Here is a 115,343-nt window from a genome sequence, read left to right on the forward strand (position 1 = left end):
GTCCAGGCCCAGCCGATCGCCGCATGGCCGGACGGATACGACGCGCTGGTCATCAATCGCGGCACGTCTTCAGGCGTGCACACCGGCGCGGCGTTGCGGACGAACGGACGCCCGCGCTGCCAGTGGTCCTTGGCCGCGCGCCCGGCGTTCGATGCATCCGCGAGACTGCGGCGCAGCAGACGCACGAGATGCGGCGTGCGCGCGGCGCTGATCTCGACGCCGAGCGCGCAGGCGAACAGAGGCTCGGCGGCGGGGAATGTCAGATCGGCATCGACCGCGGCCTGGCGCCAGCGCGCGGTGTCGTGCAGGGCGAGACTGCGCGCGGCGATGGCATCGTCATGCGCCTGCGCAGCCGAACCCGGCGCGGGCGGCGCCGGCAACAGCGCGCGGCTGTCGAACGCGGGTGCGTCGAGATACCCGATCGTCACCCCGGGGCGGCTTTCCGGCACCACCACGGCTGCGCCGGGCGCAGACGCCTCGCGCGCAGGCAGCGCGCAGGCGGCCAGCAGCGACAGGAGCGCGCCGCACGCGGCGACGCGCACGCCATCGCGCACACGCTGGCGCATGTCAGCGGGCCTGCAGCCGCTGGGCGATGGTCGCCCGCAGTGCGTCCAGATCCTTGGCGAACGCGGCGATGCCGTCACGCAACTTGTCGGTCGCCATCGGATCGGCGGCGAGATCGGCGGCGTAGCGCGCAGCATCGACCGGCGGCGCGATCTCGCCCGCGTGGGCGCCTGCATGCAGCTTGCGCGGCAGCTCGCCATGCTCGGCAGCGAGCTTGTCCAGCAGGTCCGGCGAGATCGTCAGACGGTCGCAACCGGCCAGGGCTTCAATCTGTTCGGTCGAACGGAACGAGGCGCCCATGACCACGGTCGGCGAACCGCGACGCTTGAACTCGGCATAGACGTCACGCACGAAGCGCACGCCCGGATCGTCGTCGATGGTCGCCGGCGTGTCGCCGCGCGCGACGTGCCAGTCGAGGATGCGCCCGACGAACGGCGAGATCAGGAACACGCCGGCTTCGGCGCAGGCGATCGCCTGGGTGCGGTTGAAGATCAGCGTCAGGTTGCAGTCGATGTCCTCGCGCTGCAGTTCGCATGCCGCGCGGATGCCTTCCCAGGTCGCCGCGATCTTGATCAGCACGCGCTCGCGCGACACGCCGGCGTCCTGGTACATCTCGATGAACTGGCGCGCCTTGGCGATCGTGGCCTCGGTATCGAACGACAGGTCGGCGTCGACCTCGGTCGACACGCGGCCCGGCACCAGGCCGGCGAGCTTGCGGCCGACCCCGACCGTCAGGCGATCGACGACATGGCGTGCACGGGTGTCGATGTCGCCGTCCAGATCCCGGGCACGCTCGAGCTCGCGATCGACCAGATCGGCATAGATCGGCAGATCCAGCGCCTTGCGCACCAGCGTCGGGTTGGTCGTGCAGTCGACCGGCTTCAGGCGCGCGATGGCCTCGGCGTCACCGGTATCGGCGACGACCACGGAGAGCGCGCGCAGCTGCTCGAGTTTGGACGCGGATGATGCAGCGGACATGGACACCTCAGGGTTCGGGACACGTGCCGCGCTTCAGGCGGGCCCGTCATTGTCGCGCCCGGCGTCGTCGAGGGCCACCCTGACGGTATCGGAGTGCTCGCCGAGCCCCGGCGCGGCGAACGGCGCCGGCCCCGGCGTACGGCCGAAGCGGATCGGCCGCGAGACGCCGCGATAGCTGCCCAGGCGCGGGTGATCGATGGTCGCGACGATCTCCTCGGCCAGCACCTGCGGGTGTTCGAACATGTCCTCGACCGCGCGCGCGGCCGCGCAGGGCACCGCGTCACCGAAACGCGCTTCCCAGTCCAGCGCGTCGCGCGTGGCCAGCGCCGCATGCAGCTGCGGCAGGATCTCGTCGGCATGCACGGCGCGCTTGCGCACGCTGTCGTAGCGCGGATCGGCGGCCAGCGCGTCGAGGCCGGTCAGCGCGCAGAGCGCCTGCCAGAAGCGCGGCGTGTTCGCCGAGACATACAGCCAGCCCTCGCGCGTGGGATGCAGGCCGGTGACGCCGCCCGAGCGCATGTCGCGGCCGATGTCGAGCGCCTCGCCCTCGGCCCAGACCATGCGCGCGGACTGCATGGTCAGCGCGCTGCGCAGCAGCGACACGCCGACGAACTGGCCTTCGCCGCTGCGCTCGCGCTCGAACAGCGCCGAGGAGACGCCGGCGGCGAGCAATGCGGCCGCGTAGTAGTCGACCACCGAGCCGTAGATGATTTCCGGCGCGCCACCGCGTTTGCCCTGCAAGGTGCACATGCCCGTCATGGTCTGCAGCACCTGGTCGTAGCCGGCCTTGTCCTTCAGCGGACCGGTCTCGCCATAGCCGGTAACCGCGCAGTAGATCAGCCGCGGATTCAGTGCCGACAACGTGGGGAAATCGATCGCCAGCCGCTCCGGCACGCCGGGGCGGAAGTTGTGCACCAGTACGTCGGCCTCGCGCACCAAGCGATACAGCACGGCCCGGTCGTCGTCGTTCTTCAGGTTTAGGGTGACACCGCGCTTGCTGCGGTTCACGCCGATGAAGGCGCGGCTTTCGTCGGCGAGCGTGGACGGATAGTTGCGCAGGTTGTCGCCGTCAGGCGGCTCGACCTTGATCACGTCGGCGCCTTGATCGGCGAGCAGCGCGCAGCCGTAGGGGCCGGCGATGTACGCGCTGAGATCGAGCACGCGCACGCCGCTCAGCGGACCCGGCGGCCCGCTGCGACCACTGTCGAAAATGGAACCCGTCATGTCGTCCGACATCCTTTCGTGGCTGCGGCGGTGCCCGCGCGCAGTCTGCGCAAGCCCGGCACCGCAACCCATCCGTCCTGTCTATGTTCTCGCGCCACAGAAACTTGCTTGCGCACGGCCATCATCTCAAAGCGCTCCGCAATCTCCGCTGTCCGCGCCGTCACCGGTCGGCGCCAGACCCAGCCAGGTCAGCCGCCAGATGCGGTCGGCACGCGCGCCGAGGCCGTAGTACGGCGCGAAATCGATCGGCGCACGATCGTCAAGATGCAGGCGCAGGCCAACGGCCGGGTCATCGCCCTGCGGCGGCAGCGTCTCCAGACGGATCTGCGCATCGTCGCCGGGCAAACGCACGATCTCCGACGTCTTGTAGCCGTCGACCAGTCCGGTCGCATACGCCAGCGGGCCACGCCCGAACGCGATCCAGGCGTAATGCAGCACCTGCTGGCGCACCGGGCTGCCGTCGGGCGCGCGCGAGATCTGGACGTTGCGGTAGCTGCGGCGGTGCACACGCGGCGGCATCGGCAGATCCAGCATCACCACGTCGCCGTTGCGCCAGGTGCGCGCGAGGCTGGCGTACTCACCTGCCACGAGCGCCACGTCGAGCGGCGTGCCATTGATCGACAGTGAGGCGCCCTGCGCCCAAGCCGGAATCCGGATGCGCAGCGCAAGGTGTGCTTCGCGCTCCACATCCAGCGTGAATTGCACGGCGCCATCAAATGGATAGCGCGTGTCCTGCACGATGCGCACGCGACCGGCATCAATGCGGTCGAACGTCGCCTCGCCCGGGCCGAGCAGGTTCACCACCGGGCCGTCGTCGCGCTCGGCGTAGGCCACGCCCTGCAGCTCCTCGATCGCCATCGCGCCGCTGGATTTGCAGCAGCGCCAGTAGTTCGTGTGGATGCGCTGGCCGTTGTCGTAGGAGTAGTAGCACCAGTCCTCGCCGTTGGGCGCTTGCGCGCCGAGCAGATCGTTGTAGGCGGTGCGTTCGATCGCCTCGGCGTGACGCGCGTCACCGGTGATCGCCAGCAGTTCGCGGTTGAGTTGCAGCCACGCGAGGATCGAGCAGGTTTCCACGTACGCCTGCGGGTCGAACACGAACGCCGGATTGAACACTTCGCGCGACCGGTGTCCGATGCCGCCGAAAGGTCCGCCGCCGAGACTCAGGTGATGGTCGGCGATCGCCTGCCACTGCGCGTCGAGCACCGCGCGATGGCGCGGATCGCCACTGACGCGCGCGAGCTTCGCCAGGCCGACGAGGTTCCAGCACAGCTGGTAAGCCTTGCCGGTCGCGATCTCCGACGGATCGGCGCCGTCGAGCGCGCGTTCGATCAGCGCGAGACGCGGATTGGCGTCCATCTGTTCGACGATGCGATGCGCCAACGCGAGCAGATCCGCATCACCCGTCAGCGCGTACAGGTCCATCACCGGATCGAGCAGCACCGTCGCCGACATGCCGTGGTGGTTGCCGACACTGGTGATGTCGATGCCGTCGACGCAGAACGTACGCCAGCACAGCCCACCGATCCGCCGCGCCGCATCGAGCGCGCCGGAGTCAGGAAACGCGCGATGCACGTCCAGCAGGCCGAGCAGCAGATAGCTGTGCGTCCAGACGTCCCAGGTCCGCAGCGCCGGCTCGCCGTTCCAGCTTTCGGGCTTCGGCGGCTGCGGCACCATGAACCGCCGGTCCGGCGCATAGGTCCCGAGATAGCCGTCGGCGTCCTGCACGGCATTGAGGTACGACACCACCGCGCGCAGATGTGCTTCCAGCGCCGGGTCGCCACTGCGCGCCGCCGCCTTCGCCGCCGCCGAGAGCCACTTGCCGGCGTGTTCGCCGTACCAGTCGCCTTCGTCGTTGTGCGCGCGATGCGTGGGATCGAAGATCGCGATGGCCGGACTGTCAGGACCGGTGACGAAGGTCGACAGTCGTCCGCGACGGTTGGCATCGAGCGCATCGCCCAGCAGACCTCGAAGCCGCACCTGCGAGGGCGCGGGTGCGCGCTGCACATCGCCTGGATACGTCGGCGTCTGATCACTCATCGCGCGTCCCCGCCGGCATCCACCACGCACCGGAAACCGATCGTGCCCGAGCGGTCCTTGCACGGCGCCATGAGCAGGTACTTGCCGTGCTGGTCGAGGCGATAGGCCTGCGGGAAGTACCAGTGCGAGGTCTGCGGCTGGTAGCTGCTGCCGCCGCGCAGGATCGCGGCGCGCGTGTGGTCGTCGGCGAATTCGTCGGTCCACTGCCAGACGTTGCCGATCAGATCTTCGACGCCGAAGGGCGATGCGCCCTGCGGATGTGCGTCGACATCGGCCGGCGGCTGCAGGCGGCGTCCGCGGTTGATCCGCGGCGCACAGCTGTCGTGCCAGTCGTCGCCCCAGGGATAGCGGCGGCCGTCGTGACCCTGCGCGGCGAGCTGCCATTCCCATTCGCGCGGCAGGCGCTTGCCGGCCCACGCGGCGTAGGCGCGGGCGTCTTCCAGCGACGCCCAGGTCACCGGCTTGCGGTCCCAGCCGGCGCGTGGTGCGCCGTTCGCCCAGTGCCGCAGGAAGTTGTGCGCGTCGCGCGGTGCATAGCCGCTCGCATCGATGAACCGCTTGAACTGCGCGTTGGTGACCGGATGACGATCGATGTGGAACGCCGCCAGATCCATGCGCCGCCGGTGATGGCGACGCGGGCTGTCTTCCCACGGGTACTGCACGTCGACGCCGGACCAGTTGAAGCCTTCGATCTCGATACCGCCGACCTGGAACAGGAAGCTGCCGGCCGGCACGGTGACCATGCCTTCGGGGGCATCGGCCTGCGGCGGCGTCGGTGCCACGTCGACCAGCGTCTGCGGCAGTGCGCGCCAGCTCGCCGAGTGCGCGCCAAGCGGCTTCACCGCCTGCGCGGCAATCGTTGCGAGAAAGCCGTCGAGACCATCGACCGTCGCGCCGGCATCGACCGCGAGCACCGCACCGAACCCGCGCGCTTCCAGCGCAAGCTCGAACAGTGCCTGGCCATCGACGATGCGCGGCGACAACGCACGGCCATTCCAGACGTCGTAATAGTGCGTACCGTCCACATGCGGCTGCGCGAGCTGCTCGCCATCGACGGCGTACGCATTGCGATTGACCAGCGTCCACAGCGTGCGGCCGGCACCGGGGAAGCAGCTGATGAAAACGCCGCGCTGCAGGCTGGTCTGGTACGGCGCCCAGTCCATCGACACGACGAGATCGGGGCAGGCGCGATAGATCATGGCGATGCGGCGCAGCACTTCGGCATCGCGCGGGGTGAACTGGTTCCAGATGCCCCAGATGTTTTCCCAGGCGTTGTAGCCGATGCCGTTGAAGAAGCAGTACTGCAGATCGTGGGTGCGGTCGCGGCCCCAGCGGTTCTCGTAGTTCACCATGTGCCGCGGCTCGAGCCACTTCCACTTCGACACCGGCGGCACCGGTCCATCGGGCGCCTTCTTGCCCCAGCTCTGCACATTCCAGATCAACTGCTCTTCCGAGCTGATCGTCGACTCGGGCTGCAGCACCACGGTGCGTCCCAGACGCTGGCAGGCATCGAAGAACGCGCGCGGCACGCCGTTGAAGGTGTCGCCGTTGATCCCGTCCGCGCCGACCGCTGCGACGATTTCGGCGAGGCCTTCCCAGTGGCTGACACCCGGGTCGCGCGTACCGTGATCCCAAGGCTTGGCCGGCAGGAACACACGCACGCCGCGCGCCTGGAAAGCCTGCACGGCTTCGCGCAGTCCATCGAGACCGCCGGGCATGTCGTGGGCGAGATCGAACTGGTTGCGATCGTCGACGCCGATGTTCGGATACACGTACCAGATCAGCACCGAGTCGATGCCGCCGAAGCGCGTGACCAGATCGTCGAGATAGCGGTCGACGGTATAGGTGCCGGTGTCGGGATCGAAGAAGTAGCGATCCTCGACCATCATCTGCGCGTGCACGAAATTGCGCTGCGCCCACTGCAGGTCGGGATGCCGGTAGTTCGCGTCGTCGTAGCCGATGCGCACCAGATGCTCGCGACGCCAGTCGCGCAGCTCGGCCAGCCAGTCCTGTGCGCTGTCGTTGGCATCGATCATCCAGTCGCCGATGTCGGCGAACGGCCAGCCGGGCGCCTTGCCTGGCGTGGGCAGATAGCGCCCGGTGGTGACGTGCGAAAACTTGTATTCGGTGCGGCGCGGCGCGGGGCCGTAATCGGCGTCGACGGGCCTGCCGTCATCGGGCTGGTCCTCGTCGAGCGTGCGGTAGGGGGACGGACTCATGGGGGAGATCTCGAAGAGGAACGGATCAGGCGGCCGACGACGCACACCGCGCGGCGAGTGCATCGAGGCCTGCGCTGTCGGCATCGCCACGCAGCAGCGCGTCGACATCGGCGCGTGCAGGCACGCTCGACTGCGCACCGAGCGCGGTGCAGGCGAGCGCCGAGGCGGCCGAGGCTGCACGCAGACCGGCCACCAGCGCCTCGCCGCGGGCGAGCGCCGCCACGAGCACGCCACAGAAGGTATCGCCCGCAGCGGTGGTGTCCACCGCTGCGACCGGGAATGCGGGCTGCAGATGCAGAGCCGTGCCCTCGCGGGCGATGCAGCCGGCTGCGCCGAGGGTGACGACGACGGCCGGCACCGGCACGCGTTTCAGGGCGCTGATCAGATCGTCGGCCTCGTGGGCGATCATCGCCAGCTCGCCCTCGTTGACGATCAGCACATCGACCTGACGCAGCAGCGCATCGGGCAACGCGCGCGCGGGCGCGGCGTTGAGCACCACGCGCACGCCGGCGTCCCGCGCACGGGTGGCCCAGGCGGTGACCGCTTCGATCGGGGTTTCCAGCTGCATCAGCAAGGTGTCGACACCGCCGAGATCGGGCAGATCGTCCGCGACCAGTGCCGCGTTGGCGCCCGGCGCGACGGTGATCGCGTTCTCCGCGCCATCGGACAGACAGATGAAGGCAACACCGGTCGCGTGCGTGGCCTGCCGGCGGATGTCGAGTGCGACACCTGCCTCGCGCAGCGAGGCTTCGACCGGTGCTGCGTGTGCGTCATCGCCGAGGGCGAGCAGCATCCGCGTGTCCGCACCGCCCGCACGCGCAGCCGCGACCGCCTGGTTGGCGCCCTTGCCGCCGGGGAAGGTCTGGAACCCGCGACCGAGCACGGTTTCGCCGGGTGCGGGGATATGCGCGGCGCGCACGACGAAATCGAGATTCGCCGAGCCGGCGACGAGGACACAGCCTGCGCTCATGGTGCAGCGCCCTGCTGGACGAGGTTGTAGAACGGCGTCGCCAGCCGCGGCGGATCGCCGGGCACGTCGCGCGGCAGATGCTGTGCGAGCAGGATCGCGACGAGGTCGCGCGTCGGATCGATCATGAAGGTCGTCGACGCCGCGCCCGACCAGCCGGCCTGCCCCGCCGCGCCCAGACGCCCGCGCGCGGCAGGATCGAGCTGCACCGAGACGCCGAAGCCGAAGCCCTCGAATGGACTGAAGCTCGTATGCGGCGCGTCCAGAAAGCCGAGCTGGTTGCGCAGCATCATCGCGACGGTGTCCTCGCGCAGATACCGCGTGCCGTCGAGCATGCCGCGCCCGAGCAGCATGCGCGCAAAACGCAGATAGTCCGCCGCGGTCGAGTACAGCCCGCCCGCGCCGCTGGTGTAGGGATTGAGCGCCGCGCCGGGCGTCGTCGCACTCGGCCCGTCGGCGATCCGCAGGTGGCCGTCGTCACCGGTCGTGGTGATGTCGACCACGCGGGCGCGCTGGTCCGCGGGCACCGAGAATCCGGTATCGGGCATGCCCAGCGGCACGAACAGCTGCCTACGCAGGAACGCTTCCAGCGGTTCCCCGGCGGCCACCTCGACCAGCCGCGACAGGACGTTCGTCGCGGCGCCGTCGTAGGCGAATGCGGTAGCCGGATCGTGCTGCAGCGGCACGGCGGCGAGGCGCTGCACGTACACCTCCAGATCCCGGGCATCATCCAGACCCGCCGCTTCGCGCAGACGCAATGCCGCGCCCTCGCTGTTGGCGATGCCGGAGGTATGGGTGAGCAGATGGCGGATCGTCAGCGCACGCGTCGGTGCGCGCAGCTCGCCAGTCTCGCCGAGCACGCGCAGCCGCCCGAATGCCGGCAGATGCATCGCGATGTCGTCGTCGAGCCCGACGCGTCCGCGCTCGACCAGCATCAGCACGGCGACCGAGACGATCGGTTTGGTCATCGAGTAGACGCGGAAGATCGCGTCGTCGGTCATCGGAGCGGTGCCGGCGAGATCGCGTGTGCCTGCCGTGTGTACATGCAGCGGCTGGCGGTCCTGCCACACGGTCGCCACGATGCCGGTGTAGCCGCCGGTACCGACGGCGTCGTCGATGAAGACATCGAGTGCCTGCCAGCGCGCTGCAGGCGTACCCGTCGCGGCCGGCTCGACGGCATGCGTCGACATCGCCGGCGCCAGCCACGCACAGGCAAGCAGCATGATCACCGGCAGGCGCACACGCAGCCGCTGTCCGTCACCGTTCGCGCGACACGGTCGCGTCCTGTCTGCTGCATGCACCTGCATCTCCCGCATCCCGCACGCAGGCCCCGCACGATGCGGGGCCATCTCAGCCGATCGCATGGATCAGAACGTGATCGTGTGCGTCAGCGACACCATCCGCCCGCGGCCGGCCCAGTAGTTCTGGAAGCCCGGCACCTGCGACCAGCTGAGGATGTACTGCTTGTCGAGCAGATTCTCGATACCGACCGTCAGCTTGCCGTAGCGGCCGGTGTCGACATTCACGCCCAGATCGAACAGCGTATAGCCTTCGGTGTTCTCGACGTAACTGAAGCTGCGGTTGTCGAACGTGCGCACATCGCTGCCGGACAGGTCGCGATCGAGCAGTGTGGTCGCACCCAGCGTGATGTCGGCCGTCGGGATGAAGTTCCAGGTGACCGACACGGCGATCTTGTCCGGATTGACGTCGAGCACGCCGAGCGGCTTCGTCAGTTCACCCGCGTCGTAGTCGCCATTGGGCGCCGACGACCAGAACGCGGTCTTGCCGCGGATCCGCGAGTAGATGCCCGACACCTTCCACTGGTCGTTGAAGCGGAATTCGCCGTTAGCCTCGAGGCCCTTGATGCGCACCGGCGCACGCGCCAGCACGAAGTCGTTGGTGACCGGATCGATCGACAGCGAGGTGCCGAACGGCGAGCGCGAGTCGTAGTAGGACGCACCGAAGGACGCATCGGCACCCGCCCAGTTGAAGCCCACTTCGCGGTTGGTGACGATGATCGGATCGAGATCGGCGATGCGGTCGACCGACTGGTTCGGCACGCTGATGTTGCGCAGCGGAATGCCGATGTTCGCCAGACCGAAGCCCTCTCCGTAGCTGACGAACGTCGAGAATTCATCGGTGATGCGCCAGATCGCACCGATGTTCTTCATCGTCTCGGAGTACTCGAGGCCGCCGCCCTGCACGAACACGCTGTTGCGGAACGGCGTGGTGGTGTAGCTGTCGACGTCGAGCTTGCCGTCCTCGTGACGCACACCGCCGCTGACCGTCACCGGACCGACATCCCAGCTCAGCTGGGCATACGGCGCGAGGCTCGAATACTGCATCGGCGGCACCCACAGGCGGTTGGTGATCGCGAGCCGCTGCGCGGCTTCGTCCTCGACCAGATCCACGCCCGTGCGCAACTGCAGGCCTTCGACCGAGAGCAGGTCGCCGCGTGTCCACGAGGTGCGCAGGCCGCGCTTCTTCGACACGATCTCGGACTGGTCGTAGATGCGGTCTGCTTCGTTGAAGTTGTCGTCCACCTTGACCAGCTGACGGTCGTCGCCGTCCTCGGGCAGGTAGCGCATCGCCTGGTCGGCCCAGTAGATGTCGGCGTTGAACGTGCCGCCGAACAGATCGCCATGGCTATAGTTCACGGCGGCCTGGCGGAAATCGTTGATCTCGGCCAGTGCGCCGGCGATCGAACCGCGCTCCGAGGTATTGGTGGTCGGCTCCGGACACTCGACGGGATCCGGGCGGCAGCCTTCGACCTGGATGTAGTTCGCCTTGCCTTCGATCTTGAAGTCGCTGTAGCTGAACTGCAGACGCTGTTCGAGGCCTTCGCCGAAGTTCCAGCCGCCCTTGAAGTACAGGTTGCGCGCTTCGGAATCCGACACCGAGCCGCTGGTGTTCATGCCGATGCGGCGGCCGTTGCCGTCATAGGAAATACCGCGATCGATGTACGACGCGCTGGCCAGCATGTCGAAGGCATCGCCCTTGTAGGCATGGTTGACGCCGACCTTCCAGCCCCTGCTGTCGGTACCGAACTGCGTGGAGTAACGCGTGGTCAGCTGGGTCTCGTGGCCTTCGACCGTCGGCACCTTGGAGATGTAGTTGATGATGCCGCCCGCGGCGCCGATGCCTTCCGATGCCGACGGTCCATTGATGACCTCGATGCGGCCGACCAGACCCATGTCCGTGAACGTGCCGTTGCGTCCGCCCTCGCGCAGCGGCGAGCCCTGCGGGATGCCGTCGAACAGGCGCAGTGCGATGCGACCGCGCAATGTCTCACCGGTGTTGCTCATCGCCTGCGAGGATTCGGCGTAGCCAGGCACGGTGCGTGCCAGCACGGCGGTCGCGTCTTCGGTCAACGCTAGTGTGTGCGCAACCTGCTCCTGCGACACGAGACTGATGGCACCGGGAATCTTGTCGATCGACGTCGCCATGCGCGTGCCGGTCACAACCATGCGGTCGAGCGTCTTGGCATCACGACGGGCACTGTCGTCGGTGTCGCTGTCGGCCTGCTGCGCGTGTCCGGCGCCGGCGGCGGCCAGCAGGATGCAACCGATCGCAGCGGAAAGCGGCTTGATCATGGTGTGTTCTCTTCAGGCTGGGCAATGCATGGGCCCCCGATGACGGGGTGCGGACGGCCGGTGTACGTGGCGCTGCGATGGCGCGTGCGTGCGGCGGAACGGGTTCGCATGGAACGACGCCTCCCCACGCGCGTTTCCGGTACGTTGCGGCGAAGGTTAGGTGCGCACACGGCGCGGATGAACCGCCTGCGCCTATGTTCAAACGACAGTTTTTATTGCCTGCGATCGCACAAAATGTTTGCTGCTATGCAGCATCGATCACTCGCGCAACGCGGCTTCGTCGACATGGCGACGCGCGGTTGCACGGCACTCCTCGCGCAGCGCCGCCACCAGGCGACTGCGCACGCTGGCATTCGACCAGACGATGCCGATGCGACGTGGCTCGGCGTGTTCCGGCAAGGGGATCCGCGCGAGCCGCACGCCCGCCGGCCAAGGCTGCGCCCAGTCGGGCACCAGCGATACGCCGAGTCCCCGATCGACCATCACGGCGATCGCATTGAGCGCATTGAGTTCGAAGCGCTCGCGCGGCGTGATGCCGACGCGGCGCAGGTAGTCGTCAGCCTGACGGCCGCCCCACTGGTGGCGGTCGTAACGGATCAGCGGTTCGCTGGACAGCAGCTCGTGGGGGTCGCGATGCGCCATGTGCTGCGGCGCCAGCACCACCAGCGGCTCCTCGCGCAGCACTTCCCAGTTGCAGGTCTTGGGCAGTGCGAACGGCGCCTGCAGCACGATCGCCGCATCGAGATTGCCCTGCTCCACTTCGGTGTAGAGCTCGGCCGAATAGCCGGGTTTGATGAAGACGTTGATCTGCGGCAGCGTGGTGACCATGCGCGCGAGCACGTCGGGCAGCATCCCGGCGAGCGCAGTCGGACATGCGCCGAGCCGCAGCTCGCCTGCGACCGCGCGATCATTCGCGACGCTCCGCAGATCGGATACGTCACGCAGCAGGTCACGCGTGCGTTGCAGGATGCGCGCGCCCTCCTCGGTCACGCAGACCGTGCGCCCGGCGCGTGCGATCAGGCTGACGCCCAGTTCGCGTTCCAAGGTCCGGATCTGTTGCGCAACCGCGGCCGGCGTGATGTTGAGGAAACGGGCCGCGGCGGCCATCGACCCGCGGTCGACGACGTTGACGAAGGTGTAGAGGAACTGGGTGTCCAAGATTCGTCTCCGTGCGGACGGCACGCGCTCCTTCGCGTGACCTGGCGCTGCGCGCGGGGCCGTCGACAGACGGCCGTGGACCGGGCGTGGCGCGACAGTAGCCCGGCCCGCGACGCGGCGCCCCTGCCGGACGGCAGGGGTCCGGCGATCAGGCGGTGTCGAGCGCCGGCTTGCGGTCGTGGATCGTCAGGCCTTCGAGCGAGCGTGAGGGCGCGGGGAACAGCAGGCTGGCGAGGTAACCGATCACGATGCACAACATGATCGAGATGCCGAGGTAGAAGTACGGATGCACCAGCTTGAACGACCACGCCAGCGTGGTCAGCACGATCGCCGATGCCACGCCGATCGCCACGCCCTGCGAGTTCGCGCGCCGGGTGAACATGCCCAGCGTGTACGCGCCGGCGAAGCCGCCGCCCAGCAGCCCGGCCAGTTCGATCGAGACGTCGAACAGCGAGTGGATGTCGAAGCGCGACAGCAGCAGCGCCAGGCCGATGCCGATCACGCCGACCACGACCGTCATCCACTCGGCGAAGCGCACGCTGCCGCGCTCGGTCGGCGCCCTGGCCAGGCGATCGTAGAAATCCACCGACAGCAGCGTGGCGCAGCTGTTGATGATGCTCGACAGGGTCGACATCGCCGCGGCGAAGATGCCGGCGATGATCAGGCCGGTCACGCCGACCGGCAGCTCGGCCGCGATGAAGAGCGGGAACGTCGCATCGATCGGCAGCAGCGGGTCGAGGCGCTCCGGATTCTGCCGGTAGTACATCCAGAGCGCTGTGCCGATGGAATAGAACACGAAGCCGCCGGGAATCATGATCGCGGCGAACACCCAGATCGATCGGCCGGCCTCCTTGTCCGATTTGGTCGACAGCGTGCGCTGCATCAGCACCTGGTCCTTGGGAAAGGTCAGCACCACGTCGAACACCACCAGGAAGATGAAGCCCCAGACCGTGGCCTTGGTCAGGTCGAAACTGAAATCGAGCAGCCTGGTCTTGTCTTCCAGCACCACGGCCTCGCGGACCGCGTCGAAATCGCTGCCCAGCGAATGCACGATGAAGATGATCGCGAAGATCGCGCCGCCCATCTTCACGAAGACCTGCACGAAGTCGGTCCAGACCACGGCGCGCATGCCGCCCATCACCGTGTAGATGATGGTGAACACGCCCATGATGAGAATGCTCCAGGTCACGTCGATGCCGGTGATCGTCGCGATTGCCAGCGCGGGCAGGAACAGGATCACGCTGAGGCGGCTGCCGATCTGCATCAGGATCGCGAGTGCGCTGGCGAGCATGCGGATCGCAGGGTGGAAGCGTGTTTCCAGATACGAGAACACCGACATCAGATCGAGTCGGCGCAACAGCGGCACGATCCACACCGCGACGAACATCAGGCCCAGCACCGCGACCAGGTTGTTGGTCATGTATTGCCAGTTCGTCTCGTAGGCCTTGGCGGGAATCGCGATGAAGCTGATCGAGCTGGTGTTGGTCGCATACAAGCTGACGCCGGCGGCCCAGAACGGAATGCTGCGGCCGCCCATGAAGAACTCGGCTTCCGATCCGTTCTGCTCGCGCAGATAGAAGTAACCGCCGATGCCGAGCATCGCGACCAGATAGACGGCAATGACCAGCCAGTCGATCCAGTGCAACAGATGCCGTCCTGAGCGCAGGGTTTCGCTGTGCAGACGCATCTGCGCGCCGTCGCCATCAGCCCACACGAGGCCGTTGCGCCAACCGGAGGCCAGGCGCGGATTCCCCGCGAGCGTTGTCGGCAGCGATGCCCACGCGTCGGTGATGGTGTGGAACAGCCGCAGGTCCGCCGCAGCGCCCGGCGTGCCGCGCACGAGATACAGGATGTGCGCCTGGCCAATGGACCTGGCGACACCTGCCTGCACTGCGCCGGGTAGCTGACCGCGATCGCTCCAGCCGCCGTCGGCGACCCAACGATGCATACGACCGTCGGCGCTGGTCAGGTACAGGCCCGCGCGTTGTGCGGCCAGCGTGACTGGCGCGGCGCCACCCGGCCACACGTCCATCGTGCGCCAGGTCGCGGGAGTCGACGACGCCGTCAGGGCGAGCGTCACGAGTCGCGCGCTGCCGTCGGCGGCGAGCCCGGCCACGTAGAGCGTATCGCCCAGCAGCACAGCCTGCGGCTGCTGCAGGGGTTCGGGCAATGCGGCCAGCGGCTGCGCGACCAGCGCGTCGCCACGCCATGCCAATGCGACGGGCCGCGCGAGACGTCCGTCGGCGCCGACCATCAGGAATGCACGGCCAGCGCCGACGGCGCTCGACATGATCGGCGTTCCAACAAGTGCGTCGGGCATCGCCACCGTGCGCCACGCGCTGCCGTCCCGCGCCAGGACCCAGGCGCGATCCGCGGCGAGCACCAGGGGCTGGTCGTCGAGCACCAGCAGTGCCTGCACGTTCGCGGCCTCCGGCAACGCGGGCAGCGCATGGGCATCGACACTGGTCAGGCCGTCGGCCTGGGCGGCCAGTGGCGCGAGCAGCGACAGGCACAGCAGCGTCGCGGTCTGCAGCAGACGACGCAGTAACGGATTCGGCATACGCGTGATTCCGATGTCGGGCGCGCGCTCGCAGCGGGCGGTCAGGGCGCGAACACTCATGGCGGTGAAGCGCCGCCGCCGCGCGCATCGCGACCGGCCTGCGCCAGCACGCGTTCGGCACGTTGCAGGTAGGGCGCATCGATCATGCGACCGTCGACGACGCAGACCGCGCGTCCCTCGCGGCGTGCTTCGGCGGCGCCTTCGACGATGCGATGCGCGCGGGCGAGCTCATCGGCATCGACCGCAAAGACCGCATGCGCCAGCGGCACCTGGCGTGGATGGATGCAGCTCTTTCCGACGAAGCCCAACTGACGAGCAAGCTGCGCCTCGCGCTCGAAGCCGACATCGTCGCCGAGATCCCCCCAGGCCCCATCGCAGGCAAAGACACCGGCTTCGGCGGCAGCCAGCGCGACCTGCAGCATCACCACCTGCACGTGCGCCGCCACGCGGTGGATACCCGCGGGTTCGAACAGGTCGCCGAGCCCCAGCTGCAGACCGGCCACGCGCGGATGTGCGCTGGCGATCGCCGCTGCGTTGCGCAGCGCGCGCGGGGTTTCGATGTTGAGCAGCAGACCGGCCGACGGCGCGAGGCCGAGTGCGGCTTCCTGCGCTTCGATCCGCGCGACCGCAGCGCGCACGTCGTCGGCGCTGTTGGTCTTGGGCAGATTGAGCAGATCGGGCGCGGCCGGCAGTACGGCGGCGAGGTCGCCGTCGTATTCGGGCGAGTCCGGCGCATTGGTACGCACGATCGCCAACGGCGCGCCCGCGCCGCGCATCTGCGCCTGCAGGAATGCGGCGACGTTGGCGCGCGCTTCCGCCTTGCGCGCGTCGGCGACGGCGTCCTCGAGATCGAACGAGACCGCGTCGGCCTGACCGTTCCAGGCCTTGCCGAACAGGTCCGGGCGCACGCCCGGCACGAACAGTTTGCTGCGCATCGGCCCTCCCGAGTTGCGAAAAGCAGTGTGCGCGAAGGACACCGCGGAAAAAGTCGCCGCTGCGGGTTTCAGACGATAGTTTTCCTGCGGTGTCGGCCGGCCTTGCGTGGGCGAACCGCACCTAAGCAAGCGAACCCTGCACAGTCCGCGCCTGGCGCGGCTGGAGCGGCGCCCTGCTTGCCCACGGCGCTAGCATGATCGTCTCCCTGTACCGAGACATTGCCGATGCGCGCGCCCCGTCTGCCTGTTGCCACGCTTCTGGCGACCGCCCTTGCCTGTGCCGCGCTGCCGGCCTTTGCGGCACCAGAGGTGTCCACTGCACTGACGCAGAAGCTCGTCGACTGGCGACGCGATCTGCACCAGCACCCCGAACTCGGCAACCAGGAGACGCGCACCGCCGAGGTGGTGGCGACCCACCTGCGCAGCCTCGGTCTCGAACCGCGCACCGGCATCGGCCCGACCGGCGTCGTCGCCGTGCTCAAGGGCGGCAGGCCAGGGCCGCGCATCGCGCTGCGCGCCGACATGGACGCGCTGCCCGTCACCGAACAGACCGGCCTGCCCTTCGCCTCGACCGCGCGTGCGACCTATCGCGGGCAGGAAGTCGGCGTGATGCACGCCTGCGGCCACGACATGCATGTCGCGATCCTGATGGGCGTGGCCGAAGCGCTGGCCGGCATGCGCGAGCAGCTTGCCGGCGAAGTGGTCTTCATTTTCCAGCCGGCCGAGGAAGGCCCGCCGGAGCCGGGCGAGGTGTTCGGCGCGAGGCGCATGCTCGACGAAGGCGTATTCGACGAGGCGAAACCGGACGCGATTGTCGGCCTGCATGTCTGGGCGGGCCTGCAGACCGGACAGATCGGCTTCCGCAGCGGGCCGTCGCTGGCGAGCGCGGACGAGTGGTCGCTGACGATCACCGGCAAGCAGACGCATGGGTCCCGGCCCTGGGATGGCGTCGATCCGATCACCGTCGGCGCGCAGGTGCTGCTGGCGACGCAGAGCATGCTCGCGCGGCAGATCAACACGGTGAACGCACCGGTGGTGCTGACCGCCGGCCAGTTCCAGAGTGGCGTGCGCTTCAACATCATTCCCGACGATGCGCGCCTGGTCGGCACCCTGCGCACCTATGACGAGACCGTGCGCGAGGACGTCATCACGCGCTTCGACCGCATCGCCACCGACTACGCACACGCCGCCGGCGCGACCGCGCAGCTCGATGTCGTCAACAACGCGCCGGCCACGGTCAACGATCCCGAGCTCGCGCGCCGCGTGCTGCCGTCGCTGCAGGCCGCCGTGGGCGCGGGCAACGTTGTCGAGATGCCGCTGGTGACCGTGGCCGAGGATTTCTCGCAGTTCGCCAATGTCGTGCCCGGCGCGTATTTCTTCGTCGGCACCACGCCCGCGGGCCGGGATCCGGCGACGATGCCGATCAACCACTCGCCGCAGTACGCGCCCGACGAGGCCGCGCTGGCCGTCGGCGTGCGCGCGATGCTGCAGACCACGCTGGACCTGCTGGGCGCTGCACCGGAAGGCTGAGCAGGCGCCCGATCAGGTTCCATGCAGGCGCCGCAAAGGGCGTGGAACCGGCGGGAAACCCCTCGCGACGCGTCCTGCGCCGGGTTTTGCGTGATCCCCCCGTCATGCGTCACCCCGCCGAAGCGGTTACCCTATGCGGCTCCTTTGCCAGACCCGGCGGCCAGCCCATGCTCTTCAAGAACGTCGCCATCGCCGGCCTCGCCCATGTCGATGCGCCGAACCGTGTGACCAGCGACGACATCAATGCAAGGCTGAAGCCGACCATCGACCGCCTCGGCATCAAGACCGACGTGCTCAAGGACATCGCAGGCATCCATGCCCGTCGCCTGTGGGACGACGAGGTCCAGGCCTCTGACGCCGCGACGATGGCCGGCCGCAAGGCGCTGGACGATGCCGGCATCGACGTCGGGAAGCTGGGCCTGCTGGTGAATACCTCGGTGAGCCGCGATTACCTCGAGCCGTCCACCGCCAGCATCGTCGGCGGCAACCTCGGGATTCCGGACACCTGCCAGAACTACGATCTGGCGAATGCCTGCCTCGCGTTCGTCAACGGCATGGATGTCGCCAGCCGCATGATCGAGCTGGGCGAGATCGACTACGCGCTGATCGTCGACGGCGAGACCGCGAACCTCGCCTACGAAAAGACCATCGAACGTCTGCTGCGCCCGGAGACGACCGAAGACGATTTCCGCAATGAGCTGGCCACGCTGACCCTGGGCTGCGGCTCGGCGGCGATGGTGCTCGCACGCGCCGACCTGCTGCCCGACGCCCCGCGCTACAAGGGCGGCGTGACGCGCTCGGCGACCGAGTGGAACACCCTGTGCCGCGGCAACCTCGACCGTATGGTCACCGACACCCGCATGCTGCTGATGGAAGGCATGAAGCTCGCGCAGAAGACCTTCGTCGCCGCGCGCGAGGCGATGGGCTGGGTGGTCGACGAGCTGGACCAGTTCGTGATCCACCAGGTGAGCAAGGTGCACACCGGCGCCTTCATCCAGTCCTTCGGCATCGATCCGGCCAAGGTCCACACCATCTTCGGCGAGCACGGCAACATCGGCCCGGCCTCGGTGCCGATCGTGCTGAGCAAGCTCAAGGAACTGGGCCGCCTGAAGAAGGGCGACCGCATCGCGCTGCTGGGCATCGGCTCGGGCCTGAACTGCACGATGGCCGAGGTGGAGTGGTAGAACCGCGACTGCCCCGTGACCCTTGAACCAGGCCGGCTTGTCCGGCCTTTTTCATGGCTGATGGACAGCGGCGTGTGAAATCCTGGACGGTGTTGCCGCATCCGGAATGGACGCAAAAGCTTCTCAACACCTTTCATGTCGATTTTGTTCTGTTGTTTCGACGCGCGGCCGAGCTCATGTCGATCCTGTCGGCATGAATGATCTGGCTGAAGCGTCAGGCATTCACGAGAAAAGCGCCCGAAGGCGCTTTTCTCGTATCCGGAAACCAGGCGAAGCAGCGACTAGTCCGCGTTCGCCACGTTCACCGTGCCGATCATCGACTGCAGATCGCGCTCCAGCTTGTTGATCCGCTCCGACAGCTGCGTCGCCTCCTGCGGGCTGACGTGCACCAGGCCCTCGAGCAGTTCCGAGAGCTGCAACAGGCGCGTCTTCTGCTCGCGGACATCCAGACGCACGCGCCGGGCCCGCATGTCGCCGAGCTCGGCATGCAGCGCACCGCGCCGATAGCGCTCGCGCAGCATTACGTGCAGGCGACCGGCGACGCGGTGGTCGGCATCGCTCCACGGCGCCGCGCTGCCGCGGACGGTTTCGTGCCAGGCGGAGAAGCTCGCGCGCGGGCCGATCTTGCTGCCGTCGTGGTCGATGAGGAACGGCTCGTCCGGACGTCCGGCCCAGCGCACTTCCTCGACCTGCTCGCAGCGGAAGAAGAACAGCCACTCGTCACGCGCCAGATCCAGCGGCAGCGCGAGCACCCCGGCGATACCGTCGGCATCGTCCGGACTGCTGGGATTCCAGTCGGCGGCCCGCTGGGTGCTGACAGCGCCAGTGCCGGTACTGGCACGGCGCAGCCAGTCGAGCAGCACCGGCAGACGCGTCTGGTCCGGGGCGCGGCCGGCGCTGTACCAGTGCCCCGCCTGCACGAGGCCGACACCGTCACTCTCGACCGCGCGGTTGAGCAGATCCAGCTCGCCCTGCAGCGCAAACCGCGGATCGGCGGCATTGTCCAAACGCAGTGCGAGGGTGTCGCGGGCGCTGCGCGCACGATCTTCGAGCAGCACGGCGTCCTGCTGCTCGCGCGATGCGATGCGCATCGACACGAACAGACCGAACATGTCGGCAGCTGCGCGCACACCTGGCGGCACCCGCCGGGGCGTGCGGTGATGACAGGCGATCAGGCCCCACAGACGTCCGCCCGACACGATCGAAATCGACATCGACGCCACCACGCCCATGTTGGCGAGGTATTCCAGGTGCACCGGCGATACGCTGCGCAGCGCCATCTGGGCGAGGTCGAGCGGTCCGCCGTGACTGTCGCGATCCGGCAGGATCGGCACCGGCACATAGGTCGCATCCGGAATCACGCGGATGCGGTTGCGCAGGTAGAGCATGCGCGCCTGCACCGGGATGTCGGACTGGGGATAGCGCAGGCCCAGGTACGCCGGCAACGCCGCGTCGCGGGACTCGGCCACCACTTCGCCGGAGTCGTCGTGGCGGAAGCGGTAGACCATCACGCGGTCATAGCCGGTCAGCAGACGGACCTGCTCGGCGACGCGCTGGTTGAAGTCGTCGATATCGTCGCTGCCGGCGACCCGCGCGATCATCGTCTGCGCGACCACGGTGGGCGAGCGTTCGCCAGCACTGCGCGGCTGTGGCTCGACTTCGATGTGCACCAGCCCGTCAGCCACATGCACGCTGAGATCGCACAGGTTGGCCATCGGCCCGATGTTGCCCACCGCGGCGCGCTGCGGCGGTGCACCAGGCTCGCCGAAGCCGATCGTCTCGGCGATCGACTGGATCAGATCGTCGGTCAGGAACTCGCGCAGCGAATGCCGCAGCATGTCCTCCGGCGGTGAGCCGGTCAGCGTTTCGACGTTGGCCGAGACGTGGCGGATGGTCCAGTCGGGCAGCTGGCAGCTGATGAGGTAGCCGTGGGGCTGGATCGCGCCCGACAGGTGGATCGGTTCGTTGGCGCAGTCCTGCAGTGCGCGTTCAAGCGCTGGATTCATGCAACAGGCTCCTTTCGGGGGGCGGGCAACGCATCGAAGCTCCGCTGGAAACACGACTGGACCAGCAGGAACGCATCACGGGCGCCCTGCACCAAATGTGCGCGCGGCAGTTCGACATGCGTCGAACGCGCGGTCAGGCGATCGAGCACATTGCGCCAGGTGTCGCCACCGGCATGCCTGGCGAGAAACCGCGCGCCCGCGTGTTCGTGATGACCGAGTGCGTGCACGCCGCGCACCAGGTGACGCGCGCCCACGCTGCTGCCGGCCATCACGTATTCCCAGCCCAGGCGTTCGTCGGGCTCGATGGCGAACCCGCGCACACCCGTGGGCGGCAGCGGCGCCAGCGCCAGATCGTGCAGATCGCAGGCGAGCCAGTAAGAGGCACGCGGCACCGCGCCGATCACGGTTTCGAAATCGGCGGCGAAGCGGTGCATGCCGACCAGATAACGCCCATAGGCGAGCGGTGAGCCGAGTCCATCGGGGAAACAGCCATCGACGCGTGCATGCAGATCCGCGGTTTCCGCACGCAGGACGTGACGCAGATCCTGCGGGTCCGGAGCGCGACTGCGTAGTTGCGTATTCATATTTCCAGCATACGCCGATGGATTTTTGGCGACCGTCTTTCGCCGCACATAAGCCGTTTCGCTTCAGCACTGTGAAGGCGACGTTTCACGTTTTCTGGCGGCTGCCGGTACGCCGCTTACAATGCGACGCATTCATCGCAACCACCGGTACGTACCGTCGTGCAGTTTCCTGACTACCCATTCAGCGGCCATCATTTCGAAGCGCGGCCTGGCGTGCGGATGCATTATCTCGACGAGGGTCCGCGCGAAGGTGAGATCGTGCTGATGCTGCACGGCAATCCGTCGTGGAGCTATTACTGGCGACATCTGGTTCTGGGCCTGCGCGACCGTTACCGCTGCATCGTGCCCGACCACATCGGCATGGGCTTCTCCGACAAGCCCGACGATGCGCCCAACGCGTCACCGCGCTACGACTACACCCTGTCGTCGCGCGTGGAGGACATCGGCGCGCTGCTCGCGCACCTGGGAATCGATGGCCCGGTGACGCTGGCGGTGCACGACTGGGGCGGCATGATCGGCTTCGGCTGGGCGCTCGAACATATGCCGCAAGTCAAGCGACTGGTGATCACCAACACCGCTGCATTTCCGTTGCCGAGCAACAAGCCGATGCCGTGGCAGATCGCGCTCGGCCGCGACTACACGGTGGGCGAGTGGATCATTCGCGGCTTCAATGCGTTCTCTGCAGGTGCCTCGTGGCAAGGCGTCGAGACGCGCATGCCGGCCGACGTGCGCCGCGCCTATGTCGCGCCCTACGACACCTGGGCCAACCGCATCAGCACCGTGCGTTTCATGCAGGACATCCCGCTCGGCCCGAAGGACCGCGCGTGGCCGTTGCTCGAAGCGGCCGGCGAGCGCCTGCCCGGGTACGCGGACCGGCCCGCCTTCATCGGCTGGGGCCTCAAGGACTTCGTGTTCGACCACCACTTCCTCGCCGGCTTCCGCGCGGCATTGCCGCAGGCCGAAGTCATGGCGTTCGAGGATGCGGGCCATTACGTGCTCGAAGACAAGCACGCGGTGCTGGTGCCCGCGATCCGCACGTTCCTGGACGCGAATCCGATCTGAGACCCAGCGGGTCTCGCGGTGTGCGCCTGCAGACTATGCAGATGCCACGCGCGTGTCCGCGGGATGGGGCGCGGGCAGCGGAATCCATCGCTTCTGCAAGAACGCACGCCTGGAGCGCGCAGCGCCGATGCGCGAATCAGACGACGGGAACGTCCGTATGTGCAGCTGGCGTGCCACCCGATGATGCCGTCGGCGCGATCGCATCGACCAGCACCACGTCGATCGCAGGCCGCCAGTCCACCGCACTCAGCACCGGCAAGCCGTGTGCGACGCGCGCGCGATCACACTGCGGACTGGCCTCGCCGGATTCCCACGACGCCTGCACATCGCGACAGGCCTGCGGCCGGACCGCATGGATCGTGCAGCGCGAAAAAATGCCGATCTCGGCATCGAGCGCCACGCAGCGCGGCTTCGATTGCCAGGTGCCGCGCATCACGACCTGATGCGGACCGCACGTCTCGGTGAGCGCATGCGGCACGATCCCACCGGACGCATCGGTGTCCATCCAGTGCATGGAGACCCGGTACTGGCTGCAGCAGGCCCCACAACTCATACACGGATGGCGCATGGGACGACCCCGGGGATCGCGGATACAGACAAGGAGCGCGGAGTCTTCTCGTCAACCGTGCCGCACGCAAGTGCCACGGCGTGCGTCTTCAGCAATCCGGTGGCGTCACGACACGCGTGCCGCACCGGCGCGGGATCAGATGTCGGCAGTCGGCCGCCGGATCGCCACGTAACGCGCCTGCATTTCGGTGGCGGTGCCGCCATCGGGCAATGCGATGCGCGCGGTGAGCGCGACACGTGCGCGTCCCCGATCACGCAGCGTGCGCGCGAACGTCGACCAGTCGCCGGCCTCGTCGAGCGTGGCTTCGGCTTCGAGATCGCCAAGCAGCGGCGCGCGATAGCGGACCGTGGAATCGGCCACGTAGACCTCGGCATCGAGACCGGCCTGTTCCACGCGCAGGGTCACCAGACCCCAGGCCGCGAGCGTCATTACCGAGACCAGACTGCCGCCGAATGCGGAGCCCTTGTCGTTGACGTGCGAGGACAGCGGCGCGTGCAGGCGCAGGGAATCGCCGTCGTAACCGGCGACGGACACGTCCATTGCTGCGACGGGCGGCATCGACCCGTAATAAGCCTCGAGGGCGCGGAGCGAATCATCGAGCGTCATGCGGAATCCTGTGGGGGTGCGGTCGTCCGGCTTGCGCCGCAACACCGCAGCCACCAAGCTTGGCGCATGCATGCCGCGCCGGCTTTCCCGCATCTGGCGGGATACTACGTCATCTCGCTACGGCCGGCCGGTGCACATTCAGGCCTGCGCCGCGAAGCTGCACGCCTGGGCGCGCGGACATTCGCGCTGTCGCCGTGGCGCATCGTGCATCGCGACGACACAGCCACCCGCGCGACGCTGCGGCACGCGCTCGCAGCCGATATCGTGATTTTCACCAGCCCGCCCGCGGTCACGGCCGCCTCTGCGCTGCAGCCTCTGGCTGCGCGAGACGCGCAGTCATGGCTCGCGGTCGGTGCGGGCACTGCAGCCGCGCTCGAACGTGCCGGCATCGTCGGCGTTCGTGCACCCATGCGCATGGACAGCGAGGGGCTGCTGGCGCTGCCTGAGCTGGCGGCACTGCAAGGACGCAGCGTCGGTCTGGTCACTGCGCCGGGCGGGCGCGGGGTAATCGCCCAGACGCTGCGCAGCGCGGGCGCGGATCTGCGCCGCAGCGATGTGTATGCGCGCGTGCCGACGCCGCCCTCGCCATCGCGCATCGCAGGTTTGATGGCGTTGCCGGCGCCCTGGCTGCTGCCGGTAAGCAGCGGCGAGGCTCTGCAGCGCACCCTGGCATCGCTGCCCCCGCAAGCGGAGGCCCGCCTGCGCGAGGCGCGAGTGCTGGCCGCGAGCGCGCGAATCGCCGAACTCGCGCGGGGGGCCGGCTTCACGCGGATCGAGCAGGCCAAGGATGCGCGTCCCGCGTCACTGCTGGCGGCCGCCCTGCCGGACGGTTCGGCCAGCTGAATGGATGGACGGACCCGCGACGGGACCGTCACGACAGCCTCTGGCACCGTAGCGCCCTGTCCCCCGCGCCATCCGGAAATTCGCCATGTCCCTGCTCCGTGCCCTGCTGGTCTGGACCGTCATCGCCCTCCTCGGTGCGCTGGCCGCACAACTGTTCATGTCGGGGGATCCCGGCTATGTGCTGGTTCGACGTGGCGGCGTGGATTACACGACGACGGTCATCAACGCGATCGCGATGCTGCTCGGCGCGATGGTCGTGGTCTGGCTGGTGATCACGCTGATCCTGCTGCCGTTTCGCAGCTGGGGCCGCTACCGCGAGACCAAGGCGCAGAGCCGCATTGGCGAGGGCCTCGATGCCCTGCATCAGGGCCATTACAGCCGCGCCGAGAAGCTGCTGGCGCAGTCCGCCGACGAGAACCCGCACTACGAACCCGCCGCGCGCATTGCCGCGACCCAGGCGGCGATCGGGCGTGGCGACGGCGCCGGCGCCCGTGCGCATCTCGACAGGTTCGGTGACCGCCATCCGGCCACGCGTGCGATCGCGCTGGCGGAACTCGCACTGCTCGACGAGCGCCCGATCGACGCATTGACCGCACTCGACACGCCCGCCGCGCAGCCGCTGCCACCGCGTGGTCTGGCGCTGCGCGCCGATGCGTGGGCGATGACGGGTCACGCCGCCGAGGCCTACGGCCTGCTCGGTGCACTGCGCCGCCAGAACGCCCTGCCCGAAGCGCAGCTCGAGTTGCGCGAGATCCGCTGGGCCGCCGCTTCGCTGCACGAAGCGGCCGATGCCAACGTGCTCGCCGAGCGCTGGGAAGCGCTGCCCAAGCACATCCGTACCGAAACGCCGGTGGTGCTGGCTTACGCCGACCGCGCGGTCGCGCTGGGCTGGCACGATGCCGCGCTCAAGAGTCTGGAAACCTCGCTCGATGCGCACTGGGACGAGCGCGTCGCCGCGCGCTATGCATCACTGGAAGTCGGCGACCCTGCGCACCGCCAGTCACGCATGGAGCGCTGGCTCAACGCACATCCGTCGAGCCCGGGCGTGATGCTCGGCCTCGCCCGCCTGCACCACATGCAGCGCGACTGGCCGAATGCCCGCGACTACCTGCAGCGCGCGATCGACCAGGGCGCAGGCAGTGACGCCTGGGTGCAGATGGGCGACGGCTATGCCGCCGACGGCGACGATCGCAATGCACGGCTGTGCTATGCCAACGCATTGCGCGCTGCGCGCAACGAACCGGTGATTGCACTTGCACCGCCGCCGATGGCGCCGCGCGTCGATCTGATCGAACCCGAGACGCGCGACGCGCAGGGCCTGCCGTATGTGCACGGCGATGCACCGCCGCGTTCGACGGACCGGTTCTGATTCAGGAAGTTTTCCGGCAATCGCTGCAGGAACGAGCGCGCCTGACACCTCGCCCTCCAGGAGAGCGCCTGCCCCGGACCCGATCCGGGGTCGGCGCGCGAAGCGCGTCGGGTGAGGGCGAGATCGTCAGCAGCTGACTCTGACGCGCCTTCTCAACTGCCCGGAACGATTCCAGTCAAAGCGGTGCGCTGACAGAACGTCGGCGAGCAGTCATTGAACATTGACGTCGCCCGCGACGCTGGAAGCGTTCCGGGGAACGCCGCCAGGGCTCAACGCATCGACCGATGCACCGCCACCGCGCCATCGACCGCCTGATCCAAGGTGATCTCCGCCGCGCGTCCACGTCCGTTGCTGGCCAGCGTGACCGTGACCGGTCCGACGATCACTTGCGGACCGACCGGTCCGAGCGGCGCGTTGCCGTCGAGCAGCGCATCCGGAATCGCGATGAATCCACCCAGCGCGCTCACGCGCGGATCCTCGACATACATGCCGGCGCGCTGCATGTCGTGTGCGGTCAGCGGTGCGTTGTCGACGATGACGATCGCGCCGACCGTCGCGCCGTCCGCCTGCGAACGCCAGGCGCAGCTGATGCCGTAGCTCTCGGGGCTGTCCTGCCGGGTGCCGGCCCCGTCGACGACATCGAGTCCGTCGACCATGCCGCCAAGTGCCGCCGCCAGGCGCGGGCAATCGGGCAGGGCATCGCGGGGCGGCGGTGCCGAGACCAGCTGCGGACCGGACGCGGTGGGCGGCGGTGTAGCCTCCGCGTCTTCTTTGCCGCACGCGGCGAATGCGCACACGGCGACAGCGAGCAGGCCGAGACGGCCCGGGGTGCGGAACACGGACATGACGACGCGCCCTGCGATCAGCGTTCGAGGATCGCGACGACGCCCATGCCACCGGCGGTGCAGATCGAGATCAGTGCGCGGCCACCGCCGCGTTCCTTCAACTGCTTCGCTGCAGTGGCGACGACGCGCGCGCCGGTCGCCGCGAACGGATGACCCGCGGCCAGCGACGAGCCGACCGGATTGAGCTTGGTCGAATCGATGCGGCCGAGCGGCGCGTCAAGACCGAGACGTGTGCGGCAGTAGTCCTCGCTCTCCCACGCCCGCAGCGTGCACAGCACCTGCGCGGCGAATGCTTCGTGGATCTCGTAGAGGTCGAAATCCTGCAGCGTCAGATTGTTGCGCGCGAGCATCTCGGCCACTGCCACGGTCGGCGCCATCAGCAGGCCTTCGCCGTGCACGAAATCGACCGCCGACACATGCGCGTCGCGGATGTGGCACAGCACTTCATGCCCGTGCGTCGCCGCCCATTCGTCGCTGGCCAACAGACACGCGGACGCGCCATCGGTCAGCGGGGTGGAGTTCGCGGCGGTCAGCGTGCCGCGACCGGACACCTTGTCGAATGCCGGCTTGAGCGTCGCCAGTTTCGCCAGCGAGGTATCGGGACGCAGGATGTTGTCGCGCGAGACGCCGCGGAAGCTCACCACCAGATCGTCGAAGAAGCCGCGCTCGTAGGCGGCGGCCAGTTTGTGGTGCGAAGCGACGGCGAGTTCGTCCTGCGAATCGCGGGCGATGTTCCATTCCTTGGCCATGTCCTCGCAGTGCTCGCCCATCGACTTGCCGGTGCGGGGTTCGGCGACGCCCGGGAAATCCGGCTTGAGCTCGCGCAGGCGGAACCCCTTGAACGCGGCCAGCTTGTCCTTCGGCGTCTTCGCCGCATTCGCCGCGAGCAGACGATGACGCAGCGCGCGGCCGTAGACGATCGGCACATCGGACGTGGTGTCCGAACCGCCACCGATGCCCGACTCGATCTGGCCCGCGGCGATCTTGTTGCCGATCGTGATGATCGAATCCAGCGACGTGCCGCAGGCGCGCTGCAGGGTGATGCCTGGCGTCAGCGCCGACAGACCCGACGACAGCGCCGCCTCGCGGCCGAGATTCCAGTCGCTGGAATGCTTGATCACCGCGCCCATCGCGACTTCGCCGAGCTGCTGACCGTGCAGGCCGAACTTCTCGACCAGCGCGCCGAGCGTACGCACCGACATGCCGAGGTTGCCGACGTCTGCGTAGGCGGTGTTCTGGCGGCAGAACGGAATACGGACACCACCGAGCACGGCAACGGGACGACCTAGCAGCATCGGAATGACCTCGGGATGAGTGACTTGGGAATGTCCCGGAGCCGGGACGGGCATAATGTGAATGAGTCTATCGCTGACGACGTGCACGGCCAATGACCGCAGATCCCGACATTTCCCGACAAGTTCCCGCCCCCCAGGTGCTCGGCGTGCTCGCCCTGGAACTCGCCGGCGGCGATGTCCCCGGCCGCGCGGCCCTGGCGCAGGACGCCGCCGGCCAGCTGGCGACGCGCATCGGTCGCGACCTCGGCGCGCTGATGCCCGCGGTGCGCGCGCTGGACCTGTGTGTCGCCGCCGCGCATTTTGATCCCGCCGAACTGCTGCGCCCCGGCTGGCCGATCCACCGTCGGCTCGACGAACTGCGCGCGCGCGCCCCGCAGCAGGGCACGGGACCGCGCATCATCGCGTTCGGCGCCGATGCCGGTGGCGCGGTGCCCCTGCCGTTCCAGGCCGACACTCTGCTCGTCGGCGGCGGCCTGCGCGTGCTGCCCTATCTGTTCACCGGCGACGCCGCGGCGACCCGCGCCGTCGCCGCGCACCTGGAGACGATGCTGTTCGACCAGGGCATGGCCCAGGCCGACACCGCGCTGTACGTGCAGGACGGGTTCGACGCCCGTATCGAACACGCACGCTATCTGACCCTGCACGATCTGCTGGCGATCACCGCGATGCAGTACCGTAACCAGGGCCTCGAGCCGCTGTGGCCGGTGCTGGAAACCGCGCTGCTGGCGCCCGCCGACGAGGCTTGGCTGGACGCGTCGCCCGAGCCGTTGCTGCGCTATGTCGACGGCGAAGTCCGCATGGCGCTGCTGTCGCCGGAGGACTGGCGGCTGTGGTCGGCGGCCGGCGAGACCGACGAGGCACGGCTCGCCCGCGGGCTTGAGATGTTCAAAGCCCGCCAGCGGCAGATCGCCGCCGTGCTGCAGGCCCACGGCGTGCCGGTGGTCTACGTGCACTGCTCGCCAGGCCAGGACCCGCGCGCCGAGCTGCGCTGAAGCTTGATGGATCGCCCGGCATGCCGCATCGCGTGCGGTGCCGGGGATGGCATGGGGCCAATGGGTCAGAGATCGATACCGAACCCGACGCCGCCGGTGGATTCGTCACCGGCAAACGCCGCGCCGATACTGACCGAGACGTTGTCACCCAGGCGTCGGCCATAGCCAATCGAGATGGCGGTTTCGCTGTGCTGGTAGCCCAGGCCCATGGCGAGGCGGCCACGACCCGGCTTGGCATCGGCCGCGTTGCCGCTCATCTGCATCATCGCCGAGGACATCGCGCCGTTCTTGCTGATGCGCCGGTCCTGCGTATCGAAACGGTCGTTCATTTCGGTGCGCAGCCCACCGAAGTCCAGGCTCAGGGACTGGATCCGCTGGTCGGTGTAGGCATTGGCGGATGTCAGCGTGGCCGTGCTGCGGGTCTCGGTGTAGCTGGCAGCCGTGGCCACTGACGCCGCGGTGCGGGTGTCGGTGTAACCGGCAGCCGAGGCCAGCGTGCTCGCATTGCCGGACACCGCGCTGGCGTTGGCTGCGGTCAGCGTGGCAGCGTCGCCTTGATCGGCACGGGCATTCGCTGTGGCCAGCGTGGCGGTATCGCCTTGCTCGGCACGGGCATTGGCTGCAGCCAGCGTGGCAGCATCGCCTTGCTCGGCGCGGGCATTTGCTGCCGACAACGTGATGGCATCGCCCTGGTCGGCCCGCGCGTTGGCCGAGGAAAGCGTGGCCGCGTCGCCGGCATCGGCATAGGTATTGGCCACGGCAACCACGTTGTTGGCGGTGGCCAGTGCGGTGTCGGCCGTCCCCTGCGCGGTCGCCGCATTCGCCAATGCGGTGTCAGCCGTCCCCTGGGCCGCCCCGGCAAGGGTGCTCGCCGCATCCGCCGCCGACAGTGCGGTCGATGCATTGGCCAGCGCGGTGTCAGCCGTTCCCTGTGCGGCTGTTGCGCCGGTCAACGCGGTATTCGCGGTTCCCTGAGCGGCGGCCGCGGCGGTGACCGCCGTATTGGCAGTGGACTGCGCCGAAGCCGCGCTCCCCTGCGCCGTGGCGGCCGCAGTGGCGGCAGTCGTGGCGGTGATCTGTGCTGCGTTTGCCGTCGCCAGGGCCGTGTCAGCCGACGTCTGTGCGTCTCCGGCCGCCGTTCCCACCGCCTGCAACTGGGCGAGATTGACCGCGTCAGTCGCCTCGGTGCCGGCCTCAAGATTGGTGATCTGCCGCTCGGCGTCTACCGCACCGACCGACACGACATTGGCCCGCAACGCGATGCTGCCGCTACCCAAGGCGACCGAGCCGCTGGAGGCGGACGCACCATTGCCGAGGGCGATCGCGCCGTCGCCTGCTGCGTTGGAGCTGGCCCCGATTGCCATCCCGCTGCCTGTGGAGAGGCTCTCGGTGCCCAGGGACATGCCGTCCGTTCCGTTGGCGATGGCTCGCGAACCGAGGGCGATGGAGGCCTGGCCCAACGCCCGGGAGCTGTCGCCGCCCGCGAACGCGCGCTCTGCCCCGGCCTGGTTGTTGAAGCCGACCGCAGTGGCGGAGTTGCCGCTGACGTCGTTGTTGGAGCCGAAGGCACTCGAATACTCGGTCAGGAGCCCAACGGTGTTGGAGCGGCCGAAGGCACTGCTGCTGTAGCCGTTCGCCTGGTTGCGCGATCCGATTGCGCTGGACGCATAGCCATTGGCGATATTGTCGTAACCGAACGCGGAGGAGAGATCGCCGCCTGCCACGGTGTCCGCACCAAATGCACTGCTTGAATTCCCACTGGCAACGCTGGAGGCGCCCGCAGCAACGCTTCTCCCGCCACTGGCAACCGCATCGTCGCTGCCATCGAGCGCCCCATCCGCGGCGAAATAGGGTTCGCTGGCGGCGGCCGTGGCATCGGCGACCGCCGTGTCCAGCTGCGACTTGTTCACCGCGTCGGTCCCCTCGGTCCCCGCGGCCACGTTGGTGACCTGGCGCTGTCCCCCGACGGTGGCATTGCCCACCGAAATCGAGTTTGCCCGTTCGGTCACGCTGCCATTGCCCAACGCCATGCTGTCGTCGTCGGCGGACGTCGCCCCGAACCCGATGGCCGCGCTGCGGGCGCCGCTGGCCGTGTTGCCGCGGCCGAGTGCCAGCGAGTCCACGCCGCTGGCAGTGTTGTCCACGCCCATGGCGCTGCTGCGCGAGCCCGACGCTGTGTTGTACGCGCCTAACGTGGTCCCGAACGCAGCAGTGGTGCGATTGGCAATACCGAATGCGCTACCGCCGAATCCGTCGACGCTCACTTCACTGTCGCGGCCCACTGCCGTGCTGTCCGATCCCAACGCGTTGCTCGCCCAGCCGAATGCGCTGGCCTGGTTGCCCCTCGCAGAAGATCCGTTGCCAACGGCGGTCGCGCCAACACCTCCGGTGACCGAAGTGTCACTGCCGATCGCAATCGAATTGTAGGAACCGTCGGCAACGGTGGCGGACCGGCCGATCGCAATGGAGCCTTCCGCGCCGGTCCCGCCACTGGTCCCGATCTGCGCGCCGGTGTCGCCGCCGCCGATCGCTATGGAACCGCGCGAGCCCGCAGTGTCCGTCGTCGCGTCGGTGAGGCCGTAGACCCGACCATGACTGCCCAGGGCCGTACTGTTGTCTCCCTCCGCGATGTTGGCGGCGCCCAGCGCGCTGCTGCCGGCACCTGCGGCGACGTTGGCATAGCCCAAAGCGGAGCCATTCGATCCACTGGCGATGTTGCGGTAACCCACGGCGCTGCCCGCTTCGCCGGCACGGTTGGACTGTCCCACCGCCGTGCCTTCCACACCTCCCACCAGGCTGCCGTTGCCGACCGCGGTGGCGCCAAAGGCGCCGTTGGCCACCGTAGTCCCTGTACCCATGGCGATCGAATCGTGGGCTTCATCTCCGACCGAGGCGGAGCGCCCTATGGCGATCGCCGCCTCGGCGCCGGTGCCGCCGCTGGTGCCGACCTGAGCCCCGGTCTCCGTGTCGTCGCCACCGCCGATCGCGATCGAATACAATGAGTTACTCGAGACTTGGGACCAGCTGCCAAACGCGCTGCTGCTGTCGGCCGATGCCGTGTTCTGGTAACCCACCGCAGTACTGTTCAGACCCGATGCGGTGCTGCCGGTACCGACAGCGGAGCTGAAATCTCCACTGGCCACACTGCTGGCGCCGACAGCGATGCTGTTCTCGCCGCTTGCGACGGCCTCGTCACCGCCATCCAATGCCCCGGTGGCAGCGAAGTACGGCTGGTCGACTCCGGCCAGCGCGGTGTCCAGCTGGGCCTTGTTGACCGCGTCGTTGTCTTCGGTACCCGCAGCGACGTTGATGATCTGGCGCTGGATGTCGGCCTGGTTGTTGCCTACCGAAAGCGCGGTACCGCGATTGGCCAGCGAGCCCTCGCCCAGTGCCACCGCGCCCTCGTCGGCCCGGGCTGCGGTACCGATCGCGACGCCGCCCGCATAACTACTGGCGCCGGCTCCGATGGCGATTGCGCGGTGCCCGCCGGAAAAGACCCGGGCCCCGTCGCCTATCGCGATGGCCGAACGTGCGCCGCCAAACGGCGTGCCGATGTCGGCACCCGCGAAGCCTGCACCGATCGCAATCGACCCGCTGGAATCCGTGGCGCCGATGATGCGGTCCTCGGGCTCCAGGACCGAACTGTTGATGCCCAGGACCACGCTGGCATCTGCGTTGGTCTGGTTCTGTCCGCCAATTGCAAGACTGAGGAACCCGATCGAGGTGGCACCGGAGCCGATCGCGATGCTGCGATCGCCTTGTGCGAACGCGTACGTTCCCAAGGCAACCGACTGGTTGTTCAGGGCCTGTGCCCCGGTGCCGACTGCGAGCGCATTGTCGGCCCCGTCCGCAACCGTGGTCGAATGCCCGATGGCGATCGCCGCTTCGGCACCGGCGCCGCCGCTGGTGCCGATCCGCGCGCCGGTATCCGCGCTGTCGCCGCCGCCGATCGCGATCGAGTAGCGCGATCCACGCAGGCCCTCCGAGAGGTCGGTGATGCCATACACCGTGCCGTAGCTGCCGAACGCGCTGCTGTAGGTGCCTTCGGCGCGGTTGAACAGGCCGAACGCGCTGGCGTGGTCGCCGGTCGTGCTGTTGCCATAACCGAACGCGGAGCTGCGCAACCCGTTGGCAACGTTCACGTTTCCGAACGCACTGCTGGCCGGACCTCTTGCCTCGTTCAGGTAACCGAACGCATTGCTCTGGATGTTCGAGGCCTCGTTACCCACACCGAATGCGCTGCTCGAGAAGTCCGACGCAATATTGTCAACGCCGAACGCGGTGCTGGCCTGGCCAGACGCGTTGTTCCCGGCACCGCAGGCAACCGCGTTATCGCCGGTGGCCTCGTTGCCCGCGTCGACCGTGATTTCGACGTCGTCCCTCACTTCGCAGATCACGCCGGCCGCGGCGGGCGCGGCATACGACAACGACAGTCCGATCGCACTCGCGACGGCGAGTGCAAGCTGGTTGGTGCGATTCATTGAAGATCCCCGGAAAATGGCAAGCAGCGTCGCGAAAATTTCGCGCTTCGTCGGGGGGAGTCGATCGCGCCCCGGGCGCTGGCCATTCAGCTACTCTATGCCGGAACGAATCCCAGCAGCGGCGCTCTTGTCAAGAGACCGCCGTCGCGGTTCAGAAAACCCGTCTGGTATTCGGAGGCGCACGCGTGACAGGAGCTGGTAGGAGCCCCTAGCAGATTCGGGTGCCCGACTCCGCTACGACGTGCGCTGTTGGAATCGCAGGAGGACCGCATGAAGACGTCGCCGTTGCACTGCGGGAACCCACTGCGCAACTCGGCCTGCGTCCGCCGCTCATTGATGTGCGTCTGTCGATGCCTGCCGCACGACGTCCGCATGGCCAACGCAGGTCTGTCGGCGTGCGTCGCACGCCTTTTCCCCCGCGGTCGACACGAACGGGGCCTACACGAAAGACGGCGCGGATTGGTCCGCGCCGTCATAACGCTCTTTGCGTGCCAGTTGCGCGGTCGAAATCCCGACCGCTCGCCACAAAGGCAGACCTACTGGGCGGCAATCACACCGCATGCCAGACGATCGCCGGCGTTGCCGGTCGGCTGCGTCGCGTAGTCGTCGGCGTCCTTGTGGACGATGACACCCTTGCCGACGATGTCATCCGCGCCACCGCCGCCGATGGTCGCGCCTTCGAGCCAGCCGTTGACCTGGGCGGTGCCGTCGGTGCCGGCGGTGATGTTGTCGCTGTCACCGGCGTGATGGGCGCCCTGGCCGACGCGGCCGTGATCGGTGCTGCCCGGATTGAAGTGGCCACCCGCGCTGCTGCCGTCCGGCGCGCTGCAGTCGCCGGTTTCGTGGACGTGGAAGCCGTGGGTACCGCCAGCCGGCAGGCCGGTCACAGTACCGGTGACTTCGATGCGGCCATTGACCACTGCGAAGCGCAGTTCGCCGGCAGTCTGGTTGCCGGCGGTCGGCTGCAGTTCGGCCATGGCAGTTGCCGCGGCCATCGTCTGCGAGGCAGCCGGCGTCGCGACGGTCGAGGTGTCAGCGGCGCGATCGGCTTCGACCGCTGCGTTGTCGCCGGTATTGCCGGTGTCGGCGCCGCCGCAGGCAGCCAGCGCAAGCGCCAGAGCGGCGGGAATCGGCAGCAGGAATCGGTGGGTACGCATAAAACTCTCCTTGAGGTAGCTGGGCGCGTGTCAGCGCGATACATCGTGCACCCAGCATCCCCGCGGCCGGGTCTGGGCCGCGTGAGTACGTCGTCGCGTTACTGCACCTGCACGGTGCCGCAGGCCACGCGCGCGCTGATTGCGCCGGGCGTCGCGCCCAGGATCAACAGCGCACGGCCGACGATGTCGTTCGCAGCGCCGCCGCCCAGCACCGCACCGGGCAGCAGCAGGTCGAGCGTGGCGACGCCGCTGCCGTTGGCCACGATGCGGCCGCGCTCGCCGGAGTCTGGTTGCCGCGACGGGATGCCCTGCTGGGCATCGAACTCGGGGCCCGCGCTGATCGCATCGACCGCGCTGCAGTCGCCGCGCGTGTGCAGGCGCAGGTTGTGGGTGCCGTTGCGGACCAGGCCGCCCACTTCGCCGCGCACGCGCACGCCGCCGACGTCGGGTGACAGCACCACCCGCCCGCTGACCAGCGAGCCGGACGCGGACGCGAGATTGGCGATCGCGCCCTGCGCGGTGCCGGCGCTGGCGATCGCGGTGACGGGGGCCGGCGCAACAGGCGCAGCGGGACGGGGGGCGCTGGCGCAGCCGGCGAGCAGGATCGCGGCAGCGGCCGCGAGGATTGGAAGTCGGTTCATACGGTTCATGGCGGCCACTCTAGTCCGCGCACACGGCGCGTCGATGAAGGGGATTCAACTGCGACGCCGGCGCGCACCGAGTTTGCGGGTCAGCGTATTGCGGCCGACGCCCAGCCGGGTGGCGGCCTCGGCGCGGCGCCCGCCGGTGTGCACCAGCGCGGTTTCCAGCAGCGCGCGGTCCAGGCGTTCGCGGGCCTGCGCGTGGATGTCGTCGTCACCGGCGCGCAGCCGTGTATCGGCCCAGGCGCGCAGCGCGTCGTCCCACTCGCTCGCGGCGACCGCGGCATCGCCCGGGTCCGGCGCGGCGCGCGCGGTCAGCAGACCGTCGAGATCCTGCGGGGTGACCAGATCGGCCGGTGCCAGGGCGGCCAGGCGCCAGCACAGGTTCTGCAGTTCGCGCACGTTGCCCGGCCAGGCGTGTTCGCGCAGGCGCTGCAACGCGGCGCGGCCGAGGCGTTTGGGTGGCGCGTCGAGTTTCTCGGCCGCGGCCTGCAGGAAGCGTTCGGCGAGCTGGCCGACATCGTCGCGGCGGTCGCGCAGCGGCGGCAGCCGCAGGCGCACGACATCGAGACGATGCAGCAGGTCGGCGCGGAAGCGGCCCTCGCCGACGAGGCGCTCGAGATCCTGATGGGTCGCCGCGATCACGCGCACGTCGACGCGGATCAGTTCGCGCCCGCCGACGCGGAAGAATTCGTCCTCGGCCAGCACGCGCAGCAGACGCGTCTGCAGCGACGCCGGCATGTCGCCGATCTCGTCGAGGAACAGCGTGCCGCCGTCGGCCTGCTCGAAGCGGCCGATGTAGCGCCGCGACGCGCCGGTGAACGCACCGGCCTCGTGGCCGAACAGTTCGCTCTCCAGCAAGTCGGCCGGAATCGCCGCGGTGTTGAGCGCGACGAAGGGCTTGCGCGCACGCGGCGATTCGCGGTGCAACGCGCGTGCGACGAGTTCCTTGCCAGTGCCGGTCTCGCCGGTGACCAGCACCGACACCGGCGCCTGCGCCAGGCGCCCGATCGCGCGGAACAGCTGGCGCATTTCGGCGGTGTCGCCGACCAGCGCGTCGCTGTCGCCGGTCGGCTGCGGGGCATCGTCCGGCGCGGTGTCGTGGTCACCGAGCACGCGCGCCGCCAGGGCGACCGCCTCGTCGAGATCGAAGGGCTTGGACAGGAACTCGTGCGCGCCGCCGCGAAACGCGCCTGCGGTGCTGGCGACATCGGTATAGGCCGACATCACCACCACCGGCAGCTGCGGATGTTTCTGCTTTAGGCCATCGAGCAGTTGCAGGCCCGAATCGCCGGGCATGCGCACGTCGGTGAACAGCATGTCCGGTGGCGGGCGCTTGGCCAGCGCATCGCGCACGGCCTGCGCGCTGTCGAAACCGGACACGTCGTAGCCGGCTTCGCTCAGCGCGGTGGCCAGCACGAACCGGACGGAGCGGTCGTCGTCAACGACCCAGATGCGCGGGGCGGAGATACTCATGCGGCGGGCGCCTCCGGCGCGTCGTCCTCGACCGGGAACGGGAGCTGCAGGGTGAACACGGTGTGCCCGGTGCGCGAGCGGTAGACCAGCGCGCCGCGATGTTCGCGGGCGACCTGCTGCGCCATCGCCAGGCCCAGGCCGCTGCCGTCGGGACGCCCCGACACCAGTGGCAGGAAGATCTGCTCGACCATGTCCTCGGGCACGCCGCGGCCATCGTCGACGACTTCGAGCCGCAGCACCATCGCGTGGACCGCGTCGCCGATACGTACGCCGAGCGCGGCGCGGGTGCGCAGGGTGATGTTCGCGGCGCCGGCCTGGATCGCGTTGCGGACCAGGTTCCAGACCGTCTGGGTGAGGCGGTCGGGATCGCCGGAGAGTTCCGGCAGGCTGGGGTCGTAGTCGCGGATCATGCGCACCGCCCAGCCGGCGTCGGCTTCGGCCAGGCGCAGCACCTGTTCCAGCACGCTGTGGATGTTGAGCGCGCGATGCGGCGTGGGCGCACGCGGCGACAGCAGCTGGTCGACCAGCGTGCCCAGCCGCGCCACTTCGGTGTCGACCAGGGCGACCAGTTCACGCGATTCGCCATCGCTGACGCGCCTGGCCAGCAGTTGCGCCGCACCCTTGAGACCGGCCAGCGGGTTGCGCAGTTCGTGGGCCAGGCCGCGCAGCGCCGCCGACAGCGCGAGCGGCATCGCGAGCGTCGGATCCGCACCGGGGAACTCGTCGACCGGATGCGCTTCGAGCAGCAGCCCGCCATCGGCCTCGCGTGAGAGCCAGGCATCGGCGAAGCGGGGCTCGCCGCCGAGGAAGGCCAGCACCAGCCTGCGCACGCGCATCGGCCCATCGGCGGGATCGCCGGGCGTGCGCAGGGCCAGGCGCAGGACGTCGCCGTCCACTTCCAGCGCGGCCAGCGGCTGGTCGATCAGGCGTTTGCGCCCCACCCCGAGCCAGCGCGCGAAGGCCACGTTGCAGGTGCGGATACGCCCGTCGGCATCGGCCCAGACCAGCGGCGTGGTCAGCGAATCGAAGGGTTGCGGCGGGGGCGTCTCGTCGGCCATTGCACCAATGTAGTGCATTGGGGAAGGTGTCGACAGGGATGGGGAGGGCTTGGCTTGAGCCCTCCGCCGCACGCGGGGGAGGGCTCAAGCGAGCGCGGGTCGCACTTTCGGAGATCAGCTTTCCTCGCTACGCCCACCGCGCCGATCCGGAAACCGCAGCACCACGCCGCGCGGCTCTTCCTCCGTCGGGCGTTCCCACAGCACCGGTACGTCGTGCGGCGCGGGCGGCTCGTATGTGTCGCGGCGTTCGAGTTCGGCGCGGGCGGCGTCTTCCTCTTCGATCTCCCAGCTGTAGCGACGGCGCGGCGGGACCGGGTCGGCGTAGCGGTACCAGAACGCGGCCAGCACGCCGCCGATCGCGCCGCCCATGTGCGACTGCCAGGACACACCCGGTTCCTGTGGCAGGACGGTCAGCAGCATGCCGCCGTAGAACAGGAACGCGATCATGCCGGCCGCAATGGAGGGCCGGTCACGCCGCAGCAGTCCGAGCACGAACACCAGGAACATCAGGCCGTGGGTCACGCCACTGGCACCGAGATGATGCGAGCCGGGATTGCCCATCAGCCAAGCGCCCAGGCCCGAGCCCAGCCACATCAGCGGCAGGCCGCGCAGCGTGGCGCGTGGATAGACCACCAGCGCCAGCGAGCCGAGCAGCAGCAGCGCGCTGGCGTTGGCAATCAGGTGTTCGGGCGAGCCGTGCAGCAGCGGCGCGGTCAGCAGGCCGAGCAGACCGCTCCATTCGCCGGGCTTCACCGCGAGAAAGCGCCAGTCGATCGCTGCCTGCACGCCGAACACGATGCACAGCAGCAGCACGAAGACGACGCTCGCCTTCAGGGCATTGGAGAGCCGGCGCTTGTCGCGCTGGCGCTGGGCCTCGGTGTCGGGCGCGTCGTCGGGGCTGTCGAGATGCATGCCCCAAGCATGGCGTCGGTTGTCGCCGATGCAAGGCAGGCGTGACGGGGATCGCTGTTTCACCCGCCGTTCCGGATCGAACACGCTGCGCGGGGTACCGTGCCCGGCTGGATTCGACACGGGTGCGCGCCACGGTGGATGCCTGGCAGGTCACATTGCTGGCGATGTTCGTGTTGCTGGCGGTTTCGCTGGCGGCGATGGCGTGGCTGGTGCTGCGCGAGCATCGGATCCGGGAGCGTGCCGGCCTGCGCGAGTGGACGGCCGGTCTCGCACTTCAGACGCTGGCGTGGCCCCTGTTCGCGGTACCTGCGACGGTGGTCGGGGGCGCGATACAGGCGATCGCCTGCGCGCTGCTGGTCGCCGGCTACGCCGCCATGCTGCGCGCACTGCTGCGCAGCCTGCCTGCGACACCTGCGCGCACGCCGCTGTCGTGGGCGATGGTCTATCTGCCGGCCCTGATGCTGCTGCTGGCGCTGCTGGTGCCCGGGCAGGCCCCGCAGGCGCGGATCGCGATGTTCTGGATGGCCGCACTGCTGACCGTGCTGCTGTCGGTGCGTGCACCATTGCGTCGCCGCGGACGCCGGCCCGGCCCCGAACGCGCGCTGCTGGTGCTGTTCGCCGGCGCGGCGCTGGTCTGCATCTATCGCCTCGCCGAACAGGGATGGAATCCGCAATCGGGTCCGACCTTCGACACTGGAATCACCCCGGGCCAGCAGCTGGCGCTCGCGTATTTCCTGATCGCCCCGGTCTTCGCGACGTTCGCGTTCCTGCTGCTGCAGCTCGAACGCCAGCAGCGCTGGCTCGAGGGTCTGGCCGCTGAAGATGCGTTGACCGGTATCCACAACCGGCGCGCCTTTTTCGAACAGGCCCATCGCCGTCTGTCACGACGTGACGGCGACGGCCTGCTCGCGCTGCTGATGATCGACGCCGACAGCTTCAAGACGATCAACGATCGACATGGGCACGCCGTCGGTGATCGCGTGCTCGTGTCGGTGGCTGCAGCCATGCATGAGAGCCTGCAGCCGGGCGATATCGCCGGCCGCTTCGGCGGCGACGAGTTCTGCATGTTGCTGATGGGCGTGTCGGCCGGCGAGGCCGCGCGACGGGCCCAGGTCCTGCGCCGCACCGTCGCTGCGCGTCCGCTGCGGATCGACGGCCTCGAAGTGCCGGTCACGCTGTCGATCGGCATCGCACACATGCGCGAGGGTCGCGATACCGATCTCGACAGACTGCTGGCCATCGCCGATCGCCGGCTGTACCTGGCCAAGCGCACCGGTCGTGACCGGGTGATTGATCACGACGTCGAGTTGGACCTGCCGGCGCAGGCCTGACGCCGGCGGTGTACGTCCACCGGCGCAGGCCCACACATCAGGCTTCAGGCAAGGGTTTCGGCGGCCGCGCCAGGCTCAGCGCCACCGTCACCGCCAGGATCACCGCCACCACGCCCAGCGACCACAGCACCGGAATCTTGTAGACGTCGATCAGCAGCATCTTGGCGCCGATGAAGACCAGCACCACCGCCAGACCGTAGGGCAGCAGATGGAAGCGGTCGGCCATGCCGGCGAGCATGAAGAACATCGCGCGCAGGCCCAGCACCGCGAACACGTTGGACGTCAGCACGATGAAGGGATCGGTGGTGATCGCGAAGATCGCCGGGATGCTGTCGACCGCGAAGATCACGTCGATCACGCCGATCAGCACCAGCACCACGAACAGCGGCGTGTAGGCCCAGGCACCGCCTTCGCGCACGCGCAGCGCATCGCCGCGGTAGCCGTCAGTGAGCCGCAGATGCCCGCGCATCCAGCGCAGCACCACGTTGTTCTCCAGATCCGGTTCCTTGCCCGCGGCGAACCACATCTTGAAGCCGGTGAGCAGCAGGAACGCACCGAACACGTACAGCAGCCAGTGGAACTGGGCCAGCAGCGCAGCGCCGACGAAGATCAGGATCGCGCGCAGTACCAGCGCCAGCAGGATGCCGATGATCAGCACGCGCTGGCGCTGTTCTTCGGGCACGCCGAAGAAGGTGAACAACAGCAGGAACACAAAGATGTTGTCGACCGCCAGCGACTTCTCGACCAGATAGCCGGTCAGGAATTCCAGGCCCACGCGGTTGGCGATCGCAGCGCCCGCGGTCTCGAGCAGGTACCACCACAGGCCGGCGTTGAAAATCAGCGCCAGGGCCACCCAGCCCAGGCTCCACCACAGCGCTTCCTTGAACGTGACCTTGTGCGCGCCGCCATGGCGCATCAGCACCAGGTCGACGAGCAGCGCGATCACCACCAGGCCGCCGAAGCCGGCCCATAACCAGACATTGCCAATCGTTTCCATCGAGATTCCCGAGCATGTGGAGGAGGTCCGCAAGGCGCGGACATCGTCGGGAACCGGGAACCGGAATCCGGGGACATGCCTTCGCCATTGCGGCGAAGGTCTTGCTCACAGCCCGCCTGGGCTGCCGTGCGACCGGAGCATCGCTGCTCGAAATGACGGCCTGCACGCTGGGAGCTACTCCCCTTCGGGTGCGGATTCTGCGGATACCGCGCGTGACGGGCAAGTGCACGCGGTAAAATCGCAGGGATGAACACACCCTACCCGACCGTACACCTGAAGAACGCCTGGCGTTCCAGCCACCCGTGGATCTTCCAGCGCCTGGTCGAAAAGCCGGCGCAGCGCCCCAAGCCCGGCAGCATCGTCGATGTGATCGGCGTCGAAGGCGAGTGGATCGGCCGCGGTTTCTACAACGGCCATTCGCGCATCGCCGTGCGCATCCTCGAAACGCATCCCGACGTGCCGGTCGATGCGGGCTGGTTCTCGCGCAAGATCGCCGAGGCCGTGTCGCTGCGCCGCGAGGTGCTGAAGCTCGACGAGGTGTCCGATGCCTGGCGGGTCGTGCACAGCGAAGGCGACGGCCTGTCGGGCCTGGTCGTCGATCGTTACGGCGATCTGCTGGTGGTCGAGTTCTTCAGCGCCGGCATGTTCCGCCATCGCGAATGGATCTACGAAGCGCTGACCGAACAGTTCCCCGGCTGCCGCTTCCACAGCTTCGCCGACGAACACGTGCAGAAGCAGGAGAGCTTCGACTACCGCGGCAGCGTGCCGGCCGACCCGTCGATCATCACCGAGTACGGCGTGCGCTTCCGCGCCGATCCGGCCGGCGCGCACAAGACCGGTTTCTTCGCCGACCAGCGCGAGAACCGCGAGTGGCTGAGCCGCCAGGTGGAAGGCAAGCGGGTGCTCGACCTGTGCTGCAACACCGGCGGTTTCGGCGTGTATGCGGCGGTGCGTGGCGCCAGCGAGGTCGTCGGCATCGACATCGACGAAGACGTCATCGAGATCGCCAGGGGCAACGCCAAGCTCAACGATGCGCGCATCAGGTTCGTGCAGGCCGACATCTTCCCGTGGCTGCGCGATGCGTCGAACGCCGGTGACGCGTATGACGTCGTCGTGCTCGACCCGGCCAAGATGACCCGCGACCGCGAGCAGGTGATCCCGGCGCTGAAGAAGTACCTCGACATGAACAAGCTCGCGCTCGGCGTGGTCAAGCCGGGCGGTCTGCTGGCGACGTTCTCGTGCACGGGACTGGTCAGCGAGGAACAGTTCCTCGACATGCTGCGGCGCGCGGCGTTCTACGCCAACCGCACGATCCAGATCCTCAAGGTGTCGGGCGCCGGCGCCGATCATCCGTTCATGGCGCACGTGCAGGAATCGCGGTATCTGAAGGCGGTGTTCTGCCGCGTCGTGGATTGATCCTGCTGCATGGCGCGGAAGCTGCGTCCCGGCGTCCGCGCTGCGATCTGGGGCGTCGCCGCGCTGACGGCGTTCGCGCTCGCGGCGAGCTTCTTCTGGAACTGGCGCACGCTTGAGCGGCCTGATCTCGGCCCGCCGCCCGCGGGCCTGCCGGCGCGTATCGAGCACGTGGCCGGTGACGGCCACCGCGGCGTGCGCGATGGCGTCCGGTCCGAAGCACGGTTCGACGATCCGTTCGGCATCGTCGTAGCGCCCGATGGCACCGCGCTCGTCGCCGATGGCGGCGCGTCGAACCGCATCCGCCGCGTGCAGCCCGACGGCCGCGTCGACACCTTCGCCGGCAGCCTCGAAGGTCTCAAGGATGGGCGCGGCGCCGACGCGCGCTTCCACACACCGTCCGGTCTCGCCATCGATGCGGCCGGCACGCTCTACGTCGCCGACACCGGCAACCACGCGATCCGCCGCATCGCGTCCGATGGCACGGTGACCACGCTGGCCGGCACGGGCGATGCCGGCTTCGTCGATGGCCCCGTCGCGCAGGCGCGCTTCCATGCGCCTAGCGGCGTCGCCGTCGATGCGACGGGCCGCGTGTTCGTCGCCGATGGCTTCAACGACCGCATCCGCGTGATCGAAGCCGGCATGGTGCGCACGCTGGCCGGCGACGGTCAGCCCGGTTTCGTCGATGGCGACGGCGCGCAGGCGCGCTTCGATACGCCGGGCGGACTCGCACTCGATGCGAGTGGCGCGCTTTGGATCGCCGACACCGGCAACCATGCACTGCGTCGCGTAGCACCCGACGGCACGACGACGACGCTGGCCCTGCACGGCGACGAACCCGACGCGGCACCCGTCTCACCGGTGTCCATCGCCATCGATGCGCAGCACCGCCTCTACGTCGGCGAACTCGCGCAGGGCCGCGTGCTGCAGATCGAACCCGACGGTCGCGCGCGCGTGCTGACCGGTCGCGACATGGCGCAGCGTCTCGCGCGTCCGGCCGGTCTGGCGTTCGATCGCTTCGACCGCCTGTGGGTCGCCGATGCCGCGGCGTATCGCGTGCATCGCATCACGCAGGTGCGCCGCGCCGGTGCGAAGCAGAACCTCGCCAACGTCGCGGTCGGTCCCGCGCCGGATGCCGCGTTGCCGGACACGCGCGGCCGCTGGCCACTCGCGCCGCAGGACGGCTGGCACGAAGTCGTCGGTACGCTCGGCGAGGTGCGCGGCAATATCCGTGGCGAATCGCGCAGCCATCTGCACGCCGGCTTCGATGTGCGCGGCGATGTCGGCAGTCCGGTACTGGCGATCGCCGACGCGAAAGTCGCCAGCCCGTATGCCGCGAGCGGCTTCGGCGACCAGGCCGAGCATCTGACGATCGACGACCTGGCCTACATGCATATGCGCGTCGGCCGCACACCGCGCGGCGACGCGCTCGATCCGCGTTTCCAGTTGATCGCAGGCGACGACGGCCGGCCGATGCGCGTGCGCATTCCGCGCGGCACGCATGTCCGAGCGGGCGATGCGATCGGCACGATCAACGCGCAGGCGCACGTGCACCTGATCCTCGGCCCGTCCGGCTACCAGCGCAACGCGGTGACGCTGGGCTTCCGCAATTTCGTCGACACCATCGCGCCGCGTATCGACGATCTCGCGCTGCTCGATGCCCTCGATGCGCCCATGACGTCACGCGAAGACGGCCGCGTGACCCTGCCGCGCGATGGCGGCGGCGTGCAGATCATCGTCGAAGCCTGGGACCAGGTGGACGGCAACCTGCCGCGCCGGCGCCTCGGTCTGCACGCGCTGGGCTGGCAAGTGCTGGCCGCCGACGGCACGCCGATGCGCGGCTTCGAAATGCCTCGCTTCACGATCGATTTCGACCGCATGCCGCCGCATCGCGAGGCAGTGCGCGTCGCTTATTCCGCCGACAGCGGCATCACCGTGCACGGCGCCGCGCGCACGCGCTTCCGCTATGCGGTCAACAACCTCGTCCGCGATGGCCGTCTCGAAGCGATGCTGTGGGACCCCGCGGATCTGCCGGTCGGCGATTACGTGCTGCGCGCGATCGTGCGCGATGCGAGCGGCAACAGCGCGACGCGCGAGTTGCCGATCCGGCTGTACTGATCCGTGCTCAGCTTCGCGCCGGCTCCTCGTCGGTCAGCGGATAGCCGGCGAAGGATTTGACCTCGTCCATCAGGAAGTGGGAGACGATCTTCTCCACGCCGTAGTCGCCGCTGAGCAGCGAGCGGGCGATGTCCTTCCAGTGATGCACGTCGTGCACGATCACCCGCAGCATGTAGTCGTAGGCGCCGGACACGCGGCTGGCTTCGACGATCTCCGGCATCGCCAGGATGCAGCGGTCGAATGCGGTGAACTCCTCCAGTGCGTGCTTCTGGAAACTGATCTGGGCCATGACGATGGTCGCCGAGCGGATCCGGTCGACGGCGACGTGCGCGCGGTAGCTGCGGATCAGGCCGCGCTGCTCCAGCGCGCGCACCCGGGCGAGGCAGGCGCTGGGCGACAGCGCGACCCGCTGAGCCAGCGCGTGGTTGGTGATACGTGCATCCTGCTGCAGCACATCGAGGATCTTCAGGTCGGTGCGGTCGGGCGAACGGAGGGACATGGCGCGCTCCACGGCGGATCAGGTGACGGCCGCGAGTGGCGGCCGGCGTACAACGTATCGAATTTCCGGGGCGACGGCGCAGATCCTGCGTAATTTGACGCGGGATTCCGTGACATGTGCGGTGTCTGATCTGCAGTTTTAATTAATTATCAATTGGTTATCACGAAATCCCGCCCCGTGGATTCTGCTGGACGCGGTGGCGCCCGTCTTCTATTACTCGATCGTCAGCGTTGCGGTCCGGGAAAGGAGGCCCCGATACCGCATCGGTCTGGTCCGCATACAGCCACCGCCACCCGGGGATCTCCATGCAACCGCTCACCACCGCACGACTTGCCCAAGCCATCCGCCTCGTCTGCCTGTGCACGCCGCTGATCGCCGCGCCGGCGCTGGCACAGGACGTCACGCCCGGCGCGTCGGCCTCGCCCACTTCGACCACGGATCTCGACACGATTGTCGTCACCGCCGGCAAGCGCAACGAATCGGTGCGCGAGATCGCGGGGTCGGTCTCGGCAGTGACCGGCCAGCAGCTCGAGGATCTCGGCGCGCAGTCGCTCGCCGACTACATCCAGCGCACGCCGGGCGTGGTGTTCAACAGTTACCAGCCGGGCGTCTCGCACGTGGTCATGCGCGGCATCGCGACCAGCTCGGGCAACGTGCAGGGGCAGACGACGACCGGCTACTTCCTCAACGAAGTGCCGCTGACCGAGCCGGGTTTCAGCATCGTCATTCCCGACATCGACGCCTTCGACATCAACCGCGTCGAAGTGCTGCGCGGCCCGCAGGGCACGCTGTTCGGTTCGGCGTCGATGGGCGGCGCGATCAATTACGTGGCGAACGTCGCCGACCCAACCCGATTCGACGCAGCCGTGGAGGCCACCGCCAGCCAGACCCGCAACGCCGATATCGGTTTCGGCGGCAAGGCGATGGTCAACCTGCCGATCGCCGAGGACATCCTCGCCGTGCGCGTGGTCGGGCAGTACCGCGACGATCCCGGCTATCTGGACAACATCGGCCTGGGCCGCGAAGGCAGCAACGACAGCCGCACCGCAGGTGGCCGCCTGTCGGTGACGCTGACGCCGTCGGAAGCGACGACGCTGAGCTGGCTGAGCCTCTGGCAGGACACCGACGCCGACGACAACGGCTATCGCATCGCCGGGCTGGGTGAGTTCGAGCGCGACACCGCGATTCCCGAATTCACCGACACGAAAGTCGCCGTGCACAGCCTGCGTCTCGATCAGGATCTGGGTTTCGCCAAGCTGACCGCGCTGCTCTCGCAGCAGCACAAGCAGCAGGACTGGCAGTTCGATTTCACCCCGATCCGCGGCGCGTACAACGCCGATCTCGACCTCGATCTCGACACGCCACTGTTCATCGCCTCGGGCGGCGAAAGCACCGGCCGCAGCCTGGAACTACGCCTGGCCTCGCCGGGCGACCAGCGCCTGGAATGGCTGATCGGCGGCATGGTGTTCCAGACCGACAAGGATCTCTACGAGACCATCGGCGCGGCCGGCGCTGCAGGTGCGTTCGATCGCTCGTCGCTCTTCGGCCCGGGCAGCGGCGCGGTGATCGCACCCGACGGTTCCACGTTCAACGCGTTCTACAGCCATCTCGACGGTTCCGAACTCGCGGTGTTCGGCGAAGGCACCTTCCACTTCAACGAGCAGTGGAAGGCCACGGTCGGCGGCCGCTTCTTCCGCACGAGTGTCGATGCACAGTCCACCCAGGTCGGCTTCTCGACCTATCCCGGCGACCCCATCGTCACCCGCTCGCGCACCGACGAGGACGGCTTCAATCCCAAGGCCTCGCTGACCTGGACGCCGTCGGCCGACCTGATGCTCTACGCGCTGGTCTCGGAAGGCTTCCGCTTCGGCGAGCCCAACACGCCCGGGCTCAGCGCGTTTCCGATTCCCGCCGGCTCCACCAGCGACAGCCTGATCAACTACGAACTCGGCACCCGCACCAGCTGGGCCGACGGCCGCTGGCTGGTCGACGCGACGCTGTTCTACGTCGACTGGAGCGACATCCAGCTGCGCCTGCAGACGCCGGACTTCTTCAACTACGCCAGCAACGGCGGCAAGGCCTACAGCCGCGGCATCGAACTGGCGACGACATGGCGTCCGGTCGAGAGCTTCGACTGGACGCTGGCCGCGACCTGGCAGCAGGCACGCCTCGACGAGGATCTCGACATCCTGTTCGCCGGCATCGCGCCGGCCGGTTCGCAGTTGCCGGGCTCGGCCGACTGGACAGTCAGCAACGTGCTCAGCTACCGCTTCGACACGCGCTTCGCGCCGACGCTGACATTGGCCCACCAGTACATCGGCAGCGGCATCAGCGATCTCAACTCCGCCGTACCCGGCGCGGTGCGCAACGAGCAGGGCAACTACAACACCGTCGACCTGCGCTACCGCATGACATTCGGCACCACCGACCTGACCCTGTTCGGCAGCAATCTCGGCGACACCCGCGGCATTACCCGCAGCGTGTCCGAGGTCAACGGCATCGGCCAGGGCATCGTGCGGCCGCGCACGGTCGGTGTGACCGTGCACTGGCGTTACTGACGATGCGCGATCGATACGCCGGCTCGTGCCGGCTGCCCGACCACGACCGCCTCTGCGGCCGGAGATCCCTGTTCCCATGACGTTGTTCGATTCCCCCGCCGGCCTCACCGATGCGCTCGCGCTCGGCCGGCTGGACGCCCATGCCCAGGCCGCGCTGCACGCACGCGGCGACGTCAGCGCGTTGGATCTGACCGACGCGGCGATTCTCCGCGCGCGCCATTTCGATCCTGTGCTCGGCGCGCTGAGCCACACCGCGTTCGATGCGGCGCGCCGGCACGCCCGCGCACTCGACGCCGCCGGTTTCGACACCGCCACGCCGCTGGCCGGCGTGCCGTGGCTGCCGAAGGATTCGCTGCGCGTGCCCGGCATGCCGACGCGCGGCGGTTCGCGCAGCCGCACCGGCACGCTGGCGACTGCGGACGAGGCTTCGCTTTTCGTCCGGCGTTTCGAGGCGGCCGGTCTCGTTGCGATCGGCAAGAGTGCGATGCCCGAGTTCGGCCTGATGGGCTCGACCGAACCCCTGCTCGGCCCGGTCACCGCCAATCCGTGGTCGCTGACGCATTCGCCCGGCGGTTCCAGCGGCGGCGCCGGCGCGGCGCTCGCGGCCGGCATCGTGCCGCTGGCGCATGGCAGCGATGGTGCGGGGTCGATCCGGATTCCCGCATCGGCCTGCGGCGTCGTCGGCCTCAAGCCCGGTCGCGGGGCCTGCGTGCCGGTGCGCGGACGTCATGCGATCGAAGACCTGATCGTCGCCGACAGCCTGATGTCGCGCAGCGTGCGCGACACCGCGTGGGCCTTCGCCGCCGCGCATCCCGATACGCCCGCGGCGGTGACCGGGCCGGATGCGCGCCGTCTGCGGATCGGTCTGGTCGTCGATGCGCTGCCGGGGCTTGCACCGGATCCCGAGGTCGCGGACGCGCTCGATGCCGCGGCGCGTCTATGCGAGTCGCTCGGCCACCATGTCGAGCCGGTCGCCTGGCCGCTGCCCGGCGAAGCGGTGTGGGCGGCGCTGTACACCCTGTGGTCGCGGCTCGGTGCGGACGCGGTGGAACTCGCAGTCGCGCAGGGTGGCGCGGCGTTCGCCGAACGTGCGCTCGAACCGTGGACGCGCGGCCTCGCGCGTTGGCACGAGACACATTGCGGCGTGCCCGAACTCGAACAGGCCTGGGCGACGGTTGCGGCCCTGCCTGCGGCGTTCGCCAACTTCCACGCGCGCCACGACGTGCTGCTGTGTCCGACGCTGCGCACGCCACCGCCGACGCTCGGCACACTCGCCCCGGATCGCGACTTCGATGCGCTGATGCCTGCGATGTTCGAATGGATCTCGTACACGCCGCTGCAGAATCTGGCCGGCACACCGGCGATCTCGCTGCCGCTCGCGCATAGCCGCGACGGCCTGCCGATCGGCCTGCAGTTCGCCGCCGATCGCGGACACGAAGCCACACTGCTCGCACTCGCTTTCGAACTGGAATCGGCCGCGCCCTGGTGCGACCGTTGGCCGCCGGTCTCGGTGGCCGCCACACAGGACACACGCTGATGGGCCACGCCCGCGATTCCCGATACGCCCCCCGCCACGACGGCGACGTGCTGCGCCTGCTGCAGGCACAACCGTTCGCATGGCTGGTCTCCGCCGGCGGCGACGATGCCGCGTTCACGCCGCTGCCGCTGCGCGCCGAGATCAATGCCGAAGGCCGTCTGGTCGCGCTGCGCGGACATGTCGCGCGCCGCAATCCGCATGTCGCGCGTCTGCGTCGTGATCCGGTTGCCTATGCGCTGGTGATCGGGCCGCATGCCTACGTGTCGCCGAGCTGGCTCGACGATCGCACCCAGGCGCCAAGCTGGAACTACGCCGCCGCCGCGTTCACGTTGCACGTCGACTGCAGCGAGGCCGAGGCCGACATCGCCGACGAACTCGACGCACTGGTCACGTCGATGGAAGCCGGCCGGCCGAACGCATGGGCGCTGCCGGAAATGGGCGAGCGCTACGCGCGGCTCGCGCAGGGCGTCACCGCATTGCGGGGACGGATCATCGAGACCCGCGCCACGTTCAAGCTTGGCCAGGACGAAGCGCCGCACGATTTCGCGCAACTGGTCGCGGGTCTGGTCAGCGGCGGCGAACACGCGCTCGCCGACTGGATGCGCGATTTCGACGCGGACCGCCCTGCATGAGCGCGAGTCTCGACGCATTGGATCCGGCGCTGCGCGAGTTCGTGCACACGGTCTGCAGCGAAGGCGCGCGACTCGCCGGTGGCCGCAATCTCGACTGGCCGCAACAGCGCGCGATCGCGGAGATCGTACGCACCCCGTGGCGGGCGGGCGGACCGGTGATGGCTGACACCACGACGCACCGGATCGCGCACGGCGCTAACGGTTTCGACGTGCGCGTACACCGCCCGCAGGGTGTGAGCACACAGGCGCCGGCACTGGTGTACCTGCACGGCGGCGGCTGGTGTCTCTTCAGCGTCGACACCCATGACCGGCTGATGCGCGAACTCGCCGAACGCGCCGGTGTCGTCGTCATCGGCGTGGACTATGCGCTGGCGCCCGAACATCCGTATCCGGTTGCGCTGGAGCAGTGCATCGCCGCGATCCGGGCGCTGCGCGAACAGCCCGACACCTTCGGCATCGACGCGACACGCCTTTCGCTGGGCGGCGACTCTGCCGGGGCGAATCTCGCGCTCGCGACCGCCTTGCGCCTGCGCGATGTCGGCGCGCATGACAGCATCGAAGCGCTGCTGCTGCTCTACGGCGCCTTCGATACCGCTCTCGACGCGGACTCGGTGCGCACGCTCGGCACCGCCGACGACATGCTCAGCGCCGACGAGATGGCCGCCTACTGGACCGCGTATCTCGGACCCGACGCCGACGCTTGCCGCGATGGCTACGCCGTGCCTGCGCACGCCGCGCTGCACGAACTGCCGCCGACGTTGCTGCTGTGGGGCGAACGCGATGTGCTCGCCGAACAGAACGCGACGATGACAACCCGGCTACGCGCGGCCGGTGTCCAGGTCGATGCCCTCGCTTATCCCCGCACGCCGCACAGTTTCATCGAGGCGATGTCGATCTCGGACATCGCCCGCGACGCGCTTTCCCACGGTGCAGGCTGGCTGCGTACCCATCTCGCCGTGACGCAGGACGCTTCCGCATGATCCGACCCCTGCTGCTGTCGTGCGCCCTGCTGTCACTGGCGCCGCTCGCCTCCGCGCAGGCGCCTGCCACGCGGACGCATGTGCCGACGCCGCAGGACATCGCCGCGTTGCTCGCGGTCGACGACCCGCAGATCAGTCCCGATGGCCGCCAGATCGCCTATACCGTCGGCACGCCGCGCGCGGACGGCAAACCGCCCCGCACGCAGCTGTGGCGCGTGGCGTTCGACGGCGAGGCTGCGCCGCGTGCGATTCCCCTGCCCGCCGAGGCCAGCGACCGGCAGCCACGCTGGTCGCGCGACGGCACGCAGCTGCTGTTCCTGTCGGACCGGCCGGTGCCGGGCGGAAAGACAACCGGCGCGAGCCAGGTCTGGCGCGTCCCTGCCGGCGGCGATACGGCCACCCTGCTGACCCGCGCCGCGACCGATGTCGCCACCTTCGATCAGTCCGCCGACGGCCGCCGCATCGCCTGGCTGGCGACCGATGCGCCTTCGCACGCAGACGCGGCGCGGCTCGCGGCCAAGGACGATGCCGTCGTCGTCGAACAGCCCACGCGGTTCTCACGCGTCTGGGTGCAGGACCTCTCCACCGGCGCGGCGCGCGTGCTGACGCCGACCGGGATGCAGGTCCACGATCTCGCCTGGTCGCCCGACGCCCGCACGCTCGCACTGCGTCGCTCATCGGGCACCACGCTCAACGATTTCTGGTACGACTCGGCGGTGGTGCTGCTGGACGTCGACAGCGGCCGCATCGGCGACGTGCTGGAGCCGCACGCGTCCGCGCATCCGCTGCAGTGGTCGCCGGACGGCACACGCCTGCTTTACGGGCGGCTCGGGGCGCACGGCATGGTCGCGACGCCGATCGTCCACGACATCGCGCGCGGCAAACAGGTCGCACTCGGTGAGTCCTGGCCCGGCACGCTGTGGCTCGCGCGCTGGCAGACCGACGCCACGCTGCTCGGCCAAGGCCAGCGCGGCATGCGGGGCGCGCTGCTGCGGCTCGATGCGTCGAGCGGCGCGGCCACCGAACTCGCGCAGCCACAGATTCCGTATCGCAGCTTCACCGCGTCTGCCGGTGGACGCATCGTCTACCTCGGCCTGCGCGACGACAGCCCGGGCAATGTCTGGATCTGGGACGGCACGCGACTCGCGCAGCGCAGCGATCACCATCCGCAGGTCGCGGACTGGGCGCTCGGCCGCGTGCGCGAACTCGAATGGGCGTCGTCGCGCGATGGACGCGCGATCAGCGGCCTGCTGGTCACGCCGCCTGACTGGGACGGCGCGACACCGCTGCCGACGCTGGTGCAACTCCACGGCGGCCCGGCGTGGGCGTGGTGGTCGGGCTGGCAGGGCTCGTGGCACGAGTGGGCGCAGTTGCTCGCCACGCGCGGCTACGCCGTACTGCTGCCGAATCCGCGCGGCTCCGAAGGCCACGGCACCGCCTTCGCCGAACTCGCCCGCGGCGACTGGGGCGACGGCCCGCTGCAGGACGTGCTCGACGGCATCGACGTGCTGGAAGCCGAAGGTGTCATCGACCCGACGCGCATCGCGATCGGCGGCTGGAGTTACGGCGGCTATCTGTCCGCTTGGGCGGTCGCGCGCAGCGACCGCTTCCGCACCGCGATCGTCGGCGCCGGCGTGCTCGATCTCGCCAGTGCCGCGCTGACCAACGACGTGCCAGATTATCTGCCCGGCTACTTTGGCGATCCGCTGCGCGAACGCAAGATCTACGACGCGCAGTCGCCGGTGCATCTCGCAGCCGACGTGCGGGTGCCCGTGCTGCTGCTGCACGGCGAGGCCGATGCGCGTGTGCCGCTGTCGCAGGCGCAGATGTTCCATCGCGCGCTGCGCTTCAACGGCACGCCGGTCGAGCTGGTGACGTATCCGCGCGGCCCGCACTGGTTCCACGAGCAGGCGCACGAGATCGATCTGCAGCAGCGCGTCGTCGACTGGCTCGATCGGGAATTGCGTTGAGGCGTCCGGCGACGCGGGCGGGTGCTTGGCTACATCACGTCTGCCGCGAACGCGCATGCGCATGCGCATGCAGGTGAGGCTGCGCCGGCGCCCGGTGCATTCGCGCGCGAGCGCGCTTTTACAGAGGGCGCTTTTTGCGTGGTCGCCCGGCGTCTACAGGAGCGCGCTCGCGCGCGAACCCGCATCGCGAATCGATGCCGCGACGCAAAGCGCACCGCTCAATTGAACGCGAGCCGCACCCCGAACCCGACCAGGCACGCACCGGCGCTCCGCCGCAGCCACGTCGCGATGCGCGGATCGCGTGCCACCTGCGCACGCAGCGCATGGCCGGCGAGGATCAGCAGCGAGCAGTACAACAGTCCCAGCAGACAGATCAGCGCCGACATCGTCGCGAAGGTCGCGAAACCGCGGTGCTGCGCGGGATCGATGAACAGCGGAAAGAACGCCATGTAGAACAGCACGGCCTTCGGGTTGAGCAGCGTGATCAGCACGCCCTGGCGGAACCAGTGGCGGTTGCCCAGCGACACCACGCCCGCGCCGTCGCCGCGACTGCGCAGCAGCTGCACGCCGATCCATACGAGATACGCCGCGCCGATCCATTGCACGCCACGGAACAGCATCGGGTTGGCGGCGAGCAGCGCGGCCACGCCGCCCGCGGCCAGCCACAGCAGCACCTGGTCGCCGAGCGCCAGGCCGAAGAACGCCGCGTAGCCGCCGCGCACGCCGCCCCGCGCGGTGGCAGTCAGCAGCGCGAACGTGCCGGGTCCCGGAATCGCGAGGAATACGAGCACCGCGACCACGAAGGTCGGCAGATCGGAAATGCCCATCCAGCCCATGTCGTCACCGCCGCCGATCGAGCACGAATGATACGCAGGCGATGCGCGGTTCCTGGGCTGCGCCGGGCGAACGCGGTGGCGGTTCACGGCCTCTCGTCGGCGCGACTGGCATCGTGTGCAGTCGCGGGCATCGACGCAGGGCGGCCACACGGCCGGGAGGCGATGGTCGCAATCCCTGCCGCCGGAGATCCCCATGCATTCACGTCGCACTTTCCTGTCCGCCGCCGCGCTCGGCGCCGCCAGCCTCGCCGCCGCGCCGCTCATCGCCCATGCGCAGACCACGCCCGGTGACGTCCTGCCGACGCAGGGCCGTCGCGCGCCCAGCCCGTTGCCGACCAATCCCGCGGGCGGCCGCAAATACCGCCCCACCGCGCGCGTCGGTCTCGGCGGTGCGCCACTCGGCAACAACTGGGCAGTGGTCACCGAAGACGACGCACAGGCCACGCTGGAAGCGGCGTGGGAGGGCGGCATGCGCCTGTTCGATACCTCGCCCTGGTACGGCCTCGGCCGCTCAGAGCGTCGCTTCGGCCACGTGCTGGGACAGAAGCCACGCGAGGAGTACGTCATCTCGAGCAAGGTCGGTCGCCTGCTGACCGCCACCAGGGAAACGCCGCAGGTCAGCTGGAAGGATCCGCCGCCGTTCGCCTACCGCTACGACTACAGCGCCGCGGGCACGCGCCGTTCGGTCGAGGACAGCCTGCAGCGCCTCGGTATCGATTCGCTCGACATCGTGCTGGTGCACGATCTGTCGCCCGATAACGGCGACATGGGCGAGCGCTGGCTCGAATACTTCGAGCAGGCGCGCACCGGTGCGTTTCCGGAACTGACGAAGATGCGCGAGGAAGGCCTGATCAAGGCCTGGGGCATGGGCGTCAACACCCCGGACCCGGCGATGCGCGCGATCGAGGTCAGTGATCCCGACATCTTCCTGCTCGCCTGCCAGTACTCGCTGCTCGACCACGCGCAGGCCCTCGAACACACCTTCCCCAACCTCGCCACGCGCGGTATCTCGGTGATCGTCGGCTCGCCGCTGCTGGCCGGCTTCCTCGCCGGTCGCGACCGGTATCTCTACGGCTCCCAGCCAGTGCCGCCGGACGCGCAAGAGAAGCGCGCGAAGGCTGAAGAGATCGTGCGCGCGCATGGCGTCGATCTGCGCACCGTTGCGTTGCAGTTCGCCAATGCACCCGAAGTGGTGTCGGCGATCGTGCCGGGCTCGCGTAATGCCGAACAGGTGGCCGCGAATATCGAATCGATGTCGGTCGCGATTCCGGCAGCGGTGTGGTCGGATCTGCGCGACGCGCAGATCATCACAGCGAACGCGCCGGTGCCGACCGCGGGCTGATTCCAGACGCGCGATGCGGACGGCGCCCGCGCATCGCGCACACTGCCCGGAGCCGGGGATTCCAGCCTCTCGCTCCGGGCGGCAGCCGGAAGGTATGCGCGGGCCGTCGGCCGCTGACGTGTGAGGTCTCCGCCGATGTCGTGAATGGGGACCTGACGCATACCACGATCGGGTGTTCGGATTGCGGCCCGCGCGATCGGCGTACGCCGGACCGGTGCCACGGCATCACCAGGGAATCCGAACGGCTCACTGCGGCGTAGGAATCGGCAACCACATGTCGAGTGGCGTGTGGCCATCCCCTTTCCTGTTCCGGAGATTCCCATGCGCATCTGGCTCACTGCACCTCTCGCGGCTCTCATGGCAACCACGGCGCACGCTGCCGGCCCTGAAGCCGGACGCTTTTCGATGTCGCTGGTCGGCGGCGTGGACATGCCGGTCAACGGCGAGGTCCATGACGGCGCGATCGCCGCCGTGCCGGACCTCGGCCCCCTGAATCCGGCACTGGCCGGCGTGAATGCCGAACTTCGCATCGGCGCGCGCGAGCACGACCGCATCTACGACCTGGCCCAAACGGTGGGCGTGGAATTCGCCTACGCGTTCGACGACCGCTCCGAGCTGTTCGGACAGGTACGCCGGACCGAGGCCGACGACGGGACCGTGCAGGTGGGCGGGGCCTTCGTGCCGGCGCTGGCCACCGAGCTCCCGGTCTTCGGCACCTTCAGCGACTACAAGGCGGTGTCGGCCGAGCTCGGCTACCGCTACTACTTCGGCACGCCCGGCTACGCACGCCCGTTCGTCGGCGCGCGCGCCGGCGCCGCCCGCGTCGACGAGATCCGCGCGACGTTCTCGATCCCGGATGCGGGCATCACCATCGCCGATGCCCCGTTCTACGACTCGGGATGGATCGCCACCGGCGGCCTGGATGTGGGCGTGATCATGCCGGTCAGCGAGCGCTTCAGCGTCACCCTGGCCAGCGGCGTGCGCTACATCGCCGATCTCAAGGACGACGACAGCGCGATCGGTGGTCTCGGCCTGGCGTCGATCAACGACACCGGCAGCCGGTTCTCCGTGCCGGTCACCCTGTCGGCGCGCTGGGACTTCTGACATCGACTTCCTGCCAGCGCGCACGGCGCGCTGGCAGGTCAGGATCGCTCAGCGCAACCCATCGGCGGGCACTCCGCGCGCGTCTTCGCGCATCCCCGCGCACTTCTTCCGTCAACCCGACGAGGTTGCCGTCGGGATCGCGCAGAAACCCGATCCACAGCGCGTGGTCAGGCCTCTGTGCGGCGAGTACGAGTGGGCGTTCTGCAGTCGCACCGCGGGTCACGCATGCGTCGGACGCCGCGACGATGTCGCCCTTGCCGACTACAGCACCGGGTTGCGCCCGGCCTCGCCACCACCCTGCGGCGCGCTGAGCATCAGGCGCACACCGCCCGCATCGAGGAACGCGAGCCCCGGGCCGGCGCGGAACAGGAATTCGAGTGCAACCACGTCGCGATCGAAGCGCCGCGTCGACGTCGTAGACGGTCACCGCGACCTCGCGGAATGCGACCGACGGCATGGCCTGCTCAGGTGCGCTCCGTGGAGAGGTCGACCGGCGCGAAGCGCGGCACCTCGATGCCATCGACATCGACGGTTCCGACGAACATCGCATGCGGCCGCACCCACAGCGCGCTTTCGCCGTACAGCGGCCGGTACACCACCACCGGTTCCAGCGTCTCGCTGTGCCGCGCCACGCCGATGACGTCGTAATCGCGCCCCTTGTAGTGGCGGTAGCGGCCCGGCGCGAGTGCGGGCAAAGCAGGCAGATCGGACATCGGCGTCTCCGGTGAGAGGGTGAGGATCAGCGGCGTGCGCGGGGCGCGCGATTGTTCGTCGAAACCAGCAGGCCGAAGCCGTAGACGAGCAGACCGACCACCACCACGGCGCCGCCGACGATGCGGCCGAGATCGCGCGCCTCGCCGTCGGTGGCGAACAGATGGATCGCGACCAGCACGCTCGCGCCGATCAGCAACAGGCAGCGGCCGACCATCACCACCGGCCGGGTGAACCGCCGCTTCGCTTCGTCGATCGACCGGCTGCGCTGCATCGTCGTCGCCTCGTGTTCCGTCCGGCCTGCGAGTTTCGCATGCAGGCGCAGCCGCTGAGACGGCGCCCGCTAGAATCACCGGATGAATCCCACGCTCGTCCTGCTCGCCCTGATCCTCCTGCTCGTCGCCATTGCGACCGGCATCCTCGTCGTCCTGCTGCTGCGCCGGCCCGGCCAGGGCAGCGACGCACTGGAGCGCGTGCTGCGCGAGGAGCAGCGCGATGGCCGCGGCGAACTGCGCCAGCAACTCGATGCATCGGCTGCCTCGCAGGCACAGCGCATCGACGCCTTCGGCGCGCAGCTGCAGGCCGTCGCCGCACGCACCGACCAGCGTCTGGACGAATTCACCACGCGCACCGACGCGCGACTCGACGCGTTCACCCGCACCACCGACGAACGCCTCGGCGTACTGCGCGCGGCGTTGACCGAGGACGCGCGCAAGACGCGCACCGAAGGCGCGGAGCAGCAGCAGCGCTTTGCCGACGCACTCGGTGCACGCCTCAACGAACTCACCCAGCGCAACGAACAGCGCATCGGCGAGATGCGCACGACGCTGGAGCAGCAGCTGCAGCGCCTGCAGGCCGACAACGCCAGCAAGCTCGACCAGATGCGCGCGACCGTCGACGAAAAATTGCAGACGACGCTCAACACGCGCCTGGATGCCTCGTTCAAGATCGTGTCCGAGCGCCTGGAACAGGTGCAGCGCGGCCTAGGCGAGATGCAGCAGCTGGCGACCGGCGTGGGCGATCTCAAGCGGGTGCTGACCAACGTCAAGGACCGCGGCGGCTGGGGCGAAGTGCAGCTGGAGAACATCCTCGAGCAGACGCTCACCATGGAGCAGTACGCGCGCAGCGTGCGGGTGAAGCCCGACAGCGCGGAGGCCGTGGATTTCGCGATCCGTCTGCCCGGGCGCGGCGACGACACCGTGGTGTGGCTGCCGGTCGATGCCAAGTTCCCGCGCGAGGATTACGAGCGTCTGATCGATGCGCAGGAGAACGGCGACATGGATGCGATCAAGACTTCGACCGCGCAGCTGGAACGCGCGATCCGCGTGCAGGCGAAATCGATCAGCGATAAGTACGTGTGCCCGCCGCACACCACCGATTTCGCGGTGATGTTCCTGCCGACCGAAGGCCTGTACGCCGAAGTGATCCGCCGCGCCGGACTGGTCGATCTGCTGCAGCGCGAACATCGCGTGGTGCTGGCCGGACCGACCACGTTCACCGCGTTGCTCAACAGCCTGCAGATGGGCTTCCGCACGCTGGCGATCGAGAAGCGCTCCAGCGAAGTCTGGCAGGTGCTGGGCGCGGTGAAGAGCGAGTTCGGCAAGTTCGCCGGCATCCTCGAAAAGGCCGAGAAGCAGATCACCACCGTCGGCAAGAGCCTCGGCGAAGCCAGCCGCAAGACCCGCACGATCGAGCGGCGCCTGCGCGGCGTGGAATCGCTGCCGGGCCCCGACGCGCAGGCGCTGCTGGGCGAAGCGCTGGACGACGTGGCGGGCGACGAGGACGACGAGGGCACGCAGGAGACATAGCGCCGCCAAGGCCTGCACATGCAATGCGGTTCGCCGCGCTCGATCCGTCCGAAGGGCGCCATCGACACCTGGGTGCGGCGCTAAGATCGGTGCTCCTCCGACTCGTGAGCACACCGCCATGACCGCACCGCTGACCGACATCCCGCTCAAGACCATCGACGGCGACACCACCACCCTCGCCGCCTATGCCGGCAAGGTGCTGCTGGTGGTCAATGTCGCGTCCAAGTGCGGACTGACGCCGCAGTACGCAGGCCTCGAAGCGCTGTACCGGGAGAAGCGCGATGCCGGCCTGGAAGTGCTGGGCTTTCCGGCCAACGACTTCGCCGGCCAGGAACCGGGCAGCGATGACGAGATCCAGCAGTTCTGCAGCCTGAGCTACGACGTCAGCTTTCCGCTGTTCTCGAAGATCGCGGTCACCGGCGAGGCGATCCATCCGCTCTACACGGCACTGACGAGTGCGCAGCCGGAAACGACCGGCGAAGGCCCGATGCGCGAGAAACTGCGCGCCTTTGCGCCACCGAATCCGGCGCCGGGCGTGTTGTGGAATTTCGAAAAGTTCCTGATCGACCGCCACGGGCACGTGGTGGGCAGGTTCGCGCCCGACGTGACGGCGGATGATCCGCGCGTGCGCGCGGCGGTAGAGGCGGCGCTGGCGGGGAATTGATTGCTGCGGACGCTGTCTGCGGTGTTTTTATATGCCTCGGGGCTCTGGTCTGCGTCGGATTTCATGCTTGAAGCTCCCTCACCCCAACCCCTCTCCCGAGGGGAGAGGGGCTTAGAAGCGCATGAGCGTGCATGACACTCGCCCCTCTCGGGGGGAGATGGGCTCAGGATCGCTTGGCCGTGCATGAAACGAGCCCCTCTCCCTCTGGGAGAGGGGTTGGGGTGAGGGCCGCTTTTCGCAGCAGTGCGTGTATACGCTCGGTTCGGCGGAAGTGTCCAAACGCGTGATGCATCCGCGTGTCACCGGGTTTCCCGACAGCTGGTGCTTCGTCCCCTCCCAACCCTCCCCCGTGAAAAACGGAGGGCTACAAGCAAAAGCCCCGCGTTCGCGGGGCTTTTGCTCTCAAGACTTCAGCGCACCCAAATCATCAATTCGACGGCGACAGCGGAATGATCGGCATCACGTCGACCGGCACGGTCGGCATCGCGTCGTCGTCGTAGAGATAGTCCGGCAGGCCGGCTTCATCGTCGTCGCGGTCGGTGCGGCGCACCGACTCGATCTGGTAGGCGCGGCGCTGCATCCATGCGTCGCGGATCAGTGCGTATTCGTCGGTCGCGCCCTCGCGCATGCTGTCGACGGCGAACAGGCGCGTGCGCAGGTCGACCAGCTGCAGGCCCTGCAGGCCGTAGCGCCACGGATCGTCGCCGACCTGGCGCAGCGGCGACAACGGTGCGTCACCGACCAGGCCGAACCCGTCGCGCAACGTGCGCGGACCGAACAGCGGCAGTTCGAGATACCGCGAATCGCGCCAGCCCCAGACGCCCATCGTCTGGCCGAAGTCGGCGCTCTGGTTTGGAATTTCCGCATCCGTCGCCGGGTCGAAGATGCCGCCGATGCCCAGCGTGCTGTTGACGACGAAGCGGCCCAGCGACTGTCCCGCGGCCTTGGGACGGCCCTGTAGCAACGCGTTGAGCGCGCTGACCGGCTGGCCGAGGTTGCTGAAGAAATTGGTCACGCCCAGGCGCACCGGGCGCGGGACGACCTTCGCGTAGACCTGCGCCAGCGGCTTGGCGAAGCCGCGGTCGATCGCACTGTTGAACGCGAACACCTTGCGGTTGAGCGGCTCCCAGGGATCGTAGCTGCGCGGCATCTGCGCGGCCTCGGGCAGCGTCGGATCGTAGATCGGGTCGTAGACCGGCTCGCCATACAGCGCGGCATAGTCGAGTTCGGCGTCGGTCGGCGTGCCGTTGGCAGGCGCGGCATCGCCCGCGACGCGCGCGGCATCGTCCAGGACTTCGATGACTTCACCCGTATCGGGTGCGGTCGGCACGTCGGCTGCGTCAGCAGCCTCGACGGTCGGCACCGTGTCGATCGCAGGCGCAGCGGCGGTATCGGCCACGGGCGGAGGCACGCCGTCTCGAGGTGTGCCAGTGCCGGCACAGGCGGCGAGCGCGAGGGATGCAACCAGCGGCAACAGGAAACGGAACGGGGCGAGGCTCGACATCGTGGGAATCCCGAGGAGGGCCGGATTGGATGGAAGCGTCACGCGGACACGTAAGCCAATGTCGGCGTCAAACGATAGGCGCGGCAGAGTTCGGCCAGACCCGGGGGCGTGCCGTCGACCGCCAGTGCGCCGTCGCCGGCAAGTTCGGCCAGCAAGGCGAGACCTGCGCTGTCGAGCGTGGTGACGGCGGACAGGTCCAGCCGCGCGGCGCCCGCGCGACCGGCCTGCGCCAGTAGCCACAGCGACGGGACCGACGCGGCGACGACATCACCGGCGAACGCCAGCGCATTGCCGTCGCGTCGGACCGAGGCCGCGGCCGCGCCCATCACTCGGCAGTCGCCTGGATCTGGCCGCTGCGCAGCTCGCGCGCGACTTCCGGAATCGACTTGCGCTGCAGCGGGGTGTCGAACTGCTCGCGGAAGGTGCGCACGAACGACACGCCTTCCACCATCACGTCGAACACCTTCCAGGTGCCGCCGCTCTGGCGCATCAGGTAGTCGACCGGGATCGGCTCGCCGCCGCTGCGCAGCAGTTCGCTCGACACGCGCACGCCCAGGCCACGCGGCAGCGGGGCTTCGGACTTGATGCGCACGCGCAGCTGGGTGTTGAAGTCCAGCAGCGACGAGCCGTACTTGCGCATCAGGTTTTCGGCCAGCGCGTCGCCGAACAGCTTGACGTCGGCATCCGACGCGCCACGACCATGGCGACCCAGCACCTGCCGCGCCGCGTAATCGCGGTCGAACATGGTGTTGAATTCGCTGTCGATGAAGGTCTGCAGCGCGCCGCGGTCACGGGTGAATTCAGCGCGGCGCGATTCCAGCGTCCTGAGCACGCGCTCGGTGTTGCCCAGCACCAGCTGGCTGGGCGAACCGGCCTGCGCGGTGCTGGCGGCGGGCGCGGCAGCCGGGCGCGCCTGCGCGAACGCGGCGGCGGGCAGCACCAGTGCGGCGGCGAGGGCGAGCGGCAGGGCGCGACGGATCAGGGGCATGCGGATCATGGAAGAACTCCTTCGTCACTGGGGGATGCGTCGGGCGACGCGGTGCCGGCTTCGGGCGCGGCTGGCGAGGCGGCGTCGGCACCTTCGCCGCCGCCACCGAACATGTACTTGCCGACCATCTGCATCAGATCCACCGCCGGCGAGGTGAACGCGATTTCCTCGCCCGGCTGCAGCACTTCGATATCGCCGCCGATCGACAGGCCGAGGTAGCTCTCGCCGAGCAGACCGCCGGTCAGGATCGCCGCCGAGGTGTCGGCCGGAATTTCGTTGAAACGGTCCTCGATCTGCATCTTCACGATCGAGTCGAAACGCACCGGATCCAGATCGATGCCGGTCACCCGGCCGATCGTCACGCCACCGACCTTGACCGGCGCGTTGGGACGCAGCTGGCCGAGATTGCTGAAGCGCGCGTTGAGCTCGTACGTGCCGCCGCGGCTGAAACCGAACTGGCCATTGGTCGAGGCGATCGCAAGTACCAGCAGCGACGCGAGCGCGAGCAGCAGGAATGCACCGACGGCGAATTCGAGACGGGGACCACGGGTGCTTGTCATGGGTGTCACCTTTGCAGCGGACCGCCGGACGCGGCAGTGAAAGAAGGAATCAGCGTTCAGGCCGCCGACATCAGCGGAACAGGAAGGCGGACATCACGAAATTGAACATCAGCACGAGCAGCGAGGCGTTGACCACCGCGCGCGTCGTCGCGACCGAGGTGCCCTCGATCGTCGGCTCGGCGTGGAAACCGACATACGAGGCGACCAGCGCGGCCGTGCCGCCGAACACCGCGGACTTCATGAACGCGGTCAGGAAGTCGCTGCGGAAATCGACTGCGTCCTGCATCGACTGCCAGAACATGCCGTTGTCGATGCCCAGCACCTGTACCGCCTGGAACCAGCTGGCCGACAGCGCGAGGCTGCAGAACAGCGCGGTCAGCAGCGGCACGCAGATCACCGCGGCCCAGAAGCGCGGCGCGACGACCTTGGCCACCGGATCGATCGCCATCAGGCCGAGCGCGGTGATCTGGTCGGTGGCGCGCATCAGGCCGAGTTCGGCGGCGATCGAACTGCCGGCGCGGCCGACGAACAGCAGCGCGGTCAGCACCGGCGCGAGTTCGCGGTACAGGCCCAGGCCGATCAGCACGCTGACCTGGTTGCTGGCGCCGTAGGTCTCCAGCGCGCGATAGCCCAGAAGGGTGAGCGACAGGCCGACGAAGGCGCCGCCGACGGCGATGATCGGCAGCGACCGGCCGCCGATCTTGTAGATCTCGCGAACCAGCTCGGAGAAGAAATCGGCGGTCGGCTTCGATGCACGCAGCACCGACAGCGAGAACAGCCCGGCGCGGCCGAGCGAGCGGATCGCAGCGGTCATCGTGCGGCCTCCGTGCGGGCGAGATCGCCGCGGTCGAATGCGATGGGGCCGTCCGGCTCGCCGTGCAGGAACTGGCGCACCAGCGGATCGGTGCTGGCCTCCAGTTCGGCCGGCGTGCCCTGGAAGACGATGCGGCCGTTGGCGATCACGATGGCGTGGTCGGCGATGGGCAGCGTCTCGTGGACGTGGTGGGTGACGATGATGCTGGTCAGGCCGAGCGAGGCATTGAGCCGCGCGATCAGACTCATGATCACGCCCGAGGCGATCGGGTCCAGCCCGGTCAGCGGCTCGTCGTAGATCATCAGCGGCGGGTCCAGCGCCAGCGCGCGGGCCAGCGCGACGCGGCGCGCCATGCCGCCCGACAGTTCGCGTGGATAGAGATCGACCGCCGTGCGCAGACCCACGGCCTGCAGCTTCATTGCCACCAGACGCGCGATCACCGGCTTCGGCAACTTCGTGTGCAGACGCAGCGGCAGCGCGATGTTCTCGCCTGCGGTCAGGTCGGTCAGCAGGCCGTTGCCCTGCAGCAGCACGCCGATGCCCTTGCGCAGCTCCAGCAGCTCGCGCATGCGGGTGGGCACGGGCTGGCCGAAGACTTCGACCGTGCCCGCAACCGGCACCAGCTCACCGGTCAGCGCGGAGAGCAGCGTCGACTTGCCGCTGCCCGACGGGCCCAGCACCGCGGTCACGCTGCCACGGGGCACCGACAGATCGATGCCCGACAGCACGGTGCGTCCGCCACGGTCGAGGCGGACATCGCGCAGCAGCACGGCAGGGGCGTTGGCGTCGGGCATTCGGCTCGGGGGATCGTGTCGGGATGTCCGCGCCGCAAGCGCGCGAAGCCGCAGAGGATGGCGGGGACAAACTGAATCTTAACCCAGCCGGTGTACTGGCGAGTACAGAAATTGTCCCGGGAGCGGGGTGGAGTGTCCCGGTCACGAACGCAGACAGGCGCAAGTGCGCCGACCAACGGGCAACGCGATCGGTGCGATGCAGGTGGATCGGCGCGGGCCATTTCGACCTGGCCGATCGGCCCGTCTCTGCGATGACCGTGCGCCGAGCACGGGGACTCAGCCGTCTGTCGCCCCCAGGAAGGCGCTCGCCTGATTCACCGCCTCGCGTGCATAACGCGTCACGCCCACCAGGGTGGCGGAGGCGGCACCGTTCCAGTCGCCGTATCCGAGCAGCCACACCGAAGGTTCCGCGATCGAACGCACCCTTGACTCATCGACCGCCACCAGCCCCTGGTCGTTGATCACACCGAGCGCTCGCAAGTGCGACAGCGCGGGCCGGAAGCCCGTGCACCAGATCACCGCATCGATCGGCTGTTCGACGCCGTCCTCCCATCGCATACCCTCGGGTGTGAAGCAGACGGGAGGCCTTCGCGCCGTCAGCACGCCACGCGCACGTGCGTCCTTCACCGGCGCCACCATGACGATATCGCCGAAGCCGCCGGCCGGGATGTCGGGCGCGCGCCCTTCCTGCTGGGCCTTCCATTTCTCGGTCGCGCGCTGGAACAGCACGCGTCCGTCCACCGCGTCGGGCAGGAATTCCGGTTCTCGCTCGGTGATCCAGATCGTCTCTGCGACTTCGGACACCTCGGCCAGAATCTGTGCGCCCGAATTGCCGCCGCCGATGATCGCGGCCCGCTTGCCGGCGAATGCCGCAGCGTCCGTGTACTCGCCCGAGTGCATCTGCTGGCCCGCAAACGCCGGCAGTCCGTCATACGGCGGCACATAGGGGCGCCGCCACGTCCCGGTCGCGCTGATCACTGCCCTGCCCCGCCAGCGCCGACCGTCCGTCGACGAGACGATCAGGCCCTCGTCAGAACGATCGATGCGGTCCACGAAGACCGGTCTGGTGACGGGCAGCGTGTATTTTTGCTCGTAGCGCGTGAGGTAATCGATGACCTCCGCCCGGTCGGGATAGGGGCCATGAGCCGGCGGCATCGGCCAGCCTGGAATCGAACTCCACTCCGCGGGCGAGAAGAGGTGCAGGGATTCCCACGCATGCCGCCAGGCGCCGCCGGGCGAGGGTTCGGCATCGAGAATCACGTAGGAGAGACCGGCGCGGCGCAGGAAATACCCCGCAGCCAGCCCTGCCTGACCGCCTCCCACCACCACGACGTCGACACTTTCCATGGATCTCCTTCAGGCACCCCGGGCGGGATGCGCGTGCGTTGTTCCGGTCAGTCTTCGACGCGGGTTGCCAGGGCATCCAGATAGCGTTCGGCGTCGAGCGCGGCCATGCAGCCGAAGCCGGCGGACGTGATCGCCTGCCGGTAATGCTGGTCGGTCACGTCGCCGGCGGCGAACACGCCCGGCACATTGGTCGAGGTCGCGTTGCCGTCGATGCCCGAGCGGATCTCGAGGTAGCCGTTGTGCATCGCCAGCTGACCTTCGAACAGGGTGGTGTTCGGCGTGTGGCCGATCGCGACGAAGAAACCGTGCACCGCGATCTCGCGGGTGCTGTCGTCCTGCACCGACTTCAGCCGCAGGCCGGTCACGCCTGCATCGTTGCCGAGCACCTCGTCGACGGTGTGATGCCACACCGGCACGACCTTGCCGGCCTGGATCTTCGCGTTGAGCTTGTCCTGCATGATCTTCTCGGCGCGCAGCGTGTCGCGGCGATGGACCAGATAGACGGTCCTGGCGATGTTCGACAGGTACAGCGCTTCCTCGACCGCGGTATTGCCGCCGCCGACCACGGCCACGTCCTGGTCCTTGTAGAAGAATCCGTCGCAGGTCGCGCAGGCCGACACGCCGCGGCCCTTGAACGCCTCTTCCGACGGCAGGCCGAGGTACTTCGCGGTCGCACCGGTGGCGATGATGATCGCGTCGGCGGTGTACGCGCCGCTGTCGCCCTTGAGGCGGAACGGCCGCTGCGACAGATCCGCGGTGTGGATGTGGTCGAAAATGGTCTCGGTATCGAAACGCTCGGCGTGGGCCTGCATGCGCGCCATCAGGTCCGGACCCATCAGCCCGTGTGCATCGCCCGGCCAGTTGTCGACCTCGGTGGTGGTCATCAGCTGGCCGCCCATCTGCATGCCGGTGATGACCACCGGCTTGAGGTTGGCACGGGCGGCGTAGACGGCCGCGGTCCAGCCGGCGGGGCCGGATCCGAGGATCAGGAGCGGGATATGTCGGCTGGTCATGGCTGCATGATTCCTGGCATCGGGGGAGGGAGAGGCGCATTTACCGGCGCAACGCGACACGCCCCGGCGGGATGCGCGCAGAAGATTCGGAGGCGCCTGGGTGTCGATCCCGGGCCGGCCTGCGCCGCATTACGTTTCCAGACAAGGACCGACACGCCGCTCGAAGAGGCATTGCATCTTATATTCCATAATTCTAGAATAATGGAATCAAATGAGCGGGACAAGCGACGTGCAGGACCTACCCAACGTAATCCCGGGCGCTCTGGACATGCCGACGGCCGAGAAGCTGAAGGAATGTCCGACCCTGACCCATCGTCCGCGGATCCTGATTCTCTACGGTTCGCTCAGGCCCCAGTCGTTCAGTCGCAAGCTGGCGCTCGAGGCACAGAGACTGCTGGAACAGCTCGGCGCGGACACTCGGCTGTTCGACCCGCACGCACTCCCGATGCTCGATTCCGTCCCGGCCACGCATCCCAAGGTCCAGGAACTTCGACAGGCCTCGCTCTGGTCGGAGGGTCATGTCTGGGTGAGCCCGGAACGCCACGGCACGCTGACGGCGGTGTTCAAGAACCAGATCGACTGGCTGCCGCTCGAAGACGGCAGCGTACGTCCCACCCAGGGCCGCACCCTGGCCGTCATGCAGGTCTGTGGTGGGTCGCAGTCCTTCAATGTGGTCAACGCCCTGCGCGTCCTGGGACGCTGGATGCGCATGGTCACCATTCCGAACCAGTCTTCGGTCGCGAAGGCCTGGCAGGAGTTCGATGACGCCGGACGGATGCGACCCTCGCCCTACTACGACCGCGTCGTCGACGTCATGGAAGAGCTCGTCAAGTTCACGCTGCTGGTGCGTGGACGCAGCGACTACCTCGTGGATCGCTACAGCGAGCGCAAGGGCGCCGTCGAGGCGGCGGCACTCGCCGCGGCCGCCGGCGTCGTGGAAACAGACCTGAGCGAAGAGGAAAGCGCATGAACGCCGTCATCTATCACAACCCGGAATGCGGCACCTCGCGCAACACGCTGGCACTGATCCGCCACGCCGGGATCGAACCGCAGATCATCGACTACCGGACAGATCCGCCGGACCGGACCCGTCTTGCCGCACTGATCACAGCCGCCGGACTGACCGTTCGCGACGCGATCAGGCAGAAGGGCACGCCTTATCTCGAGCTCGGGCTGGATGACCTCGCCCTGGACGACGCGGCCTTGCTGGATGCCATGCTCGCGCACCCCATCCTGATCAACCGTCCTTTCGTGGAGACGGAAATGGGCGTCCGTCTGTGCCGACCTTCGGAGGTCGTGCTGGAGATCCTGCCCGCGATCGACAGCGCGTTCACCAAGGAAGACGGCGAAGTCGTCGGCCAGTGACGCATGGGCGTACCGGGAACGCGGACGCGTCTCCGGTCCGCGGCATGCCGCACCTTCGCGCGGCACGGGATCGAGATCCCGCAGGTGCAGCGGCGGCCTGTCCTGCAAGCCGGCATCTCGTCACGTTGGCGCCGGCGCCCGATAGCGCGGAGTCACTGAGCGAATTGCGACGCCCAGATTATTCGAGTATTTTGGAAACATGGAACATACGAACGCGACCCAAGCGCTTTCCGCACTGGGACATGGCACCCGACTGGCGGTGTTCCGCCTGCTGGTCCAGTCCGGACGCAGTGGCCGGCTGGCCGGCGATATCGCCACGACGCTCGCGTTGCCGGGCGCCACGCTGTCATTCCACCTCAAGGAACTCGCGGCCGCCGGGCTGATCACCGGCGAACCGCGCGGCCGGGCCATCTGTTACCGCGCCGATTTCGACGCGATGAACGCACTGGTCGGCTACCTCACCGAGAACTGCTGTGCCGACGACGCGGGCGACTGCGCGCCCGTCGGCACCTGCGCCTCCTGATACCCCCGTCATTTTCCCACCGAGCCGACACCGATGATCCGACGCGTCCTGTTCCTGTGCACCGGCAACTCCGCCCGCAGCGTGCTGGCCGAAGCCACCCTCCGCGCCTGGGGCGTGGGCCGCTACGAGGCCTACAGCGCCGGCAGCCAGCCCGCCGGCCAGGTGAACCCGTTCGCCATCGCGCAGCTCGAGCGCGAGGGCTTTCCCACCGACAACCTGCGCAGCAAGTCCTGGGACGAGTTCTCGGCCGAGACCTCGGTGCCGATGGACCTGATCGTCACCGTCTGCGACAGCGCCGCCGGCGAGAGCTGCCCGATCGTCCATGGGGATTACGTCCGCGTGCACTGGGGCCTGTTCGACCCGGCCGCGGTGACCGGCAGCGACGCCGACAAGCGCGCCGCGTTCGCCAGGGCGCACGCGATCATCCAGAAGCGCATGCGTGCGTTCCTCGACATCCGCGACGCGGTCTGGGCCGACAAGGACGCGGTCAAGGCACTGCTCGAACCGATCGCCGACGTCGAATGAGCACGCCCGCACCTGAGCCCGCGCCGGGGCGCCTGTCCTTCCTCGACCGCTGGCTCACGCTGTGGATCTTCGCAGCGATGGCGCTGGGCATCGCGCTCGGCACCCTGTTCGACGGCCTGCCGGACGGATTGAACGCGCTGAGCTGGGGCAGCACCAATATCCCGATCGCGATCGGCCTGATCCTGATGATGTATCCGCCGCTGGCCAAGGTGCGCTATGCGGAACTGCCGAACGTGTTCCGCGACAAGCGCGTGCTCGCGCTGTCGCTGGTGCAGAACTGGCTGATCGGGCCGTTCCTGATGTTCGGACTGGCGGTGCTGTTCCTGCGCGACTATCCGGAATACATGACCGGCCTGATCCTGATCGGTCTGGCGCGTTGCATCGCGATGGTGCTGGTGTGGAACCAGCTGGCGCGCGGCGACAACCAGTACGTCGCCGGCCTGGTCGCGTTCAACTCGGTGTTCCAGATCCTGTTCTTCAGCGCATACGCCTGGTTCTTCCTGAGCTGGCTGCCGCCGGTGTTCGGGCTGGAAGGCAGCGTCATCGACGTCAGCATCTGGACCATCGCGCAGGCGGTGCTGGTGTATCTGGGCATCCCGTTCCTCGCGGGCTACCTCACCCGGCGCTGGCTGGTGAAATCGAAGGGCGAGACCTGGTACGAGACGCGCTTCCTCCCGAAGATCAGCCCGATCACGCTGGCCGCGCTGCTGTTCACCATCGTCGCGATGTTCAGCCTCAAGGGTGCGGACGTAGTGCGGATTCCGATGGACGTTGTGCGCATCGCAATTCCGCTGACGCTGTATTTCCTGATCCAGTTCGTCATCAGCTTCTGGATGGGCAAGCTGATCGCCAAGGACTATCCGCGCACGACGGCCATCGCGTTCACCGCGGCCGGCAACAACTTCGAGCTGGCGATCGCGGTGGCCATCGCCGCGTTCGGTCTCGCTTCACCGGTCGCGTTCGCGGCGGTCATCGGGCCGCTGGTCGAAGTGCCGGTGCTGATCCTGCTGGTGCACGTCGCGCTGTGGATGCAACGCCGCTGGTTCGGCGGCGCACCCGCCTGATCGCACGCCGGCGCGGCGGGTCCGCCCTCAGGGAATCGAGGGCGGACCCGCCGCGTCACCGGCCCGTTCGACCAGACGTGTCAGCAGATCCAGCTGGGTCTGCTGCTGGACAAGCAGCCGCATGATGTCGTCGCTGCGCATCGCATCCATCTTCTCGTGCAGCGCCATAATCTCGAGCTCCGCCTTGAGATTGACCGCGTAGTCGTAGCCCGCCATCTGCCGGTCCTTCGACGCCTGCCGGTTCTGGCTCATCATGATCACCGGCGCCTGCAGCGCGGCGACCATCGACAGCATCAGGTTGAGGAAAATGTAGGGAAACGGGTCGAGCGCATCGGTGCCCAACGCGCCGGTGTTGAGCACCACCCAGCCGACGAGCGCGGCGAGAAACAGCACGATGAAGGTCCACGAGCCGCCGAACGCGGCCACCCGGTCGGCGAGCGCTTCGCCGAACGTCGCCCGGTCCAGCAGCTTGCCCGGATCGGTGGACGTCACCCGGCGATCGATCGCCAGCTGCACGATTCCGCGCGTGGCCGGATCAAACTCCGCGCTGTTGCCGCCGAACCAGCTTCTGGCCCGGGCGAGATAGTCGAGGTGTGGCTTGGGCTGCATGGTCGCGCTCCGGTGCCGGCATCGCCGGCGACGGTTGCAGTCTGGCCCTGTCGGGCACGCGCGATGCGAAGTCGCGACGGGCGGTCCGGCCCGAGGGGGTAGTCGCGCGTCGCTAGCCGGTGCGGCACTGTCCGGCGAGGTCGTGCGTCCGGTCGTAAGCGCGCGTGGCGATGTCGAAAAAGCCGAGCACCGTCGGGAACAGATCGTCGTGGGCATGCGGTGCGCGCGCCCCGTTGCGGACGCACGCCAAGTCGAGACCCATCGACCGCGCCGAGTCGGCCGCGGTCCACAACACCATCGGCACCTGCAGCTGCTGCGCCGGCGCGATCGCGTACGGCGCGCCGTGCAGGAACAGGCCGTACTCGCCCAGCGATTCGCCGTGGTCGGACACATACAGCAGCGCGCTGTCGCGATCGCTGCGCGCGGCCAGCAGATCGACCAGCTGACCGAGCACGGCGTCGGTGTAGAGGATCGCGTTGTCGTAGGCGTTGACGATCGCCGGCTGCGCGCAGCGCGCCAGATCGGCGCTGGTGCAGGTGGGCCGGTAGCGCGCGAACGTCTCGGGATAGCGCTCGAAATACGCTGGCCCGTGGTTGCCGAGCATGTGCAGCACCAGCAGCGTGTCGCCCTGCGCGGTGTCCAGGCGCTGGCGCAACGCGGTCACGAGCACTGCATCGAGGCAGCGGCCGTCGCGGCAGGCGGCCGGATCGATCGCCGCGGTCATCGTCTCCATGCCGGTTCCCGCGCAGACGCCCTTGCAGCCGGACTGGTTGTCCAGCCAGTCGACGGTGACGCCGGTGCGGGCGACGACGTCGAGCAGGCTCTGCTGCGCGCGGATCGCATCGCGGTCGTAGTGCGCGCGGCCGAGCGCGGAGAACATGCACGGCAGCGAGACTTCGGTGCTGCTGCCGCAGGCGGCGACGTCGGGGAAATTGACCACGCCGCGCGCGCGCAGCTGCGGCGTCGTGTCGCGCGCATAGCCGTTGAGGCCCCAGTGATCGGCGCGCACGGTTTCGCCGATCACCAGCACCAGCAGGCGCGGCCGGCGCATCACCGGTGTCGTCGTCTGGCGCGCATCGGTGGCCACCGGCTGGCGTTCGCCCGGCGGCACTTCGTCGCGCTCACCCGCGGCGCGCACCGCCGACACCAGCACGTTGCCCGGCGTGATCCGGTAGCGCAGTGCATGGTCGGCGCGGACCAGCGAGAAGATGCCCTGCGACGCACTGCCGAGCGCGCCCGCGGCCAGCAGCGCCATCGCCAGCAGGAACACCACACGGCGCACCGCAGCGCGCCCGATCGCATCCCGCCGCACCGGCACCAGCGCCAGCAGCACGGCCGGTGCGACCCCCTGCAACAGCACGTGCAGCAGCAGGCCCGCCGACAGCAGTTCCCGGCTTTCGGCGGGATCGGTGCGCAGCACGTTGTGGATCATCTCCACGTCGAACAGCACCGCGTAGTGCGTGGCGAAGAACGACGCGAACGCGGTCACCACCAGCAGCGCGCACAGCACCGGCTTCAGCGCGCGGCCGAACGCGAACAGGCCGAACAGCAACGCATGCAACGCCACCAGCGCCACGCCGAATGCGAACTGCACGGCCGGCGCCGCGCCGGCGACATGCAACGCGTGCCAGAACGTGGTGTTGGCGCTGGCGACGCACCAGGCTGACACCGCGACGAGCAATCCCTCGGGCGGCCACGGGCGCAGCAGCGCCGCACGCAGACGCTGGCGGATCTCGCGCGTGCCGTCGGACACCGCGACGTGGTCGTGGCCGGTCCCGACGACGCGGGCGCCGCGCCCTGCCAGTGCGCTCGCCCAGGCTCGCGGCGCAGCGGCACCGCGTTCGCGTGCAGGTGTGCGCGGCACGTGCCGCACGCCCGGTGTCCGTCCCTGTCCCTGCATCGCCACAGCGCCCGTGTCATGCCGGACCGTCCCGGCATGCGCAGGCTCGCGTTGATCGCGTCGGAAAGCCGTGGGAACGCCGTTTCCCAAACCTTAATCCGTGGGCACCGGCCTGCATGCGTTCCGACAGTTCTCCGACATCGCCGCGCCCAGCCTGCGTTCGGCATCACCGGCCGCGCGTGCCGGTGTGCGTCCATCAGGAGGTCCGACGATGTCCCGTTCCGTTCCGCGCGCCGTGTCCGCTCTCGCGCCATTCCTGCTGGTGTTCGTGGCCGGTCTGGCGCTGCTGTCCGCCTCGCGCCTGGGCCTGTCGCTGTGGCATGCAGGCGCGGTCGAGGCAGTGGACGGCTGGGCCCCTGTGCTGCTGCAGGGCCTGCGGGTCGACGTGGCGACGATGTGCATGTTCCTCGGCGTGGCCGCCGCGTTCTACCTGCTGCTGCCCGTCGGCCTGCGCACGCGTCGATGGGTCCGCGTGGTGTTCGCCGGCTGGCTGACGCTGGCACTGGTGGTGCCGCTGACGCTGGAACTGGCCACGCCCGCCTTCATGCACGAGTACGGCCTGCGACCCAACCGCGTATTCGTCGAGTACCTGCTGTACCCGCAGGAGATCGCCTCGACATTGGGCAAGGGCCACTTGCTGAGCAGCCTGCTGACGCTGGCGCTGAGCGTGACCGCCGCGCTGCTGGGTTACCGCACGCTGCGCCGCCGGCTGGCACGCACCGGCGATGCCGGCGCCGACTGGATGCTGCGCGTGGGTCTCGCAGTGCTGGTGGTGGCGCTGTCGGCGATGGGCATCCGCTCCACGCTCGGTCACCGGCCGATGAATCCGGCGCTGCTCGCGTTCTCCAGCGACGCCACCGTCAACATGCTGCCGCTGAACTCGTTCTACTCGGTCGCGTTTTCGATCCGCGACCTGCTGCGCGACGACCCCGGCGCGCGGCTCTACGACACCGCCACGCCGGATGCCGCAGTCGCCGCCTACATGCACGCGCGCACCGGCACGTCCATCGCGGCGTCGGCGTCGGCGCCGGTACTGGTCGAACACGCGCCGGCCTACACCGGCCGGCCGCGCAACCTGGTCATCGTGCTCGAGGAGAGCCTGGGCGCACAGTTCGTCGGCAGCCTCGGCGGCCTGCCGCTGACGCCGAACTACGACCGCCTCGCCGCGCAGGGCTGGGCGTTCGATCGGCTCTATGCGACCGGCACGCGCTCGGTGCGCGGCATCGAAGCGGTGATCAGCGGCTACACGCCGACGCCGTCGCAGGCGACGGTCAAGCGTCCGCGTGCACAGGGGCAGTTCTTCACCCTGGCCAGCGTGCTCGGGCGACACGGTTACGACACCACGTTCTACTACGGCGGCGAGAGCCACTTCGACAACATGCGCGGCTTCCTGCTGTCGAACGGCTTTTCGCGCATCGTTGACCGCAAGGATTACACCGCGCCGGCGTTCGTCGGCTCGTGGGGCGTGTCGGACGAAGACCTGTTCGATCACGCGCATGCCGAGTTCACCCGGCTGCAGGCAGCGGGCACGCCGTTTCTCGGCTTCGTCTTCACCTCGAGCAACCACGACCCGTTCGAGTTTCCCGACGGTCGCATCTGGCTGCACGATGCACAGAAGGCCACGCGCAACAACGCCGCCAAGTACGCCGATTACGCGCTGGGCCGCTTCATGGACCAGGCACTCGCGTCGCCCTACGCGGACGACACGGTGTTCCTGATCGTCGCCGACCACGACTCGCGCGCGTTCGGCCGCACGCTGGTGCCGGTCGACAACTTCCACATCCCCGGGCTGATCCTCGCCCCGGGCCTCGCGCCGCGACGCGACGACCGTCTGGTCAGCCAGATCGATCTCGGCCCGACGCTGCTGTCGCTGGTCGGCATCGACGAGCCCACGCCGATGATCGGTGCCGACCTCACGCGTCCCGGGGGCCCCGGCCGCGCACTGATGCAGTACGACCAGAACTTCGCCTACATGACCGACGACGCGATGGTGGTGCTGCAGCCGGCGCAACCGCCGCTCGCGTTCGCACGGCGCGCCGACGGTGCGCTGCAGCCGCAAGCCACCGCACCGCCGGGTCTGGTCCGCGACGCGACGATGCATGCGCTGTGGGGCACGCTGGCCTACGAGCACGGCTGGCACACCCTGCCCGACACCCGCGCCGATGCCGGCGCGGGACGCGTGCTCAGCGCTGCGCGTGCCCGCTGAGCGCCGTCCAGCCCGGCCAGTACCGGGCGACGCCGGTGGCCACGCTGGCGCACACCGCGAGCGCCCACACGTCGTGGGACAGAAAATGCGCGCCGCGCAGCTGCTGGGCCACGCCGAACACCGTGCCCAGCGCCAGACCGGCCGCCAGGCCCCATCGCCGCCAGCGCGGCGCGGCATGGCCGAGCGCGAAGTACAGGCCGACCCAGGCATACCCGGCGCCGGCATGGCCGGCCGGAAAACAGGCGCCCACGCCGGCGAACGGCAGCGCCCATGCGCGCGTGCCGCCGTAGCGCAGCAGATCCCAGGGACAGTCGACGCCGGTGATGCGCTTGAGCACGGCGACCAGCACCGCGCACAGCACCACGGTGGCCAGCAGATAGCCGGCCGCGCTGCGCCAGCGCGCAGACAGCACCTGCAGGCGCCGGTCGAGCAGCAGCAACGCGGCCAGCGCCGCGCCCGCCAGCACGGTGAGCAGACGACCGCCGTCGTGCAGCAGACGCGACGTCCACCACGCCTCGCGCCACGCCCAGCGTCCGCCTTCCCAGGCATAGAGCCGGTCGGCCAGCCACGCATCGACGCCGAGCCCCTGCAGCGGCACCGTCAGCGCGAGCGCCGCAAGCAGCATCGCTGTGATTGCAGGCCAGCCATCGAGACGTCGGGCAACCGGCCAGCCGGTGGCGCGCACGCTCACCACGGCACGCAGGCCCAGACGGCGGCGTGCAGCAGCAGGCTCACCGTCACCGCGGCCGAGCCCGCGTCCTTGGCCTTGCCCGACAGCGGATGCCGCTCGGCGCCGATGCGGTCGATCGCGGCCTCGACCGCGGTGTTGAGCAGTTCGACCACGAACACCAGGCCCAGCGTCACCAGCAGCAGCGCGCGCCACAGCGGAGCGGGCACCAGCAGCCAGATCGCGGGCACCACGACGAGCGCCAGCAGCGCTTCCTGCCGGAACGCGGCTTCGCTGCGCCAGGTGTCCCGCAGGCCACGCACCGAATGGCCCAGCGCCGCGACCAGCCGCGGCACGCCGGTCGGTGCAGACCCGCTGGAGGTGGAGATCGACATCGCAGGCTCCTGCCGGCAGACGGGCGCCGGCGCGGCCCGCAGCGTCGCGGGCGCGCTGTCGGAACGCGGTCGGAGATTCCTTCGCGGCGCATTAAGTCCGCGCGGGCGTCGCGGATTCGTCTGGCGGCAGCGCGCCGCCGCGCGCATGCTAGGTCGCGATCGCCCTGCACGGACCGCCATGCGCCTGCTCATCGTCGAGGACCACGCGCCGCTGGTCGCCAGCCTGTTCGCCTACTTCGAAGCGCGCGGCGCGCAGCTCGACGCGGCGCCCGACGGCGTGGTCGGCCTGCACCTGGCGGTGACCCAGACCTTCGATGCGATCGTGCTCGACTGGATGCTGCCGCGGATGGAAGGCCCGCAGGTGCTCAAGACCCTGCGCGAGCACGGCATCGACACGCCGGTGCTGATGCTCACCGCGCGCGACCAGCTGCCCGACAAGCTCACCGGGTTCCGCGCCGGCGCCGACGACTACCTCACCAAGCCCTTCGACCTCGCCGAACTCGAGGTGCGCCTGCTCGCGCTGATGACCCGCGCACGCGGCCGCAGCGCCGCGCGGCATCTGGAAGTCGGCGATCTGGCGTTCGACCTGGCGACGCTGGAAGTGCGCCGCGGCGGGCGTCTGCTGCACCTGTTCCCCGCGTCGCGGAAACTGCTGCAGGTGATGATGCAGGCCAGCCCCTCGGCGGTCAGCCGACAGCAGCTGGAATACGCGCTGTGGGGCGACGAGCCGCCCGACGGCGACATGCTCCGCTCGCACATCTACGAACTGCGCCGCAGCGTCGACGGCGACCAGCCGGTCAAGCTGATCCACACCATTCCGCGGGTCGGTTACCGCATCGCCCTGGATGCGGATACCGATGTCCCGGCGCACTAGCCTCGCCCGCCAGATCACCATCGCCGTCGTCGGCTACGCGGTGCTGCTGAGCATCGCGCTGTTCACGCATGGCGTGCTGGTCAATGAGAACGCGGAACGGATGGTCTGGCAGGCGCTGCTCGACACCCAGCTCACCGAGATCCTCGAGCGGCGGCGCCAGGACCCCGGCTACGCCTGGCGCAACAACGGCCGCTTCGATCTGCACCCGCTCGACGATCCCCGTGTCGAAGTGCCCGAGGTGTTGCGGCCGTTGACCCCCGGCCTGCACGACAGCGTCTTCTACGGCGACAACGAGTGGGCGGTGCTGGTCCGCGACACCGACGACGGGCGGCAGGCGCTGGCGCTCGACATCGACGGCTTCGAAGACCAGGAATGGGTGCTGATGCGACCCGTGCTCGCGTCCTCGGTGCTGGTGATGCTGCTGCTCGGCCTGGCCGCCTACTTCGGCGCGCGGCTGCTGACACGCCCCCTGCGCGATCTGGCCGCGCGCATCGGTGCGCTGTCGCCCGACCGCCACGGCCAGCGCATCGCGCTGCCACCGCGCGCGAGTACGGAACTGGCGGTGATCGCCCGCGCGCTCGACGATTACCTCGCCCGCAACGAGCAGTTCGTCGATCGCGAACGTGCGTTCATCGACACCGCCAGCCATGAGCTGCGCACGCCGCTGTCGGTGATCCGCAGCGCCAGCCAGATCGCGCTGTCCGGCCCGCGCACGCCCGACGCGATGGCGGCGCAGCTGTCGCGCATCGCGCGCACCACGCAGGAAGTCGAGCACCTGATCTCGGTGCTGCTGGTGCTGGCCAAGGATCCGGCGCGCGCGCTGGCCGGCGCGGAACGCCTGCACCTCGACGTCCTGCTGCCGCGGATCGTCGACGACCATCGACCGCTCGCGGCCGGCAAGGATCTGCAGCTCGTCGTCGATGTGCTGGCGCCGGCCACCCTGGTCGCGCCCGAGGCCGTGGTGCGCATCGCGATCGGCAATCTGCTGCGCAACGCGATCGAGCACAGCGACCGCGGCACCATCCACATCAGTCTCGAACCCGGCGGACGCGTGGTGATCCGCGATCCCGGACACGGCATGACGCCCGAGGAGATCAGCGCGCTCTATGCGCGCCTCGCACGCGGCGGCGAGCGCAGTGCCGGCATCGGCCTGGCGCTGATCGCGCGGCTCAGCGAACACCTGGGGTGGCAGCTCGACATCGCGTCCGACCCGGACCACGGCACCGTCGCCAGCCTGGTGTTGCCGAGCGTCGAACCCGGCTGACGGCGAACCGCCGGCGTTTCAGGCCTCGACCGCGACGCCGATCCATCGCCGGTCAATGCGGCGCCGCGGCGGCATTCCGCGCGCGCGTCGCCGGGGCGGCAGACGCGCGACAGGCTGTACAGGCGTCCGTGGCACGCGAGAGCGGCCCGGCGAATGCATTCCCACTGAACGCAGCGCGCGTTGTCCACCGGCTGCCCCGCACAGGTCGACCCGGTCCGGACGACCTGTCATGGTGGTCTCCCGGGCCCGCTGCTGCTGCCGCCGCGGATCGGCGCGATGCCGCCGATCTCCTGCAGACCCGGACATGCGTTACAGCAGCGATGGCGTGTTGGAGTGCATCCACGCCGTCTGCCTGCACAGGAGCAGACCCCCATGCGTCCGAACGACCACCGCGAGGTGCAGGTCGACTGGCACGCGCGACCCCACGAAGACGTGCTGCAGGCGTTGTCGGCGACTGCGGATGGCCTGAGCAGCGACGAAGCCCGTCGCCGGCTCGCATCCCTCGGCCGCAACGAACTGCCCGCCGCGCCCACGGTCCCCCTGTGGCGTCGGCTGCTGCGGCATTTCAAGGATCCATTGATCCTGTTCCTGCTGGCGGCCGCGGTGATCGCGCTCGCGCTGGCTCAGGTCGTCGACGCCCTGGTGATCGCAGCGGTCGTGGCGATCAACGCGATCGTGGGCCTGGTGCAGGAAGGGCGCGCGGAGCAGGCGATGGCGGCGCTGCGTTCGATGCTCGCCGCGACCGCGCGCGTTTCCCGCGACGGCGCGCGCAGCGAGATCCCGGTGGCCGAGCTGGTGCCCGGCGACGTGCTGCTGCTCGAGGCCGGCGACCGCGTGCCGGCGGATGCGCGGGTGCTGCGCTGTCGCGGCATGCGCGTCGACGAGGCCGTGCTGACCGGTGAATCGGTGCCGGTCGACAAACGCGCCGAGCCGGTGGCGGTCGAGGCCGACCTCGGCGATCGCGCGTCGATGCTGTACTCGGGCACGCTCGTCGCCTCCGGCCAGGCCAGCGCGGTGGTCGTCGCCACCGGTCGCGACACCGAGGTCGGCCGCATCGGCACGCTGCTGGGCGGCGTCGACAGCCTGACCACGCCACTGCTGGCGCAGATGTCGCAGTTCGGGCGCCGGTTCACGCTGCTGGCGCTGGTGCTGGCGGCGGTGCTGTTCCTGTTCGCGATCGGATTCCGCGATTACGCCTGGCTGGATGCGCTGATGATCGTGGTCGCGCTGGCGGTGGGCCTGGTGCCCGAAGGCCTGCCGGCGGTGATCACCATCACCCTGGCACTCGGTGTGCGGCGCATGGCCGCGCGTCAGGCCATCGTGCGGCGCCTGCCGGCGGTGGAGACCCTGGGCGCGACCACGGTCATCTGCACCGACAAGACCGGCACCCTGACCCGCAACGAGATGGTGGTGCGCCAGCTGGTCACGTCCGCTGGCGACGTGTCGGTGGATGGCGATGGCTATGCGCCCGTCGGCGCGATCATGCCTGCGGGCGGCGGCAGTGCGACCACCGCGGCGATCGGGGTCGCACGCATTGGTCTGCTGTGCAACGACGCGCGCCTGCATGAGGCGGATGGCGGATGGCGGATCGACGGCGACCCGATGGAAGGTGCGCTGCTGGCGCTGGCGGGCAAGGCCAGGCTCGATCCGGCCGCGATCGCGGAACGCCATCCGCGGCTCGACGAGGTGCCGTTCGACGCCGACTACCGCTTCATGGCCACACTGCATCGCGATGGCGACGGGGCGCTGGTCTGCGTCAAGGGCGCACCGGAACAGGTGCTGGCGCTCAGCAGCATGCAGCTCGATGCCGCCGGCAACAGCGCGCCGATGCAGGCCGGACACTGGCAGCAGGCCGTCGACGCCGCCGGCGCCGAGGGACAGCGGGTGCTCGGCTTCGCGTTCGCGCGCCTGCCGCGGGTCCCGGACACTTTCGCTGTCGCGGATGTCCGCGATCTGGTGTTCGCCGGCATCGCCGGCTTCATCGATCCGCCGCGCGAGGAGGCGATCCGCGCGGTCGCCGACTGCCGCAGCGCCGGCATCGCGGTGAAGATGATCACCGGCGACCATGCCGCGACCGCCGGTGCGATCGCGCGCCAGCTGCGGCTCGCCGACGATCCGCAGGTGGTCACCGGACGCGCGCTCGAAGACATCGACGATGCCGACCTGCCGGCGCTGGCCGAGCGGGCCCATGTGTTCGCGCGCAGCAGCCCGGCGCACAAGCTGCGCATCGTGCGCGCGCTGCAGTCGCGCGGCCACACCGTGGCGATGACCGGCGGCGGGGTCAACGACGCGCCGGCGCTGAAGCAGGCCGACATCGGCATCGCGATGGGCCACAAGGGCACCGAGGCCGCGAAGGAGGCCAGCGAGATGGTGCTCGCCGACGACAATTTCGCGTCGATCGCGGCCGCCGTGCACGAGGGCCGCGCGGTCTACGACAACATCCGCAAGGTCGTCGCGTGGACGCTGCCGACCAATGGCGGCGAAGCATTGACCGTGGCGCTGGCGATCGTGTTCGGCTGGGTGCTGCCGATGACCGCGCCGCAGATCCTCTGGATCAACATGGTGCTCACCATCACGCTTGGCCTGGCGCTGGCGTTCGAGCCACCGGAACCCGGCGTGATGCAGCGGCCGCCGCGCCGGCGCAGCGCGTCCCTGATCTCGCCGTTCATGCTGTGGCGGATCGCGCTGGTGTCGTTGCTGTTCACCGCCGGTGCGTTCGGCATGTTCGCCTGGGCGCAGCGTCGCGGGCTGGACATCGCGACCGCACGGACGATGGTGGTCAACGTGTTCTGCGTGATGGAGATCTTCTATCTCTTCAGCGTGCGTTACCTGCACGGCGCCTCGCTGTCGTGGGCCGGCCTGCGCGGCACGCCGGTCCTGCGATGGGCGGTGGCGGCCGTGGTGGTCGCGCAGCTGGCCTTCACCTATGTGCCTTGGATGAATACCGTCTTCGGCAGCGGCCCGGTGCCGCTGCTGGAGGGTGTGGTCATCGTGCTCGTGGGCGTGGCGATGCTGCTGGTACTGGAGGTGGAGAAACGGGTGCTGCGCAGGCTGGGCGTCTTCGACGAATTGAAGCCGGCCACGGCGGCGACGCCGGTGCCTCCACCGGCCACGGCGCCGACGCAGGTCGTGGCATGAGCGCCCGTCGCGACGTCGACAGCGCGGGCACGGACGAGGTCGCCGGCGTGCTGGTCGCCACCGACCTCGACCCGCGCTGCGATCGCGCCATCGGTCGCGCACGGCTGCTGGCGCGTGCACTCGGCGGGACCGCGACCGCCGCCACCGTGCTCGATCCGGCAGACACGTGCACCCGCGGGCTGCGGTCCCGTGGCAGCCCGCACTGGTATCGCCCGCCGACGCGGCGCATGCATGCGCAACAGTGGCTGCAGCGGCAGTTCAAGGATGCGGCCGTGCCGTGGGACACGCATGTCGACGAAGGCCACCCCGGCGAGTGCCTGTCCCGGCTGCTCGATGCACGCGACGACACCCTGGTGGTGATGGGCACGCTCCGCAACGGTCTGCTCGGGCCGGCGATGCTGGGATCGACCGTCGACCGCCTGCTGCGCCGGGACCGCGCGTCGTTGCTGGTCGTGCGCGAGCGCGCCCATGCGCCGTATCGTCATCTGCTGGTGGCCAGCGACTTTTCCGCGCCCTCGCGCGCCGCGTTGCGGCACGCACATGCGCTGTTCCCGGAGGCGCGGATCACGCTGCTGCATGCGGTCGATCCGCCGATGCTCGGTGTCGCCGCGGACACGATCGACCCGCCGATCGCGCAGCCCGACGCCCAGGGCCAGGCGTTCCTGCGCGAGGCCGTGCCCGACGCAGGACGTTTCGAACTGCGCGTCGAACACGGTGATGCCGCGCGCCTGGTGCAGCAGTACGTCGAGACGTTCGCGCCGGACCTCGTCGTCGTCGGCAGCCATGGCCGCAGCGCCGCCTACGAAGTCGTCATCGGCAGCGTCGCCCGACGCATTGCCGCGACCTCGACCGCCGACACCCTGGTGGTGCGCGGATGACCGCATCAATCACAGATGCCGGGGGCGACGACGGGCTCGGCCGCCTGCTCGCGCATGTCGCCGCGCTGCCGCCGGTGCGGGTCGCGGTGGTGCATCCTTGCGACGCGGCCAGCCTGACGGCCGCGCTCGATGCGCGCGACGCCGGTTTGATCGTGCCGGTGCTGGTGGCGCCACGCGAGCGGCTCGAGGCCGTCGCGGCGGACGCGGGCCTGGACCTGACCGGCGTCGCCATTGAACACGTCGCCCACAGCCACGCCGCAGCGGCGCACGCGGTGGCGCTGGCGCGCGCCGGCGAGGTCGAGGCGCTGATGAAGGGCAGCCTGCACACCGACGAGCTGATGGCGGCGGTGGTGGCATCGGCGACCGGGCTGCGCACCAAGCGCCGGGTCAGCCACTGCTTCGTGCTGCAGACGCCGCACTATCCGCGGCCGTTCATCGTCACCGACGCGGCGATCAACCTCGCGCCGGACCTGACGCAGAAGGCCGACATCGTGCGCAACGCGATCGACCTCGCCCACGTGCTCGGCATCGCCGTGCCGCGGGTCGCGATCCTCGCTGCGGTGGAAACGGTGTCGCCGACGATGCCGGCCACGCTCGACGCCGCCGCGCTGTGCAAGATGGCCGACCGCGGCCAGATCACCGGCGGCGTCCTCGACGGCCCGCTGGCGCTCGACAACGCGGTGTCGATCGATGCCGCGCGCAGCAAGGGCATCGTGTCCGAGGTCGCCGGCCGGGCCGACATCCTGGTGGTGCCGGACCTCGAAAGCGGCAACCTGCTGGCCAAGCAGCTGGTCTTCATGGGCAACGCCGCCAGCGCCGGCATCGTGCTCGGCGCCCGGGTGCCGGTGGTACTGACCAGTCGCGCCGATGCGCGGGAATCGCGGCTGGCCTCGTGCGCGATCGCGCTGATGCTGGCCCACCACTACCGCGAGAGCCCGCCGTGACCACGCCCGCCACTGCCGACCGGTATCCCAGCCGCGGCGATCTGCTGCTGGTACTCAACTGCGGTTCGTCGAGCATCAAGTTCGCGCTGTTCGATGCCGGCCAGACGCCGCTGCCGCGCGCGCCGGTGTGGAACGGCAAGGTCCAGGGCATCGGTGGCGACGCGCCGAGTTACGGCGAGACCGGGCGCGAGCCAGAGCGCGTGACGCTGGACGCGGACCAGCCCTACCACGCGGCGTTGTCGCGCATCCTCGACCGCGTTGCGGCGCGCTTGGGCGGTCGCCGGCTGCACGCGGTGGCGCACCGGGTGGTGCATGGCGGCGGCCGGTACGAAGCGCCGGTGCGCATGGACGCCGCGGTGCTCGCCGACCTCAAGGGCTACGTGCCGCTGGCGCCGCTGCACCAGCCCTTCGCGCTCGAGGCGATCGAGATGCTGCTCGAGGCCGAACCGGCGCTGCCGCAGGTCGCGTGCTTCGACACTGCCTTCCACCACACCCTGCCGCAGGTCGAGCGGATGCTGCCGCTGCCCTACGACGCATGGACCCGCGGTCTGCGCCGCTACGGCTTCCACGGCCTGTCCTACGCCTACATGGCCGAGGTGTTGCCCGAGCGCCACGGCGCTGTCGCGCGCGGCCGCTGCATCGTTGCCCACCTCGGCAGCGGCGCCAGCCTGTGCGCGATGCAGGACCTCGAAAGCGTCGCCACCACGATGGGCTTCTCGGCGCTCGACGGGCTGATGATGGGCACGCGCACCGGCGCCCTCGACCCTGGCGCGGTGCTGTACCTGATGGAGATCGAGAAGCTGAGCCTGGCCGAGGTGGGGCATCTGCTCTACCACCGCTCGGGCCTGCTCGGCGTATCCGGCCGCTCGTCGGAACCACGCGTGCTGCTGCCCCTGGAGGCCGAGGCCGGCGAGACCGGCGAGCGCGCACGCATCGCACTCGCGCTCTACGTGCGCCGTATCGTCCGCGAGGTCGGCGCCCTGGTCGCGGTGCTCGGCGGGCTCGATCTGCTGGTGTTCACCGCCGGCATCGGCGAACACAGCGCGGAGATCCGCGCGCGCGTCTGCGCCGGCCTGGGCTTTCTCGGCGTAGCACTGGACGCCGACGCCAATGCCGCCGATGCCGCCGTGATCTCGGCGCCCGCCAGCCCGGTGGTCGTCGGCGTCGAGCCGACCAACGAAGAATGGATCGCCGCGCGCCAGACCCTGGCGCTGCTTGGCACCGCGCACTGACACGACGCCATGACGACGATGCAGCGCCTCCGCGGCGTCGCCGGCCCGGCAGCAGGAGAATACCCATGCACCAGTCCACCCAGGCGCCGCTCGCCCATTGGCGCGCCGGCCACGGCCCCATCGCCCACAGCGCCGAAACCGCAGCCCGCGTCGACGCCCTGTTCGGCGCCCTCGTCGACACCGGCCGGCTCGCCGATCGCGACACCGGCTACGCATTGCTGGCCGCCGCTGACCGCCTTGCCTGTGCGGCGATGAACGTCGTCGCGCACATGACCTACGCGCGGCGCATCGACCTCGAGGGCCGGGCGCTGGACGCCGACGACTTCAAGCCCGTGCCCGAAGGCCACACCGGCGGCGCGCTCAACATGGTGCCGGCGTTCGTCGGCTACCTGCTCGCCAACGCGCTCAGCGGCCATACGCGCTCGTGGCTGATGGGGCAGGGCCACTGCGCCGCCGCGATCGAAGCGACCAACGCGCTGACCGGCGACGTCTCGCCGGCGCAGGCGGGGCGCTACGACCGCAGCGCGGACGGCCTGGCGCGGCTGATCACCGACTTCTATTCCTACGCCATCGGCGCCGATGGCCGTCCGGCCGTGCCGCTCGGCAGCCACGCCGGCCCGAATACCGCCGGCGCGGTGTCCGAAGGCGGCTATCTCGGCTTCGCCGGCCTGCAGTACGTGCACATGCCGCTGCCCGGCGAGCGCCTGGTGGCCTTCCTCAGCGACGGCGCGTTCGAAGAACAGCGCGGCTCGGACTGGACGCCGCGCTGGTGGCGCGCCGAGGACTGCGGCTTCGCGGTGCCGGTGATGATCCTCAACGGCCGCCGCATCGAGCAGCGCACCCAGATCGGGCAGGCCGGCGGCGCGGGCTGGCTGGCCGAGGACGTGCGCAACAACGGCTTCGCGCCGATGATCGTCGACGGCCGCGATCCCGCCGCGATCGCTTGGGGCGTCCTCACCGCCGATGCGATGCTGGAGGCCTTCGCAGCCGACCCGGCGCATCGCTACCCCGCGGCGCTGCCCTACGTCATCGCCGAGACCGACAAGGGCTTCGGCTTCCCCGGCGCCGGCACCAATGCCGCGCACAACCTGCCGCTCGGCGGCAATCCCCACCGCGATGCCGCGGTGCGTGCTGTCTTCAATGAAGGCGCCCAGGCGCTGTTCGTGCCGCCCGCCGAACTGGACGACGCGCTGCGCGTGCTGGGCACGCATGACGCGCAGCAGCGTGTGCGCGAAAGCCAGCATCCGCTCGCCCATCGCCATCCCGATGCGCCGGTGCTGCCCGAGCCGCAGTGGGAGACGGCGCAGGCGCGCGGCTGCGCGATGCACGCACTCGACGCCTGGTTCATCGCCCTGGTCGACGCCAACCCCGACCTGCGCGTGCGCGTCGGCAATCCCGACGAGCTGGCCAGCAACCAGATGGGCGGCACCCTGTTGCGGCTCAAGCATCGGGTCAACGTGCCCGAGGCCGGCGTGGCCGAATCGCTGCACGGCGCGGTCATCACCGCGCTCAACGAGGAAGCCGTCGCCGCGGCCGCCACCGGCAACAAGGGCGGGCTCAACCTGATCGTCAGTTACGAGGCCTTCGCAGTGAAGATGCTCGGCATGCTGCGCCAGGAGATCATCTTCGCCCGCCGCCAGAAGGAGCTGGGGCAGGTGCCGGGCTGGCTGTCGGTGCCGCTGGTGGTGACCTCGCACACCTGGGAGAACGCCAAGAACGAGCAGTCGCACCAGGACCCGACGATCGGCGAAGCGCTGCTCGGCGAGATGTCCGACACCGCGCGCGTGCTGTTCCCGGTCGATGGCAACACCGCCGTCGCCGCCCTGCGCGCGGTCTACGGCGGACGCGGCGAGATCGCCTGCCTGGTGATCTCCAAGCGCGAGCTGCCGAACCGCTTCGACGCCGCCGGTGCGCAGGCGCTGATGGCCAAGGGCGCGGGCCATGTCGCCGGTGATCCGGCCACGGCCGCCGTGCAGTTCGTCGCCATCGGCGCCTACCAGCTGGAAGAGGCGATGCAGGCGCATCGGCATCTCGCCCGCGCCGGTCACGCCTCGTGCGTCACCGCGATCATCGAGCCGGGCCGGCTGCGCATCCCGCGCGACGACATCGAAGCCGACTTCGTGCTCGACGACGCCGCGCTGACCGCGCTGTTCCCGCCCGGCCTGCCGCGCGTGCTGATCAGCCATACCCGCCCGGAGCCGATGCTCGGCGTGCTACGTCGCCTCGACGACGGCCCGGCGAAGACCCGCGCGCTGGGCTACATCAGCCGCGGCGGCACCTTCGCGGTGCCCGGCATGCTGTTCGCCAACCGCTGCACCTGGGCGCATGCGGTGGATGCCGCCGCCGCGGTGGCCGGGTGGTCGCGTGATGCGGTGCTGGACGCCGACGCCCGCTACGCACTCGATGGCACCGGCAACCCGGCCGACCTGCAGCTGCCCGTGGCCGGCACCTGACGCAGGCCGGCGGCAGGGCCGCGCAGCCACTTGTGGCCACGCGCGTCGCTGCCGATGCGACCGGTGTCCGGCATCATGGGGCGATGCCCGACGCCGTCCCCGACTTCCGCCTCTACCACTCCAATGCATTGGAAGTGCTGGCGGGCCTGATGGCGCACGCGCTGCGCACGCCGGCGCCGGGGCAGTCGCTGCTGGCGCCGGACGTGGTGCTGATCCCGCAGGTCGCGATGCGGCGCTGGCTGCAGGCGACGCTGGCCGCCGAACACGGCGTCGCCGCGAACCTGGAATTCGTGACGCCCGGCGAGTTCGTCGGCAAGGCACTGTCGGCCAATCTCGGGCCGCCGACCGACGAACCCGACGCCGCCGCGCTGCGCTGGCATCTGTATGCCGCGTTGACCGATCCGGCCTTCCTCGCCCAGCCCGCGCTGGCGGCGTTGCGCGCGCATGTCGACAGCGTGGATCCGCTGAGGCCGTGGGCGCTGGCCGGCGAACTCGCCTCGGTATTCGAGAAATACCAGGCCTGGCGCCGCGACTGGTTGCTGCGCTGGGAAGCGGGCGCGGACGCGGACGATCCGCAGGCGATCCTGTGGCGGCGCATCGCGCGCGGTCGCCAGCATCGTGCGCGCCGCATCCAGCAATACCTCGACCGCTTCGAAGGCCATGACGCGCCGTTGCCGGTCGGCCTGCCGCCGCGGCTGTTCGCATTCGCCACGCTCAATGTCTCGCCCGACGTGCTGCGCGTGCTCGCCACCCAGGCGCGCGTGGGCACGCTGCATTTCTACGTGCCCTCGCCGAGCCGCGATTACTGGGGCGACCTGCAGCGCGTGCGCGCCGGCGGCGCCGAGGCCGCGCGCACCGAGAATCCATTGCTGCAGGCCTGGGGCCACGCCGGGCGCGATTTCATGGCCGTGCTCGGCAGCTACGAAGTCGTGCATCCCGATGTCGAACTGCGCAGCGATGCCGATCCCGGCGAGGGTGGCGGCGCGCTGCACGGCAGCCTGCTGCGGCGCCTGCAGTCGGATCTGTTTCAGCGGCTGCCTTCGCCGCCGCCGAGCCCGACCGCAAGTGATCCGCGCACGCGTCTGCCGGCATTGCGGCGTGACGATCCCAGCCTGCAGGTGCACGCCTGCCACACGCGCCTGCGCGAACTGCAGGTGCTGCACGACCAGCTGCGCGCCTTGTTCGAGGATCCGCGCTTCGATCCGCCGCTGCAGCCGCGCGACGTCGCCGTGCTGGCGCCGGACATCGATCCCTACATCCCGTATCTGGATGCGGTGTTCGGCGGTCGCGGGCGCGAGGACGCCGGCTTCAATCAGGCCATTCCGTATGCGCTGGCCGATGCCAGCCCGCTCGCCGGCGAACCGCTGGCCGACGTGTTCCTGCGCCTGCTCGCGCTGCCGGTCGCACGCTTCGGGCTGGAGGAAACCCTGGACCTGCTGGCGAGTCCGCCGCTGGCCGAATCCGCCGGGCTCGATGCCGGCGCGTTCGCGCGCCTGCATGCCTGGCTGTTCGCGGCCGGTGCGCGCTGGGGCATCGATGCCGCGCATCGCGCGCGCCTCGATGCGCCGGCCGACGATGCCTACACCTGGGCCTTCGCACTCGACCGCCTGCTGCTCGGCCACGCCAGCGGCAGCGATGCACCGATCGCGACCGCGTCCGGTCAACTGATCGCACCATTGCCCGAACTCGAAGGCAGCGCGCTCGATGCGCTCGACACGCTGGTCCGCCTGCTGCGCGTGCTCGCGCGTCATGCCGACCTGCTCGGCGAGGCGATGCCGCCCGAGGCCTGGCGCGATCGCCTGCTGCGCCTGCTCGACGCACTGCTGCCGAAACCGCCGTCGACGCCCGCCACCCAGCGCGCGCTCGACCGCCTGCGCAGCCTGATCGATGCCTTCGCCGCCGATGCCACGCGCGCCGGTTTCGATGCGCCGGTGCCGTCGGAGGCCGTGCGCGCGCATTTCGCTGCGGTGCTCGGCGAGGCCGACACCCGCGCGCCGCTGCTGACCGGCGGCGTCAGCGTCGGCCGCATGGTGCCGATGCGCCTGCTGCCGTTCCGCGTGATCTGCCTGCTGGGCATGGACGATGGCGACTTCCCGCGCCGCGATCCGGCGGCCGGTCTCAACCGCCTGACCGCCGAACTCGGCACCGACCGCCGCCAGATCGGCGACCGCAGCACGCGCGACGACGACCGCTTCCTGTTCCTGCAGCTGTTCGCCGCCGCGCAGGACGTGTTCTACGTCAGCTACCAGGGCGCGGACCCGCGCGACGGCAGCGTGCGCGAGCCTTCGGTGCTGGTCACCGAACTGCTGGCGGCCGCCGATGCGCAGCACGCGCCCGATGCGCACGCGGCGGACGACCTCGTCGTGCATCACCCGCTGCAGCCATTCGCGCCGGCCGCGTTCGGCGCTGGCGACGAGCCGCGCCGGTTCTCGTATCGCCAGCAGTGGTGGCAGGCCGCATCGCAACCCGCGCAACGCCGCATTGCGCTGCCGGCGTGGTTCGACGGCGCCCCGCTGCCGCCGCCGCCCGAAGACGCCGACGACGCGCTGTCGCTCGATGCGCTGCGGCGTTTCCTGCAGGCGCCGGCCGAGACCTTCCTGCGTCAGCGGCTGGGCATGCGCCTGGCCGAAGTCGAGACGCTCGAAGGTGATGTCGAACCGCTGCTCGCACCCGGCCGTGGTCTGGCGAAACAGCAGCTGCAGCGCGCGGTGTTCGAGGCGCGTCTGCGCGGCGACGACGATGCGACCACGCAGGCCCTGCTGCGCGCGCGCGGCCTGCTGCCGTCCGGGCCGCTGGGGCGGCGCACGCTGGATGCAGTGCGACGCGAAGTCGACGGTTACGCCGAGGCTTTTCGCGCGTGGCGCGGCGATGCGGTCGCCGATGCACCGCGGATCGAAGCCGACATCGATGGTCTACGCCTTTACGGGCGCTTGGCTGACGTCTATCCAGAAGGCATCGCGCGCATCCGCTTCGATGCACCGAATGGCAATTCCGCGATTCGCGACGGCCTCGACTGGCTGCTCGCCAGCGCGGCCGGACTCGAGACACCGCTGGTGCAGTTCCACGACGGCGGCGATGCCGGCGCCGGTCCGCACACACGTGCCACGCTCGCGCCGCACGAGGCCCGCGCGCTGCTCGCGCTTCTGATTGCACTGCGCGTCCAGGGTCTGCGCGCGCCGCTGCCGTTCGCGCCCTACAGCGGATGGGAGCTGTTCAACGCGCCGAACCTTGAGCGTGGTCTGCAGAACGCCGCGAAGAAGTGGCACGGCAGCGACCGCAGCTGGGGCGAAGGCAACACCGAAGCGCTGCGTCTCGCGCTGCGCGGGCGCGATCCGTTCACCGATCAGGCCACGCAGGTCGCGTTCGTCGACCAGGCGATGACGGTCTTCGGCGCGGTGGTGAAGGGTCTGGTCTACGGCGGCACCGATCTGGATGCGCTGCGCGCGATCGCCGCGGACCTCGACGTGGAGGAATCGGAATGAGCAGCCCCGATCCCTACCTGCTGCTGCCGCTCGACGGCGTGCGCGCCATCGAGGCCTCGGCCGGCACCGGCAAGACGTTCACGCTGGCGACGCTGGTCGTGCGTCTCGTCGTCGAAAGCGGCCTGCGCGTGGGCGAGATTCTCGCCGTCACCTTCACCGAGGCCGCCACGCAGGAACTGCGCAGCCGCATCCACAAGCGCCTGAAGATGGCCGAGTCGCTGGTCGAGGCCGACCTCGGCGACGACGCCTCGCCCGAAGCCGCACTGACCAGCGCCGTGCTCGCGCAGCATCTCGCGCGCGGCGGGGAAACAGCCGCCGCGCTGCGGCGTCGCCTGCGCGGAGCGGCCGACGAGATCGATCTCGCGGCGATCTTCACCATCCACGGCTTCTGCGCGCGCGTGCTGCGCGAGCATGCATTGGAAGCCGGACAGGGTTTCGATGCGCCCGAGCTGATGACCAGCGACACGGCCTTGCGCGAGGCCATCGCCGCCGACCTGTGGCGCTCGCATGGCGTCGAGCCCGATGCCGCCGACGATCTGCTGAGCCTGTGGTCGGGCGGTCCGCTCGCCCTCGCTGGCGACCTGTCGCCGCTGGTGCGCGAACGCGTGCTGCGTCCAGCACTTACTGAGCTGCCCGACGATCCTGCGCCGCGACTGCGCGCTGCGGGGGCTGCGCTTGCGGCAGCGTTCCAGGCGCACGGCGACGACTTCCGTGCGGCGCTGATCGAAGCCGTCGACGCGAAGATCCTGCACGGCGCCAGCTACAAGGCCGACTGGATCACCGCGCTGTTCACCGAGCTGCGCACCTGGTGCGCGGCCGGCGATCACGACGTGCCGTTCCATCACGCCAAGCTGGCGAATCTGCGTCGCGACCGGTTGATCGAGAAGACCAACAAGACCGCCAAGGGCCCGACGCCGGACTCGCCCGTGTGCGATGCGATCCCCGCCTATCTCGCTGCGCTCGACGAGATCGCCGAATGGCAGGACGCGCGCCGCGTCGAACTGCTGCACCGCCTGCGCGATGACGCCCGCGCCCGCATCGACCGCTTCAAGCAGCAGCAGCGCGTGCAGACCTATGACGATCTGATCGACCGCGTGGCCGATGCCGTCGATGGCCCGCAGGCCGACGCGCTGGTCACCCAGCTGCGGGTGCAATACAAGGTCGCGCTGGTCGACGAATTCCAGGACACCGATCCGCGCCAGTGGCGCATCTTCGAGCGCGTGTTCGGCACCGCCAGTGGCGCGCCGGCGCTGTTCGTCATCGGCGATCCCAAGCAGGCGATCTACGGCTTCCGCGGCGGCGATGTCGAAACCTATCTCGCCGCGCAGTCTTCCGCCGAACTTGCACCGCCGCTGGCGCTGAACTTCCGTTCGCGTCCCGGGGTGCTGCGCGCAGTTGCGGCGCTGTACGCGCAGGCGAATGCGTCAGGCCATCCGCCATTCGTCGACGACCGCATCGCGTTTCGCGAAGTCGAACCCGGCGGCGTGCGTCGCGATGACGACTATCTGCGCGGCGGCGCGCCTGCACCGGCGCTCACGCTGTGGCAGGCGCCTGATCCGCCGCCCGATCACAAGGGCAAGATCAAACCCTGGAGCGCCGGCCGCTCGCGCGAACTCGCCACCCAGGCCTGCGTCGCCGAGATCCATCGCGTGCTCAGCGACGCGCGCGCCGGCACCGCGCTGATCGAAGGCCGTCCGGTGCAGCCCGGCGACATCGCGGTGCTGGTGCGCTCGCACAGTGAAGCCACGCGCATCCGCTCAGCGCTGGCGATGGTCGGCATTCCCGCGGTCGCCGCCGGCAAGCAGAGCCTGTTCGCGACCGCCGAAGCGCGCGACGTGCACGCCCTGCTGCTCGCGCTGCTGCACGGCGCCGACGACGGCCGCCTGCGCATGGCGCTGTCGACGGTGCTGATCGGCGAGGACGCAAGTCAAGTCGCTGCGCTCGACGAGGACGGCGACGCGCTGCGCACCTGGCAACTCGCCGCGCTCGGCTGGCGCGATCGTCTGCAACGTGGCGGCCCGCTCGCCTTGATCACCGATCTCTGCGCCGCACACGCCGGTCGCCTGCTCGGCCTGCTCGACGGCGAGCGGCGCCTGACCAATTACCTGCAGCTGGCCGAACTGCTGCAGGAAGCCCAGGCGCATGCGCTGGGCCTGCACGGCCTAGTCGACTGGCTGTCGCGCGTGATCGCATCCGCCAGCAGTGACGACGACAGCCAATTGCTGCGGTTGGAGTCCGACGCGCGCCGGGTGCAGGTGGTCACGCTGCACAAGAGCAAGGGCCTGGAATATCCGCTGGTGTTCCTGCCGTTCGCCGGCATCGGCGGCAAGCCGCGCGACGCCGGCCGCCACGTCACCGTCGCCGACGACGCCGGCCGCGCCCTGCACTGGAAATTGCTGCCGGCGCGATCGGGCTGGAATGATGCGAAGCAGCGCTGGCAGGACGGCCAGCGCGCCGAAGACGCGCGCCTGCTCTACGTCGGCCTGACCCGCGCGCGGCATGCGCTGTGGATTGCCGGCGGGCAATTCTTCGGCCATGACAAGGCCGCGATCGCGCACATGATCGCCACGCCGGATGCGCTCGCCGAAACGCTGGGCGATGTCATCCGCATCGACACGCAGACGCCGACCGCATCGCTGCCTTGGCTGCCGCCCGAATCCGAAGACACCGTGCCGGCCGCGCGCGTCGCGACGCGTTCGCTGCTCAGCGACTGGTGGGTCTACAGCTTCACCCAGCTGGCGAATGCCGAGTCCGGCCACGACGCATCCAGCGCATCCACGCAGGCGGCGCCCGGTGGCCAGGACGAGCCTGCTGTCGATCCCGACGCCGCGCCGGACTCCGCGGTAGAGACCGATGTCTACGACCCGCGCTTCGCAGGCGCGCGTTTCGGCGTGGTGCTGCACGACGTGCTCGAACGCAGCGACTTCGCGCAGTGGTCCGGCTGGACGCCCGATGCGCCCGCGCCCGACGCCGATGCGGACGTCATCGTCGAGCGCCTGCGCGCGGCCGGTTACGCGGACGCCGATCTCGACGACGGGGTCGACGTGCTGACCCCGCTGGTCGGCCAGACCCTGACCGTCACGCTTCCCGAAGGCGTGCGCCTCGCCGACGTGCCTGCGGACGCGCGCCGCCCGGAAATCGAATTCCAGTTCGCCCTCGCGCCGACCCGAATCGATGCCCTGCTTGCGCTGCTGCACCGCCACGGCGTGCTGACTGCGCGCAGCGGCTTCGGCATGCGCCGCCAGCTCGAGGGCCTGATGACCGGCCTGATCGATCTGACCTACGTGCACGACGGCCGCTGGTTCGTACTCGACTACAAGACCAACCGCCTGCCCGGCTACGGCCCCGCGCACCTCGAAGCCGCGATGGCACACAGCGAATACGACCTGCAGGCGCTGATCTACACCGTCGCTCTGCATCGCTGGCTGCGCTTCCGTCTGGGCGATGGCTACGACTACGCGCGTGATTTCGGCGGCGTGCGCTATCTGTTCTGCCGCGGGCTGGATGCGACACGCGACGATGCGCCGGGCGTGCAGGCGTGGCGCTTCGCGCCGGAGCTGGTGGATGCGCTGGATGCGCTGTTTGCAGGGCGGGATGTGGGGGTGGCGGCGTGAGGTGTGCAGACGACGACGCTCTGTTCTTCGGACTGCGTCTGGATAGGGCAGTAGCATCAGGAGCCGGGTTTATCGCGAGCGTCTGCCCTCACCCCAACCCCTCTCCCAGAGGGAGAGGGGCTCAAAGCAACACCACGCTCGCACGATTCGAGCCTCTCTCCCCTTGGGAGAGGGGTTGGGGTGAGGGCCGACGCTCGCTGGAAACCCGAACTCCATGAGCACCCCCAACCTCCTCAAAAGCCTCCGCGACGCCGGCGCGCTGCGCACGCTCGACAACGCGCTCGCGCAGTCGCTGCGGCGTCTCGATCCCGCCACGCCCGACACCGTGCTCGCCGCCGCCGCACTCGCATCGCTCGCCGTCGCCAACGGCCACGCCGGTTTCGATCCCGCCGCGCCGCAGCGCCTCGTCGACGCCGACATCGACTGGCTGTCGCCCGACGTCTGGCGCGCCGATCTCGAGGCCTCGCCGTGGATCTCGCAACCCACCGACGGCGACACCGAGTCCATCGCCGACACCCCGCTGGTGTTCGAACACGGCCTGCTCTATCTGCGCCGCTATCGCGAGTACGAACGGCACCTCGCACTCGGGCTGCGCCGGATCGGCGCGCACGCGACCGAAGGTGGCGACACGGATGCGCTGGCGCCGCTGTTCGCACAGCTGTTCCCCGAAGCCCGCACCGGCGTCGATCTGCAGGCGCGCGCCGCCGCGGTCGCGCTCCGCCACAACCTCGTTCTCGTGACCGGGGGCCCCGGCACCGGCAAGACCACGACGATCACCCGCCTGCTCGCCCTGCTCACCGCACAGGCGCTGCACGCCGGGCGCCCCGCACCGCGCATCGCGCTCGCCGCGCCCACCGGCCGCGCCGCCGAGCGCATGGCCGAGAGCGTGCGCAAGGCCGTGCAGGCGCTGGCAGCGGCCGGTGTCGAGCCCGCACTGCTCGACGCATTGCCCACCGCCGGCACCACGCTGCACCGCCTGCTTGGCACGATTCCCGACAGCCCGCGTTTCCGCCACCACGCCGACAATCCGTTGCCGTTCGATGTCGTCGTCGTCGACGAAGCCTCGATGATCGATCTACCGCTGATGGCGAAGCTGGTCGACGCCGTCGCCGATGGCGCGCGGCTCGTGCTGCTGGGCGATCCCGACCAGCTGCCGTCGGTCGAAGCCGGCGATGTGCTCAGCGGCATCCTGCGTGCAGCGGGCGACGGCACGGATATCGCCGATGACGATGCGGACGCGTTGCAGGCATTGCTCGGCGCTTCTGCTCGTCGCCCCGGCGCACGCCGGGGCCCAGCGACTTCAGCGCCACCTTCTCTGGCTCGTCATTCCCGCGAAGGCTGGGCTCTCAACGGACGTATGTCCGGTAATCCAGGGACTTTGGATAAAGCACCGGCAACGTCCATGGACTCCCGCCTGCGCGGGAGTGACGGCGAAAGCTTCCCCGGCCGCCGCATCCACCTGCAACGCGGCTACCGCCAGAGTGCCGCCCTCGATCTCGCCCCGCTCGCCACCGCCGTGCGCGAGGGCGATGCGGGTACCGCGCTCGCGCTGCTGCGGTCGGGCGATCTCGCCGGCGTGCATTTCCACGAAGGCCATTCCGATCCGCTCGCCGCGCACCGCGACCATCTGCTCGCGCACTGGACCGCACTCGCCGACACCACCGATCCGGCAGAAGCACTGGCGCTCGCCGGCCGCCTGCGCATCCTCACCGCGGTGCGCGAAGGGCCGCAGGGCGCGCGCGGGCTCAATGCGCGCATCGAGGAACTGCTCGGCGGCAGCACGCGGCGCGGCGCCGGCCCCGGTTACTTCCACGGCCGGCTGCTGTTGATAACCGAAAACAGCTACCGCCACCGGCTGTTCAACGGCGACATCGGCATCTGTCTACGCGACGACGACGGCGCGCTCGTGGCCTGGTTCCCCGGCGACGACCCGCTGCACCCGCGGCCCTTCCATCCCGCTGCCCTGCCCGCGCACGACAGCGCATTCGCAATGACCGTGCACAAGGCGCAGGGTTCGGAGTTCGACGAGGTCTGGCTGGTGTTGCCCGAGCGCTTCAACCGCGTGCTGTCGCGCGAGCTTGTCTACACCGGCATGACCCGCGCCCGCAGCGCGCTGCACATCGCCGCGCGTGCCGATGTCATCACCGACGCACTCGCCAGGCACGCCAGCCGCTGGTCGGGCCTGGGCTGGCGCCTGGGCGCGGGTGACGTATCGCAACCGCCTGCACCGCCGATGCCCGAATCAGACACCCCCACGCAGGGCGCGCTGTTCTGATCCTCGGTCACGGCACGGAAACGCCCGGCCATGCCGGGCGTTCCGGATCCACCTGCTATGCAGCCATCGCCTGCGATCAGGCACTCAACAACTGCGACGCCTCCTTCACGATCTCGGCGCGGATGCCCGCAGTGCCGTCGCCATCCAGACCGCGCAGCAGCTGCGATTCGATGAACTCGTTGGCGTTGTCGCGGAATGTCGCCAGGTACTGGTCCTGGTGATCCGACTTGCTCAGCAGCTCGACCATCTTGTCCTTGAACACCTTGACGCTGTTGTCGTCGATCACGCCGCTCACCGATTCCGACGCGCTGTCGAAGGCCCGGGTCACGCCGCTGTTCTCGCCGAAGACCTTGGTGAGGCCCGTCTTGAGGTTGTCGGTCATGACGCCGCCCGGTGACGGCACCATGCCGACGAAGAAGTTGAGCATCTTCATCATGTCGGCCTGGCGCGCGGCGTCGTCTTCGGCCTTGTCGGCGAAGCCGTTGAGCACGGCCTGCTCGGTCGAGGCCACCGCATGCGTCAGCTGGTGCTCGTAGAGATACATGCGATCGGTGTTGCCCGCCTCGCGCGCATCCATGTAGTCCTTGGCCCAGCCATCGGACAGTTTGGTCAACGAATTCAGCACGTCGGGCGCGGCCTCGTTGGTCGGTGAGAGGCCGGTCAGGCGGGTGAGGTTCGCCATCGTCTGCACGTTGCGATCCACATTGGAGGTATTGCTGCCGTCGTGGATGCCGGACTCACCCAGGCCGTTGAATTCGAAGATCTCGCCGGCCTTCTTCGAGACCAGTTCGTTCACCGCTTCCTGGCGGCCTGACTTGGGGATGTTCTGGTCGTCGAAGAAGCCGTTGTCGCCCCACGGGTTGTTCTTCGACTGGTCGAGGATCAGCTCCGCCAGATCGGCCGCATGGCTGCGGCTGTCGCCGGCGTAGACGCTGGCCGGATCGTTCGCCACCGCGCGGATGATGATCTCCATCGGGTCACGGTTGTAGCTGTCGGGCAACTGGCTGTCCTCGCGGTCGAGCCAGGCGTTCTCGGTGGTGACCTTGCTGAAGTTCTCGCTGACATCCTGGATCGCCTGGGCGCGCTTCTCGTTGTCCACGCCGTGCAGGATGTTGTTCACCACCTCGTGATTGTCACTGGCGTGGTCGGCGGCATTGAGCAGCAGGCCCAGATAATCGCCACGGTCGTTGCTGTCGGTCTTCGTCGAACCGACCTTTCCGTCCTGCAGCTGGTCGATGGCGAATTTCTCGATGAAGCCGGCGAACTCGCTGCTGCGCGCATCGCCCTCACCCAGGCCATTGAGGAAGCGTTCCAGCACCTCGCCCGAGGTGTTGTTGTTCTCGACCCTGCTGAGGCCCAGGCTCGTCTGTCGTGAATTCGCCTTGTCCACCACTTCACCGCTGACGCCGTCCATCTCCATGAAGCGCCACGTGTTCTCGCTGTCCGCCTGGCCGGCCGTATACGCCGTGCCAAACGCCTCAAGCACCTGCTGACGCTGCGCGCTGGTGATGTCGCCGTTGTCGACCAGCTTGTCCAGACGGCTGCCCTGCAGCCATGAGTCGGATTTCGTCGCGCCGGTATCGTTCTCGAGAATCGCGCCGATGAAGCGGCCGCGGTCTTCCACGCTGAGATCGGGCAGGAAATCGTTTGCCAGCGCGGTCAGGCGCTTGTCGTAATCGTCCTTGCCCTTGCGCTCGCCCACCGAGTGCAATTCCTTCGCCATGTCCAGCAGTTCGGAATGGTCGGGCGATGCCTGCTCGGGCAGACCGCCAACGGCGGCGATGTCGCGCAACTGGTTGACGATGCTGATGGGATCGAGAACGTTGGCCATGGGACAGCTCCTTGGATGACGAAGGGTGCGGGCATCTCGTGGACCGACTGTCGCCACACGACCCGATGTCCGATACCGGGCTGGCCCTAGGTCGCTGACCCCGTGTTCCGTTGCGCGCAAGGAAGCTGGCTGGGGGATGACACTCGATTGACCACGCGCAATGCAGGCATGCGCGCGCGTCGCATGTGACCGCTTTCACAGCTTCGCCCTTCGCGCTATGGTCGGCCGCAGGGGAAAAGGGGATTCGCATGGGACGCGGACGTCGTGGGTTCTTCGACGACTTGATCACATTGCCGTGGCCGGTCGCACTGGTCGTCGGCGGCATCGGCTATGCCGTGATCCGGCACGGCGTGCCGGCGTTCTTCGCGCGGCAGGACGGCCCGTTTGCGCACGCACTTGCGAATGCGAGTGCATCGCTCGCCCCGCTCGCCTGGATGTTCCTCGCCGCCTGCACGCTGTGTGCGCTGGCCGCATTCGTCAACGCACGCAAACGCCGCCGCCTGCTCGACACGCGCACCGGCCTCGCCAGCCTCGCCGCCATCGGCTGGCGCGATTTTGAACGTCTTGTCGGCGAGGCATTCCGTCGTCAGGGCTACAGCGTCGAGGAAACCGGCCTGGGTGGCTCCGACGGCGGCATCGACCTGATCCTGCACAAGGGCGGCCAACGCACGCTGGTGCAATGCAAGCAATGGCGCCGCGAGAAGGTGCCGGTGAACGTCGTGCGCGAGATGTACGGCCTGCTCGCCCACCACGGCGCACATGCGGTGCGCATCGCGACCGTCGGCGGATTCACCCAGGACGCCGCGCGCTTCGCGGCCGGCAAGCCGATCGAACTGATCGACGGCACCACACTGCTGGCGATGATCCGCGACGTGCAGACCGCAGACCGCGCACCTGTGTCGGCACCCGCGACGATGCCCGCGCCCCGGATCGAACCCGCTTTCGCCAACGCCACGCCAGCGAGCGCAGCGACACCCGACTGTCCACGCTGCGGCAGCGCGATGGTCGAACGCACCAACCGCCGCGCCAACACCACCTTCTGGGGCTGCACCACGTTTCCCGCGTGCCGCGGCACGCGATGAGTGTCGTCTGCGGTCGTTGCCGTCTCCCATCGCCACCGACCAGGCAGGTCCCGCTATGCGCTTTCTGATCTTGTTGCTGCTCATCGCCGGTGCGTACGGCGTTTATCGCCACTTCCATGCACCCGAACCTGTGGCGATGACACCGATCGCAGCGACCGCCACGCCATCACGCGCCGCATCGACAGGTGTGTTGCAAACGCCGCCCCAGAGCTTCAGCTGCGATGGACGCCAGCACTGCTCGCAGATGCGTTCATGCGAGGAGGCGACGTTCTTCATTCGGAATTGTCCGGATACGAAGATGGACGGGGACAACGATGGAGTGCCATGCGAGACGCAGTGGTGTGGATAAAAACTAACTCGGAAACGTTAGATAAATATAGCTAAGGAATCGAATGACTACTCATGATCCCCTCAAAATACTTGAAACACTAAGGAACCACCTTACGCAACCTGACGCAAATGTTGTTTTTCTCTTCGGAGCAGGAACATCGTGCTCGGTAAGAATTCCCGTCGAAGTTGAAGGCACCGCGCAAGAAGAACCAACCACATCTACCCGGTCGCTTATACCGAATGTCGCCGAACTCACCGCCATATGCGTTAAGGAAATTCGTAAGCTTGACCCTGATGAGGGGCCTAAGAAGTTCGGGACCGCTTATGATTCCATCGAACTTGAAATAAGACCGAAAGATCGCCCAACAAATATTGAAGACGTTCTTTCCTGCCTACGGAGAAAGGTTCAGGCAGTTGGGGTAAACGACACCCTATCAGGACTTTCGGCATCTGAACTTGCTCTTGCAGAGAAAACAGTAAGGTCAACCATCGCTGCCCAAGTCAACCCCGAACTCACGAGCTTTCCCAAGAAGCTGCCTCACGAGGATTTCGTCCGATGGTTAGCAAAAATGCCAAGAGCTCGCCCAGTAGAGATATTTACAACAAATTATGACGTGCTCATCGAAACCGCATTAGAAGCGAATCGAGTAACTTCATTTGATGGGTTCGTTGGCTGCAATAGGCCGTTCTTTTGCCACGAAAGCCTGACTAGACCAGAAAGCGCTCCAGGCGCCGCGTGGACTAGGCTATGGAAGATTCACGGATCGATCAACTGGTCGCTCGAAAACGTCCGTGGAAAGGCCCGCGTTGTGCGTACCGCAGTCAATAATGAAGGCGAGATGATAATGCCGTCTCACCACAAATATGATGAATCGAGAAAACAACCTTACTCAGCACTTCTGGATAGGTTAACTAAAGCTCTAGAGAGAGAAGACGCGATACTAGTGGTTTGCGGATATAGTTTTTCAGACGACCACATAAACGCAATCATATTCGATGCCTTAGAAGCTCGCCGACGCCCCCATGTTATTGCATTACAGTATCTTGACGCTCCGGAAAACTCGATTTTGTCAGAGCGCGCCGCGCGCCATCTCAACCTTATGGTTCTGGGTCCGAACATTGCATACGTAGGAGGTAGGCAAGGTTCTTGGCGGCTATCGGATATGAGCGGTCGCAAGCAGATCTCCCAAGCATTCGAGCTAAGCCTTCCCGAAGATGATTCACCGCCTTCTGGAGAGGGAAAGTTCCTGCTGGGCGACTTCGCAGTTTTCTCTGCTTTCGCCGGATCGTTGGCGAGGGCCAACTGACATGGCTTCGTCTGATCCAACCTTTGTAGGACAGGTAGCGTCTGTAGCGGGCGGTATCGTGAGAGTGCGTCTGCGTCGCGACCTGCCGACAACGCTGGTCTTAGTTGAGGGGGAGTCATACCGAGTCGGACAGATCGGAGGATTTTTCCGAATACCATTGGGTTATACCCAGCTTTACGCAGTCTGCTCACAAGTCGGCGCTGATGCGGTTCCGTTAAGCGCGGCTCCAGAAGCCTCCGTGTTAGAACAAGATTCCGCAAAGGATGATGGCCTCTCGGGTTACCGCTGGATGACGGTCGTGCTCTTTGGCGAGTCAACAAGCGACCATTTCGAGCGCGGTGTAGGACAGTACCCAACGGTCGGCGACGAAGTTCACTTCGTGACGGGCGGCGACCTGGAAATAATATATTCACGAGCTTCCGCTTCTCACGGACTGTCAATTGGTCAGATCGCTTCGAGCGGAGGGATTGAGGCTTCGCTAGACCTTAATAAGTTTGTAAGCCGTCACTCAGCAATTGTTGGCTCAACGGGATCGGGAAAGTCCAATCTGGTCTCAGTCATTCTTGAGTCGCTATCAGGATCGGAACTTCCTTCCGCGCGCGTCTTAGTGATTGATCCACATGGCGAATACTCCGGCGTAGCTCCTACTAAGTCTTCTATTTTCTGTAGCAATCCAAGTGAATCGGAGAACCCCCTCATAGTCCCGTTCTGGGCCCTGCCTTTTGATGAGCTTTTGTCAATAACTTTTGGCTCCATGTCTCCTGCTAACGAAGCAGTTGTGCGCGATATGGTGCAAGACCGAAAGCGTGCAGCGGCGGACGCACTCGCCTCCCCTCCACCAACTCAATCGATAACGGCTGATAGTCCAGTTCCCTTCAGCCTTAAAAAACTCTGGTTTGATCTCGACGATTTTGAAAGACAAACATTTCGCACGGTAGCAAACCAGCGCGTGCCCACGGAAGTTGAAGTTCCTGGAGATCCGAACGCCCTTATCTCGAACTCATATCCCCTTCATGCGCCCGGCGGCAGGGAACCTTTCAAGAATCCTTCTCCAAGAGGCATTTCAAAGCAGTTGGATCTGGCGCGGAGTCGCCTGACAGACGCTCGCTACGGCTTTTTGTTCGACCCTCCCGACGGATACTCGCCCGACCTAGACGGAAAGATCAAAAAAGATATAGCCAGTCTCGTCGCTTCCTGGGTCGGCGGCGATAATCCATTGACCATTGTTGACGTTTCTGAAGTACCGTCGGACGTTGCAGTAGACGTGGTTGGCCTTCTTCTCAGGATAGTCTACGACGCTATTTTTTGGGCAGGATCGTCTGCGATCTCTGGCAAGAAGCAGCCTCTTTTGATAATGATTGATGAGGCGCACAGATTCCTCTCAGAAGGAGAGTCAACCAGCTGCCATCGCATAATTATGAGAGTCGCTAAAGAAGGTCGTAAGTATGGAGTCGGTATTTCGGTAATAACTCAGAGGCCAAGTGAAGTCGATTCAACCGTTTTAAGTCAATGCGGGACCATGATTGCACTCCGCACAACTAATATAAGCGACCGCAGCCGGGTCGCGTCTTCGTTCCCCGACGACCTGGGCGGACTGGTCGATTTACTTCCATCACTTAGAACAGGCGAAGCTCTGCTGGTCGGGGAGTCCATGTTTGTCCCATCCAGGGTGCGAGTGCGCTTGACTTCAGCGTCAGCAGCGGGCGCCGACCCGAACACTTCTAAGCAATGGAAGATGCATCCTCGCCCCGAGACTGATCTTTATGAGAAGGCGATCGATAACTGGCGAAAGCAACTAAAGGAGTAGTGCATGGAAATGTTTTTTGTGGATTCTTCCAACATCGATCAGATTGGCTATGACGAAACTACGATGGAACTGCACGTTTTATTCAAGAAAGGGGGTAAGTATATCTATTCCGACGTACCAGTGGATGTGTGGCTTCAGTTCGAAAGCGCACCATCCAAAGGAATATTCTTGAATCAGGAGATTAAGTCGAAGGGTTACAATTATAGAATTGATTGATCTCGGCGAATAACGGTGCCAGGTTCACTTACCCGAATAACGGTGCCACGAACTATCGGCAACTATCGGGGGCAGGTTCACTTACGGCGTGGCCTTAAAAGACCCCGCCTGACATGGAGGTCGAATGCGTCATCTGTTCTTACTGACCGGGCTTCTCGCGCCCACGCTGGTATGCGCGCAGTCCGGCCGCTACGGCGATGTCAGCTATAGCCAGCCCCAAGACTGCAGCGCTATCACCCGCGATCAGCGCGCCAATCCCTACGCGCACCTGTTCCGAAACATGTGCGAGCAAAGCGACGCGCGGACGAAGCAGAGCGTGGCGCGGATCATGGGTCGCCCGCAGCCGTCGACCCGCGTATTGACTGTGCCGGCGCATGGCACCGATGACGCAAAGCGTTACGGTGTCGCGTGCATGGGCGGTCTGGTGATGCTGCGCCTGCCGAACGGCTGGCAGCAGGCGCTCGATGCGGAGCATCGCTATCTGACGTGCCGCAGCTGATACCCCCGTGCAGTGCGCCACGGAAGAATCAACCAGATGACAGGAGCCCACACACGATGCAGCTGACACACTTCCTCTCCCGCGTCCTTGCGGCGTTGTCCGTGACGGTGCTGCTGGCCGCGTGCAGCACCCGTGGCGACGTCGTCGCCCAGGACTACATGACGCTCGAACTGGACGGACAGGGCCTTGTACTGCCCGTGTCCATCACCGCGCTTCCGTTCGGCTCCACGCGACGCATGGACACGCTCTCGGTCGGGGCGCGCGAGCGCGAAGACCTGCGATCGCAGGGTTTCGCCTTCCAGCTTGGCGGCGGCAACCTTCGTCCCGGCACCTACACCGCTGGTGACAGCGTGTTGCGTGCGAACTATCACGGCGAAATGGCTGGCGACACAGGGCGTGTCGTCTATGCGGCGGATGGATCGCTCGGCACCCGCTTCACGGTGACGCTGGCGGCGATCGGCAGGGACGGCGTGCAGGGCACGTTCTCGGGCACGCTCCTGCGTCAAGGTGATGGCCCCGGTCCCGAGCTGATGACGGTGTCGAACGGCCGGTTTGCCGCGCGCTACCACCGGGATGCAAGCGACGACCGCTAGCGCATGGGGGTGCCGGCATCGCGCACGGCCGTGGAAGCGTCGAAGATCCTCCTGATACACAGCCGCTGTGCGCCGACGCGAATCAACGCGGACGGCGCGCCTGGAATTCGGCCTCGGCCTGGGCGAGTTCCTTGAGCTTGAGTTCGCGCTGGTGGTCCGCCTTGCGCAGCGACTCGCGCGCTTCCTTGATCACTTCCTGCGCCAGGTTGTGGCTGGTGTGGTGCTGCTTCATGTCGATCGCGGACGCCAGGCGCTGATGGGCGAGCCGGATGTTCCGGTCGACGCGGAACAGGGGCGAGTTGGAGTTCTCGGTCAGCGGCGGGTCGTAGGTCTTCTTCATGAGGTGTCTGCGTGATCAGGACGGCACGATAGCCGGCTTGCACCGGCGCCGCACGCGCATTGCGTCGATGCGGGATCGACGACGGACGTTTGCAGGATCGCCCTACCTGGATCGCACGCGGCGTGCACGGCACGCGGCAGTGGACTCCATCAGGTTGCGCCGCAGATCGCAGACGGCAAGAAGCCGGCAGCCGATTCCTCGACTGCCGGCTCTGGATTCAACCTCAGTACGCCGCGTGCAGCATGCGACGACGGAAGCCGATGGCGCCGGCGAACCAGCTGATGGCGGCGCCGAGGATCAGCAGCACGACCGCCGTCCAGGCCGCCTTGGACACGCCGCGGGCGGCGGCGTCGCTGGCCTCGCGGGCCTTCTGCTCGGCCTCGGCCTTCAGTGCGTCGAAGCGCGCGACCATGGCCTCAGCCTGCTGCTGGTAGCGGGCGACGATCTGCTCGGCTTCGGCGCGGGGCTTGCCGGTGCGGGCGACGACGATGTTGACCAGCGCGTCGCGGTCGGCGGCCTCCAGCGTGGTGCGGCCTTCGCGGCGGGCGCGCTCGAACCAGTCGGCCAGGGCATCACCGGACTGGGTGGGGTCTTCGAGGGCCTGGCGGGCGCTCTGCTCGCCGTCAGTGCTGACGGCCTCGGCCTTCTGCTCGATCGCGTCGGGCGACAGCTCGGCCTTGCCGGTCTGCGCCAGCAGGGTCTCGAACTCACCGCGCAGCGTGTTCCAGTCCAGGTCCACACCGCGGTCGCGCAGTCCGTCGCCGACCTGCGATGCGATGGCGGGCGATGCCGCGGCGACGCCCTGCCCGGCCAGCGACAGGCCCTTGCCGACCACGCCGAACGCGGTGCCGACGAGGCCGCTGGCCGCCGAGGCCAGCAGGAACGTGGTGACCAGCGTGGTCACCGACCAGCTCAGCACGCCGTGCAGGCCGCCCTGGGCCGGGGCCGAGCGGCCCGCGACCAGCGCGCCGAGGCAGATGGCGATGATGGTCGACATCACCAGCCAGATGCCGGCGCCGGTGCCGAAGCCGCTCAGCGGATTGGCATCGCCGGTGGGATCGACGGCGCTGGCGCCGACGGCGGTGCCGAGGATGCTCAGGAACAGGTAGGCGACCAGCGACAGCACGCAGCCGGAGAACACGGCCGCCCAGGAAATGGCGGGCGCAGGCCGTGGGCGGGCGGCGTCGACGCGGGCATCGCGGTAGCCGGGCGGGCGCGCCTCGCCGGGCTGCACCCGGGGCGCGAGCGGGTCGTTGGGATTCATCGTGGAAGTCATGTCGGTCTCACCATCTCGTCTGTGGGGAGCGGGCACTGCAGGACGCACTGCCCGGGTGGCGCGCAGTGTCCGGATGCGGGGGGCGGGTGTCTGCGTGCATATGCACCAGCGGCGTTAGTGCATGCGGACGACGCCGCGCTGGCGCTGCTGTCCGGTTGGCGCGGCCGGGGCCACAATATGGCCGATCCACCCGACCGCGCCCGGCGCACAGCCACGAGACGCTTCCGATGACCGACGACGCCAGCCTGGGCACGCAGACCAACCGCAAGCAGTTGCAGCAGATCATCACCGGCCTGAGCGAAGGCGTGATCCTGGTGGAGCCCGACCAGCGCATCGTGTGGGCGAACGAATCTGCGCTGCAGCTGCACGGCGTGGAGACCGTCGAGGATCTGGGCGCCGACGTCGCCGCGTACCGCGAGCGCTTCGCGCTGCGCTACCGCAACAACCACCGCTTGCAGGCGGGCAACTATCCGATCGACCGGGTGATCGCGGGCGAGACCTTCAGCGACGTCATCGTCGAAGTCATCCCGGCGGCCGATCCCGACCGCTGCTGGGTGCACCGCGTGCGCAGCCTCGTGCTGACCGATGCGCGCGGCGAGCCCGACTGCCTGGTGCTGATCATCGCCGACATCACCGAGTGGGCCAGCGCCGAGCAGCGCTTCGAGAAGACCTTCAACGCCAACCCGGCGCCGGCGGTGATCTGCCGGCTCGACGACCTGCGCTACATCAAGGTCAACCAGGGCTTCATGGAGATGACCGGTTATGCGCGCGACGACGTGATCGGGCGCTCGGTATACGAACTCGACGTATTCGAGGGGGCCGAGACGCGCAAGGCCGCGATCGAGAAACTCGGCGAGGGCGTGACGATTCCGCAGATGCAGGCCGAACTCAGCCTGCCGGCGGGCGGCAGCAAGCTGGTGATCGTGGCCGGCCAGCCGATCGAGGTGGGCGAAGAGGACTGCATGCTGTTCTCCTTCATGGATCTGGAGCCGCGCCGCAAGGCCGAGGACGCTCTGCGCCAGAGCGAGGAGCGCTTCGCCAAGGCGTTCCAGATGACGCCGGTGCCCACCCTGGTCTGCAGCGCGGACACGTTGCGCGTAATGGAGGTCAACGAGGCCTTCGTGACGGCCACCGGCCTGGCGTCGGAAGAACTGCTGGGCAAGTCGCTGGACGAGATCGGCCTGTTCGAGGACACCAGTGCGCATGCGCGCATCCAGGACGCGCTGCGCGACACCGGCGCGCTGCACGGCACCGAGTGCCGCATCCACCGCAAACAGGGTGAAGTGCTCGACTGCCTGGTGTCGGCAGAGTCGGTCACGATCCACGGCCAGCCCTGCCATCTGATGGCGCTGCTCGACATCACCGACCGCAAGCGCTCGGAAATGGAACTGGTGGGCGCGATCGAGACGGTGATGCAGGACGCGTCGTGGTTCAGCCAGACGCTCATCGAAAAACTCGCCAACGTGCGCCGCGGCAATGCGCCGGGCGCCGAAGCCGTCGCGCTGGCAGACCTCACCGCGCGCGAGCGCGACGCGCTGGGGCTGATGTGCGAAGGCCTGTCGGACAAGGAGATCGCCACGCGCCTCGGCCTGGCCACCAACACGGTGCGCAACCACGTGGCATCGCTGTACTCGAAGATCGACGTGCACAGCCGCGCCGAGGCGATCGTGTGGGCGCGCGAGCGCGGTTACTTCGGCAGCGGCTCGTCTTCGCAGAAGAGCGGCTGAACGACGCGCGGGCCTGCTGCGGATGCACCAGTGCCGCTGGTGCATTTGCAACTGTCGGCGCTGCGCCTTACGACGCAATCTATGTCCACCGGGGCGTGCTGCCACGCAGGACGCCCGTCGGGTCCCCCATCCCCACCAGGAGACACGCATGGACAAGAACCGTATCGAAGGCACCACCAAGCAGGTCAAGGGCTCGGTCAAGGAAGCCATCGGCAAGCTGACCGGCGACCGCAAGACCGAAGCCGAGGGCGCGGCGGAAAAGACCGTCGGCAAGGCGCAGCGCAAGGTCGGCGAGGTGGCCGACAAGGTGCGCGACAAGACCGGCGGCTGATCACGCCTGACCGCTTGCGTCACTTGGCCGCCGCTCTGTCCGGTGGCAGGCGGGACCACGCTCCGGCGGGTCCCGCCTTTTCTTTGTGCCGTGTGCGCCGCGTGTGGCCGTTGGTGATCCAGTCGGCGCCATCCGCCGTAAGCCATGCAGACCGATCGAAGGAGCGTCTGCAATGCACGTCGTGATCCGGAGTGTGGTGGTGCTGGTGGCGGGCCTCTGGCTGGCCGGGTGCGCGACGGGCTTTCCGCGCCAATCGGCGCCGTATGCGGCCGCCGACGGACTCGACGGCACTGCCGTGCTCGCGCGCAGCGTGCAGGCGCATGGCGGCGATCTGCGCACGCGCAGCGGGGATCTGAATTTCGCGAGCGACGGGCGTTGGGAATCGCTGATCCAGCGCATCCAGCCGGTGGTCACCGACGCGGGCTATCGGGTGACGGCGGAAACACGCTATGCGCCGTCGACGGGCATGCACGCGATCCGCTACCAGGGGCCGAAAGGCACCAAGCAGGTGCTGCGCACGCGCGGCGGCATCGAGGTGTACTACGACGGCGTGCGCGCAACGGACACCGACACGCTGCAGGCCGCGGCGATGACCACCGACGCGTTCGAGCTGTTCCACTTCGGACCGACGTTCCTGTCCGCGCGCGCGACGCAGGTCACGCGCATGACCGATGCAGACGAAGCCGGCGCGCGCTACCAGCGCGTGCGGGTGGAGATCGCGCCGGGCTTCGGCGAGGCGGCGAACGACACGGTGATCGCGTGGTTCGATGCGCAGACGCACCTGCTGTACCGCGTGCACCTGACCTTGAACGGTTTCCCCACCACGCAGGGCGCGCACGTGGACACCACGATGACCGGCTACCGCGCGTTCGACGGCGTGATGTTGCCCACGCGTTTCCACGAACGCGTGCGCGGCCCGCTGCGCATCGACGCGCACACCTGGTGGGTGACGGGATTCGATAACGATCGCGGCTGGCAGCCCGGTGATGTGGCCGACGGTGCGTTCACCGGCGCCGCAGCGCGGCCTGCGGACGCGTTGCCGTAAGGTTTGGCGCGACGTCTGGCGTCAGCACCTCTCCCTTTGGGAGAGCGCCTGCCCCGGACCTGATCCGGGGTCGACGTGCGCAGCGTGTCGGGTGGGGGCACAGGTGCTCGCGGGGATCTTGCCAGCGCAGACCGCTGCGAAGATCGCGGCCGTCAACGGCACGAATGCGCCCGTCGGACTCACCGCCGCATGCAGCGTTCCCAGCGTTCCTGCACACGGTTGGCGAACCACGCGGTGGTCAGTGTGCGGGTGATCTTCGGGCTCTCCAGCACGATGCCGGGCAGCACGGCGCGCGGCAGCGGCGTGCCCGCGGCTGCATCGGCGAGTTCGAACACACGGGTGTAAAGCGCGCTGTCTTCGAAATCGAGTTCAGCGCCCTGCTGCAACGCGCGGCGGATCTGCGCGTCGTCCATGCCGATGCGGCCGCCGAGTGCGCGCACGGCGCGTTCGGTGGCGCCGGCGTTGTCGAGATTCGCGCCCGGCAGCAGCAGATCGCCATCGAGCGCGAGTTCGATGCCCGAGGCTTCGGTCACCGCGTTCTGGAAGGCGGCGTTGCGACTGGCGTACCAGCCGGCGTTGAAATCGGCGAAGCGGTACAGCGGCGTGTCGTAATTCGCCCCGTAACCAAGCAGATGGGTGGTGCCGAAATACAGGCCGCCGCGGCGGGTGAACACTTCCTGGCGGATACCACGCTCGACCGGATACGGATAGCCGCGGGCGTGCGATTCCGCGAAGTCGATGCGGACCTGCATCGGCCCACCGGTGCGCACCGGGTTGAGGCCGGCGAACAGACGCCCGCCGAGCGGGACGATGCCGATGAAGTCTTCGTACAGTTCGCTCAGTTCGCGCTCGGTGCGCACGCGTTCCAGGCGCTGCGCGTAGGTGCGTCCGTCGGGGGACTCCAGCCGCAGCGCCGCGTTGAGCAGGAAGCCCGGCACGTGCAGCGCACCGGCGCGGCGATCGATCTCGGCGCGGGCGATCTTCGGCAGGCCGGCCACCGCGGGGTCGGCGGTGTAGGTGCTCTCCTGCTCGGTCACGGCCAGCACCGCGCACAGGTGTTCGCTGGTGGGCGCGATGTCCTGCGCGGTCAGTGCGACATAGACGTCGTTCGCCCAGCCGGCGCGGTCGTCGAGGCCGGCCGGCAGCTTGCGCAGGATTTCCGCGCGCACGTCATCCGGGCTGCGCTGCATCTGCAGCGGCGCCTGCGAGGCGCAGCCGGTGAGCACCAGCAACAGCAGGCACGTGAGCAATCGGGTCATGGCAGACGCAGGTCGGCGAACGGAGCGGCATCGTGCCAGACGCGCTGCGAAGGGCGCGGAACCGACGGCGGCTAGAGGGCTGCGAATGACGGGATCGGACCGAGGTCCGGTGTGCGTCGGCGCCTCAGTGTTTCGGCGTTGCGCCCAGGCGCTCGCGGATCCACTCGAAATCGCGCCGCACGGGCGCAGCCAGCACGGACGGATCGCCGTCGTAGAGATAACTGGCGACTGTGGCGCCGGTGTCGTCGGTCGCAAGCGGATCGGCGCCGGCTTCCATGAAGCGTTTCACCGACGGAATGTCGTTGACGAGCGCGGCCTGGTGCAGCGGCGTGGTGCCGGCGCGATCGCGCACGTCCACCTGCGCGCCGGCCGCGAGCAGGCGGTCGATGTTGTCGGGCTCGCGTGCGCGCAGGGCCTCGAACAACGCGGTCTGGCCGTTGCGGGTGTTGGGCACGTCGACCGGCACGCCGTGTTCGAGTAGCAGGTCGATCCAGTCTGCATTCTTCGACATTGCGGCTTCGTGCAGCGCGGTGCGGCCCTTGGCATCACCGCGCGCGGGATCGGCGCCGAGATCGAGCAGCAGGCGCACCGCATCGCGATCGCCCTGGCGGATCAGCCAGTTCAGCGCGGGCGTGCCGTCGGCATCGGTGGCATCGGGATTGGCGCCGGAGGCCAACAGCTCGCGGGCGAGCGCGGCATCGCCGGCGCGCAGCGCGGTCACGAACTGCGCCTGCGCGGGATTTTCGAATGTGCGCGCGTCCGTGGTCATGGAGTCGTGTCCTTGCGTGCAACCGGAAGCGGCCAGCATAAGCGCGGCCAGTGCCAGGTGCGGAAGCGGAAATGGGCGACGGGTCATGACGCGCAGCATGCCGCAGCGCGCGTTAAGCGCGTTGCGGTGTCCGGGTGCGTACGCCAGATGGTGATGCGGTACGCCACATGCGATCGGCGCATTGCGTCAGGCACGCGGCATCAGTTGAAGGGGTTCAGTGCATCGAACGCACGACCCGCCCCGTTGGCGATGCCGCGACCGAGGTCACGCGCACCGTCGGCCGCGCTCTGGGCGACGTCACCCGCGAAGTCGCTCACGCCCTGGCCCACATCGCCCGCGATATCGGCAAGCGCTTCGAGGCCGTCGCCAAGCTTGTCGGTGCCCACGTCGAGCGCTGTGCCGACGCCGTCGGCGACGTTGCTGATCACGCTGCCGGTGCCTTCGACGACACCCGCGACGGCATTGGCCGGCGTGTCGAGGCCGGTGATGCGGCCCAGATCGCGCACGAAGCCGCCGGTGGCGTTGGCCGTGTTCTGCGCGCCATCGCCGATCAGGCTGACGGCGCCGTCGGCAATGTCGCCCAGGGTGCCGACGCCGGCATCGGCGAGATCACCCAGCAGACCGTAGCCCGCCGCCACGCCGCGGCCCTGGGACAGATCGGTCATGAAATCGCCGGCGCCCTCTTTCAGTTCGGAGACCGTGCCGGCGACATCGCCGCCGAGATCGACGACTTCACGGATGCCCGAGGCCAGGGTGTTGAACTGCAGATCGCCATAGGCTTCGAGACCGGCGATGCCCGCATCGCTGGCGAAGCCGGTGGTGGCGCCGACCACGTCGCCGATCAGATCGCTGCCCTGCTCGACCAGCGGGCTGGCGCCGTTGAGCAGGCTGCCGACCACCCAGCTCTGCGGCGTCGCGCCGGGACCGCTGCGCATCCGGTCGCCCAGTGCCTCCATGCCGGTGGCCACAGTGCCGCCGGCGGTATCGATGCCGGTGTTGACCAGACCGCCCAGCACGTCGCCGTTGCTGGGGCCGCGTGCGGGATCGGTGGGGCTGGCGTGATCGAAGGCCTCGACATACACCGCGTCGGGACCGCCGCCGCCGTGCAGGCCACCGAAGCTGGTGCCCGGCGGCGGATCGATGCGCAACGCATAGCCCACGGCATCGGGCGGCGAGCCGACGATCGGCAGCAGCGGCACGTCTTCCTGCGCGCCGGTCAGCGGATCGCCATTGACCGCATAGCGGCGCACCTGCCCGTCTTCGGCAGCGCTCTCGCGGATCGCATTGGGGCTGAAGCCGAGACGCTCGAGCGTTTCGTTGCTGAGGCCCGAGCTGTTGAACGTGACGGCGGATGCGCCGGTGGCCAGTGACGCGGCAGACGCCAGACCGCCGCCGAGCGAATGCCCGGTCAGTGCGACATTGCCGTCGCCGAGCACGTGTTCGGCGCGCTTGGCGAGTTCGATGGCGCTGCTGTACTGGGACGCATCCATGCCCAGGCCCTGCTGGCCGTTGTTGACCCAGTCCATGTACTGGCTCGGATTGCCGCCGAGCTCCGAGCCGCGATAGGCGACCACGTAGCCGCCGTCCTCGTGCTGGTAGATCTCGGCGTGGAAGCCGGAACGGTCGTCGCTGAGCAAGGCCGGATCGATCGGAATGCGGTTGCCGTGCTGGTCGGTCAGGCTGAGTCCATCGGCGTGCGGCGCGAGCGCGGTCCAGCCCGCATCCTGCAGCGCCTGCTGGTATTCGGGGCTGTCGGGCGCGTAGGCGCCATTGGCCATCATCGCGAACAGCTGGTCATCGGCGCCGGGCGTGGTGCCGCGCACCTGGTTGCTCAGCTGATGGTCGCCGGCGCGATAGTCCTGCGCCACCGGCGGTGGCGGCGGCGGTGCGGTCTGCTGCGCGACGCTGTAGACGCGGCCGGTATCGCTGACGGGGATGACCATGCTGAATCCATTCACAGGGATGTCAGCGTGGACGGTACCCGGCAGGCCGAAGGCACAACACCCGGGGCGACCCTAGCTGACGGGCGCCGGCCGCGTCGCGGCTCAGCGCGTCGGCGCGTCGCGGGCGTCGGCTTCGCGATCCTCGACCGCCGCCTCCAGGTTCGCCTTGTGTGCGATGCGCGCGCGCGAAACGGCGGTGTCGCGTGCCTGCTGCGCGGGCTCGACGATGCCCTTGCGCTTGGCGCTGGCCTGAGCGTTCGCGTAGCTGCGCTGTGCCGGTGTGGCGCGGCCGGCGTTCGCGTCCGCAGTCGTGGCGGCGACGATGGCGTTGAATTCATCGGTCGCCTTGGCGACCAGACAGTTGAAACGCTCGGCATGCGTGGCGACCGTGCGGTTGAAGGCCTCTGCCGCAGTGCCGACACGGCAACCGAAGCGCGCATTGATCGCGGCGAGGCGGCGGTTGAACACGTCACTGAGATCGGCGCGGTTCTTCGCAGCGAGATAGTCGCCGCCACCGGCTTCGGCGACATCGCGCAGCTGCTGTTCGGCGTCGGCATCGACGTCGAAGCCGATCACGTTGACGACCACGCCGATGTCGCTGGCCTGCAGTGCGCGTGCGGCCGCAGCGGGATCGCCGTCGCAGGTCTCGATGCCGTCGGACACGAGATAGACCACGTTGCCATCGGTATTGGCGCCGCCGTCGGCGAAGTCGCGCGCGGCGGCTTCCAGCGAGGCGGCGATCGGGGTGAACCCGCTGGGCTGGAATGCACGCACGCCCGTCTCGAACGCGATCGGATCACGCGGCGCGAACGGCAGCACGCGTTCGCTGGCGCGGCAGGACTCGGCCTTGTCTTGGGCGCGATTGCCGCCGCGATGGCCGTAGACGCGCAGCGCGACCTGGGCCTCGCTATCGAGCCGCGTGGCGAAGTCGAGCAGGGCGTCCTGCGCGATCGCGAGCTTGGTCTGCCCGCCCTGGCGTCCGGCCATCGAACCGGACGCGTCGAGGACCAGCAGCACGCGACGCGGCGGCGCCGGCGCACCCGCGACTTCGCTGTCGGCGCAGGCCTGTGCATCGGGTGACTCGGCCCGCGGGCAGGAGGCGATGTCCTGGCCATGCATGGCGACGAGACTGTCGTAGTAGCTGCGCAGCGCGGGATCGTCGGTCGCCGCCGCGTTGGGCGCGTCCGGCATGGACGGAGCGGCGCCGGTGTCGACGTCCCCGGATCGGTTGCAGCCCACGGACAGACACGCGGCGATCAGGACGGCCAACAGAGGGTGGGCGTTGCGCGGCATGCGGCGTCTCCGGTGTGGACGCGCAGTGTGCGGCCGTGGCGTCGATGCGCGATCAAGACGGCCGCGGGTCGCTCAGCGGTACGGCCCCGGCCCGCGCCAGACCACTTCGCCGCGGCGGTACACGCGGTGGAAGCCGATGACTTCGCGCGCATCGCGGATGTTGGCCATCTCCGGATCCTCCGGGGCCAGCATCCGGCAATCGCTGGACTCGCGGCGGATCGCGGTTTCGAGCGGGCACACCATGTAGTCGCGGGTGCCCGGGAGCGGGATGAAGAGTTCGGTGACGCCTTCGTCGCGCCATTCGCGCAGGCGGGTTTCGCTGGTGGTGTCGTAGACCACCTGGTAGCCGCCGACTTCGAGGCTGGGCCGGTCGGAACTGGAATCGCGGCCGCGGCCCTGGCCGATGCGGGCGGTGCGGTCGGTGCCGGCGTTCACCGGCGCGGTGGCCTCGGGCAGCATGCCGGGCGGCTGGCCCCAGGTGCGCGCGCGACGCTGGGCATCGGGCGGGCTGGCGGCGGCCTGCGACTGCACGGGTTGCGGCGGTGTCGCTGGCGCCGGGGGCGCGGGACGCGGCGGACGGACTTCGGTGAGGGCTTCGACCGGCGCGACCTCGTCGGGCGGCACCGGTTCGGCGGCTTCCTCGACGCGTGTGGTCACCACACGCGACGTCACGGGCGCGGCCTGGGTGGGCGGCGTCTGCGGCGGCGGACTCGGAATTGGCGCGGTCACCGGCTGCGGCGGGGTGATGCCGATGTACTCGACCGCCATCGGGCTGCCGGCCGAAGACCCCTGCGGCGGCTTGAAGACGATCGGCTGGGAGGTGAGCAGCAGATACGCGAACAGCACGTGCAGTACCGCGCTGACCAGCGCGGCGCACCACGGCTGCAAGCGTTCATTGCGTGACGGGGCGCGGCCCTCCGGCCGGCGGAACGCCTGGCTCATGCCGCCTGCAGTGCGTCGGAGGTGCGGGCCTTCATGCGGAATCGGGAGGTGCGGCGTGGGGACGGGCATCGTAACGCGCGCGGGTGCCAGGACGCGGCGGCCGGCGCGCGGTGGTCAAGCCGGCATGCAGGTGCGTCGCCGGGCCGCACTGCGGTGCAGGTGCTCACCGCAGGGGCCCCAACGCGAAGGGCCGGCGCTTTCAAGGCGCCGGCCCGGGGACACGCCTGCGATCCGACCGGCTCAGTCCTTCAGATCGTCCGGCACCTTGCCGCCGTTCTCGGCCAGCTTGCGCATCACCGCGCGATGCAGGGCGATGTTCTGCTCGGCACTGCCGTGGGCGCCGGCGTTGACGTCGAGCTCGGCGGCGAGTTCCTTGCGGGCCTCGAGGTTGGAATCGAGATCGAGCAGCTTCAGCAGATCGACGATCGAATGGCGCCAGTCGCTGGGGCCGCCCTTCTCGGCGGCGAGACCCGTCAGCACCGCTTCCACATCGACCGGTTGCGCCGGCGCGGACGCGACGGGCGCCGGATTGCGCGCGGGCGGCGAGACCTTGGGGTCGTGCTCGCTGCCGGTGAAGATCACCGCAGCAGGCTTGGCCGGTGCCGCGGGTGCGGAGGTCGGGGCGGGTGCGTCTTTGCGGCCGAAGATGCGGTCGGCGATTTTCGAGAACAGGCCCATGCGGGTCACTCCGGTGAAGGGAGCGGCGAGTGTGTGGCGGCGTTCGCAAAGGCCGCATGAAAGAAACGTGCGGTTGCGATCCCATTTCACATCAGGCGCTAGGCTGGTGGTCGGCGCTGGCGTCTGCGTTCCGGGCGCGCAGCCACAATCCAATTGATCGAGAGGACATGCGAATGGCGCTGGTGCAATGCAGGGAATGCGGACGCGAGATCAGCGACCGGGCGATCGCATGCCCGCAATGCGGCGACCCGAAGCGCATGGCGGCGTCGTCCAGGGGTATCCGGATTCTGCTGGGCGTCCTTG

97 protein-coding genes (2 of these 97 only partly in view) are annotated in these 115,343 nt (G+C 68.7%); 46 read left to right on the forward strand and 51 right to left on the reverse strand.

The window, feature by feature from the left end; all coding sequences use genetic code 11:
* The 11 genes from AC3IRM_RS15955 to AC3IRM_RS16005 all read right to left on the reverse strand — a co-directional run.
* Positions 1-566 carry the 5' portion of an acid phosphatase gene (locus AC3IRM_RS15955; RefSeq protein WP_489204065.1) on the reverse strand. 301 nt of this gene lie to the left of the window's left edge, so 566 of the gene's 867 nt are visible here — the first part of the coding sequence; it begins with the start codon at positions 564-566; its stop codon lies off the left edge, out of view.
* 1 nt (position 567) lies between these two features.
* Positions 568-1,542, reverse strand: coding sequence for a transaldolase (locus tag AC3IRM_RS15960; protein WP_489204067.1), 975 nt, complete (start codon positions 1,540-1,542; stop codon positions 568-570).
* A gap of 33 nt (positions 1,543-1,575) precedes the next feature.
* Entirely contained in the window at positions 1,576-2,766 is a 1,191-nt protein-coding gene (locus AC3IRM_RS15965) for a CaiB/BaiF CoA transferase family protein (protein ID WP_489204068.1), read from the reverse strand.
* A 126-nt stretch (positions 2,767-2,892) separates the two neighbouring features.
* On the reverse strand, positions 2,893-4,803 hold the full coding sequence (locus tag AC3IRM_RS15970) for a glycoside hydrolase family 127 protein (RefSeq protein WP_489204069.1): 1,911 nt from the start codon (positions 4,801-4,803) through the stop codon (positions 2,893-2,895).
* Positions 4,800-7,022, reverse strand: coding sequence for a formylglycine-generating enzyme family protein (locus tag AC3IRM_RS15975; protein WP_489204070.1), 2,223 nt, complete (start codon positions 7,020-7,022; stop codon positions 4,800-4,802). The genes AC3IRM_RS15970 and AC3IRM_RS15975 overlap by 4 nt, the downstream gene beginning before the upstream one ends.
* A 25-nt stretch (positions 7,023-7,047) precedes the next feature.
* A complete protein-coding gene (locus AC3IRM_RS15980; RefSeq protein ID WP_489204071.1) occupies positions 7,048-7,992 on the reverse strand; it encodes a ribokinase in 945 nt (314 codons plus the stop codon).
* Positions 7,989-9,212, reverse strand: coding sequence for a serine hydrolase domain-containing protein (locus AC3IRM_RS15985; protein WP_489204072.1), 1,224 nt, complete (start codon positions 9,210-9,212; stop codon positions 7,989-7,991). The genes AC3IRM_RS15980 and AC3IRM_RS15985 overlap by 4 nt, the downstream gene beginning before the upstream one ends.
* Positions 9,213-9,356: 144 nt before the next feature.
* Positions 9,357-11,582 carry a TonB-dependent receptor gene (locus AC3IRM_RS15990; protein ID WP_489204073.1) on the reverse strand — a complete coding sequence of 742 codons (2,226 nt, stop codon included), beginning with the start codon at positions 11,580-11,582 and terminating at the stop codon, positions 9,357-9,359.
* A 258-nt stretch (positions 11,583-11,840) separates the two neighbouring features.
* On the reverse strand, positions 11,841-12,740 hold the full coding sequence (locus AC3IRM_RS15995; RefSeq protein ID WP_489204074.1) for a LysR family transcriptional regulator: 900 nt from the start codon (positions 12,738-12,740) through the stop codon (positions 11,841-11,843).
* 148 nt (positions 12,741-12,888) lie between these two features.
* A complete protein-coding gene (locus AC3IRM_RS16000) occupies positions 12,889-15,300 on the reverse strand; it encodes a sodium:solute symporter (RefSeq protein WP_489204075.1) in 2,412 nt (803 codons plus the stop codon).
* 56 nt (positions 15,301-15,356) lie between these two features.
* On the reverse strand, positions 15,357-16,235 hold the full coding sequence (locus tag AC3IRM_RS16005; protein ID WP_489204076.1) for an HpcH/HpaI aldolase/citrate lyase family protein: 879 nt from the start codon (positions 16,233-16,235) through the stop codon (positions 15,357-15,359).
* 225 nt (positions 16,236-16,460) lie between these two features.
* Here AC3IRM_RS16005 and AC3IRM_RS16010 point away from each other — a divergent pair, with 225 nt between their 5' ends.
* The 3 genes from AC3IRM_RS16010 to AC3IRM_RS16020 all read left to right on the forward strand — a co-directional run bounded on the left by AC3IRM_RS16010 (position 16,461) and on the right by AC3IRM_RS16020 (position 19,146).
* Positions 16,461-17,765 carry an amidohydrolase gene (locus AC3IRM_RS16010; protein ID WP_489204077.1) on the forward strand — a complete coding sequence of 435 codons (1,305 nt, stop codon included), beginning with the start codon at positions 16,461-16,463 and terminating at the stop codon, positions 17,763-17,765.
* 167 nt (positions 17,766-17,932) lie between these two features.
* Positions 17,933-18,949: a 3-oxoacyl-ACP synthase III gene (locus AC3IRM_RS16015; RefSeq protein ID WP_489204078.1), complete on the forward strand. Its 1,017-nt coding sequence runs from the start codon at positions 17,933-17,935 to the stop codon at positions 18,947-18,949.
* A gap of 53 nt (positions 18,950-19,002) precedes the next feature.
* Positions 19,003-19,146, forward strand: a complete 144-nt coding sequence (locus tag AC3IRM_RS16020; protein WP_489204079.1) for a hypothetical protein — start codon at positions 19,003-19,005, stop codon at positions 19,144-19,146.
* A gap of 84 nt (positions 19,147-19,230) precedes the next feature.
* Here AC3IRM_RS16020 and AC3IRM_RS16025 read toward each other — a convergent pair whose 3' ends face one another.
* Positions 19,231-20,955 carry a GAF domain-containing protein gene (locus AC3IRM_RS16025; protein ID WP_489204080.1) on the reverse strand — a complete coding sequence of 575 codons (1,725 nt, stop codon included), beginning with the start codon at positions 20,953-20,955 and terminating at the stop codon, positions 19,231-19,233.
* Entirely contained in the window at positions 20,952-21,539 is a 588-nt protein-coding gene (locus AC3IRM_RS16030; protein WP_489204081.1) for a biliverdin-producing heme oxygenase, read from the reverse strand. The genes AC3IRM_RS16025 and AC3IRM_RS16030 overlap by 4 nt, the downstream gene beginning before the upstream one ends.
* 159 nt (positions 21,540-21,698) lie before the next feature.
* Between AC3IRM_RS16030 and AC3IRM_RS16035 the strand changes: the two genes are divergently transcribed.
* The gene (locus AC3IRM_RS16035; protein WP_489204082.1) at positions 21,699-22,601 is read left to right on the forward strand and encodes an alpha/beta fold hydrolase; all 903 of its coding nucleotides are present in this window, start codon (positions 21,699-21,701) and stop codon (positions 22,599-22,601) included.
* Between the two features lie 136 nt (positions 22,602-22,737).
* Here the strand turns inward: AC3IRM_RS16035 and AC3IRM_RS16040 are convergent, their stop codons facing one another.
* Together AC3IRM_RS16040 and AC3IRM_RS16045 are read right to left on the reverse strand one after the other, a co-directional pair.
* Positions 22,738-23,169, reverse strand: a complete 432-nt coding sequence (locus tag AC3IRM_RS16040; protein ID WP_489204083.1) for a YkgJ family cysteine cluster protein — start codon at positions 23,167-23,169, stop codon at positions 22,738-22,740.
* A gap of 135 nt (positions 23,170-23,304) precedes the next feature.
* The gene (locus AC3IRM_RS16045; protein ID WP_489204084.1) at positions 23,305-23,775 is read right to left on the reverse strand and encodes a YiiD C-terminal domain-containing protein; all 471 of its coding nucleotides are present in this window, start codon (positions 23,773-23,775) and stop codon (positions 23,305-23,307) included.
* A gap of 66 nt (positions 23,776-23,841) precedes the next feature.
* Here AC3IRM_RS16045 and AC3IRM_RS16050 point away from each other — a divergent pair, with 66 nt between their 5' ends.
* Positions 23,842-24,618 (forward strand): uroporphyrinogen-III synthase, encoded by a 777-nt coding sequence (locus AC3IRM_RS16050; RefSeq protein WP_489204085.1) that lies wholly within the window; start codon positions 23,842-23,844, stop codon positions 24,616-24,618.
* Positions 24,619-24,703: 85 nt separating this feature from the next.
* Entirely contained in the window at positions 24,704-25,987 is a 1,284-nt protein-coding gene (locus tag AC3IRM_RS16055; RefSeq protein ID WP_489204086.1) for a heme biosynthesis HemY N-terminal domain-containing protein, read from the forward strand.
* 269 nt (positions 25,988-26,256) lie between these two features.
* Here AC3IRM_RS16055 and AC3IRM_RS16060 read toward each other — a convergent pair whose 3' ends face one another.
* Positions 26,257-26,832 (reverse strand): hypothetical protein, encoded by a 576-nt coding sequence (locus AC3IRM_RS16060; protein WP_489204087.1) that lies wholly within the window; start codon positions 26,830-26,832, stop codon positions 26,257-26,259.
* A gap of 17 nt (positions 26,833-26,849) precedes the next feature.
* Positions 26,850-28,127 (reverse strand): acetyl-CoA C-acetyltransferase, encoded by a 1,278-nt coding sequence (locus AC3IRM_RS16065; protein ID WP_489204088.1) that lies wholly within the window; start codon positions 28,125-28,127, stop codon positions 26,850-26,852.
* A 92-nt stretch (positions 28,128-28,219) separates the two neighbouring features.
* Between AC3IRM_RS16065 and AC3IRM_RS16070 the strand changes: the two genes are divergently transcribed.
* Positions 28,220-29,119, forward strand: coding sequence for a hypothetical protein (locus AC3IRM_RS16070; protein ID WP_489204089.1), 900 nt, complete (start codon positions 28,220-28,222; stop codon positions 29,117-29,119).
* Between the two features lie 65 nt (positions 29,120-29,184).
* On the opposite strand, the gene AC3IRM_RS16075 is transcribed toward AC3IRM_RS16070, so the two are convergent.
* The 6 genes from AC3IRM_RS16075 to AC3IRM_RS16100 form a co-directional block, all read right to left on the reverse strand.
* Positions 29,185-33,600, reverse strand: a complete 4,416-nt coding sequence (locus AC3IRM_RS16075; protein ID WP_489204090.1) for a beta strand repeat-containing protein — start codon at positions 33,598-33,600, stop codon at positions 29,185-29,187.
* Between the two features lie 536 nt (positions 33,601-34,136).
* The gene (locus AC3IRM_RS16080; RefSeq protein ID WP_489204091.1) at positions 34,137-34,757 is read right to left on the reverse strand and encodes a superoxide dismutase family protein; all 621 of its coding nucleotides are present in this window, start codon (positions 34,755-34,757) and stop codon (positions 34,137-34,139) included.
* A gap of 98 nt (positions 34,758-34,855) precedes the next feature.
* A complete protein-coding gene (locus AC3IRM_RS16085; protein ID WP_489204092.1) occupies positions 34,856-35,398 on the reverse strand; it encodes a superoxide dismutase family protein in 543 nt (180 codons plus the stop codon).
* Positions 35,399-35,452: 54 nt separating this feature from the next.
* Positions 35,453-36,874, reverse strand: a complete 1,422-nt coding sequence (ntrC, locus tag AC3IRM_RS16090) for a nitrogen regulation protein NR(I) (RefSeq protein ID WP_489204093.1) — start codon at positions 36,872-36,874, stop codon at positions 35,453-35,455.
* A complete protein-coding gene (locus AC3IRM_RS16095; RefSeq protein WP_489204094.1) occupies positions 36,871-37,932 on the reverse strand; it encodes a two-component system sensor histidine kinase NtrB in 1,062 nt (353 codons plus the stop codon). Before AC3IRM_RS16095 ends, ntrC begins: the two co-directional genes overlap by 4 nt.
* Positions 37,933-38,046: 114 nt before the next feature.
* Entirely contained in the window at positions 38,047-38,844 is a 798-nt protein-coding gene (locus tag AC3IRM_RS16100) for a rhomboid family intramembrane serine protease (protein ID WP_489204095.1), read from the reverse strand.
* A gap of 122 nt (positions 38,845-38,966) precedes the next feature.
* Between AC3IRM_RS16100 and AC3IRM_RS16105 the strand changes: the two genes are divergently transcribed.
* Positions 38,967-40,175 (forward strand): GGDEF domain-containing protein, encoded by a 1,209-nt coding sequence (locus tag AC3IRM_RS16105; protein ID WP_489204096.1) that lies wholly within the window; start codon positions 38,967-38,969, stop codon positions 40,173-40,175.
* Between the two features lie 37 nt (positions 40,176-40,212).
* Here the strand turns inward: AC3IRM_RS16105 and AC3IRM_RS16110 are convergent, their stop codons facing one another.
* A complete protein-coding gene (locus AC3IRM_RS16110; RefSeq protein ID WP_489204097.1) occupies positions 40,213-41,172 on the reverse strand; it encodes a TerC family protein in 960 nt (319 codons plus the stop codon).
* Between the two features lie 246 nt (positions 41,173-41,418).
* Between AC3IRM_RS16110 and AC3IRM_RS16115 the strand changes: the two genes are divergently transcribed.
* Positions 41,419-42,588 (forward strand): class I SAM-dependent rRNA methyltransferase, encoded by a 1,170-nt coding sequence (locus AC3IRM_RS16115; RefSeq protein WP_489204098.1) that lies wholly within the window; start codon positions 41,419-41,421, stop codon positions 42,586-42,588.
* Positions 42,589-42,597: 9 nt separating this feature from the next.
* Complete coding sequence (locus AC3IRM_RS16120) at positions 42,598-44,703, forward strand: gluconolaconase (RefSeq protein ID WP_489204099.1); 2,106 nt, start codon at positions 42,598-42,600, stop codon at positions 44,701-44,703.
* A gap of 7 nt (positions 44,704-44,710) precedes the next feature.
* Here AC3IRM_RS16120 and AC3IRM_RS16125 read toward each other — a convergent pair whose 3' ends face one another.
* A complete protein-coding gene (locus AC3IRM_RS16125) occupies positions 44,711-45,202 on the reverse strand; it encodes an Lrp/AsnC family transcriptional regulator (protein WP_489204100.1) in 492 nt (163 codons plus the stop codon).
* A 305-nt stretch (positions 45,203-45,507) separates the two neighbouring features.
* Between AC3IRM_RS16125 and AC3IRM_RS16130 the strand changes: the two genes are divergently transcribed.
* The 5 genes from AC3IRM_RS16130 to AC3IRM_RS16150 all read left to right on the forward strand — a co-directional run bounded on the left by AC3IRM_RS16130 (position 45,508) and on the right by AC3IRM_RS16150 (position 52,879).
* Positions 45,508-47,760 carry a TonB-dependent receptor gene (locus tag AC3IRM_RS16130; RefSeq protein WP_489204101.1) on the forward strand — a complete coding sequence of 751 codons (2,253 nt, stop codon included), beginning with the start codon at positions 45,508-45,510 and terminating at the stop codon, positions 47,758-47,760.
* A gap of 76 nt (positions 47,761-47,836) precedes the next feature.
* On the forward strand, positions 47,837-49,297 hold the full coding sequence (locus AC3IRM_RS16135; protein ID WP_489204102.1) for an amidase family protein: 1,461 nt from the start codon (positions 47,837-47,839) through the stop codon (positions 49,295-49,297).
* On the forward strand, positions 49,297-49,929 hold the full coding sequence (locus AC3IRM_RS16140) for an FMN-binding negative transcriptional regulator (RefSeq protein ID WP_489204103.1): 633 nt from the start codon (positions 49,297-49,299) through the stop codon (positions 49,927-49,929). Before AC3IRM_RS16135 ends, AC3IRM_RS16140 begins: the two co-directional genes overlap by 1 nt.
* Positions 49,926-50,909, forward strand: coding sequence for an alpha/beta hydrolase (locus AC3IRM_RS16145; RefSeq protein ID WP_489204104.1), 984 nt, complete (start codon positions 49,926-49,928; stop codon positions 50,907-50,909). Before AC3IRM_RS16140 ends, AC3IRM_RS16145 begins: the two co-directional genes overlap by 4 nt.
* Entirely contained in the window at positions 50,906-52,879 is a 1,974-nt protein-coding gene (locus AC3IRM_RS16150; protein WP_489204105.1) for an alpha/beta hydrolase family protein, read from the forward strand. Before AC3IRM_RS16145 ends, AC3IRM_RS16150 begins: the two co-directional genes overlap by 4 nt.
* Positions 52,880-53,097: 218 nt before the next feature.
* On the opposite strand, the gene AC3IRM_RS16155 is transcribed toward AC3IRM_RS16150, so the two are convergent.
* Positions 53,098-53,706: a LysE family translocator gene (locus AC3IRM_RS16155; protein WP_489204106.1), complete on the reverse strand. Its 609-nt coding sequence runs from the start codon at positions 53,704-53,706 to the stop codon at positions 53,098-53,100.
* 202 nt (positions 53,707-53,908) lie between these two features.
* Here AC3IRM_RS16155 and AC3IRM_RS16160 point away from each other — a divergent pair, with 202 nt between their 5' ends.
* Positions 53,909-55,057: an aldo/keto reductase gene (locus AC3IRM_RS16160; protein WP_489204107.1), complete on the forward strand. Its 1,149-nt coding sequence runs from the start codon at positions 53,909-53,911 to the stop codon at positions 55,055-55,057.
* 405 nt (positions 55,058-55,462) lie between these two features.
* Complete coding sequence (locus AC3IRM_RS16165; RefSeq protein ID WP_489204108.1) at positions 55,463-56,161, forward strand: hypothetical protein; 699 nt, start codon at positions 55,463-55,465, stop codon at positions 56,159-56,161.
* A 261-nt stretch (positions 56,162-56,422) separates the two neighbouring features.
* On the opposite strand, the gene AC3IRM_RS16170 is transcribed toward AC3IRM_RS16165, so the two are convergent.
* The 3 genes from AC3IRM_RS16170 to AC3IRM_RS16180 all read right to left on the reverse strand — a co-directional run bounded on the left by AC3IRM_RS16170 (position 56,423) and on the right by AC3IRM_RS16180 (position 57,146).
* A complete protein-coding gene (locus AC3IRM_RS16170; RefSeq protein WP_489204109.1) occupies positions 56,423-56,548 on the reverse strand; it encodes a hypothetical protein in 126 nt (41 codons plus the stop codon).
* Between the two features lie 77 nt (positions 56,549-56,625).
* Positions 56,626-56,874 carry a DUF1653 domain-containing protein gene (locus AC3IRM_RS16175; RefSeq protein ID WP_489204110.1) on the reverse strand — a complete coding sequence of 83 codons (249 nt, stop codon included), beginning with the start codon at positions 56,872-56,874 and terminating at the stop codon, positions 56,626-56,628.
* Between the two features lie 26 nt (positions 56,875-56,900).
* On the reverse strand, positions 56,901-57,146 hold the full coding sequence (locus AC3IRM_RS16180; protein WP_489204111.1) for a hypothetical protein: 246 nt from the start codon (positions 57,144-57,146) through the stop codon (positions 56,901-56,903).
* Positions 57,147-57,228: 82 nt separating this feature from the next.
* Between AC3IRM_RS16180 and AC3IRM_RS16185 the strand changes: the two genes are divergently transcribed.
* Both AC3IRM_RS16185 and AC3IRM_RS16190 read left to right on the forward strand, forming a co-directional pair.
* The gene (locus AC3IRM_RS16185; protein WP_489204112.1) at positions 57,229-58,680 is read left to right on the forward strand and encodes a DNA recombination protein RmuC; all 1,452 of its coding nucleotides are present in this window, start codon (positions 57,229-57,231) and stop codon (positions 58,678-58,680) included.
* A 118-nt stretch (positions 58,681-58,798) separates the two neighbouring features.
* A complete protein-coding gene (locus AC3IRM_RS16190) occupies positions 58,799-59,344 on the forward strand; it encodes a glutathione peroxidase (protein WP_489204113.1) in 546 nt (181 codons plus the stop codon).
* 427 nt (positions 59,345-59,771) lie between these two features.
* Here the strand turns inward: AC3IRM_RS16190 and AC3IRM_RS16195 are convergent, their stop codons facing one another.
* The 8 genes from AC3IRM_RS16195 to trxB all read right to left on the reverse strand — a co-directional run bounded on the left by AC3IRM_RS16195 (position 59,772) and on the right by trxB (position 66,364).
* Positions 59,772-60,848, reverse strand: a complete 1,077-nt coding sequence (locus AC3IRM_RS16195; protein ID WP_489204114.1) for an MlaA family lipoprotein — start codon at positions 60,846-60,848, stop codon at positions 59,772-59,774.
* 38 nt (positions 60,849-60,886) lie between these two features.
* Positions 60,887-61,174, reverse strand: a complete 288-nt coding sequence (locus AC3IRM_RS16200) for an STAS domain-containing protein (protein ID WP_489204115.1) — start codon at positions 61,172-61,174, stop codon at positions 60,887-60,889.
* Complete coding sequence (locus AC3IRM_RS16205; protein WP_489205950.1) at positions 61,174-61,836, reverse strand: MlaC/ttg2D family ABC transporter substrate-binding protein; 663 nt, start codon at positions 61,834-61,836, stop codon at positions 61,174-61,176. The genes AC3IRM_RS16200 and AC3IRM_RS16205 overlap by 1 nt, the downstream gene beginning before the upstream one ends.
* 5 nt (positions 61,837-61,841) lie before the next feature.
* Positions 61,842-62,396, reverse strand: coding sequence for an outer membrane lipid asymmetry maintenance protein MlaD (gene mlaD / locus AC3IRM_RS16210; protein WP_489204116.1), 555 nt, complete (start codon positions 62,394-62,396; stop codon positions 61,842-61,844).
* Positions 62,397-62,466: 70 nt separating this feature from the next.
* Positions 62,467-63,210 carry an MlaE family lipid ABC transporter permease subunit gene (locus AC3IRM_RS16215; protein ID WP_489204117.1) on the reverse strand — a complete coding sequence of 248 codons (744 nt, stop codon included), beginning with the start codon at positions 63,208-63,210 and terminating at the stop codon, positions 62,467-62,469.
* Positions 63,207-64,004, reverse strand: a complete 798-nt coding sequence (locus tag AC3IRM_RS16220; protein ID WP_489204118.1) for an ABC transporter ATP-binding protein — start codon at positions 64,002-64,004, stop codon at positions 63,207-63,209. The genes AC3IRM_RS16215 and AC3IRM_RS16220 overlap by 4 nt, the downstream gene beginning before the upstream one ends.
* Positions 64,005-64,280: 276 nt before the next feature.
* Entirely contained in the window at positions 64,281-65,351 is a 1,071-nt protein-coding gene (locus AC3IRM_RS16225; RefSeq protein WP_489204119.1) for an ArsO family NAD(P)H-dependent flavin-containing monooxygenase, read from the reverse strand.
* A 47-nt stretch (positions 65,352-65,398) separates the two neighbouring features.
* Positions 65,399-66,364, reverse strand: a complete 966-nt coding sequence (trxB, locus tag AC3IRM_RS16230) for a thioredoxin-disulfide reductase (protein ID WP_489204120.1) — start codon at positions 66,362-66,364, stop codon at positions 65,399-65,401.
* Between the two features lie 211 nt (positions 66,365-66,575).
* Here trxB and arsH point away from each other — a divergent pair, with 211 nt between their 5' ends.
* From arsH to arsB, 5 genes are all read left to right on the forward strand, one after another.
* On the forward strand, positions 66,576-67,334 hold the full coding sequence (gene arsH, locus AC3IRM_RS16235) for an arsenical resistance protein ArsH (RefSeq protein WP_489204121.1): 759 nt from the start codon (positions 66,576-66,578) through the stop codon (positions 67,332-67,334).
* On the forward strand, positions 67,331-67,729 hold the full coding sequence (gene arsC / locus AC3IRM_RS16240; protein WP_489204122.1) for an arsenate reductase (glutaredoxin): 399 nt from the start codon (positions 67,331-67,333) through the stop codon (positions 67,727-67,729). Before arsH ends, arsC begins: the two co-directional genes overlap by 4 nt.
* Positions 67,730-67,928: 199 nt before the next feature.
* Positions 67,929-68,252, forward strand: a complete 324-nt coding sequence (locus tag AC3IRM_RS16245) for an ArsR/SmtB family transcription factor (protein ID WP_489204123.1) — start codon at positions 67,929-67,931, stop codon at positions 68,250-68,252.
* A 33-nt stretch (positions 68,253-68,285) separates the two neighbouring features.
* On the forward strand, positions 68,286-68,777 hold the full coding sequence (locus AC3IRM_RS16250) for an arsenate reductase ArsC (protein ID WP_489204124.1): 492 nt from the start codon (positions 68,286-68,288) through the stop codon (positions 68,775-68,777).
* Positions 68,774-69,841: an ACR3 family arsenite efflux transporter gene (gene arsB / locus AC3IRM_RS16255; RefSeq protein ID WP_489204125.1), complete on the forward strand. Its 1,068-nt coding sequence runs from the start codon at positions 68,774-68,776 to the stop codon at positions 69,839-69,841. Before AC3IRM_RS16250 ends, arsB begins: the two co-directional genes overlap by 4 nt.
* A gap of 27 nt (positions 69,842-69,868) precedes the next feature.
* On the opposite strand, the gene AC3IRM_RS16260 is transcribed toward arsB, so the two are convergent.
* Complete coding sequence (locus tag AC3IRM_RS16260) at positions 69,869-70,450, reverse strand: DUF1003 domain-containing protein (RefSeq protein ID WP_489204126.1); 582 nt, start codon at positions 70,448-70,450, stop codon at positions 69,869-69,871.
* A 112-nt stretch (positions 70,451-70,562) separates the two neighbouring features.
* Complete coding sequence (locus AC3IRM_RS16265) at positions 70,563-72,323, reverse strand: phosphoethanolamine transferase (RefSeq protein WP_489204127.1); 1,761 nt, start codon at positions 72,321-72,323, stop codon at positions 70,563-70,565.
* Between the two features lie 238 nt (positions 72,324-72,561).
* On the opposite strand from AC3IRM_RS16265, the gene AC3IRM_RS16270 reads away from it, so the two are divergent.
* A complete protein-coding gene (locus tag AC3IRM_RS16270; RefSeq protein ID WP_489204128.1) occupies positions 72,562-74,556 on the forward strand; it encodes an LTA synthase family protein in 1,995 nt (664 codons plus the stop codon).
* Here AC3IRM_RS16270 and AC3IRM_RS16275 read toward each other — a convergent pair.
* Together AC3IRM_RS16275 and AC3IRM_RS16280 are read right to left on the reverse strand one after the other, a co-directional pair.
* Positions 74,534-75,181: a phosphatase PAP2 family protein gene (locus AC3IRM_RS16275; RefSeq protein WP_489204129.1), complete on the reverse strand. Its 648-nt coding sequence runs from the start codon at positions 75,179-75,181 to the stop codon at positions 74,534-74,536. The genes AC3IRM_RS16270 and AC3IRM_RS16275 overlap by 23 nt on opposite strands.
* Positions 75,182-75,243: 62 nt before the next feature.
* Positions 75,244-75,618 (reverse strand): diacylglycerol kinase, encoded by a 375-nt coding sequence (locus AC3IRM_RS16280; RefSeq protein ID WP_489204130.1) that lies wholly within the window; start codon positions 75,616-75,618, stop codon positions 75,244-75,246.
* A 178-nt stretch (positions 75,619-75,796) separates the two neighbouring features.
* On the opposite strand from AC3IRM_RS16280, the gene AC3IRM_RS16285 reads away from it, so the two are divergent.
* The 10 genes from AC3IRM_RS16285 to recD all read left to right on the forward strand — a co-directional run bounded on the left by AC3IRM_RS16285 (position 75,797) and on the right by recD (position 95,772).
* Entirely contained in the window at positions 75,797-76,492 is a 696-nt protein-coding gene (locus AC3IRM_RS16285; protein WP_489204131.1) for a response regulator transcription factor, read from the forward strand.
* Positions 76,476-77,756 carry a sensor histidine kinase gene (locus AC3IRM_RS16290; RefSeq protein WP_489204132.1) on the forward strand — a complete coding sequence of 427 codons (1,281 nt, stop codon included), beginning with the start codon at positions 76,476-76,478 and terminating at the stop codon, positions 77,754-77,756. The genes AC3IRM_RS16285 and AC3IRM_RS16290 overlap by 17 nt, the downstream gene beginning before the upstream one ends.
* Before the next feature lie 276 nt (positions 77,757-78,032).
* A complete protein-coding gene (locus AC3IRM_RS16295; RefSeq protein WP_489204133.1) occupies positions 78,033-80,894 on the forward strand; it encodes a cation-translocating P-type ATPase in 2,862 nt (953 codons plus the stop codon).
* The gene (locus tag AC3IRM_RS16300) at positions 80,891-81,772 is read left to right on the forward strand and encodes a universal stress protein (RefSeq protein ID WP_489204134.1); all 882 of its coding nucleotides are present in this window, start codon (positions 80,891-80,893) and stop codon (positions 81,770-81,772) included. Before AC3IRM_RS16295 ends, AC3IRM_RS16300 begins: the two co-directional genes overlap by 4 nt.
* On the forward strand, positions 81,769-82,716 hold the full coding sequence (locus tag AC3IRM_RS16305; RefSeq protein WP_489204135.1) for a bifunctional enoyl-CoA hydratase/phosphate acetyltransferase: 948 nt from the start codon (positions 81,769-81,771) through the stop codon (positions 82,714-82,716). Before AC3IRM_RS16300 ends, AC3IRM_RS16305 begins: the two co-directional genes overlap by 4 nt.
* The gene (locus AC3IRM_RS16310) at positions 82,713-83,948 is read left to right on the forward strand and encodes an acetate/propionate family kinase (protein ID WP_489204136.1); all 1,236 of its coding nucleotides are present in this window, start codon (positions 82,713-82,715) and stop codon (positions 83,946-83,948) included. Before AC3IRM_RS16305 ends, AC3IRM_RS16310 begins: the two co-directional genes overlap by 4 nt.
* Before the next feature lie 65 nt (positions 83,949-84,013).
* Positions 84,014-86,401, forward strand: coding sequence for a phosphoketolase family protein (locus tag AC3IRM_RS16315; RefSeq protein ID WP_489204137.1), 2,388 nt, complete (start codon positions 84,014-84,016; stop codon positions 86,399-86,401).
* A gap of 83 nt (positions 86,402-86,484) precedes the next feature.
* On the forward strand, positions 86,485-89,883 hold the full coding sequence (gene recC / locus AC3IRM_RS16320) for an exodeoxyribonuclease V subunit gamma (protein ID WP_489204138.1): 3,399 nt from the start codon (positions 86,485-86,487) through the stop codon (positions 89,881-89,883).
* The gene (locus AC3IRM_RS16325) at positions 89,880-93,497 is read left to right on the forward strand and encodes a UvrD-helicase domain-containing protein (protein ID WP_489204139.1); all 3,618 of its coding nucleotides are present in this window, start codon (positions 89,880-89,882) and stop codon (positions 93,495-93,497) included. Before recC ends, AC3IRM_RS16325 begins: the two co-directional genes overlap by 4 nt.
* Positions 93,498-93,711: 214 nt before the next feature.
* Complete coding sequence (gene recD, locus AC3IRM_RS16330; protein ID WP_489204140.1) at positions 93,712-95,772, forward strand: exodeoxyribonuclease V subunit alpha; 2,061 nt, start codon at positions 93,712-93,714, stop codon at positions 95,770-95,772.
* 76 nt (positions 95,773-95,848) lie between these two features.
* Here recD and AC3IRM_RS16335 read toward each other — a convergent pair whose 3' ends face one another.
* On the reverse strand, positions 95,849-97,603 hold the full coding sequence (locus AC3IRM_RS16335; RefSeq protein ID WP_489204141.1) for a hypothetical protein: 1,755 nt from the start codon (positions 97,601-97,603) through the stop codon (positions 95,849-95,851).
* Positions 97,604-97,851: 248 nt separating this feature from the next.
* Here AC3IRM_RS16335 and AC3IRM_RS16340 point away from each other — a divergent pair, with 248 nt between their 5' ends.
* On the forward strand, positions 97,852-98,685 hold the full coding sequence (locus tag AC3IRM_RS16340) for a restriction endonuclease (RefSeq protein WP_489204142.1): 834 nt from the start codon (positions 97,852-97,854) through the stop codon (positions 98,683-98,685).
* A 102-nt stretch (positions 98,686-98,787) separates the two neighbouring features.
* Here the strand turns inward: AC3IRM_RS16340 and AC3IRM_RS16345 are convergent, their stop codons facing one another.
* Entirely contained in the window at positions 98,788-98,961 is a 174-nt protein-coding gene (locus AC3IRM_RS16345) for a hypothetical protein (RefSeq protein WP_489205970.1), read from the reverse strand.
* On the opposite strand from AC3IRM_RS16345, the gene AC3IRM_RS16350 reads away from it, so the two are divergent.
* The 6 genes from AC3IRM_RS16350 (at position 98,930) to AC3IRM_RS16375 (ending at position 103,437) form a co-directional block, all read left to right on the forward strand.
* Positions 98,930-99,034, forward strand: a complete 105-nt coding sequence (locus tag AC3IRM_RS16350; RefSeq protein ID WP_489205951.1) for an excalibur calcium-binding domain-containing protein — start codon at positions 98,930-98,932, stop codon at positions 99,032-99,034. The two genes, AC3IRM_RS16345 and AC3IRM_RS16350, sit on opposite strands and share 32 nt — an antisense overlap.
* Positions 99,035-99,077: 43 nt before the next feature.
* On the forward strand, positions 99,078-100,322 hold the full coding sequence (locus tag AC3IRM_RS16355) for an SIR2 family protein (RefSeq protein ID WP_489204143.1): 1,245 nt from the start codon (positions 99,078-99,080) through the stop codon (positions 100,320-100,322).
* Between the two features lie 157 nt (positions 100,323-100,479).
* The gene (locus tag AC3IRM_RS16360) at positions 100,480-102,129 is read left to right on the forward strand and encodes an ATP-binding protein (RefSeq protein WP_489204144.1); all 1,650 of its coding nucleotides are present in this window, start codon (positions 100,480-100,482) and stop codon (positions 102,127-102,129) included.
* Positions 102,130-102,138: 9 nt separating this feature from the next.
* A complete protein-coding gene (locus AC3IRM_RS16365; RefSeq protein WP_489205952.1) occupies positions 102,139-102,345 on the forward strand; it encodes a KTSC domain-containing protein in 207 nt (68 codons plus the stop codon).
* A 124-nt stretch (positions 102,346-102,469) separates the two neighbouring features.
* Positions 102,470-102,844: a hypothetical protein gene (locus tag AC3IRM_RS16370; RefSeq protein ID WP_489204145.1), complete on the forward strand. Its 375-nt coding sequence runs from the start codon at positions 102,470-102,472 to the stop codon at positions 102,842-102,844.
* A 56-nt stretch (positions 102,845-102,900) separates the two neighbouring features.
* Complete coding sequence (locus AC3IRM_RS16375; RefSeq protein ID WP_489204146.1) at positions 102,901-103,437, forward strand: hypothetical protein; 537 nt, start codon at positions 102,901-102,903, stop codon at positions 103,435-103,437.
* Positions 103,438-103,519: 82 nt separating this feature from the next.
* On the opposite strand, the gene AC3IRM_RS16380 is transcribed toward AC3IRM_RS16375, so the two are convergent.
* Together AC3IRM_RS16380 and AC3IRM_RS16385 are read right to left on the reverse strand one after the other, a co-directional pair.
* Positions 103,520-103,777 (reverse strand): hypothetical protein, encoded by a 258-nt coding sequence (locus AC3IRM_RS16380; RefSeq protein WP_232148425.1) that lies wholly within the window; start codon positions 103,775-103,777, stop codon positions 103,520-103,522.
* Positions 103,778-104,000: 223 nt separating this feature from the next.
* Positions 104,001-105,053 (reverse strand): hypothetical protein, encoded by a 1,053-nt coding sequence (locus tag AC3IRM_RS16385; RefSeq protein ID WP_489204147.1) that lies wholly within the window; start codon positions 105,051-105,053, stop codon positions 104,001-104,003.
* A 227-nt stretch (positions 105,054-105,280) separates the two neighbouring features.
* Between AC3IRM_RS16385 and AC3IRM_RS16390 the strand changes: the two genes are divergently transcribed.
* The 3 genes from AC3IRM_RS16390 to AC3IRM_RS16400 all read left to right on the forward strand — a co-directional run bounded on the left by AC3IRM_RS16390 (position 105,281) and on the right by AC3IRM_RS16400 (position 108,156).
* On the forward strand, positions 105,281-106,780 hold the full coding sequence (locus AC3IRM_RS16390; protein WP_489204148.1) for a PAS domain S-box protein: 1,500 nt from the start codon (positions 105,281-105,283) through the stop codon (positions 106,778-106,780).
* A 148-nt stretch (positions 106,781-106,928) separates the two neighbouring features.
* Positions 106,929-107,111, forward strand: a complete 183-nt coding sequence (locus AC3IRM_RS16395) for a CsbD family protein (protein ID WP_489204149.1) — start codon at positions 106,929-106,931, stop codon at positions 107,109-107,111.
* A gap of 172 nt (positions 107,112-107,283) precedes the next feature.
* Complete coding sequence (locus AC3IRM_RS16400) at positions 107,284-108,156, forward strand: hypothetical protein (protein WP_489204150.1); 873 nt, start codon at positions 107,284-107,286, stop codon at positions 108,154-108,156.
* A 179-nt stretch (positions 108,157-108,335) separates the two neighbouring features.
* Here the strand turns inward: AC3IRM_RS16400 and AC3IRM_RS16405 are convergent, their stop codons facing one another.
* The 6 genes from AC3IRM_RS16405 to AC3IRM_RS16430 form a co-directional block, all read right to left on the reverse strand.
* Entirely contained in the window at positions 108,336-109,415 is a 1,080-nt protein-coding gene (locus AC3IRM_RS16405; protein WP_489204151.1) for a DUF1615 domain-containing protein, read from the reverse strand.
* A gap of 124 nt (positions 109,416-109,539) precedes the next feature.
* Positions 109,540-110,184 carry an ankyrin repeat domain-containing protein gene (locus tag AC3IRM_RS16410; protein ID WP_489204152.1) on the reverse strand — a complete coding sequence of 215 codons (645 nt, stop codon included), beginning with the start codon at positions 110,182-110,184 and terminating at the stop codon, positions 109,540-109,542.
* A gap of 200 nt (positions 110,185-110,384) precedes the next feature.
* Positions 110,385-112,127 (reverse strand): Tle-like phospholipase domain-containing protein, encoded by a 1,743-nt coding sequence (locus AC3IRM_RS16415; protein ID WP_489204153.1) that lies wholly within the window; start codon positions 112,125-112,127, stop codon positions 110,385-110,387.
* A gap of 102 nt (positions 112,128-112,229) precedes the next feature.
* Positions 112,230-113,318 (reverse strand): VWA domain-containing protein, encoded by a 1,089-nt coding sequence (locus AC3IRM_RS16420; protein ID WP_489204154.1) that lies wholly within the window; start codon positions 113,316-113,318, stop codon positions 112,230-112,232.
* A gap of 174 nt (positions 113,319-113,492) precedes the next feature.
* Positions 113,493-114,362 carry a type II toxin-antitoxin system RelE/ParE family toxin gene (locus AC3IRM_RS16425; protein ID WP_489204155.1) on the reverse strand — a complete coding sequence of 290 codons (870 nt, stop codon included), beginning with the start codon at positions 114,360-114,362 and terminating at the stop codon, positions 113,493-113,495.
* Between the two features lie 240 nt (positions 114,363-114,602).
* Positions 114,603-115,040, reverse strand: a complete 438-nt coding sequence (locus AC3IRM_RS16430; protein ID WP_489204156.1) for a DUF3597 domain-containing protein — start codon at positions 115,038-115,040, stop codon at positions 114,603-114,605.
* 173 nt (positions 115,041-115,213) lie between these two features.
* Between AC3IRM_RS16430 and AC3IRM_RS16435 the strand changes: the two genes are divergently transcribed.
* On the forward strand, positions 115,214-115,343 hold the start of the coding sequence (locus tag AC3IRM_RS16435) for a hypothetical protein (protein ID WP_489204157.1). Its footprint extends 173 nt past the window's final position; the window shows 130 of its 303 coding nt (coding positions 1-130); the start codon lies at positions 115,214-115,216; its stop codon lies off the right edge, out of view.

This window comes from Luteimonas sp. KH_071 (genome assembly GCF_057838005.1).

Coding starts and splice junctions, on each gene's coding strand:
- AC3IRM_RS15960 (WP_489204067.1), bottom strand. CDS start 1,542: ATGTCCGCTGCATCATCCGCGTCCAAACTCGAGCAGCTGCGCGCGCTC.
- AC3IRM_RS15965 (WP_489204068.1), bottom strand. CDS start 2,766: ATGACGGGTTCCATTTTCGACAGTGGTCGCAGCGGGCCGCCGGGTCCG.
- AC3IRM_RS15970 (WP_489204069.1), bottom strand. CDS start 4,803: ATGAGTGATCAGACGCCGACGTATCCAGGCGATGTGCAGCGCGCACCC.
- AC3IRM_RS15975 (WP_489204070.1), bottom strand. CDS start 7,022: ATGAGTCCGTCCCCCTACCGCACGCTCGACGAGGACCAGCCCGATGAC.
- AC3IRM_RS15980 (WP_489204071.1), bottom strand. CDS start 7,992: ATGAGCGCAGGCTGTGTCCTCGTCGCCGGCTCGGCGAATCTCGATTTC.
- AC3IRM_RS15985 (WP_489204072.1), bottom strand. CDS start 9,212: ATGCTGCTTGCCTGTGCGTGGCTGGCGCCGGCGATGTCGACGCATGCC.
- AC3IRM_RS15990 (WP_489204073.1), bottom strand. CDS start 11,582: ATGATCAAGCCGCTTTCCGCTGCGATCGGTTGCATCCTGCTGGCCGCC.
- AC3IRM_RS16000 (WP_489204075.1), bottom strand. CDS start 15,300: ATGCCGAATCCGTTACTGCGTCGTCTGCTGCAGACCGCGACGCTGCTG.
- AC3IRM_RS16005 (WP_489204076.1), bottom strand. CDS start 16,235: ATGCGCAGCAAACTGTTCGTGCCGGGCGTGCGCCCGGACCTGTTCGGC.
- AC3IRM_RS16010 (WP_489204077.1), top strand. CDS start 16,461: ATGCGCGCGCCCCGTCTGCCTGTTGCCACGCTTCTGGCGACCGCCCTT.
- AC3IRM_RS16015 (WP_489204078.1), top strand. CDS start 17,933: ATGCTCTTCAAGAACGTCGCCATCGCCGGCCTCGCCCATGTCGATGCG.
- AC3IRM_RS16020 (WP_489204079.1), top strand. CDS start 19,003: ATGGCTGATGGACAGCGGCGTGTGAAATCCTGGACGGTGTTGCCGCAT.
- AC3IRM_RS16025 (WP_489204080.1), bottom strand. CDS start 20,955: ATGAATCCAGCGCTTGAACGCGCACTGCAGGACTGCGCCAACGAACCG.
- AC3IRM_RS16030 (WP_489204081.1), bottom strand. CDS start 21,539: ATGAATACGCAACTACGCAGTCGCGCTCCGGACCCGCAGGATCTGCGT.
- AC3IRM_RS16040 (WP_489204083.1), bottom strand. CDS start 23,169: ATGCGCCATCCGTGTATGAGTTGTGGGGCCTGCTGCAGCCAGTACCGG.
- AC3IRM_RS16045 (WP_489204084.1), bottom strand. CDS start 23,775: ATGACGCTCGATGATTCGCTCCGCGCCCTCGAGGCTTATTACGGGTCG.
- AC3IRM_RS16050 (WP_489204085.1), top strand. CDS start 23,842: ATGCATGCCGCGCCGGCTTTCCCGCATCTGGCGGGATACTACGTCATC.
- AC3IRM_RS16055 (WP_489204086.1), top strand. CDS start 24,704: ATGTCCCTGCTCCGTGCCCTGCTGGTCTGGACCGTCATCGCCCTCCTC.
- AC3IRM_RS16060 (WP_489204087.1), bottom strand. CDS start 26,832: ATGTCCGTGTTCCGCACCCCGGGCCGTCTCGGCCTGCTCGCTGTCGCC.
- AC3IRM_RS16065 (WP_489204088.1), bottom strand. CDS start 28,127: ATGCTGCTAGGTCGTCCCGTTGCCGTGCTCGGTGGTGTCCGTATTCCG.
- AC3IRM_RS16070 (WP_489204089.1), top strand. CDS start 28,220: ATGACCGCAGATCCCGACATTTCCCGACAAGTTCCCGCCCCCCAGGTG.
- AC3IRM_RS16075 (WP_489204090.1), bottom strand. CDS start 33,600: ATGAATCGCACCAACCAGCTTGCACTCGCCGTCGCGAGTGCGATCGGA.
- AC3IRM_RS16080 (WP_489204091.1), bottom strand. CDS start 34,757: ATGCGTACCCACCGATTCCTGCTGCCGATTCCCGCCGCTCTGGCGCTT.
- AC3IRM_RS16085 (WP_489204092.1), bottom strand. CDS start 35,398: ATGAACCGACTTCCAATCCTCGCGGCCGCTGCCGCGATCCTGCTCGCC.
- ntrC (WP_489204093.1), bottom strand. CDS start 36,874: ATGAGTATCTCCGCCCCGCGCATCTGGGTCGTTGACGACGACCGCTCC.
- AC3IRM_RS16095 (WP_489204094.1), bottom strand. CDS start 37,932: ATGGCCGACGAGACGCCCCCGCCGCAACCCTTCGATTCGCTGACCACG.
- AC3IRM_RS16100 (WP_489204095.1), bottom strand. CDS start 38,844: ATGCATCTCGACAGCCCCGACGACGCGCCCGACACCGAGGCCCAGCGC.
- AC3IRM_RS16110 (WP_489204097.1), bottom strand. CDS start 41,172: ATGGAAACGATTGGCAATGTCTGGTTATGGGCCGGCTTCGGCGGCCTG.
- AC3IRM_RS16115 (WP_489204098.1), top strand. CDS start 41,419: ATGAACACACCCTACCCGACCGTACACCTGAAGAACGCCTGGCGTTCC.
- AC3IRM_RS16120 (WP_489204099.1), top strand. CDS start 42,598: ATGGCGCGGAAGCTGCGTCCCGGCGTCCGCGCTGCGATCTGGGGCGTC.
- AC3IRM_RS16125 (WP_489204100.1), bottom strand. CDS start 45,202: ATGTCCCTCCGTTCGCCCGACCGCACCGACCTGAAGATCCTCGATGTG.
- AC3IRM_RS16130 (WP_489204101.1), top strand. CDS start 45,508: ATGCAACCGCTCACCACCGCACGACTTGCCCAAGCCATCCGCCTCGTC.
- AC3IRM_RS16135 (WP_489204102.1), top strand. CDS start 47,837: ATGACGTTGTTCGATTCCCCCGCCGGCCTCACCGATGCGCTCGCGCTC.
- AC3IRM_RS16140 (WP_489204103.1), top strand. CDS start 49,297: ATGGGCCACGCCCGCGATTCCCGATACGCCCCCCGCCACGACGGCGAC.
- AC3IRM_RS16145 (WP_489204104.1), top strand. CDS start 49,926: ATGAGCGCGAGTCTCGACGCATTGGATCCGGCGCTGCGCGAGTTCGTG.
- AC3IRM_RS16150 (WP_489204105.1), top strand. CDS start 50,906: ATGATCCGACCCCTGCTGCTGTCGTGCGCCCTGCTGTCACTGGCGCCG.
- AC3IRM_RS16155 (WP_489204106.1), bottom strand. CDS start 53,706: ATGGGCATTTCCGATCTGCCGACCTTCGTGGTCGCGGTGCTCGTATTC.
- AC3IRM_RS16160 (WP_489204107.1), top strand. CDS start 53,909: ATGCATTCACGTCGCACTTTCCTGTCCGCCGCCGCGCTCGGCGCCGCC.
- AC3IRM_RS16165 (WP_489204108.1), top strand. CDS start 55,463: ATGTCGCTGGTCGGCGGCGTGGACATGCCGGTCAACGGCGAGGTCCAT.
- AC3IRM_RS16175 (WP_489204110.1), bottom strand. CDS start 56,874: ATGTCCGATCTGCCTGCTTTGCCCGCACTCGCGCCGGGCCGCTACCGC.
- AC3IRM_RS16180 (WP_489204111.1), bottom strand. CDS start 57,146: ATGCAGCGCAGCCGGTCGATCGACGAAGCGAAGCGGCGGTTCACCCGG.
- AC3IRM_RS16185 (WP_489204112.1), top strand. CDS start 57,229: ATGAATCCCACGCTCGTCCTGCTCGCCCTGATCCTCCTGCTCGTCGCC.
- AC3IRM_RS16190 (WP_489204113.1), top strand. CDS start 58,799: ATGACCGCACCGCTGACCGACATCCCGCTCAAGACCATCGACGGCGAC.
- AC3IRM_RS16195 (WP_489204114.1), bottom strand. CDS start 60,848: ATGTCGAGCCTCGCCCCGTTCCGTTTCCTGTTGCCGCTGGTTGCATCC.
- AC3IRM_RS16200 (WP_489204115.1), bottom strand. CDS start 61,174: ATGGGCGCGGCCGCGGCCTCGGTCCGACGCGACGGCAATGCGCTGGCG.
- AC3IRM_RS16205 (WP_489205950.1), bottom strand. CDS start 61,836: ATGCCCCTGATCCGTCGCGCCCTGCCGCTCGCCCTCGCCGCCGCACTG.
- mlaD (WP_489204116.1), bottom strand. CDS start 62,396: ATGACAAGCACCCGTGGTCCCCGTCTCGAATTCGCCGTCGGTGCATTC.
- AC3IRM_RS16215 (WP_489204117.1), bottom strand. CDS start 63,210: ATGACCGCTGCGATCCGCTCGCTCGGCCGCGCCGGGCTGTTCTCGCTG.
- AC3IRM_RS16220 (WP_489204118.1), bottom strand. CDS start 64,004: ATGCCCGACGCCAACGCCCCTGCCGTGCTGCTGCGCGATGTCCGCCTC.
- AC3IRM_RS16225 (WP_489204119.1), bottom strand. CDS start 65,351: ATGGAAAGTGTCGACGTCGTGGTGGTGGGAGGCGGTCAGGCAGGGCTG.
- trxB (WP_489204120.1), bottom strand. CDS start 66,364: ATGACCAGCCGACATATCCCGCTCCTGATCCTCGGATCCGGCCCCGCC.
- arsH (WP_489204121.1), top strand. CDS start 66,576: ATGAGCGGGACAAGCGACGTGCAGGACCTACCCAACGTAATCCCGGGC.
- arsC (WP_489204122.1), top strand. CDS start 67,331: ATGAACGCCGTCATCTATCACAACCCGGAATGCGGCACCTCGCGCAAC.
- AC3IRM_RS16245 (WP_489204123.1), top strand. CDS start 67,929: ATGGAACATACGAACGCGACCCAAGCGCTTTCCGCACTGGGACATGGC.
- AC3IRM_RS16250 (WP_489204124.1), top strand. CDS start 68,286: ATGATCCGACGCGTCCTGTTCCTGTGCACCGGCAACTCCGCCCGCAGC.
- arsB (WP_489204125.1), top strand. CDS start 68,774: ATGAGCACGCCCGCACCTGAGCCCGCGCCGGGGCGCCTGTCCTTCCTC.
- AC3IRM_RS16260 (WP_489204126.1), bottom strand. CDS start 70,450: ATGCAGCCCAAGCCACACCTCGACTATCTCGCCCGGGCCAGAAGCTGG.
- AC3IRM_RS16270 (WP_489204128.1), top strand. CDS start 72,562: ATGTCCCGTTCCGTTCCGCGCGCCGTGTCCGCTCTCGCGCCATTCCTG.
- AC3IRM_RS16275 (WP_489204129.1), bottom strand. CDS start 75,181: ATGCTGCTTGCGGCGCTCGCGCTGACGGTGCCGCTGCAGGGGCTCGGC.
- AC3IRM_RS16280 (WP_489204130.1), bottom strand. CDS start 75,618: ATGTCGATCTCCACCTCCAGCGGGTCTGCACCGACCGGCGTGCCGCGG.
- AC3IRM_RS16285 (WP_489204131.1), top strand. CDS start 75,797: ATGCGCCTGCTCATCGTCGAGGACCACGCGCCGCTGGTCGCCAGCCTG.
- AC3IRM_RS16290 (WP_489204132.1), top strand. CDS start 76,476: ATGTCCCGGCGCACTAGCCTCGCCCGCCAGATCACCATCGCCGTCGTC.
- AC3IRM_RS16295 (WP_489204133.1), top strand. CDS start 78,033: ATGCCGCCGATCTCCTGCAGACCCGGACATGCGTTACAGCAGCGATGG.
- AC3IRM_RS16300 (WP_489204134.1), top strand. CDS start 80,891: ATGAGCGCCCGTCGCGACGTCGACAGCGCGGGCACGGACGAGGTCGCC.
- AC3IRM_RS16305 (WP_489204135.1), top strand. CDS start 81,769: ATGACCGCATCAATCACAGATGCCGGGGGCGACGACGGGCTCGGCCGC.
- AC3IRM_RS16315 (WP_489204137.1), top strand. CDS start 84,014: ATGCACCAGTCCACCCAGGCGCCGCTCGCCCATTGGCGCGCCGGCCAC.
- recC (WP_489204138.1), top strand. CDS start 86,485: ATGCCCGACGCCGTCCCCGACTTCCGCCTCTACCACTCCAATGCATTG.
- AC3IRM_RS16325 (WP_489204139.1), top strand. CDS start 89,880: ATGAGCAGCCCCGATCCCTACCTGCTGCTGCCGCTCGACGGCGTGCGC.
- recD (WP_489204140.1), top strand. CDS start 93,712: ATGAGCACCCCCAACCTCCTCAAAAGCCTCCGCGACGCCGGCGCGCTG.
- AC3IRM_RS16335 (WP_489204141.1), bottom strand. CDS start 97,603: ATGGCCAACGTTCTCGATCCCATCAGCATCGTCAACCAGTTGCGCGAC.
- AC3IRM_RS16340 (WP_489204142.1), top strand. CDS start 97,852: ATGGGACGCGGACGTCGTGGGTTCTTCGACGACTTGATCACATTGCCG.
- AC3IRM_RS16350 (WP_489205951.1), top strand. CDS start 98,930: ATGCGTTCATGCGAGGAGGCGACGTTCTTCATTCGGAATTGTCCGGAT.
- AC3IRM_RS16345 (WP_489205970.1), bottom strand. CDS start 98,961: ATGAAGAACGTCGCCTCCTCGCATGAACGCATCTGCGAGCAGTGCTGG.
- AC3IRM_RS16355 (WP_489204143.1), top strand. CDS start 99,078: ATGACTACTCATGATCCCCTCAAAATACTTGAAACACTAAGGAACCAC.
- AC3IRM_RS16365 (WP_489205952.1), top strand. CDS start 102,139: ATGTTTTTTGTGGATTCTTCCAACATCGATCAGATTGGCTATGACGAA.
- AC3IRM_RS16370 (WP_489204145.1), top strand. CDS start 102,470: ATGCGTCATCTGTTCTTACTGACCGGGCTTCTCGCGCCCACGCTGGTA.
- AC3IRM_RS16375 (WP_489204146.1), top strand. CDS start 102,901: ATGCAGCTGACACACTTCCTCTCCCGCGTCCTTGCGGCGTTGTCCGTG.
- AC3IRM_RS16380 (WP_232148425.1), bottom strand. CDS start 103,777: ATGAAGAAGACCTACGACCCGCCGCTGACCGAGAACTCCAACTCGCCC.
- AC3IRM_RS16385 (WP_489204147.1), bottom strand. CDS start 105,053: ATGACTTCCACGATGAATCCCAACGACCCGCTCGCGCCCCGGGTGCAG.
- AC3IRM_RS16390 (WP_489204148.1), top strand. CDS start 105,281: ATGACCGACGACGCCAGCCTGGGCACGCAGACCAACCGCAAGCAGTTG.
- AC3IRM_RS16395 (WP_489204149.1), top strand. CDS start 106,929: ATGGACAAGAACCGTATCGAAGGCACCACCAAGCAGGTCAAGGGCTCG.
- AC3IRM_RS16400 (WP_489204150.1), top strand. CDS start 107,284: ATGCACGTCGTGATCCGGAGTGTGGTGGTGCTGGTGGCGGGCCTCTGG.
- AC3IRM_RS16405 (WP_489204151.1), bottom strand. CDS start 109,415: ATGACCCGATTGCTCACGTGCCTGCTGTTGCTGGTGCTCACCGGCTGC.
- AC3IRM_RS16410 (WP_489204152.1), bottom strand. CDS start 110,184: ATGACCACGGACGCGCGCACATTCGAAAATCCCGCGCAGGCGCAGTTC.
- AC3IRM_RS16415 (WP_489204153.1), bottom strand. CDS start 112,127: ATGGTCATCCCCGTCAGCGATACCGGCCGCGTCTACAGCGTCGCGCAG.
- AC3IRM_RS16420 (WP_489204154.1), bottom strand. CDS start 113,318: ATGCCGGACGCGCCCAACGCGGCGGCGACCGACGATCCCGCGCTGCGC.
- AC3IRM_RS16425 (WP_489204155.1), bottom strand. CDS start 114,362: ATGAGCCAGGCGTTCCGCCGGCCGGAGGGCCGCGCCCCGTCACGCAAT.
- AC3IRM_RS16430 (WP_489204156.1), bottom strand. CDS start 115,040: ATGGGCCTGTTCTCGAAAATCGCCGACCGCATCTTCGGCCGCAAAGAC.